The 112,430-nt window shown below is 63.0% G+C and carries 113 protein-coding genes (2 of these 113 running past the window's edge); 67 read left to right on the plus strand and 46 right to left on the minus strand.

The window, feature by feature from the left end; translation table 11 throughout:
• The 3 genes from U1E20_RS12375 to U1E20_RS12385 form a co-directional block, all read left to right on the plus strand.
• On the plus strand, window positions 1-28 hold the 3' portion of the coding sequence (locus U1E20_RS12375) for a sigma-70 family RNA polymerase sigma factor (RefSeq protein WP_409980920.1). 503 nt of this gene lie to the left of the window's left edge; only the last 28 of its 531 coding nucleotides appear in the window; its start codon lies beyond the left edge, outside the window; the stop codon is at window positions 26-28.
• Entirely contained in the window at window positions 25-831 is an 807-nt protein-coding gene (locus tag U1E20_RS12380) for an anti-sigma factor family protein (protein WP_409980921.1), read from the plus strand. The genes U1E20_RS12375 and U1E20_RS12380 overlap by 4 nt, the downstream gene beginning before the upstream one ends.
• Before the next feature lie 278 nt (window positions 832-1,109).
• The gene (locus U1E20_RS12385) at window positions 1,110-1,379 is read left to right on the plus strand and encodes a hypothetical protein (protein ID WP_409980922.1); all 270 of its coding nucleotides are present in this window, start codon (window positions 1,110-1,112) and stop codon (window positions 1,377-1,379) included.
• A 3-nt stretch (window positions 1,380-1,382) separates the two neighbouring features.
• On the opposite strand, the gene U1E20_RS12390 is transcribed toward U1E20_RS12385, so the two are convergent.
• Complete coding sequence (locus U1E20_RS12390) at window positions 1,383-1,970, minus strand: hypothetical protein (RefSeq protein WP_409980923.1); 588 nt, start codon at window positions 1,968-1,970, stop codon at window positions 1,383-1,385.
• 126 nt (window positions 1,971-2,096) lie between these two features.
• The gene (locus U1E20_RS12395; protein ID WP_409980924.1) at window positions 2,097-4,013 is read right to left on the minus strand and encodes an ABCB family ABC transporter ATP-binding protein/permease; all 1,917 of its coding nucleotides are present in this window, start codon (window positions 4,011-4,013) and stop codon (window positions 2,097-2,099) included.
• A gap of 111 nt (window positions 4,014-4,124) precedes the next feature.
• Between U1E20_RS12395 and U1E20_RS12400 the strand changes: the two genes are divergently transcribed.
• Window positions 4,125-4,721, plus strand: a complete 597-nt coding sequence (locus U1E20_RS12400; protein WP_409980925.1) for a TIGR00730 family Rossman fold protein — start codon at window positions 4,125-4,127, stop codon at window positions 4,719-4,721.
• A gap of 166 nt (window positions 4,722-4,887) precedes the next feature.
• On the opposite strand, the gene cimA is transcribed toward U1E20_RS12400, so the two are convergent.
• From cimA to U1E20_RS12415, 3 genes are read right to left on the minus strand one after another with little or no spacing between them, the layout of a single operon-like run.
• Window positions 4,888-6,510, minus strand: coding sequence for a citramalate synthase (gene cimA, locus U1E20_RS12405; protein ID WP_409980926.1), 1,623 nt, complete (start codon window positions 6,508-6,510; stop codon window positions 4,888-4,890).
• Entirely contained in the window at window positions 6,510-7,019 is a 510-nt protein-coding gene (locus U1E20_RS12410) for a GNAT family N-acetyltransferase (RefSeq protein WP_409980927.1), read from the minus strand. Before U1E20_RS12410 ends, cimA begins: the two co-directional genes overlap by 1 nt.
• Window positions 7,019-7,153, minus strand: a complete 135-nt coding sequence (locus U1E20_RS12415; RefSeq protein ID WP_409980928.1) for a hypothetical protein — start codon at window positions 7,151-7,153, stop codon at window positions 7,019-7,021. Before U1E20_RS12415 ends, U1E20_RS12410 begins: the two co-directional genes overlap by 1 nt.
• Before the next feature lie 107 nt (window positions 7,154-7,260).
• On the opposite strand from U1E20_RS12415, the gene U1E20_RS12420 reads away from it, so the two are divergent.
• On the plus strand, window positions 7,261-7,641 hold the full coding sequence (locus tag U1E20_RS12420; RefSeq protein WP_409980929.1) for an endonuclease domain-containing protein: 381 nt from the start codon (window positions 7,261-7,263) through the stop codon (window positions 7,639-7,641).
• Between the two features lie 368 nt (window positions 7,642-8,009).
• On the opposite strand, the gene cysS is transcribed toward U1E20_RS12420, so the two are convergent.
• Window positions 8,010-9,599 carry a cysteine--tRNA ligase gene (gene cysS / locus U1E20_RS12425; RefSeq protein ID WP_409980930.1) on the minus strand — a complete coding sequence of 530 codons (1,590 nt, stop codon included), beginning with the start codon at window positions 9,597-9,599 and terminating at the stop codon, window positions 8,010-8,012.
• Between the two features lie 313 nt (window positions 9,600-9,912).
• Between cysS and U1E20_RS12430 the strand changes: the two genes are divergently transcribed.
• A complete protein-coding gene (locus tag U1E20_RS12430; RefSeq protein WP_409980931.1) occupies window positions 9,913-10,185 on the plus strand; it encodes a hypothetical protein in 273 nt (90 codons plus the stop codon).
• On the opposite strand, the gene U1E20_RS12435 is transcribed toward U1E20_RS12430, so the two are convergent.
• Window positions 10,182-10,706, minus strand: a complete 525-nt coding sequence (locus U1E20_RS12435; RefSeq protein WP_409980932.1) for a CreA family protein — start codon at window positions 10,704-10,706, stop codon at window positions 10,182-10,184. The genes U1E20_RS12430 and U1E20_RS12435 overlap by 4 nt on opposite strands.
• Window positions 10,707-11,137: 431 nt before the next feature.
• On the opposite strand from U1E20_RS12435, the gene U1E20_RS12440 reads away from it, so the two are divergent.
• Entirely contained in the window at window positions 11,138-12,130 is a 993-nt protein-coding gene (locus tag U1E20_RS12440) for a DUF2865 domain-containing protein (protein WP_409980933.1), read from the plus strand.
• A gap of 30 nt (window positions 12,131-12,160) precedes the next feature.
• Here U1E20_RS12440 and cckA read toward each other — a convergent pair whose 3' ends face one another.
• Entirely contained in the window at window positions 12,161-14,683 is a 2,523-nt protein-coding gene (gene cckA, locus U1E20_RS12445) for a cell cycle histidine kinase CckA (RefSeq protein ID WP_409980934.1), read from the minus strand.
• Window positions 14,684-14,939: 256 nt separating this feature from the next.
• Here cckA and U1E20_RS12450 point away from each other — a divergent pair, with 256 nt between their 5' ends.
• A complete protein-coding gene (locus U1E20_RS12450) occupies window positions 14,940-15,863 on the plus strand; it encodes a hypothetical protein (protein ID WP_409980935.1) in 924 nt (307 codons plus the stop codon).
• Window positions 15,864-15,932: 69 nt separating this feature from the next.
• Here the strand turns inward: U1E20_RS12450 and dksA are convergent, their stop codons facing one another.
• Together dksA and U1E20_RS12460 are read right to left on the minus strand one after the other, a co-directional pair.
• Window positions 15,933-16,349 carry an RNA polymerase-binding protein DksA gene (dksA, locus tag U1E20_RS12455; protein WP_409980936.1) on the minus strand — a complete coding sequence of 139 codons (417 nt, stop codon included), beginning with the start codon at window positions 16,347-16,349 and terminating at the stop codon, window positions 15,933-15,935.
• Window positions 16,350-16,431: 82 nt separating this feature from the next.
• Window positions 16,432-17,643 (minus strand): NADP-dependent isocitrate dehydrogenase, encoded by a 1,212-nt coding sequence (locus tag U1E20_RS12460; protein WP_409980937.1) that lies wholly within the window; start codon window positions 17,641-17,643, stop codon window positions 16,432-16,434.
• 148 nt (window positions 17,644-17,791) lie between these two features.
• On the opposite strand from U1E20_RS12460, the gene U1E20_RS12465 reads away from it, so the two are divergent.
• Window positions 17,792-18,622, plus strand: a complete 831-nt coding sequence (locus U1E20_RS12465) for an RNA methyltransferase (protein ID WP_409980938.1) — start codon at window positions 17,792-17,794, stop codon at window positions 18,620-18,622.
• A 27-nt stretch (window positions 18,623-18,649) separates the two neighbouring features.
• Here U1E20_RS12465 and U1E20_RS12470 read toward each other — a convergent pair whose 3' ends face one another.
• Window positions 18,650-19,051: a nuclear transport factor 2 family protein gene (locus U1E20_RS12470; protein WP_409980939.1), complete on the minus strand. Its 402-nt coding sequence runs from the start codon at window positions 19,049-19,051 to the stop codon at window positions 18,650-18,652.
• Between the two features lie 93 nt (window positions 19,052-19,144).
• Between U1E20_RS12470 and U1E20_RS12475 the strand changes: the two genes are divergently transcribed.
• The 20 genes from U1E20_RS12475 (at window position 19,145) to U1E20_RS12570 (ending at window position 37,614) form a co-directional block, all read left to right on the plus strand.
• Window positions 19,145-19,390, plus strand: a complete 246-nt coding sequence (locus U1E20_RS12475) for a hypothetical protein (RefSeq protein ID WP_409980940.1) — start codon at window positions 19,145-19,147, stop codon at window positions 19,388-19,390.
• Between the two features lie 83 nt (window positions 19,391-19,473).
• Window positions 19,474-20,031, plus strand: a complete 558-nt coding sequence (locus U1E20_RS12480) for a NifU family protein (RefSeq protein ID WP_409980941.1) — start codon at window positions 19,474-19,476, stop codon at window positions 20,029-20,031.
• 70 nt (window positions 20,032-20,101) lie between these two features.
• Complete coding sequence (gene tsaB / locus U1E20_RS12485; RefSeq protein ID WP_409980942.1) at window positions 20,102-20,842, plus strand: tRNA (adenosine(37)-N6)-threonylcarbamoyltransferase complex dimerization subunit type 1 TsaB; 741 nt, start codon at window positions 20,102-20,104, stop codon at window positions 20,840-20,842.
• A 9-nt stretch (window positions 20,843-20,851) separates the two neighbouring features.
• On the plus strand, window positions 20,852-21,340 hold the full coding sequence (locus U1E20_RS12490; RefSeq protein WP_409980943.1) for a GNAT family N-acetyltransferase: 489 nt from the start codon (window positions 20,852-20,854) through the stop codon (window positions 21,338-21,340).
• Window positions 21,341-21,758: 418 nt separating this feature from the next.
• Complete coding sequence (gene miaB, locus U1E20_RS12495) at window positions 21,759-23,177, plus strand: tRNA (N6-isopentenyl adenosine(37)-C2)-methylthiotransferase MiaB (RefSeq protein ID WP_409981091.1); 1,419 nt, start codon at window positions 21,759-21,761, stop codon at window positions 23,175-23,177.
• On the plus strand, window positions 23,174-24,217 hold the full coding sequence (locus tag U1E20_RS12500; protein ID WP_409980944.1) for a PhoH family protein: 1,044 nt from the start codon (window positions 23,174-23,176) through the stop codon (window positions 24,215-24,217). Before miaB ends, U1E20_RS12500 begins: the two co-directional genes overlap by 4 nt.
• Before the next feature lie 2 nt (window positions 24,218-24,219).
• The gene (gene ybeY, locus U1E20_RS12505) at window positions 24,220-24,705 is read left to right on the plus strand and encodes an rRNA maturation RNase YbeY (protein WP_409980945.1); all 486 of its coding nucleotides are present in this window, start codon (window positions 24,220-24,222) and stop codon (window positions 24,703-24,705) included.
• A 9-nt stretch (window positions 24,706-24,714) separates the two neighbouring features.
• A complete protein-coding gene (locus U1E20_RS12510) occupies window positions 24,715-25,650 on the plus strand; it encodes a hemolysin family protein (protein WP_409980946.1) in 936 nt (311 codons plus the stop codon).
• Between the two features lie 75 nt (window positions 25,651-25,725).
• Entirely contained in the window at window positions 25,726-26,376 is a 651-nt protein-coding gene (locus tag U1E20_RS12515; RefSeq protein WP_409980947.1) for a Fe2+-dependent dioxygenase, read from the plus strand.
• A gap of 93 nt (window positions 26,377-26,469) precedes the next feature.
• Complete coding sequence (gene lnt / locus U1E20_RS12520; protein WP_409980948.1) at window positions 26,470-28,149, plus strand: apolipoprotein N-acyltransferase; 1,680 nt, start codon at window positions 26,470-26,472, stop codon at window positions 28,147-28,149.
• Window positions 28,150-28,310: 161 nt separating this feature from the next.
• A complete protein-coding gene (locus tag U1E20_RS12525; RefSeq protein WP_409980949.1) occupies window positions 28,311-28,730 on the plus strand; it encodes a helix-turn-helix domain-containing protein in 420 nt (139 codons plus the stop codon).
• Window positions 28,731-28,854: 124 nt separating this feature from the next.
• On the plus strand, window positions 28,855-30,045 hold the full coding sequence (metK, locus tag U1E20_RS12530) for a methionine adenosyltransferase (protein ID WP_409980950.1): 1,191 nt from the start codon (window positions 28,855-28,857) through the stop codon (window positions 30,043-30,045).
• Window positions 30,046-30,161: 116 nt separating this feature from the next.
• On the plus strand, window positions 30,162-30,845 hold the full coding sequence (trmB, locus tag U1E20_RS12535) for a tRNA (guanosine(46)-N7)-methyltransferase TrmB (protein ID WP_409980951.1): 684 nt from the start codon (window positions 30,162-30,164) through the stop codon (window positions 30,843-30,845).
• Window positions 30,846-30,926: 81 nt separating this feature from the next.
• A complete protein-coding gene (locus U1E20_RS12540) occupies window positions 30,927-31,802 on the plus strand; it encodes a tetratricopeptide repeat protein (RefSeq protein WP_409980952.1) in 876 nt (291 codons plus the stop codon).
• 15 nt (window positions 31,803-31,817) lie between these two features.
• Window positions 31,818-32,486, plus strand: coding sequence for an LON peptidase substrate-binding domain-containing protein (locus U1E20_RS12545; RefSeq protein ID WP_409980953.1), 669 nt, complete (start codon window positions 31,818-31,820; stop codon window positions 32,484-32,486).
• A gap of 15 nt (window positions 32,487-32,501) precedes the next feature.
• Window positions 32,502-32,726, plus strand: a complete 225-nt coding sequence (locus tag U1E20_RS12550) for a Trm112 family protein (RefSeq protein ID WP_409980954.1) — start codon at window positions 32,502-32,504, stop codon at window positions 32,724-32,726.
• 14 nt (window positions 32,727-32,740) lie between these two features.
• Complete coding sequence (locus tag U1E20_RS12555; RefSeq protein WP_409980955.1) at window positions 32,741-33,610, plus strand: acyl-CoA thioesterase; 870 nt, start codon at window positions 32,741-32,743, stop codon at window positions 33,608-33,610.
• A gap of 358 nt (window positions 33,611-33,968) precedes the next feature.
• Window positions 33,969-34,307 carry a P-II family nitrogen regulator gene (locus U1E20_RS12560; protein WP_409980956.1) on the plus strand — a complete coding sequence of 113 codons (339 nt, stop codon included), beginning with the start codon at window positions 33,969-33,971 and terminating at the stop codon, window positions 34,305-34,307.
• Window positions 34,308-34,339: 32 nt separating this feature from the next.
• A complete protein-coding gene (locus U1E20_RS12565) occupies window positions 34,340-35,815 on the plus strand; it encodes an ammonium transporter (protein ID WP_409980957.1) in 1,476 nt (491 codons plus the stop codon).
• A gap of 296 nt (window positions 35,816-36,111) precedes the next feature.
• Window positions 36,112-37,614 (plus strand): bifunctional metallophosphatase/5'-nucleotidase, encoded by a 1,503-nt coding sequence (locus tag U1E20_RS12570; protein WP_409980958.1) that lies wholly within the window; start codon window positions 36,112-36,114, stop codon window positions 37,612-37,614.
• A 161-nt stretch (window positions 37,615-37,775) separates the two neighbouring features.
• Here U1E20_RS12570 and U1E20_RS12575 read toward each other — a convergent pair whose 3' ends face one another.
• A complete protein-coding gene (locus U1E20_RS12575; RefSeq protein ID WP_409980959.1) occupies window positions 37,776-39,224 on the minus strand; it encodes an NAD-dependent succinate-semialdehyde dehydrogenase in 1,449 nt (482 codons plus the stop codon).
• Window positions 39,225-39,375: 151 nt separating this feature from the next.
• Between U1E20_RS12575 and U1E20_RS12580 the strand changes: the two genes are divergently transcribed.
• The 8 genes from U1E20_RS12580 to U1E20_RS12615 all read left to right on the plus strand — a co-directional run bounded on the left by U1E20_RS12580 (window position 39,376) and on the right by U1E20_RS12615 (window position 46,825).
• Window positions 39,376-41,277: an extracellular solute-binding protein gene (locus tag U1E20_RS12580; RefSeq protein ID WP_409980960.1), complete on the plus strand. Its 1,902-nt coding sequence runs from the start codon at window positions 39,376-39,378 to the stop codon at window positions 41,275-41,277.
• A 4-nt stretch (window positions 41,278-41,281) separates the two neighbouring features.
• Window positions 41,282-42,394, plus strand: a complete 1,113-nt coding sequence (locus U1E20_RS12585) for a microcin C ABC transporter permease YejB (protein ID WP_409980961.1) — start codon at window positions 41,282-41,284, stop codon at window positions 42,392-42,394.
• On the plus strand, window positions 42,394-43,563 hold the full coding sequence (locus U1E20_RS12590; protein ID WP_409980962.1) for an ABC transporter permease: 1,170 nt from the start codon (window positions 42,394-42,396) through the stop codon (window positions 43,561-43,563). The genes U1E20_RS12585 and U1E20_RS12590 overlap by 1 nt, the downstream gene beginning before the upstream one ends.
• Window positions 43,564-43,701: 138 nt before the next feature.
• Window positions 43,702-43,929 (plus strand): hypothetical protein, encoded by a 228-nt coding sequence (locus tag U1E20_RS12595; RefSeq protein ID WP_409980963.1) that lies wholly within the window; start codon window positions 43,702-43,704, stop codon window positions 43,927-43,929.
• Between the two features lies 1 nt (window position 43,930).
• Window positions 43,931-44,398: a type II toxin-antitoxin system VapC family toxin gene (locus U1E20_RS12600; RefSeq protein ID WP_409980964.1), complete on the plus strand. Its 468-nt coding sequence runs from the start codon at window positions 43,931-43,933 to the stop codon at window positions 44,396-44,398.
• Window positions 44,399-44,421: 23 nt separating this feature from the next.
• A complete protein-coding gene (locus U1E20_RS12605; RefSeq protein ID WP_409980965.1) occupies window positions 44,422-46,062 on the plus strand; it encodes an ABC transporter ATP-binding protein in 1,641 nt (546 codons plus the stop codon).
• 281 nt (window positions 46,063-46,343) lie between these two features.
• Window positions 46,344-46,568 (plus strand): hypothetical protein, encoded by a 225-nt coding sequence (locus U1E20_RS12610; RefSeq protein ID WP_409980966.1) that lies wholly within the window; start codon window positions 46,344-46,346, stop codon window positions 46,566-46,568.
• Window positions 46,565-46,825, plus strand: coding sequence for a type II toxin-antitoxin system RelE/ParE family toxin (locus U1E20_RS12615; protein WP_409980967.1), 261 nt, complete (start codon window positions 46,565-46,567; stop codon window positions 46,823-46,825). The genes U1E20_RS12610 and U1E20_RS12615 overlap by 4 nt, the downstream gene beginning before the upstream one ends.
• A 25-nt stretch (window positions 46,826-46,850) precedes the next feature.
• Here the strand turns inward: U1E20_RS12615 and U1E20_RS12620 are convergent, their stop codons facing one another.
• The 3 genes from U1E20_RS12620 to U1E20_RS12630 are packed head-to-tail and all read right to left on the minus strand — an operon-like array spanning window position 46,851 to window position 49,596.
• Window positions 46,851-47,345, minus strand: coding sequence for a MaoC/PaaZ C-terminal domain-containing protein (locus U1E20_RS12620; RefSeq protein WP_409980968.1), 495 nt, complete (start codon window positions 47,343-47,345; stop codon window positions 46,851-46,853).
• Window positions 47,342-48,211: a C40 family peptidase gene (locus tag U1E20_RS12625; RefSeq protein WP_409980969.1), complete on the minus strand. Its 870-nt coding sequence runs from the start codon at window positions 48,209-48,211 to the stop codon at window positions 47,342-47,344. The genes U1E20_RS12620 and U1E20_RS12625 overlap by 4 nt, the downstream gene beginning before the upstream one ends.
• The gene (locus tag U1E20_RS12630) at window positions 48,208-49,596 is read right to left on the minus strand and encodes a leucyl aminopeptidase family protein (protein WP_409980970.1); all 1,389 of its coding nucleotides are present in this window, start codon (window positions 49,594-49,596) and stop codon (window positions 48,208-48,210) included. Before U1E20_RS12630 ends, U1E20_RS12625 begins: the two co-directional genes overlap by 4 nt.
• On the opposite strand from U1E20_RS12630, the gene U1E20_RS12635 reads away from it, so the two are divergent.
• The 5 genes from U1E20_RS12635 to U1E20_RS12655 all read left to right on the plus strand — a co-directional run bounded on the left by U1E20_RS12635 (window position 49,559) and on the right by U1E20_RS12655 (window position 53,619).
• On the plus strand, window positions 49,559-49,885 hold the full coding sequence (locus U1E20_RS12635) for a hypothetical protein (RefSeq protein ID WP_409980971.1): 327 nt from the start codon (window positions 49,559-49,561) through the stop codon (window positions 49,883-49,885). The two genes, U1E20_RS12630 and U1E20_RS12635, sit on opposite strands and share 38 nt — an antisense overlap.
• 5 nt (window positions 49,886-49,890) lie before the next feature.
• The gene (locus U1E20_RS12640; protein WP_409980972.1) at window positions 49,891-50,241 is read left to right on the plus strand and encodes a P-II family nitrogen regulator; all 351 of its coding nucleotides are present in this window, start codon (window positions 49,891-49,893) and stop codon (window positions 50,239-50,241) included.
• A gap of 102 nt (window positions 50,242-50,343) precedes the next feature.
• A complete protein-coding gene (locus U1E20_RS12645; RefSeq protein ID WP_409981092.1) occupies window positions 50,344-51,651 on the plus strand; it encodes an ammonium transporter in 1,308 nt (435 codons plus the stop codon).
• Between the two features lie 82 nt (window positions 51,652-51,733).
• A complete protein-coding gene (locus tag U1E20_RS12650; RefSeq protein WP_409980973.1) occupies window positions 51,734-52,867 on the plus strand; it encodes an AAA family ATPase in 1,134 nt (377 codons plus the stop codon).
• A complete protein-coding gene (locus tag U1E20_RS12655) occupies window positions 52,867-53,619 on the plus strand; it encodes a DUF4435 domain-containing protein (protein WP_409980974.1) in 753 nt (250 codons plus the stop codon). The genes U1E20_RS12650 and U1E20_RS12655 overlap by 1 nt, the downstream gene beginning before the upstream one ends.
• Before the next feature lie 136 nt (window positions 53,620-53,755).
• Here U1E20_RS12655 and U1E20_RS12660 read toward each other — a convergent pair whose 3' ends face one another.
• Window positions 53,756-54,028: an AbrB/MazE/SpoVT family DNA-binding domain-containing protein gene (locus U1E20_RS12660; protein ID WP_409980975.1), complete on the minus strand. Its 273-nt coding sequence runs from the start codon at window positions 54,026-54,028 to the stop codon at window positions 53,756-53,758.
• Between the two features lie 223 nt (window positions 54,029-54,251).
• Between U1E20_RS12660 and rplM the strand changes: the two genes are divergently transcribed.
• Both rplM and rpsI read left to right on the plus strand, forming a co-directional pair.
• Window positions 54,252-54,722, plus strand: coding sequence for a 50S ribosomal protein L13 (gene rplM, locus U1E20_RS12665; RefSeq protein WP_409980976.1), 471 nt, complete (start codon window positions 54,252-54,254; stop codon window positions 54,720-54,722).
• 2 nt (window positions 54,723-54,724) lie between these two features.
• A complete protein-coding gene (gene rpsI / locus U1E20_RS12670) occupies window positions 54,725-55,204 on the plus strand; it encodes a 30S ribosomal protein S9 (protein WP_409980977.1) in 480 nt (159 codons plus the stop codon).
• Window positions 55,205-55,264: 60 nt separating this feature from the next.
• On the opposite strand, the gene U1E20_RS12675 is transcribed toward rpsI, so the two are convergent.
• The 6 genes from U1E20_RS12675 to U1E20_RS12700 all read right to left on the minus strand — a co-directional run bounded on the left by U1E20_RS12675 (window position 55,265) and on the right by U1E20_RS12700 (window position 59,498).
• Complete coding sequence (locus U1E20_RS12675; RefSeq protein ID WP_409980978.1) at window positions 55,265-55,615, minus strand: hypothetical protein; 351 nt, start codon at window positions 55,613-55,615, stop codon at window positions 55,265-55,267.
• 34 nt (window positions 55,616-55,649) lie between these two features.
• Entirely contained in the window at window positions 55,650-56,933 is a 1,284-nt protein-coding gene (locus U1E20_RS12680) for an MFS transporter (protein ID WP_409980979.1), read from the minus strand.
• Window positions 56,934-56,937: 4 nt separating this feature from the next.
• The gene (locus tag U1E20_RS12685) at window positions 56,938-58,287 is read right to left on the minus strand and encodes a peptide MFS transporter (RefSeq protein ID WP_409980980.1); all 1,350 of its coding nucleotides are present in this window, start codon (window positions 58,285-58,287) and stop codon (window positions 56,938-56,940) included.
• Between the two features lie 76 nt (window positions 58,288-58,363).
• On the minus strand, window positions 58,364-58,828 hold the full coding sequence (locus U1E20_RS12690; protein ID WP_409980981.1) for a flavodoxin family protein: 465 nt from the start codon (window positions 58,826-58,828) through the stop codon (window positions 58,364-58,366).
• Between the two features lie 9 nt (window positions 58,829-58,837).
• Window positions 58,838-59,023 (minus strand): hypothetical protein, encoded by a 186-nt coding sequence (locus U1E20_RS12695; RefSeq protein WP_409980982.1) that lies wholly within the window; start codon window positions 59,021-59,023, stop codon window positions 58,838-58,840.
• A 271-nt stretch (window positions 59,024-59,294) separates the two neighbouring features.
• Window positions 59,295-59,498 carry a DUF1289 domain-containing protein gene (locus U1E20_RS12700; RefSeq protein ID WP_409980983.1) on the minus strand — a complete coding sequence of 68 codons (204 nt, stop codon included), beginning with the start codon at window positions 59,496-59,498 and terminating at the stop codon, window positions 59,295-59,297.
• 135 nt (window positions 59,499-59,633) lie between these two features.
• Here U1E20_RS12700 and argC point away from each other — a divergent pair, with 135 nt between their 5' ends.
• Window positions 59,634-60,554 carry an N-acetyl-gamma-glutamyl-phosphate reductase gene (gene argC, locus U1E20_RS12705; RefSeq protein WP_409980984.1) on the plus strand — a complete coding sequence of 307 codons (921 nt, stop codon included), beginning with the start codon at window positions 59,634-59,636 and terminating at the stop codon, window positions 60,552-60,554.
• A 65-nt stretch (window positions 60,555-60,619) separates the two neighbouring features.
• Here the strand turns inward: argC and U1E20_RS12710 are convergent, their stop codons facing one another.
• On the minus strand, window positions 60,620-61,693 hold the full coding sequence (locus U1E20_RS12710; RefSeq protein WP_409980985.1) for a transglycosylase SLT domain-containing protein: 1,074 nt from the start codon (window positions 61,691-61,693) through the stop codon (window positions 60,620-60,622).
• Window positions 61,694-61,941: 248 nt separating this feature from the next.
• A complete protein-coding gene (locus tag U1E20_RS12715) occupies window positions 61,942-62,388 on the minus strand; it encodes an outer membrane protein assembly factor BamE (RefSeq protein WP_409980986.1) in 447 nt (148 codons plus the stop codon).
• A gap of 183 nt (window positions 62,389-62,571) precedes the next feature.
• On the opposite strand from U1E20_RS12715, the gene U1E20_RS12720 reads away from it, so the two are divergent.
• The 9 genes from U1E20_RS12720 to U1E20_RS12760 all read left to right on the plus strand — a co-directional run bounded on the left by U1E20_RS12720 (window position 62,572) and on the right by U1E20_RS12760 (window position 71,167).
• Complete coding sequence (locus U1E20_RS12720) at window positions 62,572-63,126, plus strand: YceD family protein (protein WP_409980987.1); 555 nt, start codon at window positions 62,572-62,574, stop codon at window positions 63,124-63,126.
• Window positions 63,127-63,279: 153 nt separating this feature from the next.
• A complete protein-coding gene (gene plsX / locus U1E20_RS12725; RefSeq protein WP_409980988.1) occupies window positions 63,280-64,356 on the plus strand; it encodes a phosphate acyltransferase PlsX in 1,077 nt (358 codons plus the stop codon).
• On the plus strand, window positions 64,353-65,342 hold the full coding sequence (locus U1E20_RS12730; protein ID WP_409980989.1) for a beta-ketoacyl-ACP synthase III: 990 nt from the start codon (window positions 64,353-64,355) through the stop codon (window positions 65,340-65,342). Before plsX ends, U1E20_RS12730 begins: the two co-directional genes overlap by 4 nt.
• Before the next feature lie 231 nt (window positions 65,343-65,573).
• On the plus strand, window positions 65,574-65,927 hold the full coding sequence (locus U1E20_RS12735; protein WP_409980990.1) for an integration host factor subunit alpha: 354 nt from the start codon (window positions 65,574-65,576) through the stop codon (window positions 65,925-65,927).
• A gap of 64 nt (window positions 65,928-65,991) precedes the next feature.
• Window positions 65,992-67,407 carry a DNA repair protein RadA gene (radA, locus tag U1E20_RS12740; RefSeq protein ID WP_409980991.1) on the plus strand — a complete coding sequence of 472 codons (1,416 nt, stop codon included), beginning with the start codon at window positions 65,992-65,994 and terminating at the stop codon, window positions 67,405-67,407.
• A gap of 198 nt (window positions 67,408-67,605) precedes the next feature.
• The gene (locus tag U1E20_RS12745; protein ID WP_409980992.1) at window positions 67,606-68,241 is read left to right on the plus strand and encodes a CvpA family protein; all 636 of its coding nucleotides are present in this window, start codon (window positions 67,606-67,608) and stop codon (window positions 68,239-68,241) included.
• Between the two features lie 96 nt (window positions 68,242-68,337).
• On the plus strand, window positions 68,338-69,834 hold the full coding sequence (gene purF / locus U1E20_RS12750; protein ID WP_409980993.1) for an amidophosphoribosyltransferase: 1,497 nt from the start codon (window positions 68,338-68,340) through the stop codon (window positions 69,832-69,834).
• A 38-nt stretch (window positions 69,835-69,872) separates the two neighbouring features.
• On the plus strand, window positions 69,873-70,433 hold the full coding sequence (locus U1E20_RS12755; protein WP_409980994.1) for a Uma2 family endonuclease: 561 nt from the start codon (window positions 69,873-69,875) through the stop codon (window positions 70,431-70,433).
• The gene (locus U1E20_RS12760) at window positions 70,430-71,167 is read left to right on the plus strand and encodes an SDR family NAD(P)-dependent oxidoreductase (RefSeq protein ID WP_409980995.1); all 738 of its coding nucleotides are present in this window, start codon (window positions 70,430-70,432) and stop codon (window positions 71,165-71,167) included. Before U1E20_RS12755 ends, U1E20_RS12760 begins: the two co-directional genes overlap by 4 nt.
• Window positions 71,168-71,189: 22 nt before the next feature.
• On the opposite strand, the gene U1E20_RS12765 is transcribed toward U1E20_RS12760, so the two are convergent.
• The gene (locus U1E20_RS12765) at window positions 71,190-71,732 is read right to left on the minus strand and encodes a DUF992 domain-containing protein (protein WP_409980996.1); all 543 of its coding nucleotides are present in this window, start codon (window positions 71,730-71,732) and stop codon (window positions 71,190-71,192) included.
• A gap of 272 nt (window positions 71,733-72,004) precedes the next feature.
• Between U1E20_RS12765 and U1E20_RS12770 the strand changes: the two genes are divergently transcribed.
• Window positions 72,005-72,889, plus strand: a complete 885-nt coding sequence (locus U1E20_RS12770) for an EcsC family protein (RefSeq protein ID WP_409980997.1) — start codon at window positions 72,005-72,007, stop codon at window positions 72,887-72,889.
• A 1,382-nt stretch (window positions 72,890-74,271) separates the two neighbouring features.
• On the opposite strand, the gene U1E20_RS12775 is transcribed toward U1E20_RS12770, so the two are convergent.
• From U1E20_RS12775 to U1E20_RS12790, 4 genes are all read right to left on the minus strand, one after another.
• Entirely contained in the window at window positions 74,272-75,552 is a 1,281-nt protein-coding gene (locus tag U1E20_RS12775; RefSeq protein WP_409980998.1) for an alginate O-acetyltransferase AlgX-related protein, read from the minus strand.
• Window positions 75,553-75,575: 23 nt separating this feature from the next.
• A complete protein-coding gene (locus U1E20_RS12780) occupies window positions 75,576-76,997 on the minus strand; it encodes an MBOAT family O-acyltransferase (protein WP_409980999.1) in 1,422 nt (473 codons plus the stop codon).
• 226 nt (window positions 76,998-77,223) lie between these two features.
• The gene (locus U1E20_RS12785; RefSeq protein WP_409981000.1) at window positions 77,224-78,516 is read right to left on the minus strand and encodes a citrate synthase; all 1,293 of its coding nucleotides are present in this window, start codon (window positions 78,514-78,516) and stop codon (window positions 77,224-77,226) included.
• A gap of 91 nt (window positions 78,517-78,607) precedes the next feature.
• Window positions 78,608-79,825 carry a polyhydroxyalkanoate depolymerase gene (locus tag U1E20_RS12790; RefSeq protein ID WP_409981001.1) on the minus strand — a complete coding sequence of 406 codons (1,218 nt, stop codon included), beginning with the start codon at window positions 79,823-79,825 and terminating at the stop codon, window positions 78,608-78,610.
• 111 nt (window positions 79,826-79,936) lie between these two features.
• Between U1E20_RS12790 and U1E20_RS12795 the strand changes: the two genes are divergently transcribed.
• The gene (locus U1E20_RS12795; protein WP_409981002.1) at window positions 79,937-80,590 is read left to right on the plus strand and encodes a glutathione S-transferase family protein; all 654 of its coding nucleotides are present in this window, start codon (window positions 79,937-79,939) and stop codon (window positions 80,588-80,590) included.
• 314 nt (window positions 80,591-80,904) lie between these two features.
• Here U1E20_RS12795 and U1E20_RS12800 read toward each other — a convergent pair whose 3' ends face one another.
• Window positions 80,905-81,975 carry a hypothetical protein gene (locus U1E20_RS12800; protein ID WP_409981003.1) on the minus strand — a complete coding sequence of 357 codons (1,071 nt, stop codon included), beginning with the start codon at window positions 81,973-81,975 and terminating at the stop codon, window positions 80,905-80,907.
• A gap of 242 nt (window positions 81,976-82,217) precedes the next feature.
• On the opposite strand from U1E20_RS12800, the gene tyrS reads away from it, so the two are divergent.
• Window positions 82,218-83,486 (plus strand): tyrosine--tRNA ligase, encoded by a 1,269-nt coding sequence (gene tyrS, locus U1E20_RS12805; RefSeq protein ID WP_409981004.1) that lies wholly within the window; start codon window positions 82,218-82,220, stop codon window positions 83,484-83,486.
• A 14-nt stretch (window positions 83,487-83,500) separates the two neighbouring features.
• Here tyrS and U1E20_RS12810 read toward each other — a convergent pair whose 3' ends face one another.
• A complete protein-coding gene (locus tag U1E20_RS12810; RefSeq protein ID WP_409981005.1) occupies window positions 83,501-87,004 on the minus strand; it encodes an AsmA-like C-terminal region-containing protein in 3,504 nt (1,167 codons plus the stop codon).
• Between the two features lie 122 nt (window positions 87,005-87,126).
• On the opposite strand from U1E20_RS12810, the gene U1E20_RS12815 reads away from it, so the two are divergent.
• Entirely contained in the window at window positions 87,127-87,633 is a 507-nt protein-coding gene (locus U1E20_RS12815; RefSeq protein ID WP_409981006.1) for a peroxiredoxin, read from the plus strand.
• A gap of 24 nt (window positions 87,634-87,657) precedes the next feature.
• Here the strand turns inward: U1E20_RS12815 and U1E20_RS12820 are convergent, their stop codons facing one another.
• Window positions 87,658-88,602 (minus strand): tetratricopeptide repeat protein, encoded by a 945-nt coding sequence (locus U1E20_RS12820; protein ID WP_409981007.1) that lies wholly within the window; start codon window positions 88,600-88,602, stop codon window positions 87,658-87,660.
• A gap of 221 nt (window positions 88,603-88,823) precedes the next feature.
• Here U1E20_RS12820 and rnd point away from each other — a divergent pair, with 221 nt between their 5' ends.
• The 4 genes from rnd (at window position 88,824) to U1E20_RS12840 (ending at window position 92,098) form a co-directional block, all read left to right on the plus strand.
• Complete coding sequence (rnd, locus tag U1E20_RS12825) at window positions 88,824-89,996, plus strand: ribonuclease D (protein ID WP_409981008.1); 1,173 nt, start codon at window positions 88,824-88,826, stop codon at window positions 89,994-89,996.
• A 241-nt stretch (window positions 89,997-90,237) separates the two neighbouring features.
• Window positions 90,238-90,627: a hypothetical protein gene (locus tag U1E20_RS12830; protein WP_409981009.1), complete on the plus strand. Its 390-nt coding sequence runs from the start codon at window positions 90,238-90,240 to the stop codon at window positions 90,625-90,627.
• A gap of 143 nt (window positions 90,628-90,770) precedes the next feature.
• Window positions 90,771-91,136, plus strand: coding sequence for a group I truncated hemoglobin (locus U1E20_RS12835; protein WP_409981010.1), 366 nt, complete (start codon window positions 90,771-90,773; stop codon window positions 91,134-91,136).
• A 5-nt stretch (window positions 91,137-91,141) separates the two neighbouring features.
• The gene (locus U1E20_RS12840; protein WP_409981011.1) at window positions 91,142-92,098 is read left to right on the plus strand and encodes a 2Fe-2S iron-sulfur cluster-binding protein; all 957 of its coding nucleotides are present in this window, start codon (window positions 91,142-91,144) and stop codon (window positions 92,096-92,098) included.
• A gap of 8 nt (window positions 92,099-92,106) precedes the next feature.
• Here U1E20_RS12840 and U1E20_RS12845 read toward each other — a convergent pair whose 3' ends face one another.
• The 11 genes from U1E20_RS12845 to U1E20_RS12895 all read right to left on the minus strand — a co-directional run bounded on the left by U1E20_RS12845 (window position 92,107) and on the right by U1E20_RS12895 (window position 103,642).
• The gene (locus U1E20_RS12845) at window positions 92,107-93,150 is read right to left on the minus strand and encodes a linear amide C-N hydrolase (RefSeq protein ID WP_409981012.1); all 1,044 of its coding nucleotides are present in this window, start codon (window positions 93,148-93,150) and stop codon (window positions 92,107-92,109) included.
• A 49-nt stretch (window positions 93,151-93,199) separates the two neighbouring features.
• Window positions 93,200-94,726, minus strand: a complete 1,527-nt coding sequence (ppx, locus tag U1E20_RS12850; protein WP_409981013.1) for an exopolyphosphatase — start codon at window positions 94,724-94,726, stop codon at window positions 93,200-93,202.
• Window positions 94,719-96,950 carry an RNA degradosome polyphosphate kinase gene (locus tag U1E20_RS12855; protein ID WP_409981014.1) on the minus strand — a complete coding sequence of 744 codons (2,232 nt, stop codon included), beginning with the start codon at window positions 96,948-96,950 and terminating at the stop codon, window positions 94,719-94,721. The genes ppx and U1E20_RS12855 overlap by 8 nt, the downstream gene beginning before the upstream one ends.
• Before the next feature lie 59 nt (window positions 96,951-97,009).
• On the minus strand, window positions 97,010-97,711 hold the full coding sequence (locus U1E20_RS12860) for a hypothetical protein (protein ID WP_409981015.1): 702 nt from the start codon (window positions 97,709-97,711) through the stop codon (window positions 97,010-97,012).
• Complete coding sequence (locus tag U1E20_RS12865) at window positions 97,708-98,925, minus strand: AI-2E family transporter (RefSeq protein WP_409981016.1); 1,218 nt, start codon at window positions 98,923-98,925, stop codon at window positions 97,708-97,710. Before U1E20_RS12865 ends, U1E20_RS12860 begins: the two co-directional genes overlap by 4 nt.
• A 1-nt stretch (window position 98,926) precedes the next feature.
• On the minus strand, window positions 98,927-99,475 hold the full coding sequence (locus U1E20_RS12870; protein ID WP_409981017.1) for a CDP-alcohol phosphatidyltransferase family protein: 549 nt from the start codon (window positions 99,473-99,475) through the stop codon (window positions 98,927-98,929).
• Window positions 99,476-99,516: 41 nt separating this feature from the next.
• A complete protein-coding gene (locus U1E20_RS12875; protein ID WP_409981018.1) occupies window positions 99,517-100,305 on the minus strand; it encodes an ABC transporter permease in 789 nt (262 codons plus the stop codon).
• Complete coding sequence (locus tag U1E20_RS12880) at window positions 100,302-101,216, minus strand: ABC transporter permease (protein ID WP_409981019.1); 915 nt, start codon at window positions 101,214-101,216, stop codon at window positions 100,302-100,304. The genes U1E20_RS12875 and U1E20_RS12880 overlap by 4 nt, the downstream gene beginning before the upstream one ends.
• 184 nt (window positions 101,217-101,400) lie before the next feature.
• Window positions 101,401-102,471 carry an ABC transporter ATP-binding protein gene (locus U1E20_RS12885; RefSeq protein ID WP_409981020.1) on the minus strand — a complete coding sequence of 357 codons (1,071 nt, stop codon included), beginning with the start codon at window positions 102,469-102,471 and terminating at the stop codon, window positions 101,401-101,403.
• Complete coding sequence (locus U1E20_RS12890) at window positions 102,468-103,196, minus strand: class I SAM-dependent methyltransferase (RefSeq protein WP_409981021.1); 729 nt, start codon at window positions 103,194-103,196, stop codon at window positions 102,468-102,470. The genes U1E20_RS12885 and U1E20_RS12890 overlap by 4 nt, the downstream gene beginning before the upstream one ends.
• Window positions 103,163-103,642 (minus strand): DNA polymerase III subunit chi, encoded by a 480-nt coding sequence (locus U1E20_RS12895; RefSeq protein WP_409981022.1) that lies wholly within the window; start codon window positions 103,640-103,642, stop codon window positions 103,163-103,165. Before U1E20_RS12895 ends, U1E20_RS12890 begins: the two co-directional genes overlap by 34 nt.
• Window positions 103,643-103,857: 215 nt before the next feature.
• On the opposite strand from U1E20_RS12895, the gene U1E20_RS12900 reads away from it, so the two are divergent.
• The 3 genes from U1E20_RS12900 to U1E20_RS12910 are packed head-to-tail and all read left to right on the plus strand — an operon-like array spanning window position 103,858 to window position 106,615.
• The gene (locus U1E20_RS12900; protein WP_409981023.1) at window positions 103,858-104,466 is read left to right on the plus strand and encodes a TetR/AcrR family transcriptional regulator; all 609 of its coding nucleotides are present in this window, start codon (window positions 103,858-103,860) and stop codon (window positions 104,464-104,466) included.
• The gene (locus tag U1E20_RS12905; RefSeq protein WP_409981024.1) at window positions 104,463-104,966 is read left to right on the plus strand and encodes a hypothetical protein; all 504 of its coding nucleotides are present in this window, start codon (window positions 104,463-104,465) and stop codon (window positions 104,964-104,966) included. Before U1E20_RS12900 ends, U1E20_RS12905 begins: the two co-directional genes overlap by 4 nt.
• Before the next feature lie 29 nt (window positions 104,967-104,995).
• Entirely contained in the window at window positions 104,996-106,615 is a 1,620-nt protein-coding gene (locus U1E20_RS12910; RefSeq protein ID WP_409981025.1) for an FAD-dependent monooxygenase, read from the plus strand.
• 19 nt (window positions 106,616-106,634) lie between these two features.
• On the opposite strand, the gene U1E20_RS12915 is transcribed toward U1E20_RS12910, so the two are convergent.
• The 3 genes from U1E20_RS12915 to U1E20_RS12925 all read right to left on the minus strand — a co-directional run bounded on the left by U1E20_RS12915 (window position 106,635) and on the right by U1E20_RS12925 (window position 109,117).
• A complete protein-coding gene (locus U1E20_RS12915; RefSeq protein WP_409981026.1) occupies window positions 106,635-106,946 on the minus strand; it encodes a BON domain-containing protein in 312 nt (103 codons plus the stop codon).
• Window positions 106,947-107,001: 55 nt separating this feature from the next.
• Window positions 107,002-107,397, minus strand: coding sequence for a DUF4383 domain-containing protein (locus tag U1E20_RS12920; RefSeq protein WP_409981027.1), 396 nt, complete (start codon window positions 107,395-107,397; stop codon window positions 107,002-107,004).
• 166 nt (window positions 107,398-107,563) lie between these two features.
• Entirely contained in the window at window positions 107,564-109,117 is a 1,554-nt protein-coding gene (locus U1E20_RS12925; protein WP_409981028.1) for a leucyl aminopeptidase, read from the minus strand.
• Window positions 109,118-109,505: 388 nt separating this feature from the next.
• Between U1E20_RS12925 and lptG the strand changes: the two genes are divergently transcribed.
• Together lptG and U1E20_RS12935 are read left to right on the plus strand one after the other, a co-directional pair.
• Window positions 109,506-110,591 carry an LPS export ABC transporter permease LptG gene (lptG, locus tag U1E20_RS12930; protein ID WP_409981029.1) on the plus strand — a complete coding sequence of 362 codons (1,086 nt, stop codon included), beginning with the start codon at window positions 109,506-109,508 and terminating at the stop codon, window positions 110,589-110,591.
• Window positions 110,591-112,430: the 5' portion of an LPS-assembly protein LptD gene (locus U1E20_RS12935; protein WP_409981030.1), read on the plus strand. 734 nt of this gene lie beyond the right edge of the window; only the first 1,840 of its 2,574 coding nucleotides appear in the window; its start codon is at window positions 110,591-110,593; the stop codon falls past the right edge of the window. The genes lptG and U1E20_RS12935 overlap by 1 nt, the downstream gene beginning before the upstream one ends.

A 112,430-nucleotide genomic window follows, 5' to 3' on the forward strand; every position in this document is an offset into this window, starting at 1 on the left:
CGCCGAACGTCTCGGAGCGTTGCGATGATTGATCCGGACGACGAACTTCTGCTCAACGCCTATGTCGACGGCGAACTCGACGCCGCGGGCGTGATCGAATTCGAAAGACGACTGGGCGCCGAGCCGGAGCTTGCCGCGGCGCGCGACAGGCTGCTCAAGCTGCGCGAAGCGATGAGAATTCACGCGCCACGGGAGGCGGCGCCGGACGCGTTGAAAGCGCGTATCCTTGCCGAATTGTTGGAGCAGCCTTCCCCGGCGTTCGAGGCCACAGGCGTTTGGCGAGGGCGCACGCCGCGCGTCGCTCTTTTGACGAGTCTTGCGGCCTGTTTCGTCGTCGCCGCCGGCCTTGCCGGCTATTTCGCGGCGCCGCGCGCGACTGCGGATGATGAGAGGTTGGACGCTCTGATCGCCGGCCATATGCGCGGCCAGATTTCCGGACATCCCGTCGATGTCGCGTCGAGCGACAGACATACAGTGAAACCCTGGCTTGCGGCGAAACTGCCGGTCGCCGCCGTCGTCGTCGACCTCGCCAATGAGGGCTTTCCGCTCATCGGCGCCCGGCTCGACATTGTCGACGGCGGCGGCGCGCCGACGCTCGTTTTCAAGCGTCGCGAGCATCTGATTTCCCTGACCGAGCTTCCGGCGCAGCACGGTCCGACGCAATCGTCGAACGCGACCCGGCGAGGCTATCCGGTGGCGCGGTGGAGCGACCGCGAGCACGCCTATGTGGCGATCTCCGACCTCTCTCCGGCCGAGCTTCAGACCTTCGCCCGCCTGTTTCGAGAAGCGGCGGACAAGGAATGGAACGCCGCGCCCGGAGCCGAAAAATAGCTTGGCCCCGTCGAGCCGAATTTGGCGATCAGCGCCTTGTCGTGGCGCCCGGCGATCTGCTGACGCAAGGCGTCGGGCGCGGTCATGGCGCCTCTTGTTGCAACGCCCTCCCAGTCCCAGCCCCGCTTCGCAAACCGGGCGTTCCTGATTGCGCTCGGCGATGCGTTAGCGAATGTCGCGCGCGTTCTTTGCTGCACTGCCATATCTTCAGCTAGCCAACGCCGCGGCCGCGCCATTTCCCTTGACAGAATCGAAAGTCGCGCCATAGTCCATTGAGAATGAACAAGTTTTTCTCCGACGCGCTCAAACTGAGCCTCATGGCCAATCAGGTGATCGGCCTGCGGCTGCTGAAAATCGCCACCGGCGGCGCCCATGGCAGGCGCGAGAGCCAGCTGATGGTCGACGAAAAAATCAAAGCCGCAACCGACGCCAGCATGGAGGCCGCGAAGAGCATAGCGGCCGGCCAGCCACATCTCGCCGCTGATCGCGCCCTCGCCGTTTACGCCAAGCGCGTCAATCGCAATCACAAGCGATTGACGAAGGGCTGACCCCTATCCGACCCGCTTTTTCGCGATTGGCCGCGCCGCCCTGCGGCGTCGGCGCCACATGCCGAGCAGGGCGCCGGCGCCGACAAGCGACATCATCGCCAGCGCGACATACCATTCCGCCGTCTCGCCGACGGAGAAATCATATTCTCCGACATATTCCTTGGCGCCGTCATCGCTCGTCGCCCTGACCAGCGCGATATAATTTCCGTCGCTGACGAAATCATGGGTAAAGCTCGCGGTGCCCTTGTCGGCAAGATATTTCTTCGGCGGCAAGACGGCGATCGTATTGGCGTCGAGATCGTCGCGCCAATCCTTCTGCCCCGTGTTTCGCAATAGGCGGATTTCAATATTCATCTCGCGCAGCTCAACCTGCTGCGCGTCGAGAATGATCATCGTCGGGCCGAGCGTCGGCACATGCCGGCAAAAAATCTCGTCGGTCCTATTCTCCTGAAAGGCGCTGAACATCATTTGCGTCGGACCGACGCTCATCACGCAATGGCGCGGATGCTCCGCCCTGATCTGCGCCGAAGCGGCGCCCGCCGCCAGGCAGACCGCGACGATAAGCGGGACGAGAATGCGTTTCCTCGTCATTGGACCCTCCGGGCATGACGACAACGCCGCCCTTCAGCCTACACCGCCGCCGCGCCCATGGATGCATCATCGCGCAAAAACTCGGGCGTGAGTTTCAGCCCTGCCCGAGGGGGAAAGCGTCCCGCATTACGCCTCCACTTCCTCTTCCCGCTCCGCCTCCAGCAGTTTCGCGCGCGCTTCCGCCGCCTCGCGCTGGCGGTTCCACATGCCGGCGTAATGACCGCCCTGCGCCAGCAGCTCCTTATGCGTGCCGCGCTCGATGATGCGGCCGTGGTCGAGAAACAGAATGTCGTCAGCGTCGACGATGGTCGACAGGCGATGGGCGATGACCAGCGTGGTGCGGCCGTGCGCGACGCGGCGCAGCGCCTCTTGAATCTCATGTTCGGTGAAACTGTCGAGCGCCGAGGTCGCCTCGTCGAGAATGAGGATCGGCGGACCTTTGAGAATGGTGCGGGCGATCGCGACGCGCTGCTTCTCGCCGCCCGACAGCTTCAGACCGCGCTCGCCGACCTGCGCATTATAAGCGTCCGGCACGCTTGCGATGAAGCGGTCGATCTGCGCCAGCCGGGCCGCGTCGCGCACCTCCGCGTCGCTCGCGTCCCATCTTCCGTAACGAATGTTGTAGCCGATCGAATCGTTGAACAGCACCGTGTCCTGCGGCACCATGCCGATCGCCGCGCGCAGACTCTCCTGCGTCACGTCGAGAATATTCTGCCCGTCGATCGTGATGCTGCCGCCTTGCGGCTCATAGAAGCGAAACATCAGTCGCGAGATCGTCGACTTCCCTGCCCCCGACGGTCCGACGATCGCGATGGTTTGTCCGGGCTCGGCTTCGAAGCTCACGCCTTTGAGGATCGGCCGGTTCGGCTCGTAATGGAACGAGACATTGTCGAAGACGATCCGCCCCTCGCGCACGACGAGCGGCTGCGCGCCCGGCCTGTCCAAAATCTCCGGGCTCTGCGCCAGGATCGAGAACATCGTCTCGATATCGATGATCGCCTGCCGCACCTCGCGATAGAAGGTGCCCATGAAATTCAGGGGCTGCGCCAGCTGCCCCATCATCAGATTGATCAGGACAAAATCGCCCACCGTGTTACGGCCGGCTTCGATGCCGTAGACGCACATCACCATCATCGCGGTGAGCCCGATAATGTAGATCACCGTCTGGCCGGCGTTGAGCACCGCCAGCGAGACGTAGGACTGGGTGCTCGCCTGCTCATAATGGATCATCGACTTGTCGTAGCGCGCCGCCTCCCGTTTTTCCGCGCTGAAATATTTGACCGTCTCGTAATTCAAGAGGCTGTCGATCGCCTTCTGATTGGCGTCGGTGTCGCTGTCATTCATTCTGCGCCGGATGGCGATGCGCCAATTGGTGGCGAGCATCGTATAGAGAAAATAGGCGCCGAGCGTCGACAGCAGCACCAGCCCGTAGCGCCAGTCGAACTGATAAAGGAAAATGCCCAGAACCAGCGCCATCTCCAGCACGGTCGGGGCGCCGGTCGACATGATGAGACGCGACAGCGTTTCGATGCCGGCGCGCCCGCGCTCAAGCACGCGCGTCAGCCCGCCGGTCTTTCTGCCGATATGGAAGCGCAGCGACAGTTCGTGCATGTGAACGAAGAGATCGGTCGCGAGGCGCCGTACCGCGTGCATCGCCACGGCCGCGAAAACGCCGTCGCGCATCTGCATCAGCACGACGGTGACGATGCGCATGGCGCCCATCAGCAGGGTGAAATAGATGGCGGCGCCGCCGACCTTAGCCCAGGCGCCGGCGCCGCCCTCGGCGAGCGCATCGGTCGCCCATTTGAAGGCGTAAGGCGTCGCGGCGTTGAACAGCTTGCTCACGACGAGCAGGACGAAGACCGCGGCGACGCGCAGTTCGAGATCGCGGCGGCCGCGCGGCCAGAGATAGGGCCACAAATGCCGTATCGTCTTGATTAGAGACGATTCCGACAATTGCTGCGCGGAAACCGGCGGGGGCGCGGCGTCTTCCGGATCGAGCGCGTGGGGATCGCTCGATTCGTCTTGATCGGGTTTAAGCATAGGTCTCCGAATGAATGAGTCCGCAATCGCGGCGTTTGGCGTCATATATGACGTTTAGAAGCGATGCGCACCCCGCGCGGGACGTTCTTGAAGCGCTGCATGAGAATCGAGATGAGAGAAATCAAGAGCATTTGCGTCTATTGCGGCTCCTCGATCGGCGCCGATCCGCGCCATGCGGCGGCGGCGCGCGCCCTGGGCGCCGAACTCGCCCGCGCCGGCGTCGGGCTGGTCTATGGCGGCGGCGCGATCGGCCTGATGGGCGTGTTGGCGAAGGCGACGATCGCCGCCGGCGGCGTGGTCACCGGAATCATCCCGGAATTCCTCGACGACCGGGAGATTCCCTTCGCCGGCGCGACGGACCTGATCGTCGTCAAGGACATGCACACCCGCAAGCGCCTGATGTTCGAACGTTCAGACGCCTTCGTCGCGCTGCCCGGCGGCGTCGGCACGCTGGAGGAATTGACCGAGCAGCTGACCTGGATTCAGCTCGGCCGACATGCGAAGCCTCTGGTCATCGCCGACATCGCCGGCTTCTGGCGTCCGCTGCTGTCGCTGTTCGCCCATATGCATAATGAGGAATTCATCCGCGAAGCCTATGACGTGCGCTATCTCGTCGCCGAACGCGTCGAGGACATTCTGCCGATGATTTTCGCGGCGGCGCGACATGCGCCCGAGATCAGCGAGACCGCGATCACCGAGCGGCTTTAATATGAGTTCCTTTCGATCCATTCGCGGGGCTTGTCATTCCCGGCAGGCCGAAGGCCTGACCGGGAATCCAGAGCCAACCCAATAATGCTGGTCTTGCTCTGGATTCCCGATCGCGCGCGTTGCGCGCGTCGGGAATGACATTCGCGGAATTCAGACGGAATTGCCGTCAGGATATTGTTGCGCATTCGGCTTTCTGAGTCGACACCATCAGCTTGTAATTGATCGCATCGACCAGCGCCTCGAAGGACGCGTCGATGACATTGGCCGAGACGCCGACCGTCGACCAGCGCTCTCCTTGCGCATCGGCGCATTCGACCAAAACGCGGGTCACCGCGTCGGTGCCGCCCTGGAAGACGCGGACGCGATAATCGACTAACCGAACATCGTCGATGAAGCGCTGGTAGGCGCCAAGATCCTTGCGCAGCGCGAGATCGAGCGCATTGATCGGGCCATTGCCCTCGGCGGCGGAAATGCGGCTCTCGCCATGCACATTGATCTTGACGATCGCCTCGGCGCCCTTGTCTTCCCCGTTTCGCGAAAAACGCCGATCGACCGCGACGCTGTAGCGCTCGACGTCAAAGAAATGCGGCGCTTCGCCGAGCACGCGCTTCGCGAGAAGGAAGAATGACGCGTCGGCGCCTTCATAGGCATAGCCTTGCGCCTCCTTCTCCTTCACTTCATCGAGCAGGCGCGCCAGCCGCGGATCGTCCTTGTCGAGGACAACGCCAAGCCGCGAAAGCTCGGAAACGATATTGGAGCGCCCCGCCTGATCGGACACCAGCACGCGCCGCACATTGCCGACCGAATCCGGCGTGACATGCTCATAGGTGCGCGGATCGGTCAGCACGGCTGAAGCGTGAATGCCGGCCTTGGTCGCGAAGGCGCTGGCGCCGACATAGGGCGCGTGGCGGTTCGGCGCGCGATTGAGAAGCTCGTCGAGCGCGTGGCTGACGCGGGTGAGATGGGTCAGTTTTTCCTGCGTCACGCCGATCTCGAAGCGCTCGGAAAATTCGCTTTTCAGCAACAGCGTCGGGATGATCGTCGTGAGATTGGCGTTGCCGCAGCGCTCGCCAAGCCCGTTGAGCGTTCCCTGAATCTGCCGCGCCCCGGCGCGCACGGCGGCGAGCGAATTCGCCACCGCCTGCCCCGTGTCGTCATGGCAATGCACGCCGACGCGCTCTCCCGGAATATGCTTTACGACCTCCGCGACGATCGCCTCGACCTCATGCGGCAGCGCGCCGCCATTGGTGTCGCAAAGCACGATCCAGCGCGCGCCGGCGTCATGGGCGGCCTTGGCGCAGGCGAGCGCATAGGCGCGATTGGCCTTGAAGCCGTCGAAGAAATGTTCGCAGTCGACCGCGACTTCCTTGCCGCGCGCGACCGCGGCCTTTACGGATTGCGTAACGCCCTCGAGATTATCCTCTTCCGTCGAACGTAAGGCGACGCGAACCTGAAAGTCCCAGCTTTTGGCGACGAAGGTCACGGCGTCGGCGGCGCTGTCGAGAAGCGCGGCGACTCCTGGATCATTCTCGACCGAACGGCCCTGCCGGCGGGTCATGCCGAAGGCGACGAAGCACGCGCGCAGCTTCGGACGCTCAGCGAAAAATTCGGTGTCGAGCGGATTGGCCCCGGGATAGCCGCCCTCGATATAGTCGATGCCGAGATCGTCGAGCATGGCGGCGATCTGACGCTTGTCGTCGAGCGAAAAATCGACGCCCGTCGTCTGCGCGCCGTCGCGCAGCGTCGTGTCGTAAAGCGACAGCCTTTCCTTGACCTGTTGCTCGGCCATCAATGCGCGCTCCCGGCGGCGGGCGCCGCGAGTTCCCTGGTCATCGTGGTGTTGCCGAGCCATTGGCCAGCGATTTCCATCGTGTTGCGCGTCGTCGCGACATAGCCGCGCGCGGCGAAAAAGTCGCGAGCCGCGTCCGACGCGTCGACGCTGAGCGTCGCCGTCCCGCGCGCGCCGGCGAGCTTCTCGATGGCGTCGGCAAGCGCCGATCCCACGCCTTGTCGCGCCATGTCGGGCCGCACATAGAGCATGTCGAAAATGGCGTTGTCGCGCAGCGACGCGAAGCCGGCGATCTCGCCATTCACCAGCGCGACGATGGTGAGTTCGCCTGCAAGCCGCGCGCCGAACGCCTCCGCATCGTCAGCCTCGGACGCCCAGGCCTCGCGCTGCGCGTCGTCATAATCCTCCTCGGCGAGTTCGTCGACGCTCTCGCGAAACAGCGCCGCGAGCGTCGCCGCGTCGGCGGGCATATAGGGACGCAGGCCAGGCGCTGGCGAAGTCGCCGCCATCACACGACCTCGAAGGCGCGCAGCAAATGCCAGGCGATGAGCGCCGCGAGCGCCAGCACCAGCAGCTTGAACGCAAGATAGAGCGCCCAATGGCGCTTGAAGGGAAGCGTCTTCTTCCAGTCGTCGTTGGACATGTCTACTACCTCGGGGAGGTAACCCTCTCCCATTGGGAGAGGGTGGCCGCGGAGCGGCCGGGTGAGGGGTATTCAAGCAAAGCATTCTGCGCTTTGATCGGGCTCTCATGGTTGGAAAACACATCGACATCGCGCGTCGTCTGCGCCGCGATAGCACGCCCGCCGAACAGGCGCTGTGGCGAGAGCTGCGCGGCGGTCGACTCGGCGGATTGAAGTTTCGTCGGCAGGTTCCGATCAATGGCTACATCATCGATTTTTGCTGTTTCAGCCTCGCGCTCACCATCGAACTCGACGGCAGGCACCATGCGGACCAGCCGCTTTCCGACGCGGCGCGCCGCGCCGCGATCGAAAGTCACGGCTATCTGGAATTGCGTTTCACCAACGACGAGGTGAAGGAACGGCTGGACTGGGTGCTGCAGGAAATCCTTCGCGCCGCCGACATTGCGCGCGCACGCGCGCCGCGACCGCCCCTGCCCCGCATCGAGTGAATGAGGGTTTGGGCCACCCTCTCCCAAAGGGAGAGGGTCGGTCCGAAGGACCGGGGAGAGGGGAAACCATCTCGGGCCCGGGGGCGCGTGCAAACGACCAGCGTCGCAACCCCTCTCCCGGTCGCTCCGCGGCTGCGCTCTCCCTATGGGAGAGGGTTGCGCGCCTATTTTTGAGCGGAACGAAAATACAGGCGGGACCCCACCCTCTCCCAGGGGGAGAGGGTGGGACCGAAGGTCCGGGGTGAGGGGAAACAAACTCGCACGTAAAGGCGCGCTCAAACGAGCAGCGTCGCAACCCCTCTCCCGGCCGCTCCGCGGCCACCCTCTTCCCATGGGAGAGGGTTGCGCGCCCTTATTTGAGAGAGCGCTCACCGCTTCACCTCCCAGCTCGTGGTGCCGTCCTTATTGTCCTTGAGCGCGATGCCCATGGCGGCGAGTTCATCGCGGATGCGATCGGATTCCGCCCAGTTTTTTGACGCGCGGGCGGCGTTGCGGGCGGTGATGAGAGACTCCGCTCGTCTTGAAAACTCATTGGAAGCGACTTCGTAATCTAATGCCCCGTACCGGTTTTTATGTTGATCGTCTTTCACATGCACATGCTCTTGGCGGAGCGCTTGCTTCATTAGAAACTGTCGATCGGTATCCCCGTTTGCGATAGCGGTCTGCAATTCATCCAGCAGCTGCTTCGCACGGGGAGACGCCATTCCAACACCACCTACGTGATACTTGTTGTGAACCTGATATAACTCTCGCCGAATGATGCCGAGCCATTCACAAGACTCCATCAATGAATTTTTGGCGTTTTCATTGCCTTGCGAAGCCCGTTTCGCCAAAGAGTGCAATGCGGTCACAGCATCTGACGTATTCAAGTCGTCCAACAACGGAGTGAGAACCTCTAGAGCAACTCCCGCAGGCTCACTAGACGGTCGGCCGAGAGCACCGGCGTTGTACATCGCGGCGCCCCAGGACCTCAAATCGACTTCGGCCTCTTCGAGAGACTTGACAGTAAAATCGATCGGCTGGCGATAATGCGTCTTCAGCATGGCGAGCCGAAGCACTTCGCCTGACCACGAACGCCCTCCAAACTTCTCCGTATGCAGCAGCTCATGGATCGTCACGAAATTCCCCAGGCTTTTGGACATTTTCTCGCCCTCGACCTGCAGGAAGCCGTTGTGCATCCAATAATTCGCCATCACATCGCGTCCGAAAGCGCAGCACGATTGCGCGATCTCGTTCTCATGATGCGGGAAGACGAGGTCGATTCCGCCGCCGTGAATGTCGAAGCTTTCGCCGAGATGCTGCCACGACATCGCCGAACATTCGATATGCCAGCCGGGGCGCCCCCTGCCCCATGGCGAGTCCCAACCCGGCTCTTCCGCCTTTGACGGTTTCCACAGCACGAAATCCATGTCGCCGCGCTTATAGGGCGCAACGTCGACCCGCGCGCCGGCGATCATTTCGTCGAGCGAGCGCCGCGACAGGCGCCCATAGCTCGGCATCGACGGCACATCGAAGAGCACATGGCCGTCGGCGGCATAAGCATGTCCCGACGCAATCAGCCGCTCGATGATCGCGATCATCTGCGCGATATGCTCGGTCGCGCGCGGCTGCGCGGTCGGCTCGAGACAGCCGAGCGCCTTCACGTCTTCCTGAAAGACCTTGTTGGTTTCTTCGGTCAGTTCGCGGATGGAAATCCCGCGCTCGGCGGCGCGCGCATTGATCTTGTCGTCAACGTCGGTGATGTTGCGCACGTAAGTGACATGCTCGGCGCCATAGAGATGGCGCAGCAATCGAAACAGCACGTCGAAGACGATGAGCGGCCTGGCGTTGCCGATATGGGCGTAGTCATAGACCGTCGGCCCGCAGACATACATGCGCACATTGGCGGGATCGATCGGACGGAATTCCTCCTTCGTCCGCGTCAGCGTATTGTAGATTTTCAGCGCAGGCGTCGACATGAATTTCCCCGCAAGGCCGCCGGCCGGGGCGTCGCTTCATGTCGTTTGGATAGACGTGACGGCTCCGGCCAGCGTGATCGCTAGCTGATAATGATCTCGCGACAAAGGGTGAACCGAAGCGTCATGGGCGCGACCATGCGCCAAAGCCCGCCGCCGCGTCAAGCGAAACGCCTGTTCGATTCGCGGAGGGCTTAACGGGCGTTTTACCGACATCCGCTAGTTCTTTCTGCGGGCTGTCGGAATCGTGCGGGGTTTGTCGGTGATGTTGAAATTATGGGCGCCGGCGGGGCGCCGTGTTGTTGCGTCGCTGTTCGTGGGAGTTCTGTTCGCCGCCGGCGGCGCCTATGCCGAGACCGGCCCCAGCGCCGCTTATGTGATCTCCGATCAGGACGGCTACGGCCTGCTCGAATGCCTCACCCACAAGGCCGATTGCGGCAAGATCGTCGCCGATTCCTGGTGCGCGGCGCATGGCCATGGCGCGGCGAGCGCCTTCGGCCGCGCCGACGACGTAACCGCGCCGACCGAGGCGAAAGCGCCGGGCGCTTCGATCGAACCCGGCGCGGCGATCGTCGCATGCATGGATTAGCGGTTCAGAAATTCTCCGCATTGCGGCACGGCGTTCTGGCCGGTCCATGGCTGGATGGCGACCGTCGAGGTCGAGCTTTCCGGCGAGCCTTCGACGAGCTTGTCCGAATAGACCATGTAGACCAGCACATTGCGCTTGGCGTCGCAGCCGCGCACGATATGCATCCGCTTGAACAGCAGCGACCGCCGCTCGCTGAACGCCGTATCGCCCTGGCCGAATTTCTCCTTGAAATTGATCGGCCCATATTGACGGCAGGCGAGCGAAACCTCCGACGACTGCTCGGCGACGCCGAACATGCCGGCGACGCCGCCCTTTTCATGCGCCGTATAATAGCAGGCGACGCCGTCGATGATCGGGTCGTCGATCGCATAGGTCGCGAGTTTATCGTTTGGAGTCAGCAGCTTGAAATCGACCGATTTGCGGAAGATGAGGTCCGGCCCGTTATCGGCAAAGGCCGGCGCCGCGCCGAAGGAAAGCATGAAAACCATCGGAATCAGAGCCAGCAATTTGGAACGCATCATTTCGGCAACCTCCAAGGCGACGCCGTCGCCGATATGGGCGAAGTAGCGCGGCAAGTGAAGGGCTTCGAGCCTGGGCGGGGCAAAAAAGTTCCGCGCGCCAAGGGCGGACGGCGTCCTGCGCCGGCGCCTTGTTGCCGACATGATGCGCGGGACAATCTATGCGCCGTTGCGCCGGGCGCGGCATTGTCGAGAATGGCGCGATTCGCCGCAAGGCGGCCGCGTCGCGGAATGGGCCGCTAGCGGCCGCGGCAGCGGCTCAGGTCTCCCGGCACAGCCGTCATGAGAGCCGAAAATCTAATGGGGCCGCGAACATAGCCACCAACTCGACCAAAGACGCCTCATGGCGGACCAGATGGGCGGTCGCGGCAATCGCGGCGTTCGGCCTTTTCGCCGTCGCGCCCGCTTCGGCGGAAAGTCCCTATTGCACGGAATTGCGCGCCCAGATCGCCCGCGCCGGCGCCAGCAGCCAGGCCGGCCGCTTCCAGGCCGCCGCCGCCAAGCAGCGCGGCGACTATGCGCGCGTCGCCGCGCGCGCCCGGGCGCTCGGCTGCGATCGCGGCCAGTTCCTGTTTTTCGGCGAGCCGCCGCCGCCTCAATGCGGGCCGATCAACGCGCAGCTCAATCAGCTGTCGGGCGCCATCGCCTCCTATGACCGGGCGGCGGCCGATGACGGCGGTCAGCGCCAGGCGCTCGCCGCCCGCTATGAGGCCGAGTGCCGCAATCCTCCATCGGTGCAGGCGCGACTGACGCGACCGCGGAATTTCTTTGAAGAGCTGTTCGGCGGCGGGCCGTCCGATAGCCCGGCCATCGCCGAACCCGGGTATGACGAGGAGCTTGAATCGGACGGACGGCCGCGCGGCGGGCCGATGGCGATCTGCGTGCGCGACTGCGACGGCGGCTTTTTTCCGATCAGCTATTCGGCGCGCAGTTCCAATCTCGACGACCTCGCCGCGATGTGCCGGGCGCTTTGTCCGAACGCCGAAGTGAAGCTTTATACGGCGTCGCAATATAAGGGTCTCAGTTCGGCGCTTTCGATCGACGGCGAATCCTATTCGGAACATCCCAACGCGCATAAATTCGAGAAGGTCTACGATCCGGCCTGCGGCTGCAAACCGCCGGGCCAGTCATGGGCGGAGGCGCTGGCCGACGCCGAACGGCTCATCGCCGAGCGTCACGCCAAGGATCAGGTGGTCACCGCCGAACAGGCGGAGCAATTGTCGCGCCCTGTGGCGCCGGGCGTTTCACGGGGCCGGAAGGCTAAGGGGGTAGCGCCGATGACGCCGGAGCCGGCGGCGATGCCGCCCGCCGCGCAGGCGCAGCCCGCCGCGCCCGAGGGAACGGCCGCGGCCCAGGAGACCTATCGCGAGTTCATCGGGCCCGACGGCGTCAAGCGCCGCGTCCGGGTGGTCGCCCCGGCATTGTGAGGCGAAACTCGTCGGCATCCGGCCGCCGCGTCAGGGCATATGCGCCTTCACCGTCTCGATCAGCTGTTTGATCGAGAAGGGCTTCGCCAGGAATCCGAAATCGCCTTCGGGCAGGTTCTTGGCGAACGCCTCTTCCGCATAGCCGGATACGAAGATGACCTTGGCCGCGACGCCGCGCTTGCGCAGTTCGGCGAACATGGCGGGGCCGTCCATCTCCGGCATAACCACGTCGGAGACGATGAGATCGATCTTGCCGTCGACGCGATCGACGACTTCGAGCGCCTCCATCCCCGTCGCCGCTTCGAGCACCGTGAATCCGCGCGACTTGAGCGCCCGCGAACCGATCGAGCGCACGGCGTCCTCGTCTTCGACGAGGAGCACCACGCCCTGGCCGGTATAATCCGTCGCCGCTTTGGGCGTATCCGACTTTTGCGACGTCTCCTTCTCTTCCGGCACGTAGCGCGGCAGGAAAATGCGGAATGTCGTTCCACGCCCGACTTCGCTGTCAACGAAGAGGAAGCCGCCCGATTGCTTAACGATGCCGAACACGGTCGACAGTCCGAGGCCGGTGCCCTTGCCGACCTCCTTCGTGGTAAAAAACGGTTCGAAGATTTTTTCTTTCACATCGGCGGGAATGCCGACGCCCGTGTCCTCGACCTCGATCAGCACATAATCCGCCGGCGGCAGCGCCGCTTCGCCGATCGAAGCGCATTCCGAGGCGGCGACGTTGCGGGTGCGGATCTGCACGCGGCCGCCGGAGTCCGGCATGGCGTCGCGGGCATTGACGACGAGATTGATGATCACCTGTTCGAACTGGGTGATGTCGGCCTTGACGAACCAGAGATCGCGGCCGAGCCGCAGTTCGAGTTCGTTCTTCTCGCCGACGATGCGGCGCAACAGATTTTGCACCTCGGAGAGCGCGTCGCCGAGCTGCAGCACTTGCGGGCGCAGCGTCTGGCGGCGCGAGAAGGCCAGCAGCTGCCGCGTAAGACCCGCCGCGCGATTGGCGGTCTCCTTGATCTGGCGAATGTCGCGAAAGGCCGGATCGGTCGGCCGATGGCTCGACAGCAGTAAATCCGAATAGCCGATGATCGCGGTCAGCATATTGTTGAAGTCGTGTGCGATGCCGCCGGCGAGCTGGCCGACCGCGTTCATCTTCTGGGACTGCGCGAACTCCTCCTGCAGATTGCGCTGCTCGGTCGTGTCGAGCGCATAGACCATCGCGCCCTTCTTGCCGGCGTCTTCGGCGGAAGTGACGAAGAAGCGCGCCGAACGGGGTCCGCCGCCGGCCTCTTCCTCGAAGACGACATTGACCGGGCGCACTTCGCCCTTGCCTTCGATAGCGTCCTCGATGGCGGCGCGCAGCGCGGAGCCGTCGCGTTCGCCCAGTCCCGCGAGCACCGACCAGGGCGCCGCGGCGCCGCCCTGCCCCGACTTAAGCGCCTGCGGCAGCAATTTCGCGAAAGCGGCGTTCGAGGCGAGCACACGCCCCTCGCCGTCGAGCGTCGCCATCGCCATCGGCGTCGAGTTGAAAAAGCGCGCGAACCGGACTTCGGCGGCGCGCAGATTCTCTTCCGACTGCTCGCCGGAGACGCGGTTGAGCGCCAGGGTGCGCGAGGGGCCCGCTTCCCCGTCCTGGCCGAAGGCCACCTGATGCAGCAGCCTGACTGGAAGCGACTTGCCGTTGCGGCATCGCAGGTCGAGGTCGATCTGCTCGGTGCGCACGTCTCCCGGGGAACCGGATATCGCCGCCAGAAGCGCCGCGCCATTGTCGGCGACAATCGACGAGAGCGTCGCGCCGCCGGAGCCGACCTGGGTGAGATCGTAACCCAGCCATCCGGCGAGCGTTTTGTTCATGTAAGAGACGGCGCCGTCGGGACTGGCGGAAAAGAAGCCAGCCGGCGCATGATCGAGAAAGTCGATCGCGTGCTGGAGCTCCTGGAAGACGTTCTCCTGCCGCTCTCGATCGGCGGTGACGTCGGCGACAGCCCATAGGCAGACCCGGCCGCCCGACGCGGGAAGCGGCCGGACGCGAATCCGATACCAGCCGACATGTCCCTGTCCGGAGAGTGGCGGCGACAGCCGCAAATCTTCGCTGCGCGACAGGCCGGCCCGCGCCGCCTGCGCCAATCGGTAGATCGCCTCGGAGACTTCGGGAGGCCCGGAAAACAGCCGTTCGACGAGTTGAACGCCCGAAGAATCTTTCGCGTCGCACATCGCCCGATAGGCGTCGTTGGCGTAAACGACGCGCCCGTCGCTCCTTGCGACGAGAAGCCCCTCGCTCGACGTGTCGGCGATGAGCTTCGTCAGATCATTATTCGCCACGCGGCCGGAAAACTGGATCAGCCCGATGGCGTAAGCGCAGAAAAAGACGATTCCAGCGACGCCGAAAATCGCCAGCGCGAGCACGGTGATGCGCGGCGCAAGCTCCGAAGGAGCCAAGTAATAGGCGGCGGTCGCGCCGACGAGCGCGATGACGAGGGCGAGCGTCAAGCCCACATTCGGGGGCCGCTCGCTGCGCTCTAACGCGGAGGATCCCGTCCTGTCGGTCATTTCTTAACCATCCGCCATATATCGCTATCGCCGATCGCGACGGCCGTGCTAACGCTGCCCTCGATGTTGACCCAGCGAACGCAAAGAGAATCATCCAAAACAATGGCCGCGGATGGCGACAATAGCAACGCCGGACGCGGGATTAGGACACTGATTCGTCGCACATTAACCATTCATTAACCTTTTTTCAGCGCTTGCCAGAAAAGCTGTTAATTTGGCAAGGTTCACGCGCGTTCGAACCAGAGACCAGCCCTTCATGCCCGATAAATTCACTCAGCTACTGCCGGCGCTTGGAGCGCTTGTTGCTTTCCTCGTCGCAGCGGTGCTCGTGCTTTACATATTCCGTCTGCTGTTCGGACGCCGCGTCCGCGCGCCGGGAGGCCGCAAAAGCGCGCGCCGCCTGGACATTGTCGACGCCTTTGATCTCGACCGCGAACGCCAGCTCGTCATTGTGCGGCGCGACAATGTCGAACATCTGCTGCTGATCGGCGGACCCACCGACGTCCTGGTCGAGGCGATGATCAACCGGGCTGAGGGCGCGACGGTCGGCCGACCCGCGGAACAGCGCGCCGCGCCGTCGCCCACGAACTGGCCAGCTGAACCCTCGGCTCCTCCCAGAGAGCTGGAATCGCCGCTGCCCTCGCCGGCGGCGGCCGCAGCCGTCAATCTGCCGCCTGACCTTTTCGCCCCGGCGCCGAGAAAATCGACAGGGTCGCCGCCGCCGCCTTCGGGCCCAAGGATTTCGAGCACGTCCGCCCCGCCGTCGCGGCCGCCGCCGACGCGGTCATCGACGCCGCCCTTCCTGGCGCGAGCTCAGCAGCGGCTGTCGACGCGCACGAAGGAGCCGACCGCGCCGTCCGAAGGGGCGGCTTCCCTCACGTCTCCGCCTGCGCCGCCGCAGCCGCCGACTTCCGCCGCGCCGCCCCCCGCCTCGGCGCCGAGGCCGCCAGAGCCGCCCCCAGCTCCAAGGCCCGCCCCGCCGCCAGCCTCCTCGTCGTCCGCAGTGAGACCTGCCGCGCCGCCGCCGGCGCCGGCGAGACCTCCGGCCCCCCCGCCGGCGTCGCCGCCGCCGCCAAAGCCCGCAACGCCGCCGCCCGCAACTCAAGCGGAAGCCGACCCGCTCGACTCGCTTGAAGCTGAGATGGCGCGGCTGCTCGGCCGCCCCGACGAGAAACAATAAAAAAGGCGTCGCGACTGGCGGCGCCTCTTAACCTCTCCACCGAAACGCTTTTCTAGCCGAGCGTTTTACTCAGTCGTCGCGATAGACTTTTTCGCGCCGTTCGTGCCGCTCTTGCGCCTCGATCGACAGAGTCGCGATGGGACGCGCGTCGAGGCGCTTGAGAGAGATCGGCTCGCCCGTCTCCTCGCAATAGCCATAACTGCCGTCGTCGAGGCGCGTCAGCGCCGCGTCGATTTTCGCAATTAGCTTGCGCTGCCGATCGCGCGCCCGAAGTTCGATGGCGCGATCAGTTTCGGACGACGCGCGATCGGCCAAGTCGGGATGATTTTCATTTTCATTCTGCAGCGCGGCGAGCGTTTCCCGGCTCTCGTGCAGTATGTCTTCCTTCCAAGCCAGCAGTTTGCGCCGGAAATATTCGCGCTGCCGATCGCACATGAAGGGTTCGTCTTCGGAAGGCTGATAAGTTTCTTCCAGATCCACCGCCATCTCGCGAATCCTTAATTGGCCTATAGGCGACGCCTATATAGACGCGACCGGCGCCACTTACAATCATTCCCCGCGCCGCCGTTTATCCCATCGCTTTGCATAGATTTTCGTCGACTTTGTCGAGGAAGCCGGTTGTCGACAGCCATTTCTGGTTGCAGCCGACAAGCAGCGCAAGATCCTTGGTCATGAAGCCCGACTCGACGGTCGCGACGCACACTTCCTCGAGCGTGCGCGCGAAGCGCGCGAGGTCCTCATTGCCGTCGAGCTTGCCGCGATGCGCAAGCGCACGCGTCCAGGCGAAAATCGAGGCGATGGAATTGGTCGAGGTCTCGTGCCCCTTCTGATGTTCGCGGTAGTGGCGCGTCACCGTGCCATGCGCGGCTTCGGCCTCGACGGTCTTGCCGTCGGGCGTCATCAGCACGCTGGTCATCAGGCCAAGCGAGCCGAAGCCCTGCGCCACGGTGTCGGACTGCACGTCGCCGTCGTAATTCTTGCAGGCCCAGATATAGCCGCCGGACCATTTGAGCGCCGAAGCGACCATGTCGTCGATCAGTCGATGCTCGTAAGTGAGGCCCAGCGCCTGGAATTTCGATTTGAACTCGGCGTCGTAAATCTCCTGAAACAAATCCTTGAACCGGCCGTCATAGGCCTTGAGGATCGTGTTCTTGGTCGAGAGATAGACGGGATAGTTGCGCGTGAGGCCGTAGTTGAACGTCGCGCGGGCGAATTCGGCGATCGACTCGTCGAGATTGTACATCGCCAGCGCGACGCCGGAGCCGGGAAAGCTGAAGACTTCCTTCTCGATCACCGCGCCGTCGGCGCCTTCGAATCTGATGGTCAGGCGTCCCTTGCCGGGCACTTTGAAGTCCGTCGCCTTATATTGGTCGCCGAAGGCGTGACGGCCGACGATGATCGGCTGCGTCCAGCCCGGCACCAGGCGCGGCACATTCCTGCAGATGATCGGCTCGCGGAAGATGACGCCGCCAAGGATGTTGCGGATCGTGCCGTTGGGCGACTTCCACATTTCCTTGAGATTGAATTCCTTCACCCGCGCTTCGTCGGGGGTGATCGTCGCGCATTTGACCCCGACGCCATGCTCCTTGATGGCGTAGGCGGCGTCGATCGTCACCTGATCATTGGTGGCGTCGCGATTTTCGATCGAGAGATCGTAACGGATGAGTTCGATGTCGAGATAGGGCCGGATAAGCTTCTCTTTGATATGCGCCCAGATGATGCGGGTCATTTCGTCGCCGTCGAGTTCGACGACAGGATTTGCAACCTTGATCTTCCGCATGCGCCCGCTCCTCTCGTGCCGCGCGCCTTATAGCGTCGGCTCGAGCTTTTGGGTAGCAAGCGCGGGGCCTTCGGCCGAGCTTCGCGGCGCTCTTCCCCCAAGGCGCGTTCCGCCCTAATTTGCCGCCGCTTTGGCGTGAGGAGAAAGATTGGTCGGGGCGGGAACGGATCGCAGCAAAACGGCTATTTCCGGAGGTCCGGCGGTGGTGCTGGTGCGGCCGCAGCTCGCCGTCAACATCGGCATGTGCGCGCGCGCCATGGCCAATTTCGGCCTCTCCGACCTGCGTCTCGTCTCGCCGCGCGAAGGCTGGCCGCGCACCGGCGCCTATCGCAAGGGCGCCTATGCGGCGGCGGCGGGCGCCGTGCATCTGCTCGAAAGCGCCAAGCTCTATGAGAGCGTGCGCGAGGCGATCGAGGATCTGTCCTTCGTCTACGCCGCGACGGCGCGCGGCCGCGGCCAGATGAAGCCAGTGATGACCCCTGCGCGGGCGATGCCGGATATGGCGGCGCGTTTCGCGGCCGGCGAGAAGCATGGCGTGATGTTCGGCCCCGAGCGCACCGGACTCGACAATGACGATGTGGCGCTCGCCGACGCTATCCTCACCTTTCCGGTCAACCCCGCCTATGCCTCGCTCAATCTCGCCCAGGCGGTGCTGCTCACCGGTTATGAATGGTTTCGCGCCGCCCATGGCGACGCCATTCCTTTCGAGGTCGAGGAGCGCTCGCCGCCGGCGACGCGCGAGATGATGCTCGCCTTTTTCGATTTTCTCGAAGGCGAACTCGACAAGCGCGGCTTCTTCCGTCCGCTGACCAAGAAGCCGGTGATGTCGCGCAATCTGCGCAACATGTTCCACCGCATGGGCCTCACCGAGCAGGACGTGCGCACATTATGGGGCGTCGTCGTGCGGCTCATTGAGGGACCAAGGCGAGAGCCCAAGAAGGCGAGCCGGAGGCAGCAGGCGGAGGAGGCCGATTCCTGATCCGCCTCTCCTCGCTCGGCGACTGATTCAGTGAAACGACTGCTTGCCCTCCCGCCTTGGCGGCGACGACGGCGCCGTCGCGAGCGGACCCGCCTGGTGATGCGCGAGCCGCCAGCGCTCGCCGCTCCAGCGAAACCAGTTGGTCGCGAGCAGCAGCCCGCCGCCGACTTCCTCGATGCAGAACACCCGGCCGTCGGCGCCCTCGATGATCGTCTGCGGGTCGCGCGCCGTCACCGCCTCCTGCTGCGGATTGCGGAAAATGTCGCGGTAGGAGGCGAGCACCGGCGTTCGCCCGACCAGCGCCGGCCAGCCCGGATGAACGCAGGAACAGCCCTCTTCGGCCCAAAGATCGCTCATCGCGCCAAGGTCGCGCGCCGCGAAGGCGCGGTAATAGGCGGCGTTGGCTTCGATCAGCGCGGTTTCGTCCATTGAGTGACACTGCTGGATTCGGTTGGGCATAGCAAATGCCCGGGCATGGCAAATGCAAGAATGCGCCCAAAGAGCGCCCAAAGAGATTCGCCGATGGATGCGTTGACCTGGTTCGGGCTCTTCGCGGTGAGCGCGATGCTGCTTTGCTACGCGCTGGAGGAGCGCAGCCACTGGTTCGTTCTGGGTTTCGCCATCGCCTGCGCGCTCGGCTCGGTCTACGGGTTTCTGCAGGGCGCCTGGCCCTTCGGCCTCGTCGAGGCGGTGTGGGCCGTGGTCGCGCTCAGGCGATGGCTGTCGCGCCGAGGAATGTCGCAAGACTGCGGCAAAGCGCATAACTAGATTGTCGACGATGTCACAAAACGCGCGATGTGTGGTATTCGCGCAATTCCCGCCGGCCTTGAACCGGACGCAGGAGCCGACCCATGTTCATTCAGACTGAATCCACCCCAAACCCCGCTACGCTGAAGTTCCTTCCGGGCCAGGACGTGCTTGGCCAGGGCGCGATGGAATTTCGCTCGCAGGACGACGCCGCCAATGCGCCGCTCGCTCAGGCGCTGCTGTCGATCGACGGCGTCGAAGCGGTGATGTATGGCGCCGACTTCGTTTCGGTGACGAAGAACGGAACCGATTGGCCGCATCTCAAGCCGGTCGTTCTCGGCGCGATCATGGAGCATTTCGCCTCCGGCGCGCCGCTGTTGATTGAAGGGGCCGCGCCGGAGCAGTCGGGCGGCGAGTTCTATGACCCAGCCGACGCCGAGACGGTCTCGACGATCAAGGAGCTGATCGAAACACGGGTGCGCCCGGCCGTCGCCGGCGACGGCGGCGACATCGTCTTCAAGGGTTTTAGGGACGGCGTCGTCTATCTGGCGATGAAGGGCGCCTGCTCGGGATGCCCGTCATCCACGGCGACCTTGCGGAACGGCATCGAGAATCTGCTGAAGCATTTCCTGCCGCAGGTGAAGGCGGTGGAGCCGGCGTAGAGAGCCGTATTGATGACTCGTTCTGAGGTCACGTTGATCGCGCCTCGAAAAACGTCATAATCTGAGAATCATGCGAATCCTTGCGATCGACACCGCCCTGCCAGCCGTCTCCGCCTGCGTGCTGGACCAGGACGCGACGGCGCCGATCGCCGCCGAATCGATCGAGATGGAGCGCGGCCACGCCGAGGCGCTGCTGCCGCTGGTCAAGAGGGTCATGGGCAAGGTCGAGGGCGGCTTCGCCTCGCTCGATCGGATCGCCGTGACGGTGGGGCCCGGCTCCTTCACCGGCATTCGCATCGGACTTGCCGCCGGCCAGGCCATCGCGCTGGCCTGTAGGGCGGAGATCGTCGGCGTCTCGACGCTCGCCGCGCTCGCCGCCCCGCTCATTCTCGATCCCTTCGACGGCGTCGTCGCGGCGGCGATCGATGCGCGGCACGGCAAGGTCTTTATCGCCGCCTTCGGTTCCGCCGGCCGTCCACTGCTCTCGCCGCGCCGCGCCGGCGCGCATGAAGCGCTGCGTGCGCTTGGCTCCGGACCGCTGCTGCTCATCGGCTCCGGCGCGCCGCTCCTCGCCAAGGAGGCGCGCCTCCGGGGCGTTCCGGTCAAGATCGCCAGCGAGCAAGCCGCGCCCGACATCGCCTTCGTCGCCCGCCTCGGGCTCGCCGCGCAGCCCGAAACCGCGCCGGCGCGCCCGCTTTATCTCAAAGAGCCTTACGTCGCGGCCCCGGGCGCCGAGCCTGACGCGGCGCAGAGGTCCGCCATTCAGTTCGACGCGGCCGGCGCCTGCGCCGGCGCCCCGGCGCAGGCGTGAAGTTGCGCCATGACACTGCTTTCGTCCTTCTTCGCCAAGCCGACATTCATCATCGAGCCGATCGGCTCCGAGCGCGCCGAGGACTGCGAACGGCTGCACGGCGCGTCCTTCGCCTTTGGCTGGTCGAAAATCGACTTTGAGAATTATCTGGCCGACGCCCATATCGTCGCCGACGGCGCGGTCGCCGAGAACCGCCGCGGCGAACTTGGGGGCTTCATCCTGTCGCGCCTGCTGCCGCCAGACGCCGAAATTCTCACTTTCGCCGTCGATCCCGCGCGTCGGGGGACAGGACTGGGGCGGCGCATTCTCGAAAAACATTTGGAGAATCTCGAGCGCGGCGGCGCCCGGCTGGTGTTTCTGGAGGTCGCCGACGACAATGAGGCGGCGCTGAAACTCTACGGCCGGGAAGGTTTTAAAGAAATCGGGCGGCGCGAGAATTACTATCAGCGGGCCAGCGGCGAACGCCGCGCGGCGATCAATCTGCGGCTGGAAATCTGATCGAAGGCATTCGATGTGCGAAAAAGAAACCTGATGCCGTCGCGCTGGCTGAGCCTCTTCCCACGCCCCCGATGAAACGCCTCGGCTTCATGATCGGCGAGGGCCAGATTCCTAAAGATTTCGACCGCACGGGCGGAGCCGAGATTGAACGACTGTTCGCGGGCGACACGTGAAACTGCCTATTCCAGCTTGGTCGCAACTACGCGAACCTGGCGGCTCGTGGTCCAGAATGCGCCTTGCAACGCGAGCCTCCAGGCTCGCCAAAACTCCTGCGACCGAGACCGGCCGGATCGCTCGATTGATTGGGAAATAATGAGAAGGTGGCGCATCTTGCGGCGCGGGAGCGCGAAAAATGTCGTATACTCCGTTTTGTCGCCTGGCGCCCCCGAGTCGTCACGGCGCCTGATGGAGCGAAAAAATAGTCACGGACGTCAAAGAGCTGATTGAGACGCGAACCGAGCCTCGGCGGTCCGAGGCGCCAACGCCCAAGGTTCTGGTCAAGTCATATGGCTGCCAGATGAATGTCTATGACGCGACGCGCATGGCGGATCTCCTCGGCCGCGAGGGCTACGCCGAGACCCAGGGCGAAGACGACGCCGATCTCGTCATCCTCAACACCTGCCATATTCGAGAAAAGGCCGCGGAAAAAATCTATTCCGAACTCGGCAAGCTGGCGATCGCCAAACGCGCGCTGAACGCGCAAGGCCGCGAGATGAAAATCGTCGTCGCCGGTTGCGTCGCCCAGGCCGAGGGCGAAGAAGTGCTCAAGCGCCAGCGCGCGGTCGATCTCGTCGTCGGCCCACAGAGCTACCACCGCCTGCCGGAACTTCTGCGCCAGGCGAAGGACGGCGCGCGCATCGCCGATACGGATTTCGCGGTCGAGGACAAATTTCGCGCCCTGCCCGCCCCCAGCCGCGCCCAAATCCGCGCCCGCGGCGTTTCGGCCTTCGTCACCGTGCAGGAAGGCTGCGACAAATTCTGCTCCTTCTGCGTCGTGCCCTATACGCGCGGCGCCGAATCCTCGCGTCCCGTCGCCGAGATCATCGCCGAGACCGAGCGCCTCGTCGACGCCGGCGTTTGCGAAATCACGCTGATCGGCCAGAACGTCAACGCCTATCGCGGCCCAGACGCACAGGGGCGTGAAACCACGCTCGTGCAGCTTCTCGATCGATTAGCGCGGATCGAAGGGCTGACGCGTCTGCGCTACACGACAAGTCATCCGGTCGACATGGCGCAGGCGTTGATTGACGCGCATGGCGCGATTCCAAAGCTCATGCCCTATGTGCATCTGCCGGTTCAGTCGGGGTCGGATCGCATTTTGAAGGCGATGAACCGCAAGCATGGCGTGGACGCCTATTTTTCGATTGTCGAGAATCTGCGAAAGGCGCGGCCGGATGTCGCTCTGTCGTCCGATTTCATCGTCGGCTTTCCCGGCGAAACCGACGCAGATTTCGAGGCGACGATGGCGCTGGTGCGTAGCGTTGGCTTCGCGTCGAGCTTTTCGTTCAAATTTTCAGCCCGTCCCGGCACGCCCGCCGCCGATCGCGACGATCAGATCGAGGAGCATGTGAAAAGCGAACGCCTCGCCGCACTGCAGGCGTTGCTCGAAGAGCAGCGGCAAGCGTTCAACGCCGCGACGGTCGGGCGCGAGATTAGCGTGCTGTTTGAGAAGCCCGGCCGGCATGAGGGGCAAATCGCCGGCAAGAGTCCCTATATGCAGGCGGTGCACGCCGAGGGTTCGATCGAGCATATTGGCCGCGAGGCCAGCGTGAAAATCGTCGCTGCGGGCTCGAATTCCCTGTCGGCGCGGCTCATGAGCGAGGAGGCGAAGGCTTGACGACAATCGACGACCCGCTGCTTTCCGCGCGGGGACCGGAGGCGAACGAGCCCGAAGCGGAAATCACGCTCGCCTTTGAGAACAACCGTCACGCTTCCCTCGTTTTCGGACTTTACGACCAAAATCTCGCCCGGATCGAACGGCGCCTGCGCGTCGCCTCCTTCGCCAATGGCAATCACGTCACGCTCAAAGGCAGGGCTGAATCTTGCGAACATGCGCGCCGCGTGCTCGAGGCGCTTTACGAGCGCGTGGCGTTGGGTCAGACGATCACGCTCGGCGACGTCGACGGCGCCATCGAAGAGACGGCGCGCCAGCGCAGCCTGTTTCCCGATTCCGAGCCGACGCGCGGCGCATTCGAACAGATTCTGACCCGCAAGCGCGGATCGGTGCGCGCCCGCAACGCCGCGCAGGATCAGTATTTGCGCGCGCTCAAGCGCTATGAGCTGGTGTTCGCCGAAGGTCCGGCGGGCACCGGCAAGACCTGGCTCGCGGTCGGCCACGCCGTTCAGCTGATGGAGCAAGGCGCGGTCGAACGGCTCATCCTATCGCGTCCGGCGGTCGAGGCCGGCGAGCGTCTCGGCTTTTTGCCGGGCGACATGCGCGACAAGGTCGATCCTTATCTGCGCCCGATCTATGACGCGCTCCATGACTTCATGGATGCGCGGATGGTCGAGCGCGGCATGCAGACCGGCCTCATCGAAGTCGCGCCGCTCGCCTTCATGCGCGGCCGCACGCTGACGCGAAGCTGCATCCTGCTCGATGAGGCGCAAAACGCCAGTTCGATGCAGATGAAAATGTTTTTGACCCGGCTCGGAGAAGGCTCACGCATGATCGTGACCGGCGACCCGTCGCAGACCGACCTGCCGCCCGGACAAAAATCCGGCCTCTCGGAAGCGGTCGCCCTGCTCGCCGATCTCGACGTCGTCGGCCGCGTGCGGTTTTCCGAAGGCGACGTCGTCCGTCATGATCTCGTGCGGCAAATCGTCGGCGCCTATGAGCGCGCCGCGCGCGCCAGCAAGCAGCCGCGCGGAGACGTCTGACCGTGGATATCGAGGTTAATGTCGCGGCGCCCGCCTGGCGGCGGGTCGCCGACCTCAAGGATTTGGCGAAACAATGCGTTCGTCAGAGTCTCGCAGCCAGCGGCGCCGCTCTTGCTTCGCAATGCGAAGTCAGCGTCACATTTTGCGACGACGCGGCGATCCGCGCACTCAACGCCGAGTGGCGCGGCAAGGACCAGCCAACGAATGTCCTGTCTTTTCCGACCCCTGGCGCGATCGAGCGCAAGCCTCTCCTTGGCGACGTGATCATCGCCTATGAAACTGTCGCACGCGAGGCGGAGGAGCAGGGCAAGTCTTTGCGCGCCCATGCGGCCCATATGGTCGCGCATGGATTTCTGCATCTGATCGGATATGATCACGAGACCGCCGCCGAAGCCGAGCGGATGGAGGCGCTGGAGCGAAAAATCGCGACGGCGCTTGGATTTTCCGATCCATATGCGGACGGGCCGGCGGCGGGCGGAGTGAATTGAACTAAGCGCATGTCGACGCGATACGATAACGCCGACGACCCTATTGCATTAAGACGCGCTGGCGACGCGCCGCGCCCGAGCCTCGTCGATAGGCTGCGCGGGTTTCTTGGTTTTGCGCCGGTCTCGATGCGTGAGGACATTGAGGACCGGCTGGAGGAGGCGCCAGGCGACGTGACGCCGCATGAGCGGGCGCTGTTGAAAAACGTGCTCGGCCTGCATGACATGCGCGTCGACGACGCGATGATCCCGCGCGCCGACATCATCGCCATTTCGCTCGACGCGACGTTGCGCGACGCGCTGGAGCTGTTTCGCACCGCCGGCCATTCTCGGCTGCCGGCCTATGCCGATACGCTCGACGACCCGCGCGGGATGATCCACATCCGCGACTTCGTCAATCACATCGCGCTCTGCGCGGATCGTCGCGAGGGCGCCGCGACGACGGAACCCAAACGCATCGACTTCGACACGCCGCTGTCGGAGGCGAATTTGCTGAAGCCGGTGCTCTTCGTGCCGCGCTCGATGCCGGCGCTCGATCTGTTGATCCGCATGCAGGCGACGCGCACCCATCTGGCGCTGGTCATCGACGAATATGGCGGCACTGACGGCCTCGTCACCATCGAGGACATCATGGAGATGATCGTCGGCGACATCGAGGACGAGCATGACGTCGTCGACGAATCGGGTTTCGTCGAATTGGAGAACGGCGACTTCATCATCGACGGGCGCGCCGATCTCGACGAAGTGACGGCGCGGCTCGGAGTCGAGTTCAGACTCGAAGATACGCCGGCCGAAGTGACGACGCTCGGCGGTCTCGTCGCCTGGCTCGCCGGCCGCGTCCCGATGCGCGGCGAAATCATCGCGACGCCGGTCGAGGCGTATGAATTCGAAATCGTCGACGCCGATCCGCGGCGTGTGGGCAAGCTGCGCGTGCGTCGGCGCGTCTGACCTCGCCATCGCAATAAAAGTGTCACATTCGACCGGCAGGCGTCTCCCGCTCTGTTGCGCGCGAAAGGAACGCCCTTGCAGCTGATCGAGGACTTTTACGATGAGGCCGCCTGCGCCGAATTGCGCAAAAGAATTCTCGCCACGCCTTTTGTCGGCGGCGCCGCGACGGCCACCGGAATGGCGGCGAGCGCCAAGAACAATTTACAAATGGATCACACCAAGGGACATGCGATCTTGAACGAAATCGCGCATCAGTTGATGAGCGACGAGCGCGTCGACTTTTACGCGATCCCCAAGCGCATCGCCGCCATGCAGGTGAACCGCTATGACGAAGGCATGCATTACGGCAATCATTCCGACGCGCCGATCATGAACGGCTTTCGCTGCGATTTATCCTTTACGCTCTTTCTCGAAGACCACACGAATTACGATGGCGGAGAGCTGGTGCTCGAACAAGAGAACGGGCTGCTGAAATTAAAGCCGAAGATCGGCAGCGTCTTCATCTATTCGACCGGCCTCATTCACCGCGTCGAAAAAATTACCCGCGGCAGCCGGCTGGCTTGCGTCGGCTGGATTGAAAGCCGGGTCCGCGATGAGATGAAGCGCAAAATTCTCCGCGATCTGAATTTCGCGCATCGAAGCTATCTGCAGCGACATGGGCGCGACGACATCGGCGATCTGCTTGTAAAAAATTCCGGCGACCTGATGCGCATGTGGTGCGAGTGAGACGCAGGCTTTCACGGCGAATGAGGCAGGACTTGCGCCGCCGTGAAACTCTTTAGAGTCGCTCAGCCGATTCGGAAGGGACAACGTCGAGAGATGGCGCAAATTGCCGAGATCGCCGTCGCGGACGCGCCGGCGCCGACGCTGCCGCGACGTATCATTCTCGCCCGCGGCTGGACGCGGCGGGCGATCGCCTTCTTTGCCGGCGCGACAGGCGCGCTGGCGCTGGCGCCATTCGACGTGATTCCAGCGATGTTCGTCCCCCTGACCGTCGCCGTCTGGCTGATCGACGGCGCGGCGGATGACGAAAGCGAAAAGCGACTGGCGCGCGCGCTGATCCTGTCCGCCGCCGGCGCCGGCTGGTGGCTCGGATTCGGCTATTTCGTGGCGGGCCTCTGGTGGATGGGCGCCGCGATGCTGGTGGAGGCCGACCAATTCGCCTGGGCCCTGCCCCTCGCGGTCTTCGGACTGCCGGCCGTCCTCGCGCTCTTTTCGGCCGCCGGATTCGCAGCGGCGCGCATCCTATGGTCGCGGGGAGGCTTGCGCGTCTTCGCGCTCGCGGCGGGGCTCGGCGCGGCGGAATGGATGCGCGGTCATCTGTTCACCGGCTTCCCCTGGAACGATTTCGGCATGGCCCTTGCCGGCGCCGGACCGCTGGCGCAGACCGCCTCGCTCGTCGGCCTGCACGGACTCGACATTATCGCAATCGTGATATTCGCCGCGCCCGCGACGCTCGTCGATCGTGCGCCAGACGGCGCGCGCCGGATCAGCGGAACGCTGCTGGCGGCGACCGTTCTCGCTCTACTAATGCTCGCCTATGGCGCCGTCCGGCTCGGCGCCAACCCGACGCAATATGTCGACGGCGTGACGTTGCGGCTGATGCAGCCCAATCTTCCTCAGGACGCGAAATTTCGTCCGGAAAACGGCGAAAACATCCTGCGCCGCTATCTCGCCCTTTCGGAACGCGCGACGAACGAACGTCCCCTAGGACTTGCCGGAGTCACCCATCTCATCTGGCCTGAATCGGCGTTTCCCTACATTATTTCGCAAAAGCCCCAGGCGCTGGCGGCGATCGCGCGCGCTCTTAACGGGAGCGTGCTTCTGACCGGCGCCGCCCGGGCCGAAGGCTATGGCGACGGACGCCGCGGCAGGATTTTCAATTCGATCGAAGCGCTGCGCGGAGAGACGATCGTCGCCTTCTACGACAAGATTCATCTTGTGCCCTTTGGCGAATATTTGCCGCTCGATCAATGGCTGCGCCCGCTCGGAATCAACCAGCTCGTTCCCGGCATATGGGACCGCGGCGCCGGTCCGCGCCTGCTCGCCGCGCCCGGCCTGCCGCCGATCGCGCCGCTGATCTGCTATGAGGCGATTTTTTCCGGCGAAGCGGTCGAGCCTGGCGCCGAACGGCCGCGGCTGTTCCTCAACGTCACCAATGACGGATGGTTTGGCCTGACGACCGGACCATACCAGCATATGGCGCAGGCGCGCCTGCGCGCGATCGAGGAAGGTCTGCCGATGATCCGGGTCGCCAATACCGGCGTTTCGGCGATCATCGACCCCTATGGACGCATCCTACAGTCGCTGCCGCTCGGCGAGGAAGGCGTTATCGACGGGCGTCTGCCCAAGGAAGCGGCGCCGACCGTCTTCGCCGCCTATGGCGCATGGGCCTTCCCGGCGCTGCTTGCACTGGCGACGGCGCTGGCGTTGATCGGGGTCGCCGGTCGGCGGCCATCGCCGCCTGCCGGGAGCGCGCCTTCGTTCCTGCGAGTCTGACCGTCCGCTCCAGCCGGCCCGGCGGGATCAACCGCCCGGGTCGAAAATTTCGATCCGCGATCGATTTCAAATCAGATCTTTATTGAAATTCATTGACATGCTGCAATGTCGCTTGCGCGCTCGGCAAGGAGTCGGCTACAAGCGAGCGGGAGGCGACAGAGTTGAAGAAGGCGCCAGATCCGATCGATCGCCACGTCGGCAGCCGCGTGCGCATGCAGCGTATTCTCCTAAAAATGAGTCAGGAGAAGCTTGGCGAGGCGCTGGGGATCACCTTTCAGCAGGTGCAGAAATACGAAAAAGGCGCCAATCGTATCGGCGCGAGCCGCCTGCAGCAGATTTCGAAGACTTTGAAGGTCCCGCCCTCCTTTTTTTTCGAGGGCGCGCCGGCGGGCGGGTCGACCGCGCCGACGGACGGATTCGCCGAGGAATCCTCGTCGCAATATGTCGTCGACTTTCTGTCGACGGCGGAAGGGCTGCATCTCAATCGCGCTTTCGCCCGCATCCGCGACCCCAAAGTGCGCAAGCGCGTGCTCGATCTCGTCACGGCGCTCGCCGAACTGTCAGAACACGCGGGGCAGTAGAACGCCGTTCTCTAAAACGAACGACTTGGGCTTTTCAGCTTGACGCACCGAACGGGCGCTGGCAGATGAACCCGCCTGCCTGAGCAGTTTTCGACTCTTCCTCGAAGCCATCGGAGATATGGAAGTGACCCGGAAGAATTATCTTTTCACGAGCGAGTCCGTATCCGAAGGCCACCCCGACAAGGTGTGTGACCGCATCTCCGATGAAATCGTCGACGAATTTTTCCGCGAGGGCCCGAAGGCCGGCATTGACCCTTACGCGATTCGCGTCGCCGCCGAGACGCTCGCGACGACGAACCGGGTGGTCATTGCCGGAGAAGTGCGCGGACCGCATATATCCTTCGACCGCATCATCGACATCGCGCGCAACGCCATACGCGACATCGGCTATGAGCAGCGCGGCTTCCACTGGAACACCGCCAACGTCGAAGTGCTCCTGCACGAGCAGTCTGTCGACATCGCGCAGGGCGTCGACGCCGCCGGCAACAAGGACGAGGGCGCCGGCGACCAGGGCATCATGTTCGGCTATGCGGTGCGCGAAACGCCCGAACTGATGCCGGCCCCGCTCTATTATTCGCACAAGATTCTCGAAGAGCTCGCGAAGGCGCGCCACAGCGGCAAGGAAAAGGGCCTGGGCCCCGACGCCAAGAGCCAGGTGACGGTTCGCTACGCCGACGGCAAGCCGGTGGAGGCGACGCAGATCGTCCTGTCGCATCAGCATGTCGACGAGACCCTGTCGCCCGCCGACATTCGCAATCTGGCGGAGCCCTATATCCGCGCCGCGCTGCCCGACGGCTGGATCACCAACGCGACCGTCTGGCATGTCAATCCGACCGGCAAATTCTTCATCGGCGGCCCCGATGGCGACGCCGGCCTCACGGGGCGCAAAATCATCGTCGACACCTATGGCGGCGCCGCGCCCCATGGCGGCGGCGCCTTCTCCGGCAAGGATCCGACCAAGGTCGACCGTTCGGCCGCTTACGCCGCCCGCTATCTCGCCAAGAACATCGTCGCGGCCGGTCTTGCCGATCGTTGCACGCTGCAGCTGTCCTACGCGATCGGCGTCGCCGAGCCGCTGTCGATCTATGTCGATCTGCACGGCACCGGCAATGTTTGCGAAGAGAAGGTGGAGGAGGTGCTGCCGCAGCTCGTGCGCCTTTCGCCGCGCGGCATCCGCGAGCATCTTCAGCTCAACCGGCCGATCTACGCCCGCACCTCGGCCTATGGACATTTTGGCCGCACGCCGGATGCTGACGGCGGCTTCTCCTGGGAAAAGACCGATCTCGTCGACCAGTTGAAATCGCATTTCGCGTAATTTCGGCCTGCCGCAACGGGTTTTCACCCACGCGGCGCGGAGACCTTTTGTCCGTCGTGAGACGGTCCGAGCACCCGCGCTGCGAGAGGTCAAATGGGCGCGGCCGATCGGCGCTTATGAACAAAAATTCTCCGCAGCGAAGGCCCCACGCGCGACTCTACGGCCGCTCCAAAGGCAAGGCGCTTCGAAAGCATCAGGCGGAGCTGATCGAGCAGCTTCTGCCGCGCCTGTCTCTGGACCTTTCACAGCCGGCGCCTTCGCTGGTGCGAGAAACCCATCTCGAAATCGGATTTGGCGGCGGCGAGCATTTGATCGCGGCCGCCGCTGAAAATCGCCATATCGATTTTATCGGCTGCGAACCCTTCATCAATGGCGTGGCGAAGCTGCTCGCCCGCATCGAGGAACGCGGCCTGACGAATATCCGGCTGCATCAGGGCGACGCCGCCGACGTGCTCGACTGGCTGCCGGACGACAGCCTGGCGCGCGTCTATCTCTTCTACCCCGATCCCTGGCCGAAACGGCGCCATCGCAAACGGCGCTTCATTGCGCGCGATAATCTCGATCGTCTGGCGCGCGTGATGCATACGAGCGCCGAGCTGCGCTTTGCGACGGATATCGACGATTATGCCGCCTGGACTCTGGCGCGTCTGCGCGCCTGCCCCGCCTTCTCGTGGCGCGCACGCCGCGCCGAGGACTGGTTGGCGCCCTGGCCAGGCTGGACCCGAACCAAATATGAAGCCAAAGCCATGGCCGAAGGACGAAATCCGGTCTATCTGACCTTCGTCCGGGCGCGGCGCTAGGTCTCCGCGAAGGCCAAAGCCTCCGAAATCAGACGGCGATGATGGCGACAAGGGGAAAAGCGCATGGTTGAGACGGCGAGAATGACTGGCGCGACAACGACGCCAGCGGAAACGACGACGGAACGGTTCCGCGCCGATGTTCTCGACCCATCGATGCGGCAAATCGTGCTCGTGGATTTCTGGGCGCCATGGTGCGGACCCTGCCGCCAGCTCGCGCCGGTCATCGAACGTCTGGTCGCCGCGACCGGCGGCAAGATCAGCCTTGTCAAAATGAACATCGACGCCGATCCGCTGATCGCCGATCAGCTCGGCATTAAGTCGATCCCGGCGGTCGTCGCCTTTCAACGCGGGCGGCCCGTCGACGGCTTCGTCGGCGCGCTGCCGGAAAGTCAGATCAAGGGCTTTATGGAGCGGCTCGTCGGCCCGATCGAGGTTGAGGGCGACGCCCTGGAAGCGGCGCAGGCGATGATCGCCGACGGCGATCTCGCGGGGGCGGAATCGCTGCTTGGCGAACTGGCCGGCGGCGAGCCGCCCAACGTCAAGGCCGCCGCGGCTCTTTTGCGTCTCTACGTCGATACGGCGCGGTTCGATGACGCGCGAGCGGTCCTCGACGCGCTTCCTGAAGCGGCGCGCCGCGACACCGATGTCGCCGCCGCCGCGGCGGCGCTACAGAACGCGGAGCAAGCTCAAGACCTCGGCGAAATCGACGAACTGAGAACGCGCATCACGTCAGATCCAGACGACCTTCAGGCCCATTTCGATCTTGCGCTCGCGCTCAACGCCAAGGGCCTGCGCGAGGAAGCTGCGAATGCGCTGCTTGAAATCATCCGGCGCGACCGTAGTTGGAATGACGATGGGGCAAGAAAGCAGCTCATCCAGTTTTTCGAGGCATGGGATCCGATGGACAAGGCGGCCGTGACCGCGCGGCGGCGGCTGTCCGCGCTGCTCTATTCATAGGAGGCGTTCGCCAAGATGAGTCTGAACCGTCCCTATGCGGATGTCGGCGAACTGCCGGAAATTCTGCCGCTCTTTCCGCTTTCGGGCGCGATCTTGCTGCCACGCGGCGAGTTGCCGCTCAATGTCTTCGAGCCGCGCTATCTCGCGATGGTCGACGATTCGATCGCCGGCGCCCGCCTGATCGGCATGATTCAGCCGATGCTGGGCGATGACGCATCGGCCGAGAGGACTCAGCTCTATGACATTGGCTGCGCCGGACGCCTCACCCGTTTCGCCGAGACCGGCGACGGCCGCTATCTCATCACCCTGACCGGCGTATCGCGCTTTCGTGTCCTCGATGAGCTTGAGGTCCAAACGCCCTACCGGCAGTGTCGGGTCATTTATGACGAATTCTCCGAGGATCTACTGACGGGGGCTGGCGCCGCCGCGGTCGACCGCGAGAGCATGGTATCGATGTTGCGCAACTTCGCCGAATGTTCGAAACTTGAGGTCGACTGGGCGAGCATCGACGCAGCGCCGACGGAAACGCTCGTCAATGCGTTGGCGATGATGTGTCCGTTCGGCGCGAACGATAAGCAGGCGCTCGTCGAAGCGATTGATTTGAAGACCCGCGCGGAAACGCTCGTCGCGCTCGCCAAGCTCGATCTCGCGCAGCGAAATGTCGGCCGGACGCAATGGCATTGAAGGAATTTGATCAAGATGACCGATGAACGCGATTCCGGCGCCGAAAAATTCGAATCCGCAGCGGAGCCGACGCGGATCGATCCGCGCCTGCTCGAAATCCTGGTCTGCCCGCTGACCAAGACCACGCTCGAATATGACAGCGCGCGACAAGAATTGATCTCGCGCTCGGCGCGGCTCGCCTATCCGATCCGCGACGGGATTCCGATCATGCTGCCGGAAGAGGCGCGTCAGATCGACTGACCCAATCGTCCGCGATGGACGAAACCGCGCCTTCCGCGCTTCTGGCGCTTCTCGACCTCGAAGAGATCGAACGAGATCTCTTCCGCGGCTTCAGCCCAATCCCTTCAGGACGCCAAGTCTATGGCGGACAGGCCGTCGCGCAAGCCCTTGTCGCGGCGACGCGCACCGTGCCGGCGGACCGACCAGTTCATTCGCTGCACGGCTATTTCGTCCTCGCCGGCGATCCGGCGACGCCAATCGACTTCGCCGTCGAGCGCGTGCGCGACGGCAAGAGCTTCACGACGCGGCGCTGCAATGCGACCCAGCGCGGTCAGACGATCTTTACGATGGAGGCGTCGTTTCAGCGCCGCGAACAGGGTTTCGCGCACGCCGATGAGATGCCGGACGCGCCGGACCCGGAAAGCCTCGACGACGTTCACGCGCTGGTCGAGCGCTTTCGCGCTTTCCTGCCGGAGCAGATCGAAAGCTGGCTCAAGCGGCGAAGCGCGCTCGACATGCGCGTCGTCGCGCCGGACGACGTGTTTTTTCCGGAACGCCGCGCCGCCGGTCAGATGATCTGGTTTCGCGTGCGCGGCGCCCTGCCCGACGACCCCGCCCTCCACCATGCGCTGCTCGCCTATCTGTCCGACATGACCCTGCTCAATACGGCGCTGCTGGTTCATGGGCTGACGATTTTCGACCCCCAGATTCAAGTCGCGAGCCTCGATCACGCCCTGTGGATTCACGAGACGCCGCGCGTCGACCAATGGTTGCTCTACGCCCAGAAAAGCCCGTGGGCGGGCGGCGCGCGGGCGCTCACGCGCGGCCAGATATTCACCCGCGAAGGACGGCTCGTCGCCTCGGTGAGCCAGGAAGGGCTGGTGCGCCAACGTGGCGCCCTCTGATCGTCAGCATCTGCCTGTCGTTAAGGCGCCACCTGCAAAAATGCGTAAATTATAGGCGCCATCTGATTCATCGGGCGCCTTGAGCGGAACGCGCGCAAATGAGCGTCGCGGCCGCTGACAGCAAGGCTTTTGCGGAGGCCCGCAAGGGGCATAGCCGAACCTTGACGCGCGCGCCGGCGCGCTCATCCCGGCCATCGGGCCCGCCGATCGAGGACTGTAGGCGTCAGCGCGGCTGGCACGCCATTTGAAAGCTTCCCGTCGCCGACGCGGCGGCGTCCTCCCCGCGAGCCCGCGACCAAGACGCCGCCGTCAAACGAGCGACGCTCGCCAGCGAGGTCGACAACAACAGGATTGGCAGATGAAAATCGTGACAGCGATCATCAAGCCGTTCAAGCTCGATGAGGTCCGCGACGCGCTGACCAACATCGGCGTGCACGGCCTTACCGTGACTGAAGTCAAGGGCTACGGACGCCAGAAGGGACATACGGAAATCTATCGCGGCGCCGAATATGCGATCAGTTTCCTGCCAAAGCTCAAAATCGAAGTCGCCGTCGACGCGGCGATGATCGATCAGGTGATCCAGGCAATCTCCAACACCGCGCGCACCGGACAGATCGGCGACGGAAAGATTTTCGTCACGCCGCTCGAGCGCGCCATCCGCATCCGCACCGGCGAAACCGACGCCGACGCGCTTTGATCGCCTCCGCGCAACTTCAGGAGCTCTGACACATGAAACTTCCTTCGCCTCGAAGCGCTTCGATCGCTTCGGTCATTGCGGGAACGGCGATTTCAGCCTTGCTGGCGTTTCCAGCCTTCGCCGCGAACGACCCGACGCCCAATCCCGGCGACACCGCCTGGATGCTCACCTCATCGGCGCTGGTGCTGATGATGTCGATCCCCGGCCTGGCGCTGTTCTACGGCGGCCTGGTGCGCGCCAAGAACATGCTGTCGATCCTGTCGCAAACCTTCGCGATCGTCGCGCTCGTCGGCGTGATCTGGACGATCTATGGCTATTCACTCTCATTTGGCGACGGCGGCGCGCTGAGCAGCTATATCGGCGGCTTCAATAAGCTGTTCCTCAAGGGCGTTACGGCCTCCTCCAACGCGGCGACCTTCACGCCGGGGCACGTCATTCCGGAATACGCCTATTTCGTCTTCCAGATGACCTTCGCAATGATCACCCCGGCGCTGATCATCGGCGCCTTCGCCGAGCGCATGAAATTCTCCGCCGTGCTGCTCTTCGTCGCCTTCTGGGTGACGGTCGTCTACTTCCCGATTGCCCATTGGGTGTGGGGCGTCGCCGATCCGAACGCGCTGGTCGACGCCGCGACGCAACTCGCCGCGGCCGGCGACGAGGCTGCGAAAGCGGCCGCGCAGGCCAAGATCGACGAGATCAACGCCGCCGTCGGCTGGCTCGCCGGCAAGGGCGCGCTGGACTTCGCGGGCGGCACGGTGGTGCATATCAACGCCGGAATCGCCGGTCTCGTCGGCGCGATCATCGTCGGCAAGCGCATCGGCTTCGGCAAGGAAGCGCTGCCGCCGCATTCGCTCACCCTGTCGATGGTCGGCGCCTCGCTGCTGTGGGTCGGCTGGTTCGGCTTCAACGCCGGATCGAACCTGGAAGCGAACGGCGTGACGGCGCTCGCCTTCGTCAACACCATGGTGGCGACGGCGGCCGCGGCGCTGTCCTGGATGATCGTCGAATGGCTGGTGAAGGGCAAACCTTCGATGCTGGGCCTGATCACCGGCGCAGTCGCCGGCCTCGTCGCGGTGACGCCGGCGTCGGGCTACGCCGGACCGGTCGGCGCGATCGTGCTCGGCTTCGCGGTCTCGCCGATCTGCCTGTTCTTCGTCGATTTCGTGAAGAAGCTCGCCGGCTATGACGACGCGCTCGACGTGTTCGGCGTGCACTGCATCGGCGGCATCACCGGCGCGCTGGCGACCGGCATTCTGGTCAATCCCGATCTCGGCGGCGTCGGCATCACCGACTACACCAATCTCGAAACCTTCGCCGGAACCTACGACATGGTTGCGCAGATGAAGGCGCAGGGGACCGCCGTCATTGCGACTCTTTTGTGGTCGGGCGTCGGTTCGGCGATCCTCTTCAAGATTGTCGATGTGATCATCGGTCTGCGGCCCACGCCCGATCAGGAGCGCGAAGGCCTCGACATCACCGATCACGGCGAGCGCGCTTACAACTACTAAGCTTCATCTCCTGGCACGACGCGAAACGGCGCCCACGGGCGCCGTTTCATTTTGTGTTCGTGTCCAAGCCGCGCGCGCCGGGGCGCGCATCCTTCTCCCATCGGGAGAAGGTGGCCCCGCGAAGCGGGGTCGGATGAGGGATTGCGCCCTTCCAAAATGGTCGCCCCTCTCCCGGTCGCTCCGCGACCACCTTCTCCCCCTGGGAAAGGGTTAGCGCGCGCCATGGACGTATTGCCCTCGTCATCAAGGGGCGGCAACATACGCGTCCTTCGAATTTTCCAGATGGGCGACGGTAGATGTTTCGACATTTTGGACGTGCTGTCCTTATTGCCGCGGTCGTCGGATTTGCTTTCCCCCTCCCCGCGCGCGCCGCCGAGCGCATTGTCAATCTCACCTTCGTCGTCTTCAGCGACATCTATGAGATGGCGGAACGGGACGGGCGCGGCGGCTTCGCCCGCATATCGGGCGCGCTCAAGGCCGAGCGCGCGAGAGCCAAGAACGTGATCGTCGCCCATGCAGGCGACACGCTGTCGCCTTCGCTCACCTCGAGCGTCGACAAGGGCGCGCATATCGTCGACCTTCTCAATCGTGTCGGCCTTGACCTGTTCACGCCGGGCAATCACGAATTCGATTTCGGCGAAGCGATTTTCCGGCAGCGCATGGGCGAAGCGAATTTCGCGCTGCTCGCGGCGAATCTGCGCGACGCCACCGGCCAGCCCCTGCCCGGCTTCGCCGACAGCAAGATCATCGATGTCGAGGGCGTGAAAGTCGGCGTCTTCGGCCTGACCGATGACGAGGCGGCGAGACGCTCCAGTCCCGGAACCTTGAAGCTTCTGCCCGCGATCGAGACGGCCAAGCGCCAGGCACAGTCGCTACGCGACGCCGGCGCCGATCTCGTCGTCGTCATCACCCATTCGGAGTGGCAGGATGATCTGCGGCTGATGAAGCTCGGCCCGATCGACATTGTTCTCTCGGGCCATGACCACAACCTTCTGGTCGCCTATGACGGGCGCGCCGCGATCGGCGAGACCCAAGCGGACGGCGTCAATCTCGTGGCGATCGATGTCGAGATGCGTATCGCCAATGACGGCGTAAAACGTTGGACGCCGAGATTTCGCGTCGTCGACACCGCCGACGTTACGCCCGACGCGGCGATCGCGGCGCGCGTTACGCAATATCAGGCCGAGATCGACAAGGCGCTGGACGTCGATATCGGCGTCACCAAGACGCCACTCGACAGCCGAAAGGCGAGCGTGCGCGGCGAAGAAACCGCGATCGGCGACTATTTCGCCGACACGATGCGCGCCGTCACTGGCGCCGACGTCGCGATCGTCAACGGCGGCGGCATTCGCGGCAATCGACTCTATGCGGCCGGAACGAAGCTGACGCGCAAGGATATCGTCAGGGAACTGCCGTTTAACAATCAGCTGGTGACTCTCGAGCTTTTAGGCGCCGATCTGCGCGCCGCTTTAGAGAATGGCGTGTGGCTGATCGACAAGGACGCCGGCCGCTTCGCTCAAATTTCCGGCGCCCGCATCCTCGTACGGCGCGACGCGGTTCCGGGCTCGCGGCTGGTGTCGATCGAGATCGGCGGCGCGCCGCTCGACGACGCCAAGCGCTATAAGATTGCGACGATCGACTTCCTGGCGCGCGGCAAGGACGGCTATCTCGCGCTGACCCGCGGCAAGCCGCTCGTCGGCGAACTTGAAGCTCCGCTGCTGGCGAATGTCATCGCCGACGCGATTGAAAAATCCGGCGCGATCGCGCCCGTCATCGACGGCCGCATCAAAGTCGAGTGATCATATGAATTCCGGATGATCGGTTCGCTTGGGGGTTGTCATTCCCGGCAGGCCGAAGGCCTGACCGGGAATTAAAGGCCAATCCAAGAACGCTTGTTGTGGCTCTAGATTCCCGAGCGTGCGTCGGGAATGACATCCAATCAGTTCAACCGTAATTCGCATCATAGTCCGCCAAGGCAGACATATTTGATCTCGACATAATCATCGACGCCGTAGCGCGAACCTTCGCGCCCGAGGCCCGAGTGTTTGACGCCGCCAAACGGCGCGACTTCGGTCGAGATCAACGTTTCGTTGACGCCGACCATGCCAAATTCCAATCGCTCGGCGACACGTATGCAGCGGGCGACGTCGCGACTGTAAAAATAAGCAGCGAGACCGTAGGGTGTCGCGTTGGCGAGACGCACCGCCTCGGCCTCCGTTTCGAATGAGATCAGCGGCGCGACTGGCCCGAAGGTCTCCTCATTGAAGATCAGCGCGTCGGGCGGCACATTCGCCAGGACCGTCGGCTGAAAGAAAGAACCGCCGAGCGCATGACGACCGCCACCGGTGAGCACCTTCGCGCCATGGGCGATGGCGTCAGCGACGTGACGCTCGACTTTTTCCACCGCCGCCGCTTCGATCAGCGGCCCGATCGCGACACCTTCCTGCGTCCCTTCGCCGACCTTCAGCGCGCCAGCCGCCGCTGCGAGCTTTTTAGCGAAGGAGTCAATGATCGAAGAGTGAATGAGCAAGCGATTGGCTGAAACGCAAGTCTGTCCGCTGTTGCGATATTTCGTGGCGATGGCGCCTTCGACGGCGCGATCGAGATCGGCGTCCTCGAAGATGATGAGCGGCGCGTTGCCGCCAAGCTCCATCGAGCATTTCTGAATGTTCTCGGCCGCCTGTCGCAGCAAAATTCTGCCGACTTCGGTCGAGCCGGTGAAGGTCAGTTTGCGCACCAGCGGATTTTGCGTGAATTCGAGCCCGACCGGCGCAGGGTCTTGCGCCGTCACCACATTGATCACGCCCGATGGAACGCCGGCGCGTTCAGCAAGCTCGGCGAGCGCCAGCGCCGAAAATGGCGTCAGCTCGGCGGGCTTAACGACCATCGTGCAGCCGGCGCCGAGCGCGGCGCCGACCTTTCGCGCAAACATGGCCGAGGGAAAGTTCCATGGCGTGATCGCCGCCGTGACGCCGATCGCCTGTTTGAACACAAGGATGCGCCGGTCCGTCGGCCCTGGGATCACGTCGCCGTAGATGCGCCGCCCTTCTTCCGCGAACCATTCGATGAAACTCGCCGAATAGGCGATTTCGCCGCGCGCCTCGGCGAGCGGCTTGCCCATTTCTGCGGTGATGATTCGCGCCAACCGCTCCTGATCGACCATGATCAGTTCGAACCAGCGGCGCATGATCCGCGCCCGTTCCTTGGCGGCGCCATCGCGCCAGCCCGGCAGCGCCCGCGCGCAAGACTCGATCGCCCGTCGCGTCTCTGAGACGCCCATGTCGGGAACCTGGCCGAGAACCGCGCCGGTGGCGGGATTGTTCACGGCGAAGGTTGCGCCGCTGTCCGCGCCGACCCATATACCGCCGATGAAGCCCCGCTCGCGAAGGCCAAGGTTAATGTCGGTCATTTACTCAGTCCTCTGGCGCGCTTCTCGCGCATTTTGCTAGAATGGCCGAAGCGGCCTCTGAGCTCAAAAAGGGCCGCTGGCGAAGCCGGCAAAAACCGACATAATGCGGCTCGCCGGCGGCGGCGCCCGCCCCCTCCACCCGAGGTCACTTTTGGCTCATTCCAAAATCGTCGATCTAACGCGCATTCGTCTCTCTCGCCGTTCTATCATCGGCGCCGGCGCCGCCGCCCTGGTCGCTCCGCGCGTCCTGGCCAAATCTGGAGCGCCTGCCGCCCGTTTCGGCTCCCTCGCCAAAGGCGAGATTGAGAGCCATGGCCTCTCGACCTTCGGCGACCTCGGCGAACCCGCCGACTTCAAACATTTCGGCTATGTCAATCCGCAGGCCCCCAAGGGCGGAACCTTGGCGCTGTCGCCTGCGAGCCCAACTTACGACAGTTTCAACGCCTATGTGTTGCGAGGCAATCCGGCGACGGGCATGTCGCTCGTCTTCGACAGTCTGATGAACCAGAGCCTCGACGAGCGCGACGCCTATTACGGTCTCGTCGCCAAAAAGGTGCGCATCTCGCCCGACAAACTCACCTATGCGTTCCTTCTGCGTAAAGAGGCGCGCTTCCAGGATGGTTCGCCGCTCACCGCGCATGACGCGGCCTTTTCGCTCAACATTCTCAAGAGCAAGGGCCATCCCGTCATCAGCCAGATGCTGCGCGATCTCGACAGCGCCGAAGCCGAGGCGGACGACGTTCTGGTCGTGCGTTTCGCGCCCGGCCGAACGCGCGATCTGCCGGTAAGCGTCGTCGGCCAGCCGATCTTCTCACGCGCTTATTACAAGGACCGCGACTTCGAGGCGACCACGCTGGAGCCGCCGCTCGGTTCTGGACCCTACAAAGTCGGAGCCTTCGAGCAAGGCCGCTACATCGCCTATCATCGCAATCCAGACTATTGGGCGAAGGATTTGCCGATCGCGCTCGGCCAAGGCAATTTCGACGTTATTCGCTTCGAATATTTCGGCGACAGTCAGGTGGCCTTCGAGGCGTTCAAGGCCGGCGCCTTCACCGAGCGCGAAGAAAACATCGCCCGCGTCTGGGCGACGGGCTATGACTTTCCCGCCTTCAAGGAAGGACGGGTCAAGCGCACGACGACGCCCAACAACAACATCCCGCAGATTCAGGGCTGGTTCTTCAACACGCGCCGAAAGAAATTCAGCGACCCGCGCGTGCGCGAAGCGATCGGCTACGCCTTCGACTATGAATGGACCAGCCGCAATCTGATGTATGACGCCTATAAGCGCATCTCATCCTATTTCGAAAATTCCGACCTTGAAGCCAAGGGGCTGCCGAGCGAACAGGAAAAGGCGCTGCTCGAACCCTATCGCGCCGAGCTTCCCGCCGAAGTGTTTGGCGAACCCTTTGTCGCTCCGGTCTCCGACGGCACCGGTCAGGACCGCGTTCTGCTCAAAAAGGCCAATGATCTTTTTGTCGCCGCCGGCTGCACGCGTCAGGACGGCGTCTTGCGCCTGCCTGACGGGACGCCGCTCGAATTCGAGTTTCTCGACAACTCCAACGTGTTCGAGCGCCATACGCAGCCGTTCATCAAGAATTTGAAGCTACTCGGCGTCACCGCGCGCATCCGCGTCGTCGACGCCGCGCAATATAAGCAGCGTCTCGAGGACTTCGATTTCGATATCGTCCACGACGTGCTGATGATGGCTTGGAATCCGGGCGAGGAGCTTCGCGCCTATTTCAGCTCGAAGACCGCCAATGTTCCCGGTTCGCGCAATCTCGCGGGCGTCGCCAATCCGGCGATCGACGCGCTGGTCGAAAAGGCGCTACAGGCGCAAACCCGCGATGAGCTCATCATTTGCTGCCGGGCGCTCGATCGCGCGCTGCGCGCCCAGCGCTACTGGATTCCGCATTGGTACAATCCCGTGCATCGCTTCGCCTATTGGGATTTGTTTGGACAGCCCGAGCGGGCGCCGAAATTCGACACCGGCGTGTTGTGGACCTGGTGGTGGGACGACGAGAAAGCCCGCAAGATCAACTTTACGGGACGCTAGACGGATGGGAGCCTATATCGCCCGCCGCGTGCTGCTGATGATCCCGACGATCCTCGGCATCATGCTCATCTCCTTCGCCATCGTGCAATTCGCGCCCGGCGGGCCGGTCGAGCGAATCATCGCGCAGTTGCAAGGCTTCGACGTCGGGGCCACGGGTCGCTTTTCCGGCGGCGGCGGCGACGTCGGACAGGGCGCCGCGAGCCAGACCGGCACGATGGCGGCGGAATCCGCCGCCAAATATCGCGGCGCTCAGGGACTCGATCCGAAATTCATCGCGGAACTCGAAAAGCAGTTCGGCTTCGACAAGCCGGCCTGGGAACGATTTCTGCTGATGGTGAAGAATTACGCGATGTTCGATTTCGGCCGCAGCTATTTTCGCGACGAAAGCGTCATCAAGCTGATCGGCGAGAAGCTTCCCGTCTCGATTTCGCTGGGTCTCTGGATGACCCTTCTCTCCTATTCGATTTCAATTCCGCTCGGCATCGCCAAGGCGGTGCGCGACGGCACGAAATTCGACATGTGGACCTCGAACGCCGTGATCATCGGCTACGCGATCCCGAGCTTTCTGTTCGCAATGCTGCTGATCGTGCTCTTCGCCGGCGGCTCGTTCTGGCAAATCTTTCCGCTGCGCGGCCTCACCTCGGACGATTTCTGGCAGCTCTCGCTGTTCGGCAAGGTGAAGGATTATCTGTGGCATATCGTCCTGCCGGTCACCGCGATGACCCTCGGCGCCTTCGCGACGCAGACCTTTCTGACGAAGAACTCCTTCCTCGATGAAATCCGCAAGCAATATGTGCAGACGGCGCGCATGAAGGGCCTCACCGAGCGGCGCGTGCTCTACGGCCATGTGTTTCGCAACGCGATGCTGATCGTCATCGCCGGCTTTCCTGGCGCCTTCGTTCACGCCTTCCTGACCGGCTCGGTGCTGATCGAAACGATCTTCTCGCTCGACGGACTTGGCTATCTCTCCTTCGAGAGCATCGTCAACCGCGACTATCCTGTCGTTTTCGCCAATCTCTATATTTTCGCGCTGCTCGGCCTCGTGGTGAATCTCATTTCCGACCTCACCTACACATGGATCGATCCGCGCATCGATTTCGAAACGCGCGAGGTGTGATGGCGAACGCAGCGATCGAAGCGACTCCTCATCTCGCCCCGCCCATCAATCGCGAAGGCTGGCTGCGGCTCACGCCGCTCGACCGGCGCCGCCTCGAAAGCTTCAAGGCGAACAAGCGCGGCTATTGGTCGTTCTGGATTTTCATGACGCTCTTCATCATGTCCCTCGGCTCGAATTTCCTGGCCAACGACCGGCCGATTCTGGCGTGGTACAAGGGCGAACTGCTGTTTCCGGCCTTCGTCTCTTATCCGGAAGAGAAATTCGGCGGCTTTCTCGCCCGCACCGATTACCGCGATCCGGTCATCGCCGACGAGATCAAGGCGCATGGCTGGATGCTCTGGCCGCCGATCCGCTTCTCCTATGACACGCATAATTTGGAGCTGCCGACGCCGGCGCCCTCGCCGCCGACCTGGATGCTGACGCAGAAGCAATGCGAGATCGCCGCGGCCAAGGGTCTGCGGCCGGGCCAGCCCAATCGCGGCTGCGCCGCGCTCGAATATAATTGGCTCGGCACCGACGATCAGGGCCGCGACGTGGTCGCGCGCCTGCTTTACGGATTTCGAATTTCGGTGCTGTTCGGCCTGATCCTCGCGACGATTTCCTCGATCGTCGGCGTCGCCGCCGGCGCGATTCAGGGCTATTTCGGCGGACGCGTCGATCTCGTATTCCAGCGCTTTATCGAGGTCTGGTCGTCCCTGCCGCAACTTTATCTGCTCATAATCATTTCGTCGTTTCTGACGCCCGGCTTTTTCGTGCTGCTCGGCATTTTGCTGCTGTTCTCCTGGGTGTCGCTGGTCCATGTCGTTCGCGCCGAATTCCTGCGCGCGCGCAATTTCGAATATGTCAATGCCGCGCGGGCGCTTGGACTCAGCAATTTCCGGATCATCGTCAGACATCTGCTGCCCAACGCCACGGTGGCGACGCTGACCTTTCTGCCCTTCATTCTCAACTCGTCGATCACGACGCTGACGGCGCTGGATTTTCTCGGATTCGGCCTGCCGCCGGGCTCGCCCTCGCTTGGCGAACTGCTGCTGCAGGGCAAATCCAATCTGCAGGCGCCTTGGCTGGGACTGACCGGCTTCGCCATCATCGCGTTGATGCTGTCGTTGCTGGTCTTCGTCGGCGAAGCGGTCCGCGACGCCTTCGACCCGAGGAAGAATTTCCGGTGAGGACGTGTTAAAAGCTCCTGGCCAGCCTCGTCGTCGTGATGAACGGGATCGTGAGAGAACACCACTTGGCGTCTTTGCTTGGTCGCGCCCCGTGCGACTAATGCAGCCTTCGCGACGGATGCTAACGGAGACGAAGCCATGAACAAGATCGTCAAGCTGCACTATCCGGCGGCGAAACTACCCGAGGAACTTCGCGTCGGCATCGATCCGAACGCGGAAGTGACGATCACCGTGGAAACTGAAGAGCAACCGGAACGGATAATGTCCCTTGAAGAAATGTTCGCGATGCGTCGTGACGTTTATGCGTCAATGGATGAAGTAATCGCGCATATCGACGCGATCCGGGAAGAGCGGGGCTCACTATAACTTGTCTGCTCCGCTCGTTTATATCGACACGAACGCTTTCATCAAGGGCTTCGAATTTTCGGCCGAACAGGCAAAGCCCGTGCAGGATTTGCTGGCGGCATTGCGCGACAGCCCGCGCTTTGCCGTGACAAGCGAACTTACGCTCGCGGAATTGCTTGCTCCAGCTTTACGCGAAAGCGCTTTCCCGCTTCCGGTCAAGCGACCACTTTACCTTAACTTGCTGGTCAGCAGTCAGCTGATCGATTTGCGCCCTGTCACACGAGACGTGCTTATGGATACCGCTGATCTTCGTCAGGCCACGCCGCATCGTTTGCTCGACGCGATACACATCGTGACGGCGGTTCAGTCAGGATGCGCCTATTTTCTGACTGGCGACAGACGCATTAGGACACCGGCAGGCATGTCGATCATCTACCCTGATCAGGCGGGAGTCGATCGGATTCTCGCCGACTGGTCTGGACGGGCATAGCGCCGATGAAAATCGCAGAGCCAATGCCCTCCCCCCTCCTCGACGTTCGCGATCTCTCCGTGACCTTCCAGCACGGCGGCCGCGAGACCAAGGCGGTCGATCGCATCTCCTTCTCGCTCGAGCGCGGCAAGACTCTGGCGCTCGTCGGCGAGTCCGGCTCCGGCAAGTCGATCAGCGCGCTCTCCATCGTGCGCCTCCTTCCTCCCGGCGCGGCGCCGTCCGGGCAGGCGCTGTTTGATGGCGAAGACATGCTGGCGATCGACGACCATCGGCTACGCGCGGTGCGCGGCGCGCGCATCACCATGGTGTTTCAGGAGCCGATGACCTCGCTCAATCCGCTGCAGACAATCGAGCGGCAGATCGCGGAAATTCTCGAATTGCACGGCATGCGCGGCGAAGCCGCGGTGCGCGGGAGGGTCGTCGAGCTTCTTGGAGAAGTCGGCATTCCCGACCCTCAGGCGCGCCTCAACGCCTATCCGCATCAGCTCTCCGGCGGCCAGCGTCAGCGCGTCATGATCGCCATGGCGCTCGCCAACAAGCCCGATCTCCTCATCGCCGACGAGCCGACGACGGCGCTCGACGTCACCGTGCAGGCGCAGATTCTGGCGCTGCTGGAGCGCCTGCAGGAAACCTACGGCATGGCGATGCTGTTCATCACCCATGATCTCCAGCTCGTGCGCCGTTTCGCCGACACGGTCTGCGTCATGCAGAAAGGCCGCATTGTCGAACAGGGCGATGTCGAAACGGTCTTCTCCTCGCCTCAGCATCCTTACACCAAGGCGCTGCTCACCGCGGAGCCCAAGGGCGCGCCGATCGTTGAAAACGAGGAAGCGCCCGTCGTCGCCTCGGCTGACGAATTGCGCGTTTGGTTTCCGATCAAGCGGGGATTCATGCGCAAGACAGTCGGCTATGTGAAGGCGGTCGACGGCGTCACCGTCGCGGTGCGCGAAGGCGCCACCGTCGGCGTCGTCGGCGAGTCGGGCTCTGGCAAGACGACGCTGGCGCTGGCGATGCTTCGGCTCATCCGCTCGGACGGGCCGGTCGTTTTCTTGGGACAGCGCATCGACGGCAAGAGCGTCAGCGATATGCGCGCGCTCCGGCGCGACATGCAGATCGTCTTTCAGGACCCCTATGGCTCGCTCTCGCCGCGCATGTCAGTGGCGGAAATCGTCGCCGAGGGGCTGACCGTCCAGCGGCCTGAACTCACCCTTGATGAGCGCCGCGAGATCGTCGCGCGCGCGCTGCAGGAGACCGGGCTCGATCCGTCGACGATGGATCGCTATCCGCATGAATTTTCCGGCGGCCAGCGGCAGCGGATCGCCATCGCCCGCGCCATGGTGCTCGAACCCAAATTCGTCGTGCTCGACGAACCGACCTCGGCGCTCGACATGTCGGTGCAGGCGCAGATCATCGATCTCTTGCGCGACCTCCAGCGCCGCCGTTCGCTCGCCTATCTCTTCATCAGCCATGATCTTCGCGTCGTGAAAGCGCTGGCAGCGCATCTCATCGTCATGCGCTACGGCAAGGTGGTCGAAGAAGGTCCCGCGACGCAGGTCTTCGCGGAACCCAAGAGCGAATATACGCGCGCGCTCTTCGCCGCGGCGTTCCGCAACGAAGCGGCGCCGATTTCGAACGGTTCAGTCCAGCTGAACGAGCAAGATTGATTTTTCGCGGCTTCGAATGAATTCAGCCATGCCCGGACCCGCTGGAAGGATAGCTCGCGGTAAATGCCTGCACGTAAGTCACGCCACCCATCGACCACGCGCACATTCTAGATAAGGTCAACGCGCCCCTGATCCTTATCGGGCGTCATAAGGAATGAGATAGGGCCGCTCGAAGAGCATCCGGTCCGAGGGCCGAATTTCATACGGCTTGGCGTTCAGACGCGATATGATGCACAACGACACAGGGGCGACCGCGTCCCCTTCAGGTTGGAGCTTGAACCGTGACCACTTTGCTTGAACAGGCCCTCGTTAAGGTGCGGGCGTTGCCCGACGCCGCGCAGGACGAACTTGCGCGGCTTCTCTTGCAGCTTACGGGCGAGGATCAAGCGCCGATCCAGTTGACGCCGGAGGAGGAGCGCGACCTTGACGCAGCCTTGGCCGAAGCCGAACGCGGCGAGCTTGTATCGCATGAAGAGGTCGAGGCCATTTTGGCCAAATATGCGTGAGGACGCTTCGATATACGCCGCGATCCGTCGCGCAGATCGAAAAGGCGATTGAATATGTTGCGGCGGAATCGCCGCAACGCGCGAGCAATATTCGGGCGCGGCTATTGACCATCTTGGCCATGCTGCGCGAGCCGCCCACTGGTGCGGCGCGTTGTCGTTACGCCCTATCCCTATCTTTTGGATTACCGCGTCACCGCTTCGGAAATTATCGTTTTGCGGTTTCGTCACGCCGCACGGCGACCGCTGAGTTGACCTGATTGGGGCAATTCAGCCAGTGGGAAATCACCAGGGAACTGGCGTTTCTCGGTTCGAGCCTGCGCCGGCGCGGCTCGGATCGCGGAACGCCAGGACTTTGACGCTTTGCGTGAGAACGACTTCGTCACGCTGATTGTAGGTCGCTACATTCATTGAAACGAAGCCGCGATCGGCATGGCGACGCGGACAGACAATTCGCATGACCTCGGCCTCAACCCGCAAGGCGTCGCCGGGCCGCACAGGAAGTTTCCAAGCGATATCGGCCTCGACGCCGATGAGCGGGCCGGCCAGGGGCGGATCGGCGGACTCGATGAGGAGCTTGATGCTCAGCGCGCCGGTCTGCCAGCCGCTCGCAACGAGACCGCCGAATATGCTGTCCTTGGCGGCCTCCTCATCGACATGAAAAAATTGCGGATCATTTTCGTGCGCGAAGCGGATGATGTCCTGCGCGCTGACCGTGACGCTCTTCGAACGCAGCCGCTGCCCGACATGAAGATCATCGAGATAGAGCTTCCTCGTCATGCCGCGTGCGAACCTTCCTTCGGCAGGCGCTTGATGCTGGTCACCGGCCCGGCGCCCGCCGCCTCATTGCGCGCGCGCACGATATCCAGCGGCTCGCTCGCGACCTGCATATGGGTGGCGTTGGCGTGGAGCAGCGTCGCGGCGTCGCGCATAACGCCGACATGGCCCTTCCAAAAGACGATGTCGCCGCGCGTCAGCGGCGCGCCCGGCGCAAGCGGCGCGCCGAGCGCGGCTTCCTGCATATCGGTGTCGCGCGGCGCCTTGATCCCGGCCATCAGCAACGACACTTGCATGAGCCCGGAGCAATCGACGCCGAGCCATGACTTGCCGCCCCAGAGATAGGGCGCGCCGATCAGCGTCTCGGCCACAGCGACGAAGTCGGGCGCCTTGACGTCGCGCGGCACGAGATGTTTGCGGAAGATGAACCCCAGTTCCGGCGTCACGCCAAATCCATCGCGCTCTTCGACGATCGCAACTTCCGCGCCGAGCGGCAGAGCGTTGAGCGGCGGCAATTTGATGTTCGGACCCGGATAGATGAAAGTCCGCGGAACGCAGACTCGATGCGTCGGCGCGCTCAATTCGCGCCACAGGGTATTGGCGGCGATCCAGCCGACGTAATTGTCGCGCGCCAACTGCGCCCAGGCCCAGCCTTCCTCCTCGTCATAGACGGTGACGCGCTCGCCATGGAGCGCCTGGGTGTCGACGGCGGCGTCGGGGCGCGGCTCGCGCCGAAGATCGACGACGCAATCCCTCACCTCCATCGCGACGCCTTCGACATAGCGGTCGGCGGTGACACGGCCCTTGAGATAGGACGCGGCGATTTCGGGGCGCGCCGGCGTCAGCCGCCGGTCGAACTTCTCGCTCACGACTTCGCCATCCCTTCTTCGACGCGCGCTTCGATCAAATCATAAAGGAGGCGCGCCGCCTGCACCTCGCCGCCTTCCGGACGCCCAGGCTTCGTCGACGGGTTCCAGCAATAGACGTCGAAATGCGCCCAGCGCTTTGGGTCGGCGACAAAGCGCCTCAGGAACAGCGCGGCGGTGATCGAACCGGCGAAGGGTCCGCTCGTGACATTGACGAGATCGGAGATTTTGCCGTCGAGGCCGCTATCGTAGTTATCCCATAAGGGCATTCGCCATACCGGATCATTCGCGGTCGCGGCCTTCGCCGCGATCTCGCCGGCGAGCCCGTCGTCGCCGGTATAGAATGGCGGAATTTCCGGGCCGAGCGCGACCCGCGCGGCGCCGGTCAGCGTGGCGAAGTCGAACAAGAAATCGGGCGGCGTTTCGGTGGCGTAAGCCAGAGCGTCGGCGAGAATTAATCGCCCCTCGGCGTCAGTATTGCCGATTTCAACGCTCAGCCCTTTGCGGCTGCGATAGACGTCGCTGGTTCGAAACGCCGAAGCGGAAATCGAATTTTCGACGATCGGCAGCAGCACCCGCAATCTTATCGGCGTGTTCGCGTCGAGCAACATCGCCGCGAGCGACAGCGCCGTCGCCGCGCCGCCCATGTCCTTCTTCATCAGCGCCATGGCGCTCGACGGCTTGATGTCGAGGCCGCCGGTGTCGAAACAGACGCCCTTGCCGACGAGCGTCACGCGCAGGCCGTCCTCTGGACCATGCTCCAATTCGACGAGTCTCGGCGCCTGGGCGGCGGCGCGCCCGACAGCGTGGATCAAGGGAAAATTCTCGGCAAGCAGCGCGTCGCCGACGATGACGCGGCTCTTTGCGCCATGCTTCGCGCCAAGGGCGAGCGCGGCTTCGGCGAGCGCCTCCGGACCCATGTCATTGGTCGGCGTATTGACGAGGTCGCGTCCCAGCGCGACAGCGGCGGCGATGCGCTGGATGCGCGCGCGGTCGACGCCCTGCGGCGCGCAAAGGCGCGGCGCTTCATTCTTGCGGGCCTTGTAACGCGAGAAGGCATAGCTCGACAGAAGAAAAGCCAGCGCCGCTTGCTCCGACGCTTCGACGCCGTCGCCAAGGCGATAAAGACCTTTGGGCAAGACCGCCGCAAGCTTCCCGGCAAAAAATGGATCCCTCGCCTTCGGCTCCTTCCCCTCGGCCCCGAAGAAGACCCGCGGCGCGCCGCCGACGTCCGGCGCAAAGAATGTGGAGCCGGCCTTCGCCTCAAATCCCACAAAATCGGCGAGACGGGCCGTCGGCTCGGGAAGTTTTGCGCGGCGTTCGGGCCAATCTGCCTTGTTGACGAAATCGATGGCGATCGCCTCTGGCGACCAGTCTTCAAGCTTCATTTACGTCCGCCGCTTCCTTTGCGCCAATTCGATCCGCGCCAGTGCGATCGAACTCGGTTTTTTGAGCGCGATCACAAAAGCCGCAAACATCGCCGCTATCAAGCGCCCCAAATCACCGGCGGCGAGGGCCGAACCGTGTCGCCCAATAATTACTCATAGTGATTATATTTTATACACACAGCGCCTTGGCTCTGGTCACCACTGCGCCGACCGCCGACAAGGAAAACGATTATTTTATGCGCATAATGGCATGCTGTTTGCTGAGTTGACGCTCACTTCGCCAAAGTAGAGGGCATGTCTGCGCAAATGAAGATCATCATGGCCATTATCAAACCCTTCAAGCTCGACGAGGCGCGCGAGGCCCTGACGGAAATCGGCGTTCACGGGATGACCGCGACCGAGGTGAAGGGCTATGGCCGGCAGAAGGGCCATGCCGAAATCTACCGCGGCGCGGAATATATCGTCTCTTTCCTGCCCAAGGTGAAGATCGAAGTCGCGCTTCCCGACGCCCTTGTCGATCGCGCGATCGAGGCGATCAGGAAGAGCGCCTATACCGGCCATATCGGGGACGGAAAAATTTTCGTCTCGCCGCTGGAGCGCGCGATGCGCATCCGCACCGGCGAAACCGATTCCGACGCGCTGTAAGCGCTTACCATCACCAATCAGGATCAATCGATGCACAGCTCGATCGCGCGCGGCCCGAGTAGGGATTCCATCGTCCAGCATGAAGGCGACGCGCTGCGCCGCATGATGTTGCGAGCGGGAGCCGTTCTCACCGCGTTCATTGTCGCGCAGCCCGTTTTCGCGCAAGACGGCGAATCCAAAATCGACGCCGCCGACACCGGTTTCATGATCGCCGCGACCGCGCTCGTGCTGATGATGACGCTGCCCGGGCTCGCGCTGTTTTACAGCGGCATGGTGCGCAAGAAGAATGTGCTCGCCACCATGGCGCAGAGCCTGATCGCCACCGCCGTCGTGTCGCTGCTCTGGATCGGCATCGGCTACAGCCTCGCCTTCAGCGGCGACGGCGCCTATATCGGCGACGCATCGCGGGCGCTGCTCTCGGGGATCGGCATCGACACGGTCAGCCCCTTGGCGAAGACCATCCCCGAAATCCTGTTCATGATCTATCAGATGACTTTCGCGGTCATCACCTGCGCGCTGGTCGGCGGCTCGGTCGCCGAGCGCATGAGATTTTCCGCCTTCATGCTGTTTTGCGTATTGTGGCTCTTCATCGTCTATGCGCCGTCGGCGCATTGGGTCTGGGGCGGCGGCTTCCTGCAGAAGATGGGCCTCCTCGATTTCGCCGGCGGAACGGTCGTGCATATCAACGCCGGAATCGCCGGCCTCGTCTGCGCGCTGGTGCTCGGCAACCGGGTCGGCTTCGGGCGCGAAAACCTTTCGCCCTTCGATGTTTCCCTCGCCGTGATCGGCACCGGATTGCTGTGGGTCGGCTGGTTCGGATTCAATGGCGGTTCGGCGCTTGCCGCGAATTCGCGCGCGGTCTTCGCGATCGTCGCGACCCATCTTGCCGCCTGCGCCGGCGCTCTCGTGTGGAGCGGGCTGGAATGGCTCCAGCGCGGCAAGCCTTCGGTGCTCGGCGTCGTGTCGGGCGCCGTCGCCGGCCTCGGCACGATCACGCCGGCGTCGGGCTATATCCTGCCCTGGCATGGAATCGTCATCGGTCTGATCGCCGGCGGCGTCTGCTACTGGTTCTGCACCGTGGTGAAATACCGGCTGCGCTACGACGACACGCTCGACGTGTTCGGCGTGCATGGCGTCGGCGGCATCATGGGCACGCTGCTCGCCGGCGTTTTCGCCACGCGCGCGATCACGGCTTCGGGAAGCGATCCCGGCGTCGCCGGCCTGCTGGAAGGCGACCCGCATCAACTCCTCGTGCAGGCGATCGGCGTCGGCGTCACCCTCGTCTGGTGCGTGGTCGGCACATTGGCGGCGCTGAAAATCGTCTCGCTGGTCACGACGCTGCGCGTCAATGCCGACGACGAGCGCGAGGGCCTCGACATCGCCCTGCATGGTGAAGCGCTGCATCAGTAAGCTCCGCACAAACCGCTTGAGGATGGCGCAAAAGTCCCGTACCGTTTAAGAAAGTTTTGCGCCCGCGGCTGAGCCCACGAACATGATAATCACCAACATCGAAGTCGATGGCCTTCCCCGTCACGACAAGCCGATTAAAGCAAAATTAAATAGTGACCTCAACATCGTGACCGGTCGGAACGGAGCCGGAAAAACCACACTTTTGAAACTACTGTGGTACATAATTAGTGGAAACATCGAACACGCCGTTCGTGAAGTTCCATTTACGCGCGCTTCGGTGACAACCGACCAATATTCAATAACAATAACAAAAAGCGTTTCAAACGAAGTCCGTATTGAATTTCATAAGAACGGTGAGAGAACACTATTTACAGACGACGATGATGATGATATATTTGAAACATCTTCAGCAGTCGATCGAGCAAACGACGCCATCAAGGATATTGGTAGCTCATTGTTCTTTCCGACATTTAGGCGCATTGAAGGAGGTTTTTCGGTAGGTCAGAATCAACCTAACTTTGGTCTTCGTATACCTAGTCGCGCAAAGAATGAACTAGAAGATGCGATGCTTGCATTGTCTCGACGCTTAACAGTTGAAAAACATTCATTTGTCGCAGCAATTTCAACTGTGGACATTGTAACCCTTTTAATGCGGCAGTATACTGAGATGTCAGAAGCTTCCAATGACTTGCAGAAATTTACCTCTCATCAAATTATCGATCAAATCAAAAACTACAAGGAAGACAGTAGCTTCGAATTCGTTGGCAAAAGCAAGGCCGATAAGGTCATTGACAACATAAAGACGATGATTGAGGCAATGGACGGTCAGAGAGCTAAAATTTTGGCTCCGTTAGATGCTGTTAAGAATCTCGTCGAAAAGCTATTTCATCATTCCGGAATTAAACTCGGAACGCGGCTAAGTTTTGGAGACGCTGCCACGGCCGTAAGCTCAGATAAACTTTCTGCTGGCGAGAAGCAGATGCTGAGTTTTATCTGCTATAATGCATTTTATAATAACAGCGTCATATTTATTGATGAACCTGAATTGAGCCTTCATGTAGATTGGCAAAGACAGCTTTTTCCTACTCTACGTGAGCAAAAAAGTTCCAACCAGTTTGTTGTCGCTACACACTCGCCATTTATCTATAGTAAATATCCAGACAAGGAAATATTGATGAGCGAAGATCGTGGAGCCGAAGGGAACGAGATCGACTGATGCACAGAGTCATTGTTTCGCTTGACGAACATATAGAGATGCTGAAAAGGTCGAAACTTCCTACAGTTGTGACGGAAGGTTCCGATGATTATCTTTTTTTTAGAAGAATCGAAGAAAGCTTAAGCCATTATGGAGTATCTTTGCTACCAGTTGGAGGTCGTCAAATGGTAATTGACCTGTTTAGACGGCGGAAAGAATTGGGACGAAACGATATAGTTTTCTTTGCAGACTTGGATATGTGGGTGTACAGTGGCGTACCGACTGAATATAACCACCGGAAGCTGCTATTCACTGACGGATACTCGATCGAGAATGACATTTACAGAGATGGCAACCTAGAACAGCTACTATATGAAGAGGAAAAACGTAAATTTAAACACGAGCTTTGCTCAATAATTGGCTGGTTTTCTTTTTGCATAGCTAAATTTTCTAAAGGCGAGGAAGTAAAGATCGCGGTGCACCCAAATAGGATACTGGATTCAAGCGGCTGCGTCTGCGATGAATTTTGTCGCGACAGCGGGTTCACTGGTCCAGCAGAACCCTTTTACGCAGAGACTCTGGCAAACTACAAGAAACTTTTACGAGGTAAAACATTGTTGCAGTTGTTGATACGACATTTGTCGTACAGCTCAAGAGCTGTAAAACACAGTAAAGTTCAATTAATTGAATATGCTACTGCTGGAAAAGGTACTCACTATTGTGAGGTGCATAGCAAAATAGAGGAATTCTTTGCTGCCGAAGTCTGTAGCTGAGGCATAGGCGATATCTGTCGAGCACGAGGTGAAGTATTCAAATTGTTGCAGCTATCGCCTTGTAAATAATGGAGTAAACTGGCATTCCGACTATCGCGGGCAATCTCTAGTCAAAAGCCGAACGAGGACATTCGTATCAACCGCCAGCATGGCGGCGCTTCGCTTCGGTAAGAACGCTGGCGTCCATCTCTTCGACGGATTTCGGCGCCCCTGAGTAGGAGAGCATGCCGAAGACGTCTTCGAGCTTTGTCGGCGCGAAGAGAGACGCTTCCTTGAGCAGGACTCCTTCCGCGGTCTCCTCGATCGTCAAGGACGCGCCGGCTTCCCAATTTCGGCGTTGACGGATTGATTTGGGGAGCACGACCTGTCCCTTTGTCGAGAGCCGAACCCTTCGTTTGTCAGCGCCCATCGCCAGCCTCGATAGAATAAAGTAAGATGGGGTAAGAATAGTAGATTTGAGCGCTCGGGCAAGCCGCGAATTTAATTATGGTATTATTTTACCGTATCCAGGAGTCTGCTGAGTTTACGAGAGATCGCAGCCATAACAGATAGCATAAACCGCTTGACCTCCCCCGTCCCATCCCCTATCCCCTGCCCATCCGAACGCAATGTTCAAACGGAATTCCCATCCCATGTACGGCAAGACTTTTTCGGCGAAACCCGCCGACATCGAAAAGAAATGGGTGCTGATCGACGCCTCCGGGCTCGTCGTCGGCCGCCTCGCCTCGCTCATCGCGCTGCGGCTGCGCGGCAAGCACAAGGCGAGTTTCACGCCCCATATGGACGATGGCGACAACATCATCGTCATCAACGCCGAAAAGGTGGTTCTCACTGGCCGCAAGCGCGACCAGAAGGTCTATCACCACCACACCGGCTTCCCCGGCGGCATCAAGGAACGCTCCGCGAAATTCATTCTCGAAGGGCGTTTCCCCGAGCGCATTCTCGAAAAGGCCGTGCAGCGCATGCTGCCGCGCGGTCCCTTGGGCCGCAAGCAGCTCGGCAATCTGCGCGTCTATAAGGGCGCCGAACATCCGCATGAGGCGCAAAGCCCACAGACGCTCGACGTCGCCGCCCTCAACGCCAAGAATAGCCGGAGCGCCTGATCATGGCCGAGACCACTCTTTCCTCGCTTTCCGACCTCCAGGGAAGCGCCGCCCCGGCGCCGGAAGCGCCGCGCTATGTCCAAAAGCTCGACAAGCAGGGCCGCGCCTACGCCACCGGCAAGCGCAAGAACGCCGTCGCGCGCGTCTGGGTGAAGCCCGGCGCCGGCAAGATCACCGTCAACGGCCGCGACATCGAAGCCTATTTCGCGCGTCCGGTGCTGCGGATGATCCTCGCGCAGCCGCTCGTCGTCGCCAAGCGCACCGGCCAATATGACCTCGTCGTCTCGGTCGCCGGCGGCGGATTGTCGGGACAGGCCGGCGCGGTGCGTCACGGCCTCGCCAAGGCGCTGACCCATTACGAGCCGGAACTGCGTCCCGCGCTCAAGAAGGAAGGGTTCTTGACCCGCGACTCCCGCGTCGTCGAGCGCAAGAAATACGGCAAGCGCAAAGCCCGCCGCAGCTTCCAGTTCTCGAAGCGCTAATCGCGCAAGCGAGAGGCGGAATTTCAAAGCGGCGCTTCGGCGCCGCTTTTGTTTTGGCGATCAATAAACGCAAATCTTGAAGTCGTCGCCAACCCAGCAGGCGGGGTCGGCCTTGGCGCGCTTCGCTTCTCCCCAGCGGGAGTTGATCCCGTCGCGGGTCAGTCCTCTCACTTCCGCGACGCCCGGCGAAACGATGGCGACGCTGACCAGAGTCACGCCGTCAAATCCCGGCTTTCCGATCGGCGCGATCGCAAAGCTGCCGCCGTTGTCAGGCGTGAATTTGCACGTCCCCCTGTACGGCGTCATGCCGTTGCCGATGACGACGCATTTCGCAGGCCTTGCCGACGCGTCAAGAAGCAAGACCGACTGCGCCGCCACGATCAAGGCGATCAAAGCAGCAATTCTCCTCATTACATTCTCCAGTCAAGAAAAGCCCACGCGGAGCCTATTCAAGCCCCGCCTCTTTGTGCCGCTCGCGCAGACCCGCGACGCCAAGGAGGCCCGCACTGGCGCCGAAGATGAGATAGAAGGCGGGCGCGACGGGCGTGTGGAAAAAGCCGATCAACCACGCGACGATAAACGGGGCAAAGCCTCCAAAGATCATCACGGCGATATTGTAGGGGATCGCAAGGCCCGCGGAACGCATATGCGTGGGAAACTGCTCCGCGAGCGCCGTCGAAAACGCCCCGCAGATGCCCGACATCATGACGCAGAAGGCTATTTGCGCCAGCGCCAGCGCCAAAGCCGACCGTTCCGACTGAAGCCAGACGTAGAGAGGATAAGCGCACAGCAGAAGCAAACCGTTCGACGCCAGCAGCAGCGGACGCCGGCCGACGACGTCGGAGAAAATGCCCATCAACGGCGTCAGCGCCATCAGCAGCAGGAGCGCGGGAGCCTGGGCGAGGAAAGACTGTTCAAGAGTCAGTCCCATCTCGGTCTTTGCGTAGGTCGGCATATAGACGAGGATCACGTAGAATGAGATGGTCGTGCCGATCGTGGCGACGAAACAGACGAGCAGCCTCTCGCCGCGCCGGCGGATCAGTTCGACAAACGCCTCCCGCGCGCCGCACGCCCTTGCCGTCGCCTTGAAAGCCGGCGTTTCGTCGAGACGATGTCGGATATAGAATCCGACGGGGCCAATCAGCAGACCCGCGAAAAAAGGCAGCCGCCACGCCCACTCATTCACCGCATCCGCCGGGAAAACGCTGGTCACGGCAATGCCCGCCAGAGTCGCGAGCAGGATCGAAAGCGCCTGCCCGAATACTTGCAGCGAGCCATAGAAGCCACGCCGGCCGCGGGGCGCCATTTCGATGAGAAAGCAGGTCGAGCTGGAATATTCTCCGCCGGTCGCAAACCCCTGCAGCAAGCGGCCGGCGACGATCAGCAGAGGGGCGAAAACGCCGATCTTCGCATAGGTCGGCGTGAGCGCGATGACAGCCACCGCGGCGGTCATCGCGAACATGACGAGTTGGAGCGCCGCCTTCCGCCCTTTTCGGTCCGCGTAAAGCCCGAAAAAGAGCCCGCCGAGCGGCCGCGTGCAGAAGCCGGCGCCAAAACTCGCGAACGCCAGCAGCAGCGCCGCGGCGTCGTCGCCGCTCGGAAAGAACGCCCGAGCCAGCACGGAAGCGAAAAAGCCATAGACGACGAAATCATACCATTCGAGCGCATTGCCGATGACGGCGGCGGCGATCTGCTTGGAGGCTGGCGTTCTCACTTGACGCAGGTTCATGCCGCTATCCGGAAGTGATGACGTTCTTCAGCGGCCGCCGCGCGACTTGGACAAGCAGCGCGCCGACGACGCCAAGCGCGCCCATGAGCAGGAAGAAATACGCGCTCGATAGGCTCGACCACAGGCTGCCGAACCATCCCGCCAGTAGATTGCCGAGAAACATCGAGGTAAACCAGACGCCCATCAGCGCCGAACGCGAGCCTTCAGGCGCGACATGCGACACAAGCGACAAAGCGATCGGGGAGAAATGTAATTCCGAGACCGTGATGACGGCGAAATAGGCGAGAAGCCAAAGCCAGCTCGCCTTGCCGCCATCGTTCGTCCAGGCCGCGAGCGCCATGATTGCGTAGCTCCCCGCGACGCCGAGACAGCCGAGCGTCATTTTGCGCATCGTCGACGGCTCGCGCCCAAAACGCGCCAGCCACGACCATAGCGAGACGAGCGGCGGCGTGAAGAGAAAGATCATCAGCGGATTGAACGCCTGAAACCAGGTCACCGGAAGTTCGGCGCGCCATCCGAAAATGTCGACGCCGCGGTCGGCGGATTGCGCCGCCCACAGCGCGATCGTATTGCCCTGCTGTTCGAAAGCCGCCCAGAACAGCGCGGAAGGCGTAAAAAGCAGCATCAGCGCGGCGAAGGATCGGCGAAACTGCGCGCGCGTCTGCGCGGTTGGCGCGCGCCTTAAGCGCGTTGGCGGCTCGCGCGGCAGGCTCGGCAGACCGATGAGGTAAGTGACGAGACCGACGACCATGCCGGCGCCGGCGCAGGCGAAGCCATAATGCCAGCCGATCGTCTCGCCGATCGTTCCGCAGACGAGCGGCGCGAAGAAGGCGCCGATATTGATCCCGACATAGAAGATCGAAAAGGCGCGATCGCGGCGCGCGTCCTCCGGCGCGTAAAGCTCGCCGACTTGCGTCGAGATGTTCGGCTTGAAGCAGCCGCAGCCGAGCGCGATGAGAAACAGCGCGATCAGAAACAGTCGATCGAAGGCCATCATGAAATGGCCGACGGCCATCAGCGCGGCGCCGATGACGATCATGCGCGTGCGCCCAAACGCGCGGTCGGCGACGAAGCCGCCGAGGATCGGCGTCAGATAGACGAAGCCTGTATAGAGGCCATAGATTTGCGACGCGAAAGGCTGCGGCGCGAGCGGACCAGAGAGCGTTTCGAGACCGCGTTTCAGCGCTTCGAGGCCCAGCGCCGCGTTCATCCGCTCCGGCGTCAACAGATAGTCGACCATGTAGAGGACGAGCAGCGCCCGCATCCCGTAATAGGAAAAGCGCTCCCACATTTCGGAGGAAAAGAGAAAGGCGAGCCCGCGCGGATGGCCGAGAAAATCGTCGCGTCGCTGCATGCGCTTTATCGAACCATAGCTTCGTGGCCGCCGGCCGATGGCCCGCGCGGCTTCTATAGATCACGGTTCGATCGGCTCAAAACACGCGGGCGTCCAATCCCGCCGCGACCAGCATCCCCAATTCGCGGCACTCGTCGACAAAGTTCTCACGCCACTCGCCGCGGCAGATCAGCGGCTCTTGTATCGCGCGCCAACGCAGGCCGGTGACGATTGACTCGACGCCGCGCCTTGTGCCGGTTCCGTCATGGCCGGCGCGAATGTAAAGCGCGTAAGGCAGGCCCTGCGTTCGCTCCAGCAGCGGGTAATAGCAGCGGTCGAAAAAATCCTTGAGCGCGCCGCTCATGTAGCCGAGATTTTCGGTGGTTCCGAGAATGACCGCCTGCGCCGCAAGCACATGTTCGGGCGTCGTCAGAAAAGGGCTGAGCGCCACTACGTCGACTCCCTCGATCTCGGGCGCGTGCGCGCCGGCGACGACCGCGTCCCTCAGCCGCTCGGTGTTGCGCGACGGCGCATGCGCGATGATCAGCAGGCGCTTTGGCAATGAATGCGACTACCAGGGATGATATTCTTGCACGCTAATGACTTTCAAGAAGACCGCCAAGCCAATGAACGCGAGCAAGACCAGCAGCGCGCTATAGCCGATCACCGAATAGACCGACGCATTATAGAGCGACTCCAAAAATCGCAGCGCGTAGGCTCGCAACGCGCCATCTCTCTCTTCGACTTGCTTCGCCATGACCGCTCCTCCTCTTGGAAGCGGGCGCGACTGATTTCGCCCTCAGCAGTTGAAACTAGGCGCTTTTAAACGGGACGCAATCCATCTTCGGGACTCATTCGATAACCGCACACGCCGCAAAGCGCTTGAACCACTGGAAATGTGCGACGTTCGCCCGAATGCGTCGGCCAAGCTGGAGCGTCGGCGTGAGCTCATATAATGCACGGATTTCACAATCCATTCGCCGATCCGCGCCGTCGTCGCAATGTCGCGCGACGCTAAAGGCAACAGCTCAGGTCGCGCGTCGGAGCCGATTTCGACCGCCTTCCTCATGATCTTTCTTGGATCGGCGCTTTTTCGCGTGTTCAACCACGATCGCCTTTTGCGATTCGGACATCGCCGTCCAGCCAGCGATCTCGGCCCGCGTCCGGCCGCAGCCGACGCACATGTCGTTCCGATCGAGTTCGCAAATTTTTACGCAGGGACTGTCGATCATCGGCTCAACTTATATTGCGCCGCCCTTGGCCAAAGACGGACATTTCCGGCTGCGCTATAGGGCGGCGCGCCGCGCGCGTCAAAAACATGCCGGGGCTGCGCCTTCAATCTTTTTCTCTTCATCCAAATCGACTAGATGCGGGCCATGACGATAAAAATCTTCATCGACGGCGACGCCGGCACGACCGGGCTCGAAATCCGCGAGCGGCTCGCCGGCCGCTCGGACATTTCGCTCCTCGCGCTGCCGCAGGAGCGGCGCAAGGAAGTCGCCGCCAAGCGCGACATTCTCGCATCCGTCGACGTCGCCATTCTGTGTCTGCCTGACGCCGCCGCGAGGGAAACGGTCGCGCTTTGCGACGCCATCGGCGGCGGCCCGAAAGTGCTCGACGCCTCCACCGCCCATCGCGTCGCGGACCGCTGGGTCTATGGATTCGCCGAACTCTGTGAAGGACAGGCGGCGGAAATCGCCGCAAGCCGCCGCGTCGCCAATGTCGGCTGCTATGCGACAGGCGCCATCGCGCTCATTCGCCCGCTCGTCGACGCTGGGCTTATCGGCGCGGACCAGCCGCTGACGATCAACGCCGTCTCCGGCTATTCGGGCGGCGGGCGGCAGATGATCGAAGCCTATGAGAGCGGCAAGGCGCCGGCCTTCGAGCTTTACGCGCTCGGGTTCGAGCACAAGCATCTGCCGGAAATCATGGCCTATGGCAGGCTGGCCGTCCGGCCGCTGTTCGTGCCTTCCGTCGGCAATTTCCGCCAGGGCATGCTCGTCTCGATTCCGCTCGCGCTCGACGCTTTGCCCGGCAAGCCAAAGGCGCGGGATTTCGAAAACGCCTACGCCCGTCATTACGCCAGCGCGAAACATGTCCGGCTCGCAGCGGCTCCGGCGAATGGCAAGCTCGACGCGCTCGCGCTGAACGGGACCGACGATTTGGAGGTCTTCGTCATCGCCAATGAGGCGCGCGGTCACGCGCTGCTCGTCGCCCGGCTCGACAATCTCGGCAAGGGCGCGGCCGGCGCGGCCGTGCAAAACCTCGATCTGATGATGGGAAAGTAAGCGAGTGGCGCGTAGTGAGATGGTGAGTAGTAGAGAGGCTCCACTCCCTACTCGCTATTCCCTATTCACTCGGCGTAAGCCGTCGCGCCTCCGGGCAGCTTCGCGACAACGTCCTCATAGCGGCTGGTGCGCTTGTCCATCATCGTCTCGAAGGCTTCGTGCACCTCTCGGACTGAACGAACCTTTAGCCGGCGGCCCTGCTGCTCATAGAAGATCGGCTTATTGGCGCGCGCCGGCTTGGGCAGCAGCGCCGCCGCGGACGTGTGCGGGGCTTCTTCCACGGTTTTCATGAAACGCTCGGCGTCGTCCGGTCCGAGGAAGTGGATGAGATAGGTCTCGCCCGAGGTCAGGGGACGGCCGATTTTTTCGGCGATCCTGGCGCTGTCCTTCTTGAGCATTTCCGCGGCGAGAACGGCTGAGAGATAAGGATCGTTGCGCAGATTGAGGATTTGCGCGCGTTTTTGACCGTTGACGCGCGGCGCGTCGTCACTCGCGATCGCCGCCGCCGTATCGCTATGCCCGTGACGCCAACCGAAAGTTTTCAGCGCCCTTAGCCACGTCTTTTCGACGAATTGGAAGAGCCCGCTGGCCGAAGAAGTCCGCGCCTTCGCCGTCGAGGAAAAATTCGACTCCTTGTCGGCGATCGCCATGAGCAGCGCCGGATCCATCTCGGTCGTCTGCGCCGCCTTGACGACGCGCTCGACGATCGACTGCTGCACCTTGACCGACCCGAAGCGCATCACGCCCGGCGTCTCGGCGACGTTGTCGTCATCGAGACGGTGCGACCAGGTGAGCGCCGCCTGTTCGATCGAAAAGTCCGAGTCGAGAGCGGTTTCCTCGTCGTCGACGGCGTCGGTCGTGAGCGTGGTCAGCGGCGAAACGGCGACGCGGAAGCGCCCGGCGCGCGCGCTCCGCTCCGGACGACGCGAATCGTCGCGCTCTCCAGTCATCGCCAACACAGCCACTACCGACAGCAGCGTCGCGACGCTGAGCGCGCGCAACAGCGGAGAACAGGATCGATCCAGCAGCAAATTCGACAGCATCGCGCGGGGCGACTGGTTCGACTGTCGTCCTGGGCGAGTCGACGCGACCTTTTCGTCCTTGGACAGCGGCGGGGCGTTCGTCAGCGTAACCGTCATGCTTCGCGGGTTCTCCACAATTACGCAAAGTTTGCGTAAACAGAAGGTTACCCGCGAGGCGAGGCAAAAGATCGGCGGCCGGAGCCATGCTGGCGCCGCAATTGCGCTGGCACGACAAACGCGCCATCGCCACAAAGTCTAATATTTAGATGAAGTTACTCTGACTGTAGCGCCGCCGCCGCCACATTGGCGCCATCAGTCCAGCCACGCATGCGCCGGCCGAGTCCCGAATTGGGAAGAAGGCGGCTCTAAAACATGCCGCCCACTTTGGAGAGCATCCCCTGAAGCAAATGATATTCGGGACCGGCGGTCGGCGTCGTCCGCGAAATGAAGTCGATCGGCTTTCCGTCTTCCATGCCGTAATCGGCGACGCGCTGAACCTTCTTCGACTTATCGAAATAGACCGCATAGACGCGCTGTTCGGTAATGTTTTGGGGCATGAACGCGAAAGAGCGCTCGATGCGCTGGCTGACGTAGTACCAGGCGTCGCCGCCGACCGTCGAAGTCGTCGAGGGCGTGCCAAGCGCCGTCATCACCTGCTGGGCCGTCATCCCTGCCTTGACTTGCGAGGTGCTGCGCGAATCGAGCACGGCGCCGCGATTGACGACGCCCTCATAGCCAAGGCAACCCGACAGCGAAACGGCCGCCGCGACGGCAGCCGCCAAATGACAAGCGATGCGCAAAGCCCGCGCCATGTGTCTCTCCGCAATCCTTCGCCGCCGCGCGCCTGCGCCCGGCCTATAGCTTTTCGCCAAATCCGTAATCTTCGATCGCAGCGAAAGCAAGACAGCGCATTCTGCGCAAGGACGACGACGGCGACTGTGCGCCGGCCCACAGATCTGGTTTGATGGCAAGCCTGCGACCGGGAGGCCGACGCCATGACTGCGATTTCCGACTCTTCACTGCCTCTGTCGCGCCGGCTCGCGCTTGCCGACGTGCCGCCCGAAGGGCTCGAGATCGACGTGAGCGCGACGCCGGCCGATTGCGCCGCTCTGGCGTCTCACAACGCGATTCCCGCCGTGCATGCGCTGCGCGCCCAGTTGAGAGCGAAACGATGGCGCGGCGATGGGCTGGAGATTGAAGGCGAATTGCGCGCGAGCGTCCGACAGGCCTGCGTCGCCTCCTTGGAGGAATTCGATTCGGAACTCGTCGAGCCGATCCACATGCGCTTTGCGCCGCCACCCGAGGAGGCGCCGCGCAGCCGACGACGGCATGAGGAGCCTGCGGAAATCACTATGGACGAGGATCCGCCCGATCCGCTCATTGGCGGCGGCGTCGATCTCGGCGCGGTCGTCTCCGAATTCCTGACGCTGGCGCTCGATCCCTATCCGCGCAAGCCGGGCGCGCATTTCGTCGAACCGACCGGCGACGGCGCCCAGGTCGTTTCGCCTTTCGCCGCCCTGGGGCGGCTCAAGCCGTCCGGCGAACCCTAAGGCGAGACATCTCGGCACTTGCGCGCATGGCCGGCAAATGGCAAGTCGCCCGCGGGGCCGGGGAACGCGGAGGCGCTTCTCGGACGCGTCATAAAAGCCGGCCAATAAAACAAGGCCGCCGATAAAGGCGCGCAGTCGGGAGAAACGTGATACATGCCGCAAACTGTTCGGATCGCGCTCGACGCGATGGGCGGCGATTTCGGTCCGAAGGTGACCATCGCGGGCGCGGCCAGCGCGCTCGAACGGCGTCCCAACAGCCGCTTCCTGTTGATCGGCGACGAGCCGGCGATCCGCGCCGAGCTTGAGCGTCATCCGCGCCTCGCGGACAGCGCCGAGGTGCGCCATTCCGCCGTTTCGATCCGCATGGACGACAAGCCGAGCCAGGCGCTGCGCTATGGCCGCCGGGTCTCGTCGATGTGGCTCGCGATCGAGGCTGTTAAAAAGGGCGACGCCGACGTCGCCGTCTCCGCCGGAAACACCGGCGCGCTGATGGCCATGGCGAAAATCTGCCTGCACACAATGGCGCGCGTAGACCGGCCGGCCCTCGCCTGCCTGTGGCCGACGCTCAGGGGCCAGTCGGTGGTGCTCGACGTCGGCGCGTCAATGGGCGCCAACGCCAGCCATCTCGTCGATCTCGCGATCATGGGCGCGGCGATGGCGCGGGTCATGTTGGGCGTTGAGCGCCCGACCGTCGGCCTGCTCAACGTCGGCGCCGAAGAGATCAAGGGCATCGAGGAGGTGAAAGCCGCCTCGACCATGCTGCGCGACCTCGCCCTGCCCGGTTTCGATTACCGCGGCTTCGTGGAAGGCGACGGCATCGGCAAAGGGGCCGTCGACGTCGTCGTCACCGAGGGCTTTACCGGCAATATCGCGCTCAAGACCGCCGAGGGAACGGCCGCGCAGATTACCGCCTATGTCAAAGAGGCGATGAGCGGCACGCTGCTCGCCAAGCTCGGCTATCTTCTGGCGCTCGGCGCCTTCCGCCAGCTCCGCGCCAAGATGGACACACGGGCGACGAATGGCGGCGTGTTCCTCGGCCTTGAAGGCATCGTCATCAAAAGCCACGGCGGCGCCGATTCGGTCGGCTTCGCGCGGGCCGTCGAAATCGGCCATGAGGTGGCCGGCAGCGACCTGCTCAATCGTATTCGCGACACCGTCGCGCTGGCGCACAGGCTCGGGGAACACGACAGCGCCGATCAGACCCCTCCACCCCGGGAAACCGCTCAGTGACCATCAGCACGCCTCAATTGCGCGCCGTCGTTCTCGGCGTCGGCGCCTATCTGCCCGAAAAGACGCTCACCAATGAGGAGCTGGCGAAGCTCGTCGACACCAGCGACGAATGGATCGTTCAGCGCACCGGGATCAAGGAGCGGCATATCGCGGCGGAAGGCGAGACCACGTCAATGCTGGGCGAAAAGGCGGCGCGCGCGGCGCTCGCCAACGCCGGACTGAGCGCGAACGACATCGACCTGATCGTCGTCGGAACCTCGACGCCGGACTGGACCTTTCCCTCGACCGCGACGCAAATTCAGGCCGCGCTCGGCATTGCGCATGGCGTCGCCTTCGACCTGCAGGCGGTCTGCTCGGGATTCGTCTTCGCCCTCGCCACGGCGGAAAAATTCCTGCGCTCCGGCTCGCATAAGCGCGCGCTGGTGATCGGCGCGGAAACCTTCTCCCGGATCATCGATTGGACCGACCGCACCACCTGCGTGCTGTTTGGCGACGGCGCCGGCGCGATGATCATCGAGGCGCAGCCTTCTCAGGGCGGGATCGACGAACGCGGCGTGCTGACCACGCATCTGCGTTCGGACGGACGCCATCGCGCCAAGCTCCATGTCGACGGCGGCCCTTCCGCCACGCAGACGGTCGGCCATCTGCGCATGGAGGGCAAGGAAGTGTTCCGCTTCGCCGTGGGTCAGGTGACCGACGTCGTCAAGGACGCCTTCGCCGTGACCGGACTGACGGCTGAAGACCTCGACTGGTTCGTGCCCCACCAAGCTAACCGCCGAATCATCGACATGTCGGCGCAAAAGCTCGGAATTGCGCCACAAAAAATCATCGCCACCGTGCATTTGCACGGCAACACCTCCGCCGCTTCCGTTCCGCTGGCGCTTGCTGTCGCCGCCGCGGACGGGCGGATCAAACAGGGCGACCTCGTCATGCTCGAAGCCGTCGGCGGCGGCTTCACCTGGGGATCTGCCCTGATACGCTGGTAAGCCCGCGTCGTACACATAGTCATTACCGCGTCATGAAATATTGTACCGAAACATCGCGGCCGAGCACGACCTGCGCTTGATTTCCCAATCCAATTCTGAAAAATTCCGACAATGGACGGTGGAGCGCCGCGACATAGGCTGGGCGCGCCACCCTCTTTGCGCCCGGCCGTCCCACCGAAGCGCTTCGACATCGGCCCGCGAAGTTCATTGCGATCAATCGTAAGGCGGAAGATGGCCAAGGGGGACGCAGCCGCTGAGCCAGACGGCGCGGCGGAAGATAAACTCATCGCACGGAGGGGCGCCGTGACTCGATCGGACCTTGCAGACGCGATCCACCGTAAAGTCGGCGTGCCGCGGGCGGAATCGGCGAAATACGTGGAAATGGTGCTCGAAGAGATTTTCGATCGCATCATCTCGCGCGAAGACGTCAAGCTTTCTTCCTTCGGCGCCTTTGTGGTGCGGGAGAAAAAGGAGCGGCTGGGACGCAATCCGAAGACGGGCGTCGGCGCGAAGATTTCGGCGCGGCTCGTCGTGGCGTTCAAGCCGTCCAACATTCTGCGGGCAAGGATTAACGGCGAGGGCTGACGTATAGGCGCGGGACGCGTAATCCCTGCTTGACAATCGTCCAAACTCCATGCGCCAAACAGGCATGGCCAAGAGCCGCGCGGTCTATGTCTGTCAGAACTGCGGCGCCGCCTCTTCGCGGTGGCAGGGACGCTGCGACTCCTGCGGCGAATGGAACAGCCTCGTCGAAGAATCGCCCGCCGGCGTCGCCGAGTTCACCCGGCGCGCCGCCCGCGGTCGGGTCTTCGAACTCGAGGGACTGGGCGGCCAAGATCGGCCGGCGCCGCGGGTCGCGACCGGGATCGACGAATTCGATCGCGTCACCGGCGGCGGTTTCGTGCCGGGTTCGGTGCTGCTGCTCGGCGGCGAGCCGGGCATCGGCAAATCGACCCTGCTCATCCAGGCTTGCGGGGCTCTAGCGCGGCGGGGCGCGCGGGTCGTCTATATTTCCGGCGAGGAGGCGGTCGCGCAGGTCCGATTGCGGGCCGCCCGGCTCGACCTCGCCGACGCGCCGGTCGAGCTTGCCGCCGCGACTGAGGTCGAAGACATTCTCGCCACCTGCGCGACCGGCAGACGCCCGGCGCTGATCGTCATCGATTCGATACAGACCATGCACACCAGCATGGCGGAATCCGCGCCGGGAACGGTGACGCAGGTGCGCGCCAGCGCCCAGGCGCTGCTGCGCCACGCCAAAACGACGGGCGCGACAATCGTTCTCGTCGGCCATGTCACCAAGGACGGACAGGTCGCCGGGCCACGGGTGGTGGAACACATGGTCGACGCCGTTCTGTCCTTCGAGGGCGACGGCGCGCATCATTTCCGGATGTTGCGCGCCTCGAAGAACCGGTTCGGCGCGACCGGCGAGATTGGCGTCTTCGAGATGACCAGCCTCGGCCTCGCTGAAGTCGCCAATCCGTCGGCGCTCTTCCTCGCCGGCCGGGACGCCGGCGCGCCCGGCGCGGCGGTGGTCGCCAGCATGGAGGGACAGCGTCCGCTGTTGATCGAGATCCAGGCGCTCGTCGCGCCGACCTCGCTCGGCACCCCGCGCCGCGCCGTCGTCGGCTTCGAGCAGAACAGGCTCTCGATGATTCTTGCCGTGCTCGAGGCGCATGGCGGCCTGAAGCTCGGCATGCACGACGTCTACCTTAACGTGGCAGGCGGCTTTCGCGCCGACGAACCCGCCGCCGACCTCGCCGCCGCCGCGGCCCTGGTCTCGTCGCTCACCGGCGCGGTCCTGCCGCCCGACATGTTCTTTTTTGGCGAAATCGGACTGTCGGGCGCCGTACGGCCCGTCATTCATCCCGGCATGCGGCTGAGCGAAGCGGGGAAGCTCGGATTCCATCACGCCGTGGTCCCGCAGTCGCAACAAATATCTAACGACGCGCGCAGCGCCGGCGTGACGATTCGTCCCTGCGCCGACGTCGGCGCCCTGGTCGCGTCCATCGCTCGCCTATCGAGTCGGGAAAAAACCGTCGCGCGCGGCCGAAGCCCCGCGCTTTAATGTTTCCGGCCGGCGTCAAGATGCGTTAGAAGGCTGCCAGTGAAGTAGCCGTAGGCCTGCCGGAGCGCCGGCGCCCGACCGAGGGCGGCGGAAAGTTGACACAGGTTCCGGACAGGGTCGCGCGAGCGTCGCCGGAAGGCGGCCAACAGCCCATTCAGAAGCGTCAACAGCTCGGGGCGAACAAGCAAGAGGCCAGCGATGCCGTCATATCTTGATTTGGCAGTGATCATCGTCGTTTTGGTATCGGGGATGCTTGCTCTTTTGCGCGGCTTCACGCGCGAAGTGCTTGCCATCCTCTCCTGGGTCGCGGCGGCCGCGGCGGCCTATTTCTTCTATCCGCTCGCCCTGCCCTACATCAAACCCTACATCGCCAAGGATGAGATCGCTCTCCTGGCCTCGGCGGCCTCGGTGTTTCTCGTCGCGCTGATCGCCGTTTCGCTGGTGACGGTGAAGCTCTCGGATATCATTCTCGATTCGAAGGTGGGCGCCCTCGACCGCACGCTCGGCTTCCTGTTCGGGGCGGTTCGCGGCGCCCTGATCGCCGTCGTCGCCTTCGTTTTCTATAGCTGGCTCGTGCCGGAAGCGAATCAGCCGCAATGGATCAAGGACGCTCGCGCCAAGCCGTTCCTGACCGCCGGGGGCGAAAAATTGAGGGAAATGCTGCCCGACGACATCGACAGCATCGTCGCCAAGATTAAGGCTAAGAAGGGCGCTCCGGCGAATGAGGAGCCGCCGGCCGACGTGGATCCGGACAAAGTCGAGCCGACGCCCGGCGGCGCAAGCCCCGAACCGCCCGCCGATGCGGCGCCGGAGTCCGCCGACAAGCCTGAATGATAGTCTTGCGGATGGACCCCGCCGCTGGCACATATGACGGGAATACGACGCCTGGGCGCGCTGGAGCGCCCGGCGGCGCGTCACGGGGGACCAAGCATGACGGAGGCCGCCGAGGATCATCAGCGATCCTCATCCCGCGAGATTGATCCGACCGACGATCTCGACGGCGACAGGCTTCGCGAATATTGCGGCGTCTTCGGCGTCTTCGATTTGCCCGACGCCGCGGCCATCGCCGCCCTGGGCCTGCATGCGCTGCAACATCGGGGACAAGAGGCGGCCGGCATCGTCACTTTCGACGGCGGCCGTTTCTACGGCGAGCGCCGGCTGGGACTGGTCGGCGACCATTTTTCCCAGGAAGGCACGATTGCGCGCCTGCCCGGCGCCGCCGCGATCGGCCATGTGCGCTACGCCACCACCGGCGAGACCATGCTGCGCAATGTGCAGCCGCTGTTCGCGGAACTGAATACGGGCGGCTTCGCGGTCGCCCATAACGGCAATCTCACCAACGCCCAGACGCTGCGGCGTGAACTGATCCGCGAAGGCGCGATCTTCCAGTCGACTTCGGATACGGAGGTCATCCTTCATCTGGTCGCGCGCAGCCGCAAGCCGCTGCTGATCGACCGTTTCATCGAAGCGCTGCGTTCGATCGAAGGCGCCTATTCGCTCGTCGCGCTCACCAACAAGAAGCTGATCGGCGCGCGCGATCCGCTCGGCATCCGCCCGCTCGTCATCGGCGAATTCAACGGCAAATACATTCTCGCGTCGGAGACCTGCGCCCTCGACATCATCGGCGCGCGTTTCGTCCGCGACGTGATGAACGGCGAGATCGTCATCATCTCCGAGGATGGCATCCAAAGCATGCGGCCGTTTCCGCCGCAGCCGATGCGCCCCTGCATCTTCGAATATATCTATTTCGCCCGACCCGATTCCATCGTCCATGGCCGTCCGGTCTATGAGGTGCGCAAGGCGATGGGCGCCGAGCTCGCGCGCGAACGCCCGATCGACGCGGATGTCGTGGTGCCCGTGCCGGACTCCGGCGTGCCGGCGGCGATCGGCTATTCGCAACAGTCGGGCGTGCCATTCGAACTCGGCATCATCCGCAATCACTATGTCGGCCGCACCTTCATCGAGCCGACGCAGATCGCGCGCGATTTCGGCGTGCGCATGAAGCACAGCGCCAATCGCTGCGTCGTCGCGGGGAAACGCGTCATCCTCATCGACGATTCGATCGTGCGCGGCACCACCTCGGTCAAGATCGTGCAGATGATGCGCGACGCCGGCGCGACGGAAGTGCATTTCCTGATTTCATCGCCGCCGATCACCAATCCGGATTATTACGGAATCGACACGCCGCAAAAGGAGAAGCTGCTCGCCGCGACGCATACGCTCGACGAGATGCGCGACTATATCGGCTGCGACTCGCTCGCCTTCCTGTCGGTCAACGGCATCTATCGCGCCATGGGCTACGAGCGCCGCGACCCCGTGCGGCCGCAATTCACCGACCATTGCTTCACCGGCGATTATCCGACATCGCTGACTGACCTCGTCGGCGAGAACCGCGCGCAGCTGTCGCTGCTGGCGGAGGCGAGCTGAGAAGCGGCCGACGCCTCGTCCCCGTGCTATAAGAGGCCATGAGCGCAACGGCCCAAAAACGCATTAATGCGGCGGAGTTTCTCGCCTGGACGCAAGATCAGGAGGAGGGCCGTTATGAGCTGTTTCGCGGCGAAACCTTCGCAATGGCGCCCGAACGGGCCGAACATGTCGCGGCCAAAGCGAGAATCTGGCGCGCGCTAGCCGACGGCATTGCGCGCGCCGGGACGCCGTGTGAAGCCTTTGTGGATGGGCTGGGGGTGAAAATCGACGACCACACCGTGTATGAGCCCGACGCCTTGGTCAATTGCGGCGATCCTGTCGCCGCGGATTCACTTTTGGCGCCAACGCCCGTGGTGGTCGTCGAAGTAATATCGCCCTCTTCTCGAAGCTTCGACAAGAATTCCAAACTCAGCGACTATTTTCGGCTTGCAAGCGTCGCGCATTATCTCGTTGTGGACCTAAGCCGACGGCTAATTTTACACTATCAGCGCCGGGACGATCAGATCGTCGTCGCAATCGTCAAGGAAGGCCGCATTACGCTCGACCCGCCAGGTCTTGATGTCACGGTTGATGAGATAATTCCTGAGATCACTGCGTGAAGCCCAGCAGCATCGCCCTCGTCACCGGCGCGTCGCGCGGCATCGGGCGCGCCCTTGCGCTTGAACTCGCGCGCGCCGGCGCGCATGTCGTCGCTTTGGCGCGCACCCAGGGCGCGCTCGAAGAACTCGACGATGAGATCCGCGCGCTTGGCGGCGAAGCGACGCTCGTTCCCTGCGATCTCGCCGATTTCGAAGCGCTCGACCGGCTCGGCGCGGCGCTGTTCGAACGCTGGGGCAGGCTCGACGTCCTTGTCGGCAACGCAGGTCTGCTTGGCCCGCTATCGCCGCTCGCGCATGTCGATCCAAAGGATTGGAGTCGCGTCATGGCGGTCAATGTCACGGCCAACTGGCGGCTGATCCGTTCGCTCGACCCGCTGCTGCGCGCCTCGGGCGCCGGGCGCGTCGTCTTCGTCACGTCAGGCGCGGCGCATCGCGCGACGATGAAGCCGTTCTGGGGACCTTACGCGATTTCGAAAGCGGCGCTCGAAGCGATGGCCCGCACCTATGCCGCCGAGGTCGCCGGCGCGGGCGTCACCGCGATGCTCGCCAATCCGGGACCCTTGCGCACCCGCATGCGCGCTCAGGCGATGCCGGGCGAAGACCCGATGACTTTGCGAACGCCGGAGGAATTCGCAAAAAAATGCCTCGCGCTGCTGGCGCCGGAATGGCGCGAGAGCGCGAGACTATATGACTTCCCGACCGACAGGCTGCTGGATTTTTCCGGACCGGGCTGAGCCGCGGCCTTACATCGAATCCTTAGCCGTGATGTCCATGGCGATGATGGACATGATGGCGGCGCGGCATGGGCGGGGGCGGCGGCGGCACATAGGCGAGCGTCAGGCGCTCGACGCCCGCGGTCCAGCCCACGCCGGCGCCGGCTTCCACCTGGAAAGGCTGCAGCGAGAAGGTGTTGTCCGATCCGCCGACGAGGATCGCGCCGCCGCCGCCAACCCCGATCTTGGCCGAGACTTCGGGACCCATATAGGCCCCGGCAAGAGCGCCCGGCCCAATATGGTTCGTCGCCGCGACGACGCCCCAGGCGAGCTCGCCAGGACCGTTGATCGTCACATTGGCGCCGACCTTGGTGAGGACGCCGACATAATGTGCCGGAATCGCGCCTTCCGCATCATCGCGATAAATGCAGTCCATCTGTTGATTTTCGACCAACACGCTTATGCCGTTGCCCATCAGCCGGCATTGCAGCGTTCCGACGCGGTCGCCCGCGAATGCGCTCGCCGGCGCCAACAGCGCCAATATGCAGGCGCCGGCCGCCGCGCGGCCCAATCCAAACTTCAGCATCCAGTCCTCCTCTTGCAGATCTGCGACAGCCGCGCCTTTTTTTGCAGCCAGCCCGGCTTGAAGCGGAGCCGGAAACGCGCGCCGCGCAGCACCACGCCCTGCAGTACAGGACACGAGGCGAAATGCAACAGCGTCGCTTCAGGCGGCGGGAGAATTAATCATTTTTCGCCGCAAACGTCCTGTGCGCGGGCGCACGCCTCGGACGCCGGCGCGCCGCTTGCTTTTCCCTACCTTTGCCGCGCTTGCAAAGGCCAGAAAAGAGTCCGAATTTAATGGCGTTCAAAATCCGCCAGGGCCGATCGGTGTCGAATTCATATCCGCTTCCCGTTGTCGTCGACGCAGGCCTGTCGCCGTCCGACGTCGACGCCCTGCGCGCCGCCGTCGCGGCGCTGGAGCGACAGAGCTTCGCCTCGCGGCTCGCGGGACTGGCGAGCCGCCAGATGAGCCTCGGCTCCTTGACCTTGCCGCCGCGTCTACAGGCGGCGGCCGCCGCCGCCACCCAAAAGGCGCTCGCCGCAGCGATGAAAATGGCGCTCGCCAGCCTGGACCCGCAGCCAAGTAAGGACACGATGCGGATTCACCGTCGTCTCGCGGCGCTCAGCGGGGGCGTCGGCGGCGCCGTGGGACTAGCGAGCCTGCCGATCGAACTGCCGGTGTCAACGACGATCATGCTGCGCTCGATCGCGGAAATCGCGCAAGCCGAGGGAGAGGATTTGCGTCATCCGGACGCCGCCCTCGCCTGCCTGGAGGTGTTCGCGCTTGGCGGCCATTGCGCCGAGGGCAATGTCCTCGAGGGCGGCTATCTTGTGCTACGCGCCATGCTCGCGAAATCCGTATCGGACGCCGCGCGCTTTCTGACCGTCCGGCGCGTTTCCAACGAGGCGGCGCCGGCGCTCGCCCGTCTGATCGGCGCGATCGGGGCGCGGTTCGGGGTGGTCGTAACGCAAAAGACCGCGGCGCAGGCCGTCCCGGTGATCGGCGCGATCAGCGGCGCGGCGATCAATGTCGCCTTCACCGAACATTTCCAAACTCTCGCGCGCGGCCATTTCGTCGTTCGCCGATTGGAGCGAGTCTACGGCCCCGCCATGGTGCATGCCGAATACGCCAAAATCGCCCGGTCTGAGGGATATTGGAGCGATCCGTCGCAGGCGGCGTGAAGAGCGAGGAGCGCGCATGATCATGCTACATTTACGTAACGTCTAAGCTTGAATTTCGCAGTTGGGTAAAGTGCGGAAACTTTTGGGTGGCGGGCAGGATGTTCGCTTTGCGCCACAAAAAAGCGAACGACCACAATGGCGATTTATACGAGTAATGTGAGAGCACGACGACGCTATTGCTTCGCAGGTCGGGAAAAAATACGCCGTTAGGTTTTTGACTTTCTTTTCAGGCTCCTCCGCAAATATGCGAGCCGTTCATAGCTTCGAACGTTGCACCAGTCCTCAGATTCCGAACTCTATAAGTCCGACCCCGATCATCCCCCTTCGGACAGCCCGCATAGTATTTAACTAAGCAAACACGAACTCGATCTCCGACGCGAGAGCGTTCGAGCGCAGGCGTACGCGAATATGGCGTATTAATCCATCCATTGTTGCCGGCCCCGAAAATGCGGCTGCCATGTGTAAAACTCAGCGAACTTGACTCCGCGCCGCTGGGTTCGTGGCCGGGTGGAACCCGCGAAACAACTTTGACGGTGAAGGTTTCGCAGATTGGGTTAGGCATATCCTTCTCGGCAGGGTCGTTCGACTTCGCATCCGCACCTCCAGAAAAGGAAGCCACTGCTGAAGCGACTATGGACGCAAAAATGATGGGACACGAATTGGCGCCAAACGTTTTCATAGCTTGCCACCTCTCGTATATTGCGCTTGGTGTCGCCAAGCGGGCCGCGAACTGACCGGCGAATGTTATTTAACATTTTTAGCGGCGCTCGTCGCCCCGCCAGCAGCTTTGCTGGGAACTTGCACGACAAGCGGCGAACGCACTCCAGCGGAAATTCAGCGCAACGCTCACGAGTGGATGGCCGCTGAGGGTCAACTCAAGCTATTCATCATCCGTTCGGCGGGGCGACTGCTATGGCTCGTAAGCCGAAATTCGAACCGAGATGCGACCGGCGTTCGCAGGGACTCGCCCAAATGCTGATGACGCGATCGATCTCAGAATTTTAGTGCGCGCTTTGCACGAAAAACCAATCGCCACCTTTTCGCGAGCCGCACCGTATAATGACGTGGCGAAACAGGTGATAGGAATTCCGCTTGATCCGTTCGGTTGGGCCTTGTCATACGAGTTCCGGCTGATCGGTTCGTTTGGGCTGTGTCATTCCCGGCAGGCCGAAGGCCTGACCGGGAATCCAGAGCCAATTCAAGAATGCTGGTTTTGCTCTGGATTCCCGATCGCGCTCCGCGCGTCGGGAATGACAGCCGAGCTGTTTAAACGGACATCGTATGAATCGTTGTATGAATCGTTCGAACGCGATTCCCCTTCTCAGCGTAAACGCGGAGAGGGGAGGCGCGTCTTGATTGGCGCACTTATTTCCGCACTTCGCCTAAGGCAGACGGCGCAGCGCCTCGACGAGATGCGTAACCTGCTTCGTTGTTGAAATGCCGGCTTCGTTTTCTTCGAGCAGGATGAAATCGGCGTCAGCGAGATTTTCGTCGAGTTCTTGCGATGTCGCCTGCAGCCGCTCGCCATTCGAAGCGTCGCCCGGCGCGCGGCGGTAGTGACCGAGTTCGATAGTGTTGTCCGCGGTCCGCATATAGAACCAATAGTCGATTTGCGGCGGACAGGGCGCGAGCGTCGCCGCCGCCAGGACTTGATGCAGAAAGCTGCCGCCAAGCGCGAGGAGGCGCGGCGTCCGCGCGCAATCGCCCTTCTCCCCTGCCCTGCCGATCGCCGACGTCGGATAGGATGCGTCGGGCCACAGAAGATTGAGCAAGTCCAGAAGGTCGCGGTCGGTGCCGACGGCTTCCGGCGCCGGCGCCGACGTAAAGTCGAGAACGCCGATTGGAGACGCCGGCAGCGCACGCGTCACGTCGCGCATGGCGAGCGCGCCGCCGACGCTGTTCCAATGCGAGCCGCCGCGCGGAAATAGCGCGATCGGTTGTCTAGATTTTTCCGCCGCAATCAGCGCAGGGCCGTCAACATAGCGCAGTTGCGCTTCGTCGAGCGCCGCGCGATAGGGCGCGAGCTTCTCCGGCATGACTGTCGCGCGCGCCGCGCAGGGCGCCGACTTCGGCAGGTCCTCCGCATAGCGCGCCGCCTTCGACGGCGAAATCAGATAGACGAAGCTCTTGCCATGCGCCTGCGCCATTTCCTGAATTTCATGCAACGACGCAGACCATGCGCTTAAGTGAGAGGGATCGGAACCGCCGTCTCGCGCGCAAAATTCGTTGATATAGATATCTTCAAAGAGTTGGCCGCTGCGGCCGATCATGACGCCGGGCGCCGCCGAGACGCTGAATAGCGAAAAGACCAGCTGATTTTTGGCGCGCACCGAAATCGGAAAGACCGGCGACATGCGGCCGAGATTTGTCGACACGGCCTTTTGCGTCTCGCCGGAGAGAAAAGCGTCGAACGTCCAGGGCGCGGGCTTTGGCTTCGCGACGCCGGCGAGCGGCGAGGCGCTGCGGATGCGCAGCTTCGGCCAGTCGCGTTCGACGGCGAAGTTCCACAAATTGGCGAGGAAAAGAAAAGCGATGAATCCCGCGCAGCCGAAGATCGGCAGTCGCGCGAAGGTGAGCGACTTCAAGAAGGCGCGCGCGGCGGAAAGAAACGCCGGCGCCGCCGCTCGAAGCTCCGCCTGATCTTTCTCGACGCGTCTATCCATGTCGGCTCGATCGCCCGTGCGCTTCAAAAGCGAAAATAGATGAACGGCTTGAAGGGATCGGCCAGTCCCTTCGCCAACGCCGCAAGGAAGAGCAGCGACAGCGCGCTGTTCGACGCCAAGGCGTAACGCTGCGCGGCGCTCGCCCAATCGAAGTCCCTGACGTAAAGCGACAGCCGCTGCGCGACGCAGATCGCCGCGGCGATCAACGCCACAACAATATATTCTTCGGGAATGGCGATCGCCGCGCTCCCTTGCGCGAAAGGATTCGCCATCAGCGCCAGCAGCGCGCCCGCCTGTTGAACGGATGTCGCACGAAAGAAGGTCCAGCCGACGATGACGACGATCATCGTGATGATATTGGCGCACCAATCCGGCAATCGCTCCAGGCGCTTCACCAGAAACAGCCGGTCGAGCACCAGGAACACGCCATTATAGGCGCCCCAGGCGATATAGGTCCAAGCGGCGCCGTGCCAGAGTCCCGAGGCGAAAAAGCAGATCCACAGATTGAGATAGGTGCGCGCTTCGCCGCGCCGATTGCCGCCGAGCGGAAAATACAAATATTCGCGAATCCAGCTGGTGAGAGAAATATGCCAGCGCCGCCAGAAATCGGTGATGCTCGTCGCCACATAGGGCATGTTGAAATTTTCCAAGAGCCGAAAGCCGAACATGCGCGCGAGCCCGATCGCCATGTCGGAATAGCCGGAGAAATCGAAATAGATCTGGAAGGTGAAGAACAGCACGCCCGCCCAGGCTTCGGCAAACCCAAGCGCGCTAGCGTCATGCGAGAAGATGAGATCGGCGCCGCTCGCCAGCGTATCGGCGAAAAGCAGCTTCTTCACCACGCCGAGCATGAAGCGCGAAAAGCCGATGACGAAATCATCGATGTCGGCGTGCGGCATCACGTCGAACTGGCGCGCGATGTCGTGATATTTGATGATCGGGCCGGCGAGGAGCTTCGGGAAGAAAAAGACGTAAAGGCCATAGAGAAGCGGCGCGCGCGCCGGCGCCGTCACGCCGCGATAGACGTCGACGAGATAGGTGATTTTTTCGAAGACGATGAAGCTAACGCCGATCGGCAGCGCGATCTGGGGGATGTTGATCCCCCGCAGCGTCAGCGCCTTTAGGAGCGCATCGAGATTGAGCGCGAGAAAGCCGGTATATTTGTAATAGATAAGGATCGCGAGATTGGCGACGACGCCAAGCGCGAGCCAGAGCTTGCGCTCTTTGTGCTCCGGCGCCGCGGCGATCCTTTGCGCCACATAAAGGTCGAGCGCCACCGATGCGAAGACGAGAAAGATGAAGACCGGTTCGCTCCAGGCGTAGAAGATCACGCTGGCCGCGAACAGGATGATCGCCCGCCGCAGGCGGACCTCTCCGAAAAACAGATAGATGAGGTAAACCGCCGGGCCGAACAGAAACAGGAACAGCGGCTCGTAAAAAAGCATGATTGTCCTGCGTTCGTCGGCGCGCCGGCGCGAGCGCTGAAGCCTGCGGCTTCTACCAAATGCCCCGCATTGGGGCAAGAAAGCCGACTCGATGCCGCAAAGCTCCAGACGCAGACAAGATGCGCCTCCGGCAGGAGAACGAAACGTTGGATTCGCCCCGTCCTCACCCCTCCCCCGCTTCGCGGGAGAGGGAGAAGGTTGCGTCCGTCGTCAGCGCTTTTTCCGCTCACACGTCACGGAATTCGATCGGCTTGTATTTGCGCTGCGGCTCGCCGACATAGAGCTGGCTTGGGTGGCCCATGCGCAGCTTCGGGTACTCGATCATCTCTTTCCATTGCGCGACCCATCCGACCGTGCGCGCGACCGCGAAAAGCGCCGGGAACATGCTGGTCGGGAAGCCCATCGCCTTGAGGATGATGCCGGAATAAAAGTCGATGTTCGGGAAGAGCTTGCGCGAGACGAAATAATCGTCGGAGAGCGCGATGCGTTCGAGTTCGAGCGCGACGTCGACCAGCGGATCGCTCACCTTGAGTTCCGCCAAAGCTTCGCGCGCCGTGCGCTGCATGATTTTCGCGCGCGGATCGTAGTTTTTGTAAATGCGATGTCCAAAGCCCATGAGGCGGAATGGATCCGACTTGTCCTTGGCGCGGGCCAGAAAATGCGGAATGCGGTCCGGCGAGCCGATCTCGGCCAGCATGCGCAGCACCGCCTCATTGGCGCCGCCATGCGAAGGTCCCCAGAGCGAGGCGACGCCCGCCGCGATGCAAGCGAAGGGATCGGCGCCGGACGAACCCGCGAGCCGCACCGTCGACGTTGACGCCACCTGCGCCAGGTCGGCGTGCAGAATGAAGATGCGATCGAGCGCGCGCGAGACGATGGGATTCTGCGCATAGGGCTCGGTCGGGATCGCAAAGCACATGTGCAAGAAATTCGATGCGTAGTCGAGATCGTTCCTTGGATAGTTGAACGGCTGCCCGATCGAATATTTATAAGCCATCGCCGCCAGAGTCGGCGCCTTGGCGATGAGCCGCATCGACGCGATCATGCGCTGATGGGGATCGAAAATATCGGTCGAGTCGTGATAGAAGGCCGAGAGCGCGCCCACCGACGCGACCATGATCGACATAGGATGCGCGTCGCGGCGAAAGCCTTGAAAGAACCGCGTCATTTGCTCATGCACCATGGTGTGATGCGTGACGCGATAGTCGAAGTCCTGCTTTTGCGCCGCGGTCGGCAGCTCGCCGTGAAGCAGCAAATAGCAGACTTCGAGATAATCCGAATGCTCGGCCAGCTGGTCGATCGGATAGCCGCGATGCAGGAGCACGCCGGCGTCGCCGTCGATATAGGTAATTTTCGTCTCGCAGCTCGCGGTCGAGATGAAGCCAGGATCAAAGCTCAACAGGCCCGTCTGCGCCTGCAGCGTGCGCATGTCGATGACATTGGCGCCAAGCGCCGCCTTCTTTATGGGAAGCTCGACCGTCTTGCCGTCGACTTCGACGCGGCTCGTTGTCTGCTCCATCGGCCCGCCTCGTGTCAGCTTGGCGCTTGCCTGATGCGCAGGAAATGCAGCAAGATTTACGCCAGCGTCATCGGGACGAACCAGCTCGCCTTCATGCGCTGGAGTAAATGTGATCCCGCAGGATGGGATAGATTTGCTTGTCCCATCGCCGTCCGTTGAACACGCCGTAATGGCCAACGTCCGGTTGGAGATAGTGCGACTTCATAAAGGGCCGCAGGCCCGAGCATAAATCATGGGCCGCGAGCGTCTGGCCCATGGAGCAGATATCGTCCTTTTCGCCTTCCACCGTCAGGAGAAAGGTCTTCTTGATCGCTCTCGGCTCGACCAATGTCTCTCGAATAAGCAATTTGCCTTCGGGAAGGGCGTGTTTCTGGAAGACGGTCTCAACCGTCTCCAAAAAGAAAGCGGCGTCGAGATCCATAATCGCGAAATATTCCTCGTAGAAAGTTCGAATCTGATTGGCTTTTTCAAAATCTCCTTCGACGCGGCTTTTAAATAGATCGACGAACGCCTTCGAATGTCGATCGATATTCATGCTCATGAACGCCGCCAGCTGCATGAATCCGGGATAGACATGACGGCCGGCGCCGCCGAGCGAATGGGGCACAACGCCGATCAATTTTTCCTTGAACCAGTCGAGCGGCCGCGATGTCGCGAGTTCATTGACCTTGGTCGGCGAGATGCGCGCATCGATCGGACCCGCCATCAGCGTCAGGCTCGCCGGCTGGTCGGGATCATTGTCCTGCGCCAGCATGGCGACGGCGGCAAGCGCAGCGACCACGGGTTGGCACACTGCCACGACATGGGATTGCGGCCCGATGAATTTGATGAAGTCGATCAGATGCTGGACGAAATCCGCGAAGCCGAAGCTTCCCCGGGATAGCGGCACGTCGCGGGTGTTGCGCCAATCGGTGACATAGACCTGATGGTGACGCAGCAAGCTGCGGATCGTGCCGCGCAACAGCGTCGCGAAATGCCCGGACATCGGCGCGACGAGCAGGACGCGCGGATCATCCTCGCCCCCCTCTCGCGCAAAATGCAGAAGCGCGCCAAAGGGCGTCGAGAGAATTTCGGTTTCCTTCACGCTTACCGTTTCATCGGAATCGGTCGTGATCTCGGCGATTCCGTAATCCGGTCGGGTGTGGGTGAAGCCGGCGAGCGCGACGATTTCATAATATGCCGCCATGCGCCGCAAGGGCGACGCGAATTGCATCGTGCTCCACAAGGAAAGAATGCGCTCGGAGCTTGACGCGAGAACCCGAACGGAATGGCTCAGATTGGCGTAGTTCTGATAGGCGTCATAGATCATGCCGTTGCAAAGCCATTGGTTTCGTCGAAGCGTCGGAGCAATGCGCGTGCCATGCGTCGCTTATTGTGGCGCCCTGCTTGCTTTGAAGGCGTTGGGCCCAGGAAACTCGCCATGCCGCGAACGACGCTTACGATCAGCAGCAGGAATTATTCGTCATGGTCCTTGCGCGGATGGTTGATGGCGAAGCTTTCGGGCGTCGAGTTTGACGAAATCGCCGTCGATCCGGACGACCCCGCCGTCCGCGCCGAACTGTTGCTGCTCGCGCCGTCAATTTTGGTGCCGTGCCTCACCTATGACGGCGTGAACATCTGGGATACTTTGGCGATCGGAGAATTTCTTCACGAAATCGCGCCTAAGGCGGGACTGCTGCCGAAGGACCGGATGAAGCGCGCGCGTTGCCGCTCGATTTGCGGCGAGATTCATTCCGGCTTTACGTCCCTGCGCTCCGCCCTGCCGATGAATATCAAGGGGCATTTTCCCAAATTCAAAGTGTGGTCGAAGGCGCAGGGCGATATCGCCCGCATCTCGCAAATCTGGCGAGACTGTCTGCAGGAACACGGCGGGCCATATCTCTTCGGAGAATTCTCCATGGCGGACGCGATGTATGCGCCGGTCGTCACGCGCTATCGGACCTATGACGTTGCGCTCGACGATGACTGCGACGCCTATTGCGACAGCATCCTGGCCTGGCCCGACATGGAGGATTGGATCGCGCAAGCGCGGCTCGAGGCGGAAAGCTTTGAGGAATTGGAAGTCGAGTTTTGAGATCCCGCCAAAGGCCGATCTTCGATCACTAAGCGAGCGCGAAGAGACGCTCGGCGCGTCGCCACGTCCGTCCTGGCGCATGATACGAAATCCGCTTGATCCGCTCGGCTGTCGTTCCCGACGCGCGCAGCGCGCGCGATCGGGAATCCAGTGCAAAACCAGCATTCTTGGATTGGCTCTGGATTCCCGGACAGGCCTCCGGCCTGCCGGGAATGGCGCCGACAAAGCGAACCGATCAGCCGGTACTCGTATGAGATCGGAAATCGCTTCGGCATGACCGACGCCGATGAGAGGGCCATCGAACAGGCCGGCGATTAACTGCCGGCTTTGGGCGGCGGACGAAAAGCGGTGTTCGGATCATTGCGATCGTCGCGCCAATGCGGATGATTGAAATGGATAACGTGATCGCCGTTATACGAAACGACGGCATCGTCGAAGGTCAGCCGGCCGATGCGCCGCCAGTTCTCCAACGTCCATTTGATGTTTCCAAACTTTCGCCGCTCGACGCCCTGATCGGTGACCTCGATGTTGAAAACGAGCTTGCGCTTTGGCGTCGGGTCTCCTTTGTCGAAAATCTGTCCCATGATTTCGTCGCGAACGTCCAGGCCTTCCCCTTCGATCCTCGGCTGCTCCGGCGCGACGGCAAGACGCAGGAAGGCTGGCGCCCGCGTCGGCTCGAAAGGCGGCTTGCCGAGTTCGGCGACCGTGTGCACCTGGCGATGCGTCGAGACCTTGTCGGCGAGGGTTAAAACGACGCCATTGACGACCAGCACCGGCAAGCCAAGGCCTTGGCGCAAAGGGGTGACATCCGGCGCGTTACGAAGCTCGGCGTCGTTGATATAGTCGGAGTAAGCGCCGCCGATATCCTCCTGTGTGAAAAAATTCGCCGTCCGCAGCGGATCGGCGTGATTGGGATCGTCGGTTGGATAGAGTTTTCCGGCGAGCGAGAGGGAGCGCGTCTTCTGTCCGCGCCGCGTCAGCCTCGACGAATAGCGGGCAATGACGAGCGCACGGCTCCCGCGCTTGAAATAACCGGAGTAAGGCGTCTCTTCGGTAATCTCCCAAAGACCGGTGAGACAGACGCCGTTGGGATGAATCAGGCGCAGGAATCCCTTGCCGTCCGGCCCCCAGCGCAGATCGGCGTGCGAGTCGACCGCGCGCGCCGCGGCCTTGGCGAACCAATATCGACGCCCGAATGTCCAAATCCCGCGCAGCACATTGGAGAGACGGGTCGGCGTCTCGGGCAAGGGGGGCGCATCCTCGGCCCCCCAAAGCTGATAATAGGGATTGGCGAATATGGCCGCCCGGACATCGGCGAAACGCGAGCCGCGATAGTTGCGATCCTCATCGGTCACGCCTTCCTCGGCGCCAAATTTCTCGACCATAATGCGCTCCTTCTCAAATAGAACTCGCCCCGCAAATATCGGCGCAACCCTCGTGCGCTGATTCCGACGACGTCGCCGGGGCGGAACGGGATAACGCCGCCGCGGATTTCTCAATGATGATGATGCGTAATTAGGTAGTTGCGATGAGAGGATATCAATCCCCTTTTTGGTAGTGGCGGTCCCATCCACGGGCCTGCCCACCGGCTTGCGCCGGCGGCGCGCAGCGCCTATCACCCGGCGTCATGACTTCCTCCGGCGATTTCACCCCAAAATCCGACTTCCTTCGCGCGCTCATCGAACGCGGCTTTGTTCATCAATGCTCCGATTTCGCGGGGCTAGACGAAAAGGCTTGCGTCGGAACGCTTGCCGCCTATATCGGCTTCGACTGCACGGCGCCCTCGCTCCATGTCGGCTCGCTCCTGCCGATCATGATGCTCGCCTGGCTGCAGCGCGCCGGCGGCAAGCCGCTGCCGCTGATGGGCGGCGGCACCACCCGGGTCGGCGATCCTTCCGGCAAGGACGAGAGCCGCAAGCTGCTCACCGTCGAGCAGATCGACGCCAACAAGGCGTCGATCCGGACCGTCTTCGAGCGCTTCCTAGAATTCGGCGACGGCGCGACGGATGCGCTGATGCTCGACAACGCCGATTGGCTCGCTGGGCTGAATTACATCGACTTCCTGCGCGACGTCGGCCGCCATTTCTCGGTCAACCGCATGCTGACGATGGATTCGGTGAAGCTGCGGCTCGAACGCGAGCATGAGCTCTCCTTCATCGAATTCAACTATATGTGCCTGCAGGCCTATGATTTCGTCGAGATCAACCGGCGCCATGGCGCGCTGCTGCAGATGGGCGGCTCGGATCAGTGGGGCAATATCGTCACCGGGCTCGATCTCGGGCGCCGCATGGGCTGTCCGCAGCTTTACGCGCTCACCTCGCCGCTCTTAACGACATCCTCGGGCGCCAAGATGGGCAAGACCGCGGCCGGCGCCGTCTGGCTCAACGCCGACCTACTGTCGCCCTATGACTATTGGCAATATTGGCGCAACACCGAAGACGCGGATGTCGTGCGCTTCCTAAAACTCTTCACCTTCCTGCCGATGGAAGAGATCGCGCGCCTCGCGGCGCTGCAAGGCGCCGAGATCAACGAGGCGAAGAAGACTTTGGCGACGGAGGCGACGGCGCTCATCCATGGCCGTCAGGCTGCCGAACAGGCGGCGGAAACCGCCCGCGCGACCTTCGAGGAAGGCGCGCTGGCTCTGTCTCTCCCTAAGGTCGCCGTCTCCTCCGAAGAAATCGCCGCCGGGCTCGGCGTGCTGACCGCCTTCGTCAAGGCGGGACTCGTCGCCTCGACCGGCGAAGCGCGCCGCCAGATCAAGTCCGGCGGGCTACGCGTCAATGATGCGCCGGTGACCGACGAGCGCGGAATCATTGGCGATGCGGAGTTTGCTAGCGAAGGCGTGGTCAAACTCTCGCTCGGCAAAAAGAAGCACGTCCTGCTCGAACGCGCCTGACGCCGCGCACGATCCTACCGCTCCTGCGGCATGCGCGCGGTGCCGTCGATGACGCCCATGATCTTGCGCATCAGGCCGGGGGCGATCGCCGACAGCGGATTGACGTTGATCGACGGCGACGCGAGCGCGCCATAGAGCCGATAGCTCAGCCCGAAGACGCCCTCATGCTGGCCGCCGGCGAGCACCACGCCGACGACCGGAATATTCGAAAGCAGGCTGTTCAGCGCATAGGCCGGCACATAGGTGCCGACGAGATCGAGCTTCTCGCGCTGAAAGTCGATATAGCCGTCGAAGGTGAGGCCGATCTCCGGCCCCGACAGCACCCCGTCGCGCACCGCGAGCTGTCCGCCGGTCCAGCCGAATTCGCTCTCCAATCTGCCGACGCGGACGAGGTCGGGGTCGAAGCGGTAATTGCCGCGATCGTCGGTGCGCGCCGTGCCGCTTTGCGCCATCAGCTGGCGCACCGTCGGCTCGCCGCGCACAAAAAAGTCGCGGATGCGCAAGGCGCCGTCGGCGCGGTTCTGGCCGAGCTGCACGGTCGCGCTCAGCGCGCCGCTGTCCATCTTTCGGTAGATGTCGAGGAAGGAGAGGAGCGAACCGCCGTCATTGGTTGAAATTTCCATCTGCGACGCGCCGTCGGCGCTCCGATCCGTGCCGACGGTGAGCTGTTCGCGGCCGAAAAAGCCGGTCAGCGCCAGCGCGCGCAGCTTGCCGCCGCGCCGCTCCATTTTCAGCTCCACATTGGAGAGAATTTGCTTGTTATGGCCGGTGACGATCGGCGATTTGAAATCGAGTTCGAGATTGTCGATCGTTCCCTTGCCGCCGCGGTCGGCGCGCAACAATCCTTGCATCATCGGCCGCGCGTCGAAATTCGTCCCGCGCGCGACGATCTTCACGGTATCGCCGCTGCGCTGCGCCTCAACGCGCATGTCGTCGCCGGGCGAGAGCCGCGCTTGCGCGAGACGGACGGCGCGGAAGGCGCCGTCGCGGGCGAATTCGATGACGCCCTGCGCCTGCGTCGGCCCGGCGTCGAACAGGAATTGTTCGAGCGCCATCGCCTCGCCGCGACGGGTCAGATTGAACGAGGCTTTCGCCGGCTTTCCCGCCGGCTTCACCAAGCCTGGCAGCGGATTGTCGAAATTCGTCCGGGAAAGATCGAGTTCGATCTGCGTATCGACATTCTCGATCGGGAGCGGCGTGCGTATCGTCGCCAGGATCGGGCCGCTGACTCCGGCGATGGCGTAGCCCGCGCGCTGACGCGCTGCGTCGTCAAAGGTGAAGGCGACATGCGCCTGGGCCGCGCCCTTGTCGCCAAAGCCGCGGCGCACTTCGAGAGTGGCCGGGGCGTTGAAGAGACGGCCGGTTCCGCTAACGCGCAGTCCGCTCCGATCGGCGACGACGCGCAGCGCGCCGCCTTCGAGCTTCTCCTTGCCGATCAGATTGTCGACGACGAGATTAGTCGTCGTCGCGTCGATGGTGAAAGTCGTCGCCTCGTCGCGGGCGTTGACGCCCGTCTCGAAATCGACGCGCAGGCGTCCTTCAAGCGTCCCCTTCAGCGTACTGGGCGCAACCGGAATCGACGCATGTTCGGCGATCGCCGGCAAGGTCAGAAGGTCGGCGACGGCTTCGACGTCGCCGCCGACATCGACCTCGACGCTGGCCGGCGTCGGGCGGAGCGCGCTGTCCGCGACGGTGAAGCGTCCCGAGGCGAGCGCGAGACGCCGCCCATGTCCGGTCTCCATGACGCCCGAGGTCGCGGCGAATGACACCGTCTGGCCGGTGACGCGCAGATGGCCGTTGATGCCGTTCAGCGGCGCCATGCCCGGCAGAATATCGGTGACGGCGCCGTCGACAATGTCGCCTTCGGCGAGCAGCGATTGATCCGGCGGCGCCTGTTCATAGCGCATCGCCGTCAACGCAGCGCCGTTGAAATCGGCGACGTAATCGCCGCGCTTCAACACGCCGTCCGGCACATGGTCGACAAACCAGGTGCGCACCGAGGGCGCGACATGGGTCGGCCACAGCCGCGACAGCGCGCGAATCTGCGTTTCCTCGACGCCCATTTTGAGCGTGACGCGCAAGTCGTCGTGCCAACTGAACGCGCCGCTGAGGTCGATATGCGTGTCCGGTCCGGCGAAGGCGAATTTGTCGAATATGATCTGGCGTTCGTCGTGAAAGAGGCGCGCGTTTAACAATCCGCTGTCGATCCGAATGTTCTTCTCGCCCGCGCGCTCGGGCGCGACCACCGTCGGCGCTTTGAGCCGGAGCCCCAGCGTCCATGGCCCGTCGAGATGCGCCACGTCGGCAATGCTCTTCGCCCCCGCGGGCGGGCGGGCTTCGCCGACCACCGTCATGTCGAAGCCGCCCGCTTTGAACACCAGCGGCGCGATCACCACTTTCCGCGCGCCTCTGTCCCAGGTGGCGACGCCGGCGACCTTCTCGATCATCACCGGCTCATGGTCAGGTTCGTCGAAGCGGAAATAGCCCCGGCCGACCTCCGCCTGGCCCGACGCTTCGAGAACCTCGTCGCCGGCGCCGAGCGCGAATTGCAGATCGAACGAGAACGGCGCGTCAGTGTCGAAGCGGGCGGTGCGGAAACCGCCGGCAAGGGCGATCTCGTCGATCGACAGATCGCGAAACTGCGCGTGGAACTCGCGCCGCCCGCCCGGGGCGCCCTTGGCGACGGCGATTGCCGTCCAGCGCCCGGAGGGACCGTTGGCCGCCGCCGAGAAGCGCATGCCATTGCCGCCCTTGTCGAGGCTGAGCGTCACGTCGTCATAGCGGATGGCGCGATCGATCGTGCGATCGTCGATGGTCAGCCGGCCATGCACGACGCCGAGACGATCGAGCGCGCCGATCGGACTGTTCGGACTGGTGGCGAGGTCCATCAGCCCGCGCAAGGCCCCCGTCGCTTCGCGCAGCAGGGTCGCGCGCCGCGCCCCCGCCTCCGCCTCCGCCTCCGCCGGCGCGATGGTTGGCGCAGGCGCCGCGACAGGATGAGCCCCGGCCGAAATCGCCACGGCGCCGTCCTGATCGACGGAGAGCCGCAAATCCAGATCGAGAACCTCCAGCCGCCGCAACTTTACGCGGCCGAACAGCAAGGATTGAAAATCGACCGACAGTTCCGCGCGCGGCGCCGCCAATATCGGTCGGCCCTCCTTCTTGACGATGAAATCATCGACTGAAAGCGTCGGACCGTGATCGCTGTTGCCGATCGAGGCGGTGGCGAGCGAAAATTCATATCGTCCGCCCGCGAGCTCATCGAGCGCTCCGGCGATTTGCGGGGCGAGCCAGGCGAAGGAGATCGAGCCCTGCGAGAGGAGCAGGAAGAATCCCCCGATCGCCACCGTGCAAAGCAGGGCCGAGGCAAGTCCGCTCAGCAGGATCAGGCGTGGAAGTCCGCGGGGCGGCGCCGAAAATTTCAGCCGCCAAGCCGCGCGACAGGCCCGCAGCATCGCATGCCGCGCCATGTCGACGACAGCGTCGCCGCTCGGCTTGCGCCCCGTCCTGTCGGTCAATTGGCCTCGCTCTCGGCTCCCGGCAGCCTGGGCCTAAAAAATGAAGCCGGTCTTGCCGGTTGGCGCGCAGTCTGCATTCTAACGGCTGATTTTAGCTGCGGATGCGACGAAAGGAAGGCGCCATGAGCACAACCGTCGGGAAGGCGGAGCCTAAACCCAAGCAGGAGGTTCTGAAAGAGGGCGACCCGGCGCCCGCCTTCGATCTTCCCGGGGCGGGCGGCGAAAAGCTCTCGCTCGCCGCGCTCAAGGGCAAGAAGGTCGTGCTCTATTTCTACCCTAAGGACGACACCTCGGGCTGCACCAAGGAAGCTATAGAGTTCAATTCGTTACGCGACAAATTCGCCAAGGCGAAGGCAATCGTCGTCGGCATGTCGCCAGACCCTGTAAAGAGCCACGACAAGTTTCGCACGAAGTATGAATTGTCGCTGCCGCTCGCGTCGGATGAGAAAAAAGAGACGCTCGGCGCCTACGGCGTCTGGGTCGAGAAAAGCATGTATGGCCGCAAATATATGGGGGTCGAACGCACCACGGTGCTGATCGGCCCCGACGGCCGCATCGCCAAAATCTGGCGCAAGGTGAAAGTGCCGGGCCACGCGGAAGAGGTGCTGGCGGCGGCCAAGGCGCTGTAGCGCGCCTTTTCGCCGCCGAGCGCCTCAATTGTGGTCGTGTTCGGCGGCGGGCGCGGCGTCGGTCGGCGTCGCCGCCCCGGAACTCCGTTTGGCGATGAGCCGCGCCATGTCCTCGACCCCCTTCTTGGCCGCGGCAAGATCAGGTTTCGCCGCCAGCGCCGCGTCGTAATCGGCCTTGGCGCGGACGAAGTCCTTTTTGGCGCGCCAGGCGTTGGCGCGATTGACCAGCGCGCTGACATAGCCGGCGTCGATGTTCAGCGCGGCGTCGAAATCGGCGATCGCCTTGTCGAATTCGCCCTTGGCGTAATGGCAGGCGCCGCGTCCGTTACGCGCCGCGGCAAGCTTCGAATCGCGCTTGAGCGCCTCGGAAAAGGCGGCGATGGCGCGGTCGTGGTCGTTCTTCGCGTGGTGCAGCGCGCCAGCCGTCAGGAGCGGCGCGGTCGATTTGGGGTCGGCCTTCGCCGCCTCTTCGAGATCGGCGAGCGCCTTTTCGACATCGCCTTTCGCCCGCCAGATATGGGCGCGCGCCAGAAGCGCCGCGGCGTTCTTCTTGTCGAGCGCGATCGACTGGCCGTAGTCGGCCAGCGCGCTGTCGAGATCGCCCTTTGCGTGATGCGCGGCGCCGCGCGCCGCAAAGATCACCGACGATTTCGGATCAATTTCCAGCGCCTTGCCGAAATCCTCGAAGGCGTGGGCGTAATCGCCCTTGGCCTGATAGGCGCCGGCGCGATTGACATAGGCCGCCGCCTGATTGTGCCGGTTCTCCTTCGCGATCTCCGCAATGACCTGCGAGCATCCGGCGATGCGTTCGTCGGGATCGGGGGCGCGGCATTGTCCCCAGCCCGGGCTGACCCCGCCCTTATGCGCCGCAAGGGCCGGCGCGCCGGCAATCACGAAAGAGAGGACGAAGGCGGCTGAAAGCCGCGCCCGCGCGACCGCTCGCGCAGCGGAATCGAATCGCAGAAGCATGGATTGGACGTGGCTCCTCGAATTAGAGTGGCGATGGCATGCTACCCGAAGGAATGCCGCCCGCAACCCGGAAATATCCTTTTTTGTGACGGTCCCGGCCCTTTCGGCGGTGGAGAACCGCGCTGTCGGCCAACCTTTTAACCGATCCGCGCATGGCGAAGCGCCGCGAAAACACGTTAGGACTTCAGACCGGGAAGAAAAACGTTTAAAACAAATCTGAAATGAGTCTCCTCGCCACCAATGCGGAACTGGTTGCGGTCTGCGACCGCTTCGCCCAGCATCCCTTCGTCACCGTCGACACTGAATTCCTGCGGGAAACAACGTTTTGGCCGCGGGTCTGCGTCATCCAGCTCGCGTCGCCGCAAGAGGCGGTGGCGATCGACGCTCTCGCGGAAGGCCTCGATCTTTCGCCCTTCTTTCAGCTGATGGCGAATCCGGAGGTGGTCAAGGTCTTCCACGCCGCGCGCCAGGACCTCGAAATCATCTGGCGTCTTGCCCGATTGATTCCCGCGCCGCTGTTCGACACCCAGGTCGCGGCCATGGTGTGCGGATTCGGCGAGCAAGCCTCCTATCTCGAATTGGTGAAGGCGATCACGCGCGCCAATCTCGACAAATCCTCGCGTTTCACCGACTGGTCGCGGCGTCCCCTGTCGGAGGCGCAGATCGAGTACGCGATCGCCGACGTCACCCATCTTCGCGACATTTACGCTGCCCTGCGGGCGCGGCTTGAACGTTCCAACCGGCTCGAATGGCTCGCCGACGAGATGGAGACGCTCACCTCGCCGGCGACCTATGAGCAGCATCCGGAAAACGCCTGGGAGCGCCTGCGTCACCGGGCGCGCAAGCCGCGCGACCTCGCGGTGCTGATGGAGATCGCCGCCTGGCGCGAACTTGAGGCGCAGATGCGCGACGTGCCGCGCTCGCGGGTGCTGAAGGACGACGTGTTGATCGAAATCGCGGTCGCCGCGCCGCGCTCGATCGAGGCGCTCGGCAATTTGCGCTCCTTTCCGAAGGGAATGGAGCGTTCCCGCGCGGGGGCCGACATCGTCGCCGCGGTCGAGCGCGGCGTCGCCCGCGATCCCGCCACGGTTCCGCGCATCGAGCGCGATCGGCGCAACTCGAACGGCGCGACGGTCGAACTGTTGAAAGTGTTGCTGCGTCAGGTGGCGGAGGAATCCGGCGTCGCCGCCAAGATGATCGCCACCGTCGACGACCTCGAAGCCGTCGCGCATGACGACGACGCCGACGTCCCGGCGCTGAAGGGCTGGCGCCGCGCGATTTTCGGCGAAAAGGCATTGGAGCTGAAACGCGGGCGGCTGGCGCTCGCAGTGGAAAATGGCCGCGTCGTCACCTTCGACTGGCAGGAGCACGCCCAGACCGCAACCGCCGAATAAAAGGGGATTTTCCCACCGCAATGCAAAATTTATGGGCAAACTCTTGTTTGCCTATTCGTGTTGACTAAAATTTGAACGCTCTAATTAATCTTTTAATTTCATGGTATTATAGCGATCAAAGCGGAATTTATTGCGCTGCACTATTGATATGGTGCGATGCAGTATCCACCTTCGGGACGAGCGAGGCGTCGGCCGGCTACGGCGACCGCTTAGCCTTGCTCCGAAGATGGAAGGAAAACACATGATCGCAGGAAATCGAATTGTCGCGGCGGCGTTCGGCGGAGCGCTGTGCCTTGCAGCAAGCTCGGGCCTGTCCGCCGCCGACGCTTCATTGACGATGAAGCCGCTCATGGCGGCAAGTTTTGACGCCGGATCGAAGCATGTCGTGAGCTATTTCGCCTCGGGCGAGAACGGCTGCCGTCTGACAATGATGGTGATCGACTCGGCGCAGAATGAGGAGCCGACGCCGCAGACCCAGGCGACGCGTCTCGTCTTCACCGTCGCCGACGGCAAGGCCGCGCATTTCGACTCGGCGGCCGGCGGCTCCTTGCGCTTTAGCTGCGCACAGGGCGCCGAGACCATGCGCGTCGACAAGATCGATCGCATCGCGGCGTATCCCGCCGCCGAATAACATCGCCCGGAGCGGCGGCGCTTGGTTGCGCCGCCGCATGGTGGCTCCATCGAAACCCTGGAATTGTCGGCTGCTGGACATTGCGTCCGCCATGACGGCTCGCGACTATCGTTGCGAATAAGACCAATTCCAGGGAGGGGAACATGTCCAGCCTGTACGAGCGCCTGGGCGGCGAAGGCGCAGTCAATGCGGCCGTCGAGCTTTTCGATCGCAAAGTGCTCGCGGACGGCCGGATCGCGCATTTTTTCGACGGCGTCGACATGGAGAGCCAGATCGCCAAGCAGAAAGCGTTTCTGACCATGGCCTTCGGCGGACCCAATAATTACACCGGCGCCGACATGCGCAATGCGCATAAGCGCCTCGTCGACAAGGGGCTCAACGATTCGCATGTCGACGCGGTGATCGAGAACCTCAACTACACGCTACGCGACCTCGGCGTTCCCGAAACCGAAGTGAAGGAAGTCGCCGCTCTCGCCAATTCCGTGCGTAACGACGTGCTCAATCGCTAACGCGCGTGACGCTCGTCACTCACGAGGGTCGCGCGGTCGACGTCGCGCCAGGCGAAACCGTCCTTGAAGCGCTGCTGCGCGCCGGCGTGAACGCGCCGCATTCGTGCCGCGCCGGCAATTGTCACAGTTGCATGCATCGGGCGATCGACGGCGCGCCGCCGCCGGAGTCGCAGGCTGGCCTGACCGATGCGCAAAAGGCGATGGGCTATTTCCTGCCTTGCATCTGCCGGCCGACGACGCCGCTGACGATCTTGCGCCCAGACGATCTTGGCGCGAGTCTCGAGGCGATCGTGCGCGCCATCGATCCGTTAAGCGTGGATATTGTCCGGCTGCGCATCGAGGCTGACGGATTCGTCTATCGCCCCGGACAATTCATCGAACTCAGCGCCTCCGATGACCTCAAGCGCCATTATTCGCTCGCGAGCCATCCCGAGGAAGATTCGTTCCTCGAGATGCATATTCGCCTCCATCGGGACGGCCGCATGAGCCGTCATCTGGCGGACAAGCTACGCGCCGGCGACAGAGTGTATGTCGCTGGACCATCCGGCTCATGCTTTTACGAAGGCGTCCACGAGGATCAGCCGATGCTGCTGATCGGCGCCGGCACCGGCCTCGCGCCGCTCTATGGCGTATTGCGCGACGCCCTCCGCAAAGGCCATCGCGGGCCGATCAGGCTCTATCACGGCGCGCGAAGCCGCGAGGGACTCTATCTCTCGGAAGAACTGCAGGCTCTGGCGAATTCGCGCGACAATATCGACTATCGTCCCTGCGCCTTCGATCCGTCGGCGCCACATGGCGGCGATGTCGCCGCGACGGCGCTCGAAGCCGAGCAGAGCGTCTCCGACGCCGCGATCTTTCTCTGCGGCGGCGAGAATCTGGTGAAGCGCCTGAAGCGCGAATTGTTCATGCGCGGCGCGAGCCTGAAAAACATCCGATCGGACGCCTTCACCCCGGCGCGATAATGGCGCTTTTAGTGCGCCAGGAACTTGAACGGCTCGGCCGGCACGAATTTGTCGGCGACTTCGCCGGAGAGAATCGGGCTGCCGGAGAGGTCGAGCTTCGCCGGCTTTGCGCCCGGTTCGAGTTTCAGCTTCGTCAAATCGACCCAAAAAATCGAAGGATTGAGCGTCGGCTCGAAATAATAGAGCCGCTGCTTGATATCGGTGACCGAACGCCAGCGCGTCGAGGCGATATTGGGCTCCTGCGGCGTGGAAATCCCAAGCGGCACCGAAACGTTGCGAATGATCGAAAAGACGCTGGCGATCGCCACGCGCTCATCCGCGACTTTCGGCGTCGCATTTAAATTCCAATAGGCGCGGGCGAAGCGATCGGAGGCGCGATGCGTGCCGGGAAGGAAATTCGACCCGCCGATCTCCAGCCAATAAGTGTTGAGCGCGAGCTGCTGATCGAAAGGCGGCGAATTGGTCATCACCGTGAATTTTGGACTGTGATGGATGACGAGCTTGCCGCCGAGATATTCGAGAATGGCGCTGTCGCCCGAGCCATCGGCGAGCGCCATATGGCTTGCCGCCTTGACGCCCCCGGGAAGGTCGGGCGCGACGATCGCGAAGGGCTCCTTCTGCAGCGCCTTCACCGCATCGGCGACGCTTCCATAATTGTCGAGAACATATTGCGCCCACCCGCCGACGGAGAGCAGCGGCTTTCTTGACGCTTTCGGGTCGCCGTAATCCGCTTCGGCGAGATAGAGAAGGCTGACGACGAGACCCGACTCGTTCACGCCCTCGGCTGTCGCTGCGTCGTAAAAGTCGGCGATCAGCGACCCATATTTCGCGGTCCATTTGATCGAACCGGGGCCGACGCCGCCATCGCGCGCCATCCCGCGCGGAAAGGACCACAGATTTGTGCGCGGATCGACATCCCAATCCATGGTCCGGCCGACAATATAGTCCTTATCGGCGGTCCCATAGAGCACGCGCGTGCATGCCTCGGCGCTCGCGAAGGTCAATGTGAGCGCGGCGCAGCCGAGAAGCGAATTCGCCAAGAACTTTCTCATGCCGGATTCCTTTCGATCCAATCGCCTTAAACATAGGGCGCCCGCGCCTTCAGGACCCGATTTCGATGCGCGCATCGACGCCCATCAGCTTGCCGAGCCCCTTCAATCGATTGAGCACGCGCTCGCTCGCTAGATCGGCGAAAGCCTGCGGCAGAGTGAGGGTCGCCGCGCGGTCGCAGACCCGCAGACGGGTGCGCGGCAGCACGCCGGGCATCGACGCCGACAACAGATAGGCGACGCGCATCAGGGCTCCGAGAATTCGCGCGCGCATGAAGAGACGCGTCGTCAACAACGTGCGCAGATCCGAAAGCCCCTCGGCGCCGTCGAGCCCTTCGTGACGAAAGACGATGGCGAGCGACAGAAAGGCGCGGCCGGGATGATCGATCGCGACGAACGGCCCCTGCGTGACGATATTCATGGCGCGCTGCGCGCGATATTCGGGATGGGCGCGCCAGGCGATGTCGGAGAGCAGACAGGCGGCGTGGCGCAGCCGGCGCTCCTCCTCGGTTTCGTCGATGGCGCTTTTATCCATGAAGGCGTCGGTCCAATCGACGAGATCGTCGCCATAGCCCGGCGCGCGCGCGAATGTCTCCTCCAATTCGCGCGTGGCCGCGAGCAAGGGGTCGATGCGCCGCTCGGCCGACGGCAGCCGTTCATACAGCATGCCTTCGCGAACGCCGGCGGCGGAAAGGACGATCTCGCGGGGTTTGGCGCGTCGGATGATTTCGTCGAGCACGATCGCGCCATAAGCGAGCAACGGCCGGCGCGCCGCCGAGACAATGCTGATGTCTTCCAGCGCTTCGCTGTCGATATGTTCGACGAGCTCCGCGAAGTCGGCGGCCTCGCTCGTCTGGATACGGTAATGATGCATCACGCCGAGCGGATAATTGCGCTGACGCATGTGAAGTTTCGCCAGCGAACGCCAGGTGCCGCCCACCGCGTAGAATGTGCGGCCCTTGAGATGTTCGAGCGGCTTGGCGTCGCCGATCGACTTGCGGGCGATGCGCGTCGCCTCGCGCATCGAGCGCTGCGCGGCGTCCATCAGCGCCAATCCGCCGAGCGGCAGCGTGACGCCCTTGCCCAGCGTCTCCTTATGAACGTCGATCAATTCGAGCGAGCCGCCGCCAAGATCGCCGACGACGCCGTCCGGCGCGTGAATCGCCGAAACCACGCCGAGCGCGGAAAGCTCCGCTTCGCGGCGACCGGACAGCAAAGAAATGTCGCGCTGAATGGCGTCCCGCGCGGCTTCGAGAAACACCGTGCCGTTCTTGGCTTCGCGCACCGCGGCGGTGGCGATCACCTCGATGTCTTCGACGCCCATCGTTTCGCAAAGCGCGCGATAGCGCCGCAGCGCCTTTAGCGCCTTGTCGACGGCGTCATCGGCCAGCCGGCCCGTCGTGACGACGCCCTTGCCGAGGCCGCACATCGCCTTTTCGTTAAAGATCGGCGTCAGCGCGCGCGCCAGCGCCTGATAGGCGACGAGACGCACCGAATTCGAGCCGATGTCGACGATGCCGACGGGTTTTGGCGCGGGGTCGGAACGCTGCGTCAGGTGACGCCGCAACGTCTCAAGCATGTTGTCCGCGCTTCAACAGCGAACGCGGCCGCCAATCCTTGAGCGACTTGCCGCGACCCGAAAGCGACGGGTTGGTCATGAAATATTTATGCGCGTTGAATCGCTCTTCGCCCTCCGGCGGAACGATGCGCAGGGAGGAGCCGTCCGGCAGGACGCGATAGCTCTGCTCATTGTCGATCAGATTGGCGAGCATGATTTGATCGAGCACCTGCTGATGCACGGTCGGATTGAGGATCGGCATCATCGCCTCGACCCTTCGATCGAGATTGCGCGGCATCAGATCGGCGGAAGAAATATACACATGCGCGCGCGGATTGGGCAGCGCATGGCCGCCGCCGAAAGCGTAAACGCGCGCATGTTCAAGGAAACGTCCGACAATCGACTTCACCCGAATATTGTCGGAAAGTCCCGGAACGCCCGGCCGCAAACAGCAGATGCCGCGCACGATGAGATCGATCGACACGCCGGCTTGCGAGGCGGCGTACAGGGCGTCGATGATTTCCGGGTCGACCAGGGCGTTGCATTTGCCCCAGATGACGCCCGGCTTGCCGGCCTTCACGAAAGCGATTTCCTGCTCGATGTGTTCGAGAAGCTTCTTCTTGAGCGAAATCGGCGAGACCGACATGCGCTCCAGTCCGGCGGGCTCGGCGTAGCCGGTGATGTAATTGAAGATGCGCGAAATATCCCTGCCGATCGCGGGATCGGCGGTGAACACCGAAATGTCGGTATAAATGCGCGCCGTCACCGGATGGTAATTGCCGGTGCCGACATGGCAATAGCTGACCAGCCCAGAGCCCTCGCGACGCACGACGAGCGACAATTTGGCGTGGGTCTTGAGTTCGATGAAGCCGAAGACGACTTGCGCGCCGGCGCGTTCGAGGTCGCGCGCCCAGCGAATATTCGCCTCCTCGTCGAAACGCGCCTTGAGTTCGACGAGCGCGGTGACGGATTTGCCGGCCTCGGCCGCCTCGACGAGCGCGCGCACGATCGGGCTGTTGTTCGAGGTGCGATAGAGCGTCTGCTTGATCGCGATGACATTGGGATCGCGCGCCGCCTGTTGCAGGAACTGCACCACGACGTCGAATGATTCGTATGGGTGATGGACCGCAAGGTCCTTCTGCTTGATGGCGAGGAAGCAATCGCCGCCATTGTCGCGCACGCGCTCAGGAAAACGTGGATTATAGGGCTTGAATTTGAGGTCCGGCCGATCGAGCGCGACGAGCTCAGAGAGGTCGTTGAGCGCCAGCATGCCGTCGATCTCGAACGTCTCGGGCTCGTTCACGTCGAGTTCCTCGGCGACGAGCGCGCGCAAGGTCGCCGGCATGTCAGCGGCGACTTCGAGCCGGATCACCGAACCACGCCGGCGCCGTTTCAGCGCCGTCTCGAACAGCAGCACGAGATCTTCGGCCTCTTCCTCGACTTCGAGATCGCTGTCGCGGATGACCCGGAACAGCCCCTGCCCCCGCAACAGATAGCCGGGAAAGAGCCGCTGCGCGTTCATCGCGATCAGCGTTTCGAGCAGCATGAAGCGCTCGCGTCCGCTGGCGCCCGTCGCCGGCAGACGCACGAAACGCTCGATCTTGGGCGGCAGCCTGACAAGCGCCTGCAGCGTCTTGCGGTCGCCAGGGCGCACCAGTTCGAGCGCCAGAGTGAATCCCAGATTGGGGATGAAGGGAAACGGATGCGCCGGATCGACCGCGAGCGGCGTCAGCACCGGAAAGACGCGGCTGAGGAAATATTCCTCGAGCCACTCGCGGTCGGCCTTGGAGACATCGGCGGGCTCGACGATGACGATGCCAACGCCCTCGATCTCGGCGCGAAGGTCGCGCCAGCGCCGCAGCTGCTCGCTGGTCAGCAGCGTGACGCGCTCGGTGATCTTGGCGAGCTGCTCGGCGGGCGTCAGGCCGTCCTCGGAGCGGGCGGTTACGCCCGAGCGCACCTGCCCGCGCAGGCCGGCGACGCGCACCATGAAGAATTCATCGAGATTATTGGCTGAAATCGACAGAAAACGCAGCTGCTCGAGCAGCGGATGATTACGGTTGGAGGCCTCCTCCAGCACCCGACGGTTGAATTCGAGCCAGGACAATTCCCGATTGATGAATCGTTGCGGAGAGGCCGCAAGCTTGGCGGGATCCTCGACGAGAATCTCATCGGCGCGATCCATCACGGCGATGTCGGCGCCGGTGCGCTCGGCTGGGAGCTGATCCTGAATGTGGGGCTTCATGTCCATGTTCCGCTCAAACCATCATGCCACAGGCTCGCGCCGCGAAGAAAGACTCGGCGCTAGTCCCTGAGGAATTCATCCATAACCTTGGCCGCGAGCGCCCGTGTGACAGGACGTCGCTGGGCCAGAGCCTCACGGTCGAGAGCGGCGACGAAGGCGCGCGCCGCGTCGAGAGACCGCTCCAGCCTCAGCGCCGCGAAAACCAGCGCCGGCGGCTCGACGATCAGTTGGCGGTCGGCGAAGAGCTTCCCAAGCACGGCGCGGACCAGTTCCTCGTCCGGCGCGCCGATCTCTACCGCCGGCGCGCGGCGCAGGCGCGACAGAAGGTCGGGAAGCCGCACGCTCTCCGCGCGAGGCGCGCGGGCCGCGCTCATCAGCAAGAAGGCCTCGTTTTCGCTCACGAAATTCAAGAGATGAAACAGCGCCGTCTCATCCGACGCCCGATCGACGTCGTCGATGACGAAGGCGCGCGCCGTCTCCGCGGCGAGTTCATCCAGCCCCGGCAAAGCGTCGGGCGCAATGGCCCGGGCGCCGGCGCGCCCCGCCCAAATCGCGCAAAGATGACTTTTGCCGGCGCCTTTTGGGCCGATCAGGGTCAGCGCGCGATCCGGCCAATCCGGCCAGCGTTCGATCATCTCGAGCGCCGCGCGATTCGAGGGAGCGGGCAGAAACTCCTCGCGCCCGAAACGTGGCGTCGTCGGCAGTTCGAGCGGCAGCTGCCGCGCCGACCCGCCGTCCTCCGGCGCGCGCGCCTTGGTCATGGGCGATCCGGAATCGGATGCTGATACAGCGCGCTCGCACGGTAGCGCTGCGCCAGAAAGCGCATGAAGGCCCCAAGCGCCGCCGCGACCGGCACGGCGACAATGAGCCCGGTGAATCCGAACAGGGCGCCGAAAGCGAGCAAAGCGAACATGATCCAGACCGGATGCAGGCCGACGGAGGCGCCGACCAGACGCGGCGAGAGCACATAGCCGTCCATGATCAGCCCTGTGGTGACGATCGCCACCGCCTCGATCGGCAGGTTGACATGCGGCCAGCCCTGAACGATCGCCACGATGATCGACAGCACAAAGGCGGTAATCGAGCCGACATAGGGAATAAAGCTCAGGAATCCGGCGCTGACGCCGATGAGGAAACCGAAGTTCAGCCCGATCGCCGAGAGCCCCACCGCGTACCAGACGCCCAGAAACAGGCAGACGAGCGACTGTCCCCGAACGAAACCGGCAAGCGCACGGTCGATGTCGCGCGCGAGCGAACGGACGTCGTCGCGATGGCGCGGCGGGATCAGGTCATCGATGATCGCGACCATGTGATCCCAATCGAGCAGCATATAGAAGGCGACGACCGGCGTGATGACGATGAGCGAGACCACATTGATGAGCGCATAACCGCGCCACAGCAGCGATTTCACGAAATCGCCGAGCAATGTCGGCGCCTGACTGGTAATGTCGTTGATGTATTTTTGAGCATCGAAAGTGGCGGCGGCGCCGCCGAGCCCGAATTCCCCAAGCCAGCCATTGATCGAATCGCTGGTGAAGCGCTCGCTCCATTGCGTGAGCAGGCCGTGCAGCGTCTGCAGATAGCCGGGCAGCGAGGTGATGAAGCCGGCGAGCTGGTGCGAGAGAATCGGCGCCAAAGTGACGACGACGGTTCCGACAACAAGGAGAAAGGCGACGAGCAGAAGCCCCGCGGCGCCGAGCCGCGACAGGCCGAGCCGCTGCAGGCGGTCGGCGATCGGGTCGAGCAGATAGCCAAGCGCGGTGCCGGCGACGAAGGGCGCGAGCACCGGGCTTAGAAAATAAAGGGCGAGTCCGAGCGCGAGAAGCGTCAGGCCCCATAGCACAAGCTGCCGTTCGGGGCTCAGCCCCGCCCATTGCAGCTGCCGCATCTCGGCGTCGGCATCCGCTTCGAGATTTTGCGATGGGAGCGCGGCCGACTTCGCAATATCGGAGCCGAATGGTGTTCTCTGCGACATGTCACAGCCTCATATGCTGGACCCAGAGCCACAGATAGACGCAGGCGGAAGCGACGGTCAATGCGGCGACGAGGGTGATCAGCGTCACATCTAAGAGCGGAATGTGAACGCCATATGCCCGCGCGGCCAGGATGACGCCCGCCAGCGTCAGTTGCGCCGCGGTGGTCGCCTTGGAAGAAAAATGTGGACGCACCGTCATCGGCCGGCCCATCAGCCAGGCGAGCGACACCGCGCCGGTGATCATGAAATCGCGGAACACCACCATGATGGCGAGCCAGGGCGGCAAGGCGTCGACGATGGCGAGCGTGACATACATCGAAACGATCAGCGCCTTGTCGGCGATCGGGTCGAGAATAGCGCCGAGCTCTGATTGCAAATTGTAAGTCCGCGCCATCCAGCCATCGAGCGCGTCGGAAAAGCCGGCGATGGCGTAAAGAACGAAAGCGGCGCTCCACTGACGCTCGACGATCAGGGAAATCGCCGCTGGCGTCAGAACGAGACGGCCGATGGTGATGAAGTTCGGAACCGATGCAAACCAATTATTGTTCATGACGACTTATCTGTAGCGCGCGCCGCCGTTTTCAGCGCTCATCATTTGCGCCCCGCGCGCGAATAGGAAACGGCGGCGGCGAGTCCAAGCGCGACGGCGACGAGCCCGAGGAGCAAGGTTGAAATCGCATTGATCTGCGGGGAGACCCCTAAACGCACCTGTGAATAAATCCGCATCGGCAGCGTCGTCGCGCCGGGGCCGGTCGCGAAACTGGCGATGACGAGATCGTCGAGAGAGAGGGTGAACGCCAAAAGATAGGCGGTGACGATCGCCGGCGCGATCTGCGGCAGCGCGACGCGCAGGAACGCCTCGGCCGGCGGCGCGCCGAGATCCATCGCCGCCTCTTCGAGCGTCGGATCGCAATCGCGCAGCGCCGCCAGAATCGCCACCGTCGTAAAGCACATCGTCAGCGTGACATGGCCGATGACCAGCGTCGCGAAGCCTCGTCCGACGCCGAGCGCCACGAAACAGGTGAGAAGCGCGAGGCCCAACACGACTTCCGGCAAAACCAGCGGCGCATGCAGCGCGCCGAAAAACAGCATGCGGGTGCGAAAGCCGCCAAAGCGCGCCAGCGCGATCGCCGCGAGAAGCCCCAGCAGAGTGGCGATCGTCGCCGAGACCAATGCCGCGGCGAGGCTGATTTTCGCCGACTGCAGCAGCTGCTCGTTCTCAAGCAGCGCCGCGTACCATTGCGTTGAAAATCCGCCCCACACCGAGACAAGGCGCGAGGCGTTGAAGCTCATGACCGCGAGAATGACGATCGGCGCGTAAAGAAAGACGAAGCCGGCCAAAAGCGTCGCGCGACGCGCAAACGAGACGGCGGCGCTCATCGCGCGCGCTCTTCCTTCAGCCGCGCGCGCTCCCACAGCAGCAGCGGGGCCATCAGGAGAGCGACGAGCGCGATCGCCGCGGCCGAAGCCGCCGGCCAGTCGTGATTGGAGAAGAAATCATTCCACAAGGTCCGCCCGATCATCAAAGTCTCGGAGCCGCCGAGAAGATCGGGAATGACGAATTCGCCGACCGCCGGAATGAAGACGAGAAGCGACCCCGCCATGACGGCGTCACGCGACAGCGGCCATGTCACGCGCAGGAAAACTTGCGCGGGCGACGCCCCGAGGTCCGCCGCGGCCTCGCGCAGACTCGCATCCTGACGCTCCAGCGCCGCATAGATCGGCAGCAGCATGAAGGGCAGATAGGAATAGACGATGCCGACGACGACGGCGCCGGTCGTCGCATACATTTGCAGCGGCGCAGAAATGGCGCCGAGCGCCATCAGCGCGTTGTTGATCAGCCCTTCATCCTTTAAGAGCGCGATCCAGGCGTAGACGCGGATGAGAAAGCTCGTCCAAAACGGCGCGGCGGCGAGTCCGATGAGAATCGGACGCAGACGCTCCGGCGCGCGCGCCATGGCGACCGCGAATGGATAGGCGACGATCAGCGTGATCAGCGTCGCAATCGCGGCGATGGTCAGCGAAGAAAGATAGGATTCGATATAAAGCGTGTCGCTGATGAGCGCGCGATAGGAGCCGAGCGTAAAACTTTGCGCCTTGGTCCAGATTTCCACGAAACTGTCGGAAAGCTGAAATATCGGGCGATAGGGCGGACGCGCCAGCACCGATTGCGAGACGGAAATCTTGGCGACGAGCAGCATCGGCGCGAGAAAGAAAGCGGCGATCCAGAGATAGGGCGCGGCGATCATGAGCCTTTCGCCCCACGACAGTCTGCGTCGGCGCGCGCTCATTGCACAACGTCCTTGCCGCGCGCGGCGGATGGGGCGCCCTCATCCTGAGGAGCGCCTGAAAGGCGCGTCTCGAAGGACAAGGGCGTCGCGTCGCGTCGCGGATGTCCTCGCCCTTCGAGACGGCCGCTTCGCGGCCTCCTCAGGGTGAGGACATCCTTGTGGCGCCGGGAACGCGCATCGGGCCTCACCCTATCTCTCCCCCCCCGAGGAGCGCGCCGGCGTCGGACGGGAAGCTTAGCTTCACCGCATCGCCGATCGCGTGGCGCGCGCCATGGCCGGCCGCGGCGCGCAGCACGACATTTTCGGCGACGCGCACCCGCAGCAGCGTGGTTTCGCCGCGAAACACGAAATTCTCTACGACGCCGGAGATTCCCTCTCCCTCGCGCGTGACGCCGATGCGCTCCGGGCGCACGCTGAGCGTCGCTTGCGCGCCGTCGGGAAGGTCGCCGGGCTCGCAGGGGATTCGTCCGAACGCGGCGATCAGCGCGGCGCCGGGGTTGCGCGCCACATGGCGTTCAATGCGCCCCTCGATGAAATTGGTCTCGCCGACGAAGCCCGCGACGAAACGCGTCGCCGGATGATCGTAAATCTCCATCGGCCCAGCGACCTGCTCCACCCTACCCCCCCGCATCACCGCGATGCGGTCGGCGAGCGCCAGCGCCTCGTCCTGATCATGGGTGACGATGACGAAACTCGTTTGCGTCAGCCGCTGGATTTCCTTGAGTTGAAACTGAGTCTCCTCGCGCAGCTTGCGGTCGAGCGCGCCGAGCGGCTCGTCGAGCAGCAGCATTTTCGGACGCGGCGCCAGCGACCGCGCGAGCGCGACGCGCTGCTTCTGGCCGCCCGACAATTCATCGATTCGCCTGCGGCCAAAATTCGAAAGCTGAGTCATCGCGAGGAGTTCGTCGACGCGTGCGGCGATCGCGTCTCTTGCTTCGCCCTGCCGGCGCAGGCCGAAGGCGATATTCTCGAAGACGTCGAGATGCGGAAACAGCGCATAAGACTGAAACATCATATTCACCGGGCGCCGAAACGGCGGCACGCCGGAAAGATCGGCGCCGTTCAACGTAATCGCGCCGATGTCGGGAGCCTCAAAACCGGCGATGCAGCGCATCAGCGTGGTCTTGCCGCAACCGGACGGGCCTAACAGCGCGAAGAATTCGCCGGGGCCGACGTGAAGCGACACATTTTCGAGCGCAACGACCGCGCCGAAACTCTTGCAGACATTCGTAATCGACAGCAGCGGCGCGTTCACGCGCCGGCCTCGTCGCGGCGAAACTCGGCGCGCCAGTGACGCGCCAAGGCGCCGCTTGCCGGAATATCTTCCAGCGAAATGAGTCGAAGACCGTCGACGGCGAATGATTCGATGGCGGTTCGGGTAAGCGGCCATGGCGGGCCGCCAAGCTCTTCGCCGTCGTCGCGCGCCCGAGAGATAATCAGCAGCGTTCCGCCCGGCGCGACGAAAGACGCGAGCGCGCGGGCGGCCTCGGGCAGAAGCGTTTCGGGAAGCGCCTGCAACGTGTATAGCTCATGCACGAAATCGAAGGCGCCGCGCCAGTCCTTAGGCGCGTTGAAGAGATCGGCGACGCGATAGTCGACGTCGCTTTTTGGGAAACGCTCCCGCGCCCATTGCACGGCGCGTTCGACAAGATCGAAGGCGACGACTCGCGCGCCGGCCCGCGCCAGCGCTTCGGCGTTGTCGCCGAGCCCGCAGCCGACTTCGAGCGCGCGAAGGCCGGCGATCGGGCGCCCGGCCAGCCAATCCTCGAGCAGCGGACGCGGCTCGAGATACGCCCAAGGCACGCCGGCCGGATCGCCGTCCGCGAGCGCATAGACGGCCTCGAACCATTCCTGGCGCTTGGGATCGGATTCCTCGGCGCGCTTATATGGATCGATGGCGTCGAGCCTTTCGCGCGCCTTGGCGCGCCTTTCGGCGAAATCCTCGCCTATAATTTCGGTTCGCGCGCCTTCTCTTCCCATCCGCCGCCCTCGCTCTGCTGGTGGTAGACGAGGCTATAGCCCAGATCGCGCAGTTCTTTCCATTGCGCGCGCGCGTCGGCAAGCTCCGCCTCGTCGCGCCCGTCGAACAGCAGAGCGGCGCGTTGGCGCGGCGCGCCGGCGCCGGCGAGCGTGGACGCCATATGCGCGCCCTGGACGAAGAAGCGCACGTCGGCGTCATTGGGATTGTCGCCGCCGCAGGTGAGATAGATCGGCTGGCTCTCAGGCGCGCCGTCCGCCTTCGTGCCGTGCGGGAGAAAGCTTTCGGGTCGATACGACCACAAATCCGCGTCAATTTCGGCGAGAGAGGCGTCGCTCGTCGCCTGCACGATCGCGCGCCAGCCGCGCGCGCGGGAGCGCTCCAGGAGCATCGGCAGGGTCTGCGCGACCGTCGCGCGGGTCAGATGGTAGAAAGCGATCTCAGGCATGGCTTGCGCCGTAATTTACGACGATCGCGTCCTATTTCGAAACTCTCGACCCCGAGCAGACCCCAAAATCATGTTGGCGCCTCGATCGACCTTATTCATTGACAAGCAAAAGTTTATCTGACATTTGTAATATCAAATGCTAATCGAAATGCCACTTGAACGTCATGGCGGCTGAGCGCTCCTACCAGAGCCCTTTGCGTGAAGCGCAAGCGGCCATGACCCGCGAGCGCATCCTCATGGCCGCCAAGGACTATCTGGAAAAAGAGAGCATCGAGAGCCTGAGCTTGCGCAAGATCGCATCGCTCTCTGGAGTTTCGCCGCCGACGGTCTACGCCCATTTCGCGACCATGGACGATCTGGTTGCGGCTTTCTTCCAGTGGTTGAAGCCCCGGCTCGGCCTCGACAAGCCGCTGCCGTCGCTCGCCGAACTGCCGACCATGCCGCAGCGATTGTTCCCCTTGTACGACCAATACGGCGCGCTGCTCAGAAACCTGATGAATCAGCCTTCCTGGGATAGGCAGCGCTATGCCGACCGAGATAATCGCCTCGGCGGCTGGATCGCGGGAATCGGCGTCGCTTTCCCGGACCTGACGCCGACGCAACTGCGGCGCGGCGCCTTGGCGATCGCCTCCTTTTGGAGCCCGACCTATTGGCTCTGGCTCATGGATACGTGCCGCTTCGCCCCGGAGGAGGCGCAAGCCGTCGCTTCATGGGGCGTCCGTGCGCTGATTGAGGCGCTGAAAGCCGATCCCTCCGGCCTCGATCGACTCCCGGTTTCGCCAACCGTCGCCGAGACGTCGGGAACACATCGGGGAAAGCCATGATCCACCATATCTCCATTCCCGCCCGCAATCCGGCCCATGTCGCCGCCGTGCTCGCGGAACTCATGAATGGCCGCGCCTTTCCTTTCAGCGGTCCGCTGCCCGGCGCCCATATGGCGATGAGCGGCGATCCGCAGGGCACGATGATCGAAGTGTATCCGGACACGATCACTCTGGCGCCCGGCGAGGCAGACGAAGCGCAGGTCGCATTCACTGCAGGGGCGCCGGCGACTGGGTACTTCCCTTTTCACGCGCTCATTTCCGTGCCGCTCGAGCGCGCTGCGATCGAGCGCATCGGCGCCCGCGAGGGATGGCGGACCAAGTTTTTCGGCCGCGGCGCGCCCGGAAAGCCGCCGGTCTTTCATCTTCTCGAGTTCTGGGTCGAGAACCGCGTCATGCTCGAACTCGCGACGGCGGACATGGTTCACGAATACGCCTCCTTCATGCAGATCGGCCGAATTGAGGCCGTGATGCGGGAGCGCGCGCAAGCGACGACAAAGTAAATGATCTCTTTTTCATCGAGAGAAAAATTATGAACGCAGAAAAAATCGAAGACGTTTTGATCGTTGGCGCCGGACCAACCGGTCTTTCGCTCGCGATCACGCTACGCCGCTACGGGATTCGGCTGCGCATCATCGATCGGGCGATGCAGCCGAGCTCCGTTTCCAAGGCGTTGGCGATTTGGAGCGCGAGCCTCGAAGCAATGCAAGGCATGAACGTCATCGACGACTTTTTGCGTGATGGCGCGCGGCTCAATGCGCTGTGCATCGGCGACGGCGGTCGACAACTCGCCCGCATGGAAGTTGGCGAAGGCATTGACAGTCCATTTCCGTTCCCGCTGCTCATCCCGCAATCCGAGACCGAGCGTTTGCTGGCCGCGCGGCTCTCGGCTTTCGGAGTCACGGTCGAGCGTGCAGTCGAACTCACGGGGCTCTCTCAAGACGACGATGGCGCGACCGCGACTCTCAGCCATGCCGACGGGCGAAGCGAAACGGCGCGCGCCCGCTATCTGGTCGGATGCGACGGCGCCCGCAGCGAAGTCCGGCGAGCGCTCGACATTCCTTTCGAAGGCTCGACCGAGCCTCAGACCTTCCTGCTCGGCGACGTGCGCATAGATGGCGGCGGGCTGGACCATAAAAACATCTATCTCTGGTGGCGGCGAGGCGGAACCATTGCTCTGTTTCCTTTCGAAGAGGAAACCTGGCGGATATTCGCGATACGCGAGAACGGCTGTGCTGCCGATGTTCCGCCGACGCTCGATGAACTGCAAAGCCATGCCGATCGCTATGGTCCGCCAGGCATGCGTCTGCGCGATCCAAGCTGGCTGTCGGCGTTCCGGATCAATGAACGCGTGGCGGCGCGCTATCGGGCCAGACGCTGCTTCCTCGCTGGCGACGCGGCGCATGTGCACAGCCCCGCCGGCGGACAGGGCATGAACACCGGAATTCAGGACGCAGTGAATCTCGGCTGGAAGCTCGCCCATGCGCTTCAGGGCATCGGCGACGCCAATCTCCTGCTCGACAGCTATGAGCCGGAGCGTCGCGCGATCGCGCGCGACGTCGTCAGTGCCGCTGAACAGAAGCTGCATCTTGCTTTCAGCTCCGGCGCCGCGACCCGCATACTCAAGGACATCGCGGTCTCGATCTTCGGCAATCTGTCCATCGTCCAGAAACGACTCCAGATCGAACTGTCGGAGACCGAGATCGTCTATAAGGAGGGCCCGCTCGTCGCGCTCGGCGCTCCGCCGCGCAAACCGCGTCGCACAGACGTGGGCGCCCGAGCGCGCGACACGAAACTTACCGTCGGCGATCAGAGCCAGACTCTATGGCCGCTCCTCAGCGAACCGCGCCACACTCTGCTCCTGTTCGAAGACGCCGAATCGCCGATTGATACGTCGGAATTGGCCGACCTCGCCGACAAGCAACTGGCCATTCTACGCCTGACTTCAGAGAACGACCCAAACAAGCGCGCGCGTGCGCGTTATCGTCAGCAAGCCCCAGGATGGGTTCTGATCCGTCCGGATCAGGTGGTTGCCGCGCGAGGCAATAGGAACGAGGTCGCAGCGCTCAACCGCTACGTCGATCGCGTGCTGCGGCCGAACTCGAAGATCGAAGCCGGCGGCGAACGACAGCCAGCGATCAGTCACGTCTAAATCAAACGGAATTCGCGCTTTAAGTCTGGCTTGGCGTCCAGGACGGCGGATCGCTCGCCGGGAACGATTCCACCCCGGCCTCATAGACGTCGTCCTTCGGACCCTCCCAGACCACGCTGATGTCGAGCGCGTTTCTGATCTTGATGAAGGAAGAGGCGGTGGACGCGGCATATTCCGCCTCCATCCATTCGCCCGCCGAGGCGACGGAGCCCTTGAGCACCACTTCGCCGCCCTCGATGTCGATCAAGATCGCCTTGGGGTCCGCCACGCCGCTCTTGTCCAGCGCCTCGCGGACCGCAGCGCGAATCCATAATTTTTCCAAACCGGTCATCGCCGCCTCGGTCCGAAGCGCCGCGGCCAACGGGGCGCGGCGCTCGCCTTGCAGCTTACATATGGGCCGTGGTCACCGATCGTTCCACCGGCTTCGCAAAACCGATGGCGAGGAGGAGGACCGCGATCGCTGCATGGAGCCAATTGTCGGCCATGTTCAACGCGATGAGCCCGCCTAGTTCAACGACCTTGGGCGCGACGAACCCCAGGACGGCGATCACCACATAGAATATGGCCAGCGCGCGGATGGTCAGCACCGGCACGCCGAGAAAGGGACTGAGCAGCAACAGCGCGCCGGCGATCAGATGCACGAAATTATGGCCAGCGTTCACTTGGAAGTAGCCGACGTCGGAAACCAGCGGGTTGGGGATGAATCCGAGAAGACCGATCGCCACGAAGACGACGCCGAGAATGGTCGCCACAAAGTCGGCGCGCCATTGAGATTCGATCATGATGCGTTCCTTTCAGTCCAGGACGAACTGCGTTGAGCATCAGATCGGGCGGCGCTGAAGCGTTTCCAATGAAAAAATTAAAATAATGGCGCTGAATACTTTGTAGTAAAGCTCCAGCGCCGCGCGTTGGTCTTTCTCTCGACGGTGGATAAAAGCTAATACTTAACTATTCATAATAATCGCGCACCAGCCGGTCCAGGAGCCGCACGCCCCAGCCGGCGCCCCAGCTTTGGTTGGTGTCGCTGGTCGGCGAGCCCATGCCGGTGCCGGCGATGTCGAGATGCGCCCAAGGCGTCTTGCCGACGAAGCGCTGCAGGAATTGCGCGGCGGTGATCGAACCGGCGTGACGCCCGCCGGTGTTCTTCATATCCGCGAATTTCGAGTCGATCATCTTGTCATAGGCGGGGCCCATCGGCAGGCGCCACAGCTTCTCGCCGATATGGCTGCCGGCTTTGGTCAGGCGGTCGGCGAGTTCGTCATTGTTCGAGAACAGCCCGCCATATTCCTGGCCCAGGGCGACGAGGATGGCGCCGGTGAGCGTCGCGAGATCGACGATCGCCGCGGGCTTATGCTTCTCGATGACGTAGGTCAGCGCGTCGGCGAGGACCAGCCGCCCCTCGGCGTCGGTGTTGATGATTTCGATCGTCTGGCCCGACATCGATTTGACGATGTCGCCCGGCCGCTGCGCCTTGCCGTCCGGCATGTTCTCGACAAGTCCGAGCACGCCGACGACATTGGCCTTCGCCTTCCTCGCGGCGATGGCGTAGAGCGCGCCGGTGACGGCCGCCGCGCCGGCCATGTCGCCCTTCATATCCTCCATCGAGGCGGCGGGCTTGATTGAAATGCCGCCGGAATCGAACACGACGCCCTTGCCGACGAAGGCGATCGGCGCCGCCCCTGGCGCGCCGCCGCTCCAGCGCAGCACGACGAGCCGGCTGTCCGCCTCCGACCCCTGGCCGACGCCGAGCAGCGCCCGCATGCCGAGTTCGGCCATCGCCTTTTCGTCGAGGACCTCAACCTCGACGCCGAGTTTCATCAACTCCGACGCCCGGCGGGCGAATTCCTGCGGGGTGAGGACATTCGCCGGCTCATTGACCAGGGTCCGGGCCAGAACGACGGCTTCCGCCAGATGGCTGGCTTCGGCGACCGCGCCGCCGACGCTGTCGGGCTCGGCCACCGCGAGAACGACCTCCATCAGACCGTCGCGATCCGCCTCGTCCTTCTTCTTGGTCTTGTACTGGTCGAATTTATAGGCGCGCAGCCAGCCGCCGAGGGCGAATTGCGCCACTGAATCATGCGTCGAGGGCGTCCCCTCCGGCAGGTCGAACAGGATCACGGCGCGCGCGCCGGGCCCGATTTTCCCGGCCGCCTGCCCGCCGAGCGTAGAGAAATCGTCGAAGGGCTTCGCCGCCTCGCCGCCTTCCCCCTCGGATTCGTCCCCTTTGCCGACGCCCATGAGAATGAGCCGGCTCGCGGGCGCGCCTGGGGCCGCCAGAATTTCGATCGACGTTCCCGCTTTACCCTTGAATTTCCCCGCCGCCGCGGCGCGCGCGAGATGAGGGGCCGCATCCTTGAGAATGCTCGTGGCGCGCTCGCCCATGGCGAGGTCGCGGCCAACGAAGGCGACCAGGGTGCGGGGATGCCCCTCTTCTTCCGGATGGCGCAGCAGCGCTTCGGCGGCGTCGAACGGCTGGACTTCATAATTGGCGTTAACGAGCATCAGGGACTCATGCCTCCTTGACCGAAGCGGCCGGCATTCCTTCGCGAATGCGTCGGTTTTTGAAAAAGTTAGCGCCGGCGGCGCGCGAGGCGCGCGATTTGACGGGATTGGCGCGCACTATCTTCCGGCGGGCGAGCGCGGTCAATTGCTACGGCCAACTTTGTAGCCATTCCTCGCTCCCGTTTTCCGCCGTGGAATCGCCGCGATCGTTGCGCAGGAATCTTGCCGTGGCGCAAAAGCAACGCTCGCAAATTGAATGTGTTGGCGCGGCTCTTCGGCGCCGCGCGGCGCTTGCGCGCGAAGCCGTCGCCGTCTAGCGATCGTTAACGAGGCTTTCATTGTTCGCGCTGGGGCGGCGCGGCACAACAAACGGGAGAAAGCGGCAGCCATGATCGGGGCGACGATCACGCGCTATTTCGCGCTGCGGTTCACCCGTACGATTCTGGCGATCTTTTTCACGATTTTCTGCCTGATGTTCGTCGTCGTTTTCGTCGAGATGCTGCGGCGCGCCAGCGACAATCCGCAGGCCGGCGCCGCGACCGTCGCCTTGATGACGGCGATGCGGGTGCCGGCGGCCGCCGAGATGATCCTGCCCTTCGCCGTCCTTTTCGGGTCCATGGCGACCTTCGTCGATCTCACGAGAAAGCTCGAACTGATCGTCGCGCGCGCCGCCGGCATGTCGGTCTGGCAGTTCATCGCGCCGCCGACGCTCGCCGCGCTGATCATCGGCGTCGTGTCGGTCGCGATTTACAACCCGCTTTCGGCGTCGATGAAGCAGCGCTCCGAACAGATGGAATGGGATCTGTTCGGCATGCCCGGGAGTCTGCGCATCGATCACGGCGTCTGGCTGCGCCAACACGGCGTCGACGGCCTCGCCATCATGCATGCGATGAATTCGGCCAAGGGCGGCACGGAGCTGGCGAATGTCAGCGTCAATATCTACGCGCCGAAGGGCGGCTTCCTCGAGCGCATCGAAGCCGAACGCGCGCGACTCGAGCCAGGCGCCTGGGCGCTGGAAAACGCGCAGGTCAGCGTGCCAGGAGAAGCGTCGCGCAGCGTCGGCTCTTACATGCTGGCGACCGAGCTCACGCCGGAACAGGTCGCCGCGGCGACGACCCCGCCACAGGGCACGCCATTCTGGTCGTTGCCGGAAATGACCGCGCGCACGGCCTCGGCGGGGCTCGACGCGACAGGCTATCGACTGCAATTCCAGACGCTGCTCGCACGACCGCTGCTGCTCGTCGCGATGGTGCTCGTCGCCGCTTCCTTTTCATTAAGATTCTTTCGATTTGGCGGCGTCGCCAAAACCCTTTCAGGTGGCGTGGCGGCAGGCTTCGTGCTTTATATCGTCACCAAAGTCCTCTCGGATCTCGGCGGCGCGGGCATGATCAGCCCTGTCGTGGCCGCATGGTCGCCTGCGCTTGTCGGGAGCATGTTGGGCACGGTGATCTTGCTGTATTCGGAGGATGGCTGATGGCGCTCGCCGGCCCCTTCCGGCTTCTTCCCCTTCTTATCGTTGCGCTCGCTGTCGTCGAGGCGGCCTTCGCGTCTTTCTGCGCGGCGGCGCAACCCGCGCCAGCAGCCGGCGAGCGCATGGTCGTCGAGGCCAAGGAGCTTGTTTACGACGAGAAAAGAAACACGGTCACGGCGCGCGGCGACGTCCAAATCTACTACAAGGGACGGCTGCTTGAAGCGGACCGGGTCACTTATGACCGCAATACGTCGCGCGTCTTCGCCGAAGGCCATGCGAAGCTGACCGAAAAGGACGGCTCGATCGCGCGCGCCGAACGCTTCGACCTCACCGACGACTTCAAGAACGGCTTCATCGAAAGTCTGCAGGTCGACTCGGCCAACAACACGCATTTCACCTCGCCGCGCGCCGAGCGGGCCGGCGAGACGACGACCTTCGAAATGGGCAGCTACACCGCCTGCGAAGCCTGTCGCGACGATCCTGCGAAGCCGCGCACTTGGCAAATCCACGCCAAGCGGATCATCCACGACAATGTCGAGAAGATGGTCTATTACGAAGACGCGACCTTCGACTTGCTTGGCGTGCCGATCGCCTATGTGCCGTTCTGGTCGTCGCCGGATCCATCGGTCAAGCGCAAATCGGGCTTCCTATCGCCGACATTCCTCTATCGTTCGCAGCTCGGCGCCGGCGTCGGGGTTCCTTATTTCTGGGCGATCGCGCCGGATTACGACCTCACCGTGACGCCGATATATTTTTCGCGGCAAGGGCCGTTCGTCACTGCCGAATTCCGCCAGCGCTTCGATAATGGCTCCTACACGATCCGCCTAGATGGGACGCATGTGGGAAACACGGGCGCATTCGCGATCGCGCCGTACGGCGCCGGCAACAAACAGTGGCGCGGCTCTGTTCAGTCCTCCGGCGATTTCTGGCTCAACGACCGCTGGCGCGCCGGCTGGGACATTACGGCGTTGTCCGACCGATATTTCTTTCAGGACTACAAGCAATATAACTATCTCCTGCAGAATTATTTCTTCCGCGAGGCGTCGTCGACGATTTATCTGACCGGCCAGGGGCCGCGCAGCTTTTTCGACATGCGCGGATACTATTTCCAGGTCCTGTCGCCCAACGACGTGCAGGCTCAGCAGCCCGTCGTTCACCCGGTCATCGACTATAACCGCGTATTCGACATCGACCCGGCGGCTACCGCCGGAGTCGGCGGCCAGATTGAAGTCGACGGCAATGTGACGAGCACGTCCGCCAATCTCGCGAATTACGAGTCGATCAATCCGCGCAGATTGGACAGCATTTACGGCCTTTACAATGTCTGCTCGGTCTATGCGCGCGACGTCGTGCCTCAGCGCAGCACCTGTTTGCTGCGCGGCGTCGGCGGCGACTATCAGCACGCAACGCTGAGCGGCGCATGGAAGCGCAAATTTATCGATCCTATCGGCGGCGTTTGGACCCCCTTCGCCTTCACGCGCCTCGTCGGCAGCTATCTCGATTACGACCGCCAGGGAATGTTCCCGATCTATAATCAATTCGGGCAGCCGATTCCCAATGGCGCGCAAGGCCTGTTCTTCGACGGCGCCGACAATCGGTTCCGCGGCCAGGCGTTGCCCGGCATCGGCATGGAATGGCGCTATCCGATCCTCGCCAGAAGCCTCATCGGCGACATTGTTTTCGAGCCGATCGCGCAGGTCGTCGCGCGGCCGAACCAAACCTCGATCCCGTCGCTCGTCAACATGGACGCCCAGAGTCTCGTATTCGACGATTCGACCCTGTTCGAATGGAGCAAGTTCTCAGGCTATGACCGTTTCGAGACGGGCACGCGCCTCAACTATG

This window comes from Methylocystis sp. (assembly GCF_046349115.1).
Classification (GTDB): domain Bacteria; phylum Pseudomonadota; class Alphaproteobacteria; order Rhizobiales; family Beijerinckiaceae; genus Methylocystis.

Excerpts from the sequence above, each read along its gene's own strand:
- U1E20_RS12695 (WP_409980982.1), bottom strand. The coding sequence starts at position 59,023 with ATGGCGAAGCAAGTCGAAGAGAGAGATGGCGCGTTGCGAGCCTACGCG.
- U1E20_RS12880 (WP_409981019.1), bottom strand. The coding sequence starts at position 101,216 with ATGAGCGCGCGCCGACGCAGACTGTCGTGGGGCGAAAGGCTCATGATC.
- trmB (WP_409980951.1), top strand. The coding sequence starts at position 30,162 with ATGAACAAAAATTCTCCGCAGCGAAGGCCCCACGCGCGACTCTACGGC.
- U1E20_RS12895 (WP_409981022.1), bottom strand. The coding sequence starts at position 103,642 with ATGCCTGAGATCGCTTTCTACCATCTGACCCGCGCGACGGTCGCGCAG.
- radA (WP_409980991.1), top strand. The coding sequence starts at position 65,992 with ATGGCCAAGAGCCGCGCGGTCTATGTCTGTCAGAACTGCGGCGCCGCC.
- U1E20_RS12385 (WP_409980922.1), top strand. The coding sequence starts at position 1,110 with ATGAACAAGTTTTTCTCCGACGCGCTCAAACTGAGCCTCATGGCCAAT.
- U1E20_RS12400 (WP_409980925.1), top strand. The coding sequence starts at position 4,125 with ATGAGAGAAATCAAGAGCATTTGCGTCTATTGCGGCTCCTCGATCGGC.
- U1E20_RS12875 (WP_409981018.1), bottom strand. The coding sequence starts at position 100,305 with ATGAGCGCCGCCGTCTCGTTTGCGCGTCGCGCGACGCTTTTGGCCGGC.
- U1E20_RS12410 (WP_409980927.1), bottom strand. The coding sequence starts at position 7,019 with ATGGCGGCGACTTCGCCAGCGCCTGGCCTGCGTCCCTATATGCCCGCC.
- U1E20_RS12645 (WP_409981092.1), top strand. The coding sequence starts at position 50,344 with ATGATGTTGCGAGCGGGAGCCGTTCTCACCGCGTTCATTGTCGCGCAG.
- U1E20_RS12830 (WP_409981009.1), top strand. The coding sequence starts at position 90,238 with ATGATCGCAGGAAATCGAATTGTCGCGGCGGCGTTCGGCGGAGCGCTG.
- U1E20_RS12545 (WP_409980953.1), top strand. The coding sequence starts at position 31,818 with ATGAGTCTGAACCGTCCCTATGCGGATGTCGGCGAACTGCCGGAAATT.
- U1E20_RS12815 (WP_409981006.1), top strand. The coding sequence starts at position 87,127 with ATGAGCACAACCGTCGGGAAGGCGGAGCCTAAACCCAAGCAGGAGGTT.
- U1E20_RS12550 (WP_409980954.1), top strand. The coding sequence starts at position 32,502 with ATGACCGATGAACGCGATTCCGGCGCCGAAAAATTCGAATCCGCAGCG.
- U1E20_RS12415 (WP_409980928.1), bottom strand. The coding sequence starts at position 7,153 with ATGTCCAACGACGACTGGAAGAAGACGCTTCCCTTCAAGCGCCATTGG.
- U1E20_RS12770 (WP_409980997.1), top strand. The coding sequence starts at position 72,005 with ATGGCGTTCAAAATCCGCCAGGGCCGATCGGTGTCGAATTCATATCCG.
- U1E20_RS12785 (WP_409981000.1), bottom strand. The coding sequence starts at position 78,516 with ATGGAGCAGACAACGAGCCGCGTCGAAGTCGACGGCAAGACGGTCGAG.
- U1E20_RS12470 (WP_409980939.1), bottom strand. The coding sequence starts at position 19,051 with ATGGACGAAACCGCGCTGATCGAAGCCAACGCCGCCTATTACCGCGCC.
- U1E20_RS12920 (WP_409981027.1), bottom strand. The coding sequence starts at position 107,397 with ATGATCGAATCTCAATGGCGCGCCGACTTTGTGGCGACCATTCTCGGC.
- U1E20_RS12870 (WP_409981017.1), bottom strand. The coding sequence starts at position 99,475 with ATGAACAATAATTGGTTTGCATCGGTTCCGAACTTCATCACCATCGGC.
- argC (WP_409980984.1), top strand. The coding sequence starts at position 59,634 with ATGCGGGCCATGACGATAAAAATCTTCATCGACGGCGACGCCGGCACG.
- U1E20_RS12700 (WP_409980983.1), bottom strand. The coding sequence starts at position 59,498 with ATGATCGACAGTCCCTGCGTAAAAATTTGCGAACTCGATCGGAACGAC.
- U1E20_RS12715 (WP_409980986.1), bottom strand. The coding sequence starts at position 62,388 with ATGGCGCGGGCTTTGCGCATCGCTTGTCATTTGGCGGCTGCCGTCGCG.
- U1E20_RS12575 (WP_409980959.1), bottom strand. The coding sequence starts at position 39,224 with ATGACCGACATTAACCTTGGCCTTCGCGAGCGGGGCTTCATCGGCGGT.
- U1E20_RS12395 (WP_409980924.1), bottom strand. The coding sequence starts at position 4,013 with ATGCTTAAACCCGATCAAGACGAATCGAGCGATCCCCACGCGCTCGAT.
- U1E20_RS12855 (WP_409981014.1), bottom strand. The coding sequence starts at position 96,950 with ATGAAGCCCCACATTCAGGATCAGCTCCCAGCCGAGCGCACCGGCGCC.
- U1E20_RS12685 (WP_409980980.1), bottom strand. The coding sequence starts at position 58,287 with ATGCAGCGACGCGACGATTTTCTCGGCCATCCGCGCGGGCTCGCCTTT.
- U1E20_RS12835 (WP_409981010.1), top strand. The coding sequence starts at position 90,771 with ATGTCCAGCCTGTACGAGCGCCTGGGCGGCGAAGGCGCAGTCAATGCG.
- U1E20_RS12540 (WP_409980952.1), top strand. The coding sequence starts at position 30,927 with ATGACTGGCGCGACAACGACGCCAGCGGAAACGACGACGGAACGGTTC.
- U1E20_RS12475 (WP_409980940.1), top strand. The coding sequence starts at position 19,145 with ATGGATGCGTTGACCTGGTTCGGGCTCTTCGCGGTGAGCGCGATGCTG.
- ppx (WP_409981013.1), bottom strand. The coding sequence starts at position 94,726 with ATGCTTGAGACGTTGCGGCGTCACCTGACGCAGCGTTCCGACCCCGCG.
- tyrS (WP_409981004.1), top strand. The coding sequence starts at position 82,218 with ATGACTTCCTCCGGCGATTTCACCCCAAAATCCGACTTCCTTCGCGCG.
- U1E20_RS12800 (WP_409981003.1), bottom strand. The coding sequence starts at position 81,975 with ATGGTCGAGAAATTTGGCGCCGAGGAAGGCGTGACCGATGAGGATCGC.
- U1E20_RS12460 (WP_409980937.1), bottom strand. The coding sequence starts at position 17,643 with ATGCGGAAGATCAAGGTTGCAAATCCTGTCGTCGAACTCGACGGCGAC.
- U1E20_RS12845 (WP_409981012.1), bottom strand. The coding sequence starts at position 93,150 with ATGAGAAAGTTCTTGGCGAATTCGCTTCTCGGCTGCGCCGCGCTCACA.
- lnt (WP_409980948.1), top strand. The coding sequence starts at position 26,470 with ATGGCGCAAATTGCCGAGATCGCCGTCGCGGACGCGCCGGCGCCGACG.
- U1E20_RS12795 (WP_409981002.1), top strand. The coding sequence starts at position 79,937 with ATGCCGCGAACGACGCTTACGATCAGCAGCAGGAATTATTCGTCATGG.
- U1E20_RS12420 (WP_409980929.1), top strand. The coding sequence starts at position 7,261 with ATGGTTGGAAAACACATCGACATCGCGCGTCGTCTGCGCCGCGATAGC.
- U1E20_RS12560 (WP_409980956.1), top strand. The coding sequence starts at position 33,969 with ATGAAAATCGTGACAGCGATCATCAAGCCGTTCAAGCTCGATGAGGTC.
- plsX (WP_409980988.1), top strand. The coding sequence starts at position 63,280 with ATGCCGCAAACTGTTCGGATCGCGCTCGACGCGATGGGCGGCGATTTC.
- U1E20_RS12925 (WP_409981028.1), bottom strand. The coding sequence starts at position 109,117 with ATGCTCGTTAACGCCAATTATGAAGTCCAGCCGTTCGACGCCGCCGAA.
- U1E20_RS12820 (WP_409981007.1), bottom strand. The coding sequence starts at position 88,602 with ATGCTTCTGCGATTCGATTCCGCTGCGCGAGCGGTCGCGCGGGCGCGG.
- U1E20_RS12860 (WP_409981015.1), bottom strand. The coding sequence starts at position 97,711 with ATGACCAAGGCGCGCGCGCCGGAGGACGGCGGGTCGGCGCGGCAGCTG.
- U1E20_RS12490 (WP_409980943.1), top strand. The coding sequence starts at position 20,852 with ATGACACTGCTTTCGTCCTTCTTCGCCAAGCCGACATTCATCATCGAG.
- U1E20_RS12890 (WP_409981021.1), bottom strand. The coding sequence starts at position 103,196 with ATGGGAAGAGAAGGCGCGCGAACCGAAATTATAGGCGAGGATTTCGCC.
- U1E20_RS12755 (WP_409980994.1), top strand. The coding sequence starts at position 69,873 with ATGAGCGCAACGGCCCAAAAACGCATTAATGCGGCGGAGTTTCTCGCC.
- U1E20_RS12635 (WP_409980971.1), top strand. The coding sequence starts at position 49,559 with ATGGCGATCGCCTCTGGCGACCAGTCTTCAAGCTTCATTTACGTCCGC.
- rnd (WP_409981008.1), top strand. The coding sequence starts at position 88,824 with ATGAGTCTCCTCGCCACCAATGCGGAACTGGTTGCGGTCTGCGACCGC.
- U1E20_RS12390 (WP_409980923.1), bottom strand. The coding sequence starts at position 1,970 with ATGACGAGGAAACGCATTCTCGTCCCGCTTATCGTCGCGGTCTGCCTG.
- U1E20_RS12435 (WP_409980932.1), bottom strand. The coding sequence starts at position 10,706 with ATGATGCGTTCCAAATTGCTGGCTCTGATTCCGATGGTTTTCATGCTT.
- cimA (WP_409980926.1), bottom strand. The coding sequence starts at position 6,510 with ATGGCCGAGCAACAGGTCAAGGAAAGGCTGTCGCTTTACGACACGACG.
- U1E20_RS12905 (WP_409981024.1), top strand. The coding sequence starts at position 104,463 with ATGATCCACCATATCTCCATTCCCGCCCGCAATCCGGCCCATGTCGCC.
- U1E20_RS12675 (WP_409980978.1), bottom strand. The coding sequence starts at position 55,615 with ATGAGGAGAATTGCTGCTTTGATCGCCTTGATCGTGGCGGCGCAGTCG.
- U1E20_RS12630 (WP_409980970.1), bottom strand. The coding sequence starts at position 49,596 with ATGAAGCTTGAAGACTGGTCGCCAGAGGCGATCGCCATCGATTTCGTC.
- dksA (WP_409980936.1), bottom strand. The coding sequence starts at position 16,349 with ATGGCGGTGGATCTGGAAGAAACTTATCAGCCTTCCGAAGACGAACCC.
- U1E20_RS12585 (WP_409980961.1), top strand. The coding sequence starts at position 41,282 with ATGGGAGCCTATATCGCCCGCCGCGTGCTGCTGATGATCCCGACGATC.
- cckA (WP_409980934.1), bottom strand. The coding sequence starts at position 14,683 with ATGACCGACAGGACGGGATCCTCCGCGTTAGAGCGCAGCGAGCGGCCC.
- U1E20_RS12745 (WP_409980992.1), top strand. The coding sequence starts at position 67,606 with ATGCCGTCATATCTTGATTTGGCAGTGATCATCGTCGTTTTGGTATCG.
- tsaB (WP_409980942.1), top strand. The coding sequence starts at position 20,102 with ATGCGAATCCTTGCGATCGACACCGCCCTGCCAGCCGTCTCCGCCTGC.
- U1E20_RS12910 (WP_409981025.1), top strand. The coding sequence starts at position 104,996 with ATGAACGCAGAAAAAATCGAAGACGTTTTGATCGTTGGCGCCGGACCA.
- U1E20_RS12655 (WP_409980974.1), top strand. The coding sequence starts at position 52,867 with ATGCACAGAGTCATTGTTTCGCTTGACGAACATATAGAGATGCTGAAA.
- U1E20_RS12605 (WP_409980965.1), top strand. The coding sequence starts at position 44,422 with ATGCCCTCCCCCCTCCTCGACGTTCGCGATCTCTCCGTGACCTTCCAG.
- U1E20_RS12915 (WP_409981026.1), bottom strand. The coding sequence starts at position 106,946 with ATGACCGGTTTGGAAAAATTATGGATTCGCGCTGCGGTCCGCGAGGCG.
- U1E20_RS12595 (WP_409980963.1), top strand. The coding sequence starts at position 43,702 with ATGAACAAGATCGTCAAGCTGCACTATCCGGCGGCGAAACTACCCGAG.
- U1E20_RS12680 (WP_409980979.1), bottom strand. The coding sequence starts at position 56,933 with ATGAACCTGCGTCAAGTGAGAACGCCAGCCTCCAAGCAGATCGCCGCC.
- U1E20_RS12650 (WP_409980973.1), top strand. The coding sequence starts at position 51,734 with ATGATAATCACCAACATCGAAGTCGATGGCCTTCCCCGTCACGACAAG.
- U1E20_RS12780 (WP_409980999.1), bottom strand. The coding sequence starts at position 76,997 with ATGCTTTTTTACGAGCCGCTGTTCCTGTTTCTGTTCGGCCCGGCGGTT.
- cysS (WP_409980930.1), bottom strand. The coding sequence starts at position 9,599 with ATGTCGACGCCTGCGCTGAAAATCTACAATACGCTGACGCGGACGAAG.
- U1E20_RS12900 (WP_409981023.1), top strand. The coding sequence starts at position 103,858 with ATGACCCGCGAGCGCATCCTCATGGCCGCCAAGGACTATCTGGAAAAA.
- U1E20_RS12735 (WP_409980990.1), top strand. The coding sequence starts at position 65,574 with ATGGCCAAGGGGGACGCAGCCGCTGAGCCAGACGGCGCGGCGGAAGAT.
- purF (WP_409980993.1), top strand. The coding sequence starts at position 68,338 with ATGACGGAGGCCGCCGAGGATCATCAGCGATCCTCATCCCGCGAGATT.
- U1E20_RS12450 (WP_409980935.1), top strand. The coding sequence starts at position 14,940 with ATGCCCGATAAATTCACTCAGCTACTGCCGGCGCTTGGAGCGCTTGTT.
- U1E20_RS12480 (WP_409980941.1), top strand. The coding sequence starts at position 19,474 with ATGTTCATTCAGACTGAATCCACCCCAAACCCCGCTACGCTGAAGTTC.
- U1E20_RS12790 (WP_409981001.1), bottom strand. The coding sequence starts at position 79,825 with ATGATCTATGACGCCTATCAGAACTACGCCAATCTGAGCCATTCCGTT.
- U1E20_RS12865 (WP_409981016.1), bottom strand. The coding sequence starts at position 98,925 with ATGTCGCAGAGAACACCATTCGGCTCCGATATTGCGAAGTCGGCCGCG.
- U1E20_RS12765 (WP_409980996.1), bottom strand. The coding sequence starts at position 71,732 with ATGCTGAAGTTTGGATTGGGCCGCGCGGCGGCCGGCGCCTGCATATTG.
- U1E20_RS12640 (WP_409980972.1), top strand. The coding sequence starts at position 49,891 with ATGTCTGCGCAAATGAAGATCATCATGGCCATTATCAAACCCTTCAAG.
- U1E20_RS12510 (WP_409980946.1), top strand. The coding sequence starts at position 24,715 with ATGTCGACGCGATACGATAACGCCGACGACCCTATTGCATTAAGACGC.
- U1E20_RS12710 (WP_409980985.1), bottom strand. The coding sequence starts at position 61,693 with ATGACGGTTACGCTGACGAACGCCCCGCCGCTGTCCAAGGACGAAAAG.
- U1E20_RS12565 (WP_409980957.1), top strand. The coding sequence starts at position 34,340 with ATGAAACTTCCTTCGCCTCGAAGCGCTTCGATCGCTTCGGTCATTGCG.
- U1E20_RS12775 (WP_409980998.1), bottom strand. The coding sequence starts at position 75,552 with ATGGATAGACGCGTCGAGAAAGATCAGGCGGAGCTTCGAGCGGCGGCG.
- U1E20_RS12380 (WP_409980921.1), top strand. The coding sequence starts at position 25 with ATGATTGATCCGGACGACGAACTTCTGCTCAACGCCTATGTCGACGGC.
- U1E20_RS12720 (WP_409980987.1), top strand. The coding sequence starts at position 62,572 with ATGACTGCGATTTCCGACTCTTCACTGCCTCTGTCGCGCCGGCTCGCG.
- U1E20_RS12620 (WP_409980968.1), bottom strand. The coding sequence starts at position 47,345 with ATGACGAGGAAGCTCTATCTCGATGATCTTCATGTCGGGCAGCGGCTG.
- U1E20_RS12660 (WP_409980975.1), bottom strand. The coding sequence starts at position 54,028 with ATGGGCGCTGACAAACGAAGGGTTCGGCTCTCGACAAAGGGACAGGTC.
- rpsI (WP_409980977.1), top strand. The coding sequence starts at position 54,725 with ATGGCCGAGACCACTCTTTCCTCGCTTTCCGACCTCCAGGGAAGCGCC.
- U1E20_RS12555 (WP_409980955.1), top strand. The coding sequence starts at position 32,741 with ATGGACGAAACCGCGCCTTCCGCGCTTCTGGCGCTTCTCGACCTCGAA.
- rplM (WP_409980976.1), top strand. The coding sequence starts at position 54,252 with ATGTACGGCAAGACTTTTTCGGCGAAACCCGCCGACATCGAAAAGAAA.
- U1E20_RS12570 (WP_409980958.1), top strand. The coding sequence starts at position 36,112 with ATGTTTCGACATTTTGGACGTGCTGTCCTTATTGCCGCGGTCGTCGGA.
- lptG (WP_409981029.1), top strand. The coding sequence starts at position 109,506 with ATGATCGGGGCGACGATCACGCGCTATTTCGCGCTGCGGTTCACCCGT.
- U1E20_RS12590 (WP_409980962.1), top strand. The coding sequence starts at position 42,394 with ATGGCGAACGCAGCGATCGAAGCGACTCCTCATCTCGCCCCGCCCATC.